We start from the raw sequence: 108,083 nt of genomic DNA, 5'->3' as shown, positions 1-108,083 counted from the left end.
TTCCCCGTCCCTCGGCGCTTGGGTCCCCTGCCCCGGAGCCTGGGGGGAAGGGGGAGGGGGTTCCTGGGGGCTAGGCTTTAGGGCCTTCCCTTCCTGGGGGGTTGGGCTGGGGTGGCTCTGGCCAGGTTCCGCCTCTTGCGCGCCCCCTGGGGAAGCTGGGGTTTGGGCGGTTTCCCCAGGCGAAGACCCTGGGGCTTCCCCTGGCTTCCCCCCATTGGGGGAGCCTTGGGGGGTTGCGGGGCGCTCGGCCCCAGGGAAGGACCAGAAGGGACGGGTTTCCCTAGGGGGAGGCCCCGTCCACGAGCCCAGGGCCAAGGCCATGAGGAGCAGGTAGAGGGCCAAAAGGCCCAAGGGGAAGGGAGGGAGAGGGATCTCCAGCTTGCGGGCCTCTTGCCAAAGCCGCTCCTCCCCATAGGCCAAGGCGGTGGGGTAGGCCAGGCTGGTCCGGGCGATCTCCCGTAGCGCCCGCCCTTCCCAAAGCCGGGCGGGAAGCAAAAGGGGCAGGAGGGAGGCCAGGGCGAAGAAGGGATGGAGGAAGCCCAAAAGCGCCAAGGGAATGGCCAAGAGGAGCCGGTGGCGCCAGGCCAGGCGCCTTGCGTAGAGAAGGTGGAACCCGGGCTCCACGGCAAGACCATTATCCCCCGCCAGGGCCCAGGGAAAAGGTACCCGGGGCCTTTGGGCCCCGGGGGGAGGGAGTACGCCGGTCTACTTGACCGGGGGACGGGACTTGAGGACCTCCTGGGGGGAGAGGGCCCTGGCCCTCTGCGCCTTCACCTCCTGGGCGCTTATGGGCTTGGCCTTGGACTTGGCGAGGGTGGTGAGGATGTGGTTCAGGAGATCAGCCACCTCCTGGTCCTTGAGCTGGCGGAAGGGGGGCATGACCCCGTTGTAGGTCTTGCCCTCCACGGTAAGGCTTCCCTGAAGGCCATAGAGGACCACCCGGATCAGGTACTCCCGACCCCCCTTGGCCTGGACCACCTTGTCCAGGTGGGTGAGGGGCGGGAAGGCTCCAGGAACTCCCTGGCCCGTGGCCTGGTGGCAGCTTTGGCAGTTGGCGGAGTAGAGCTTGGCCCCCGGGCTTTGACCAAGGGCCAGGAGCCCCAGGAAGAGCAAGGCGGGCAAGAGGCGCTTCATGGCTCCATTATGGGGAACCCCCTCTCCTTAGGCCAGGGGCATTTGTCCTAGGCCTTTAGGGACGTGGGCGCAACGGGGGTCGGCGGCCAGGTGGTCCCCGGTTTCCGCCCAGGCCCGGGCCCGGCTTCCCCCGCAAAGGTCCCGGTACTCGCAGACCCCACACTTCCCCTTTAGAAGGGCCTTGTTGCGGAGCTCGAGGAAAAGCGGGCTATTCCGGTAGATCTCCAGAAGGGGTTTCTCCCGAATGTTCCCAGCGGAGAGGGGAAGAAATCCTGAAGGATACACCTCCCCCGTGGAGGAAACGAAGGCGAAGCCAAAGCCATCGGAGAGGTGTACCCCCCGGCCTTCTCCCACCAGGGCCCCGTCCTCCCCCCCTTCCCGCCTCCGGCGCTCCAGGGCTACCCGGCGGAACATGGGGCCTTCCGTGGTGCGCACCTTGAAGGGGTAGAGCCGGGAAAGATTGTAAAGAAGGTGCATCACCTCCTCGTATTCCTCAGGGGAAAGTTGCTCCAAAAGCGCTCCCCGGCCCACAGGTACTAGGAAGAAGACCTCCCAGGTGGCCACCCCTTTTGCTGCCAGGATCTCGGCGATGCCGGCAAGCTCTCCCTTGGTCTTTCGGGTCACGGTGGTGTTCACCTGGGTCATGAGGCCCACCTCCCGGGCCCATTCCAGGGCCTGGAGGGCCAGGGCGAAGGTGCCCGGGACTCCGCGGAAGCCGTCGTGGCTTTCGGGGCTCGCCCCGTCCAGGGAGATGGCCATCTGGTGCACGGAGAGCTCCTTGAAGCGCTCCACCACCTCCCGGGTGAGCCGAGGGGTGACGGCGGGGGTGATCCCCACCTTGAGGCCCAGGCGTTTGGCCTCCTCCAGGAGGAGGAAGAGGTCGGGCCGGGCCAGGGGGTCTCCCCCCGTGGGCAGGAGGATGGGCTTGGGGGTGTAGGTGGCGAGCTCCTCCAAGAGCCTTAAGCCTTCCTCGGTGGTGAGTTCCCCGGGTAAGGGGTCGGGCACCGCCGAGGCCCGGCAGTGCTGGCAGGCGAGCAGGCAGGCCCGGGTCATCTCCCAGGCCACCAGGAGGGGAAAGCGGTGAAGGTCGGGCTTCATGCCTCTAGGATGCTCCCTGGAGGTGGGGGCGGATGTCCCTAGCGGGGAAGGGTGAGCCGGTAGACCAGGGTAAGGGACTCCTCGGGTTTGAGGGAGACTTCCATGCGGTAGCCCTGGGGCAGGTGGGTGGCCTCGGGGAAGTCCAGGCGGAAGGGTTGGGGGAAGGTCTCCGAAAGGAGGAGGACGATGGGGTAGGGGTAAGGGTTCTTGAAGCGGGTTTCCACACGGTAGGTGGCCTCCTTTTCGCTTTGGTGGAAGAGGCTCACCGACCGCTCCAGCCGGCCCTCCAGGTCCCGCCCCAGCCACACCTCCGCCACCTCCCCCTCGGGGGTAGCGGGAAGCAGGGCTTGGCCCAGGAAGAGACCTTCCTCCACCGCCTCGAGGCTCCCCGGGGCCAGGGGGAAGGGGGCCTTAAAGCGGTAGCCCCGCTCCAGGGCCAAAAACCTGTCCGTGCGGAAGGGGCCTTGGTGGCGAAGAAGCCGGTTTGGGTATACCTGGGCCTTGAGGACGGGAAGCTCCGTGGTGCCGGGCTCCAGCCGGCCCGGGGGCAGCGGGTAGCGGAAGAGGCCGAAGGGGCTTTCCCCCGAAGGGGCCTCGGCCAGGGCCCGCATGGGAAGGCCTTTGGCCTCGGCCATCCCGAGAAGGGGGGCTTCCCCGGCGATCAGGGTGAGCTTCTGGGCTTCCAGGGTCCCTCCCTCCAGCCGGAGCCGGGCCCATAGGGTAAGCCTCCCCTCCTCCAGGGTGTAAAAGACCTCTCCGGAAAGCCCGGTGTACAGGTAGCGCAGGGTGGCGAGGCCTTCCCCCCGGTAGCGGAAGAGGACCGTGGTGCCCTGGAAGACCCTTTCCCGTTCCTCCACCCCAAGGAGCCGCAAGGACCCAGGGGCTATCCGGGAAAGCCTTTCCCCCGCCAGATAGACCCAGGCGGAAGGGGGCAGGACCACGGGCTCCTTGACCTCGGCGAAGCCAGGGTAGACCACCACCTCCTGGGCCCAGGCAAGGATGCCCAGGCCCCAGAGGAGGGCCAGGAGGCCTGCTTGGAGTTTTCTCATACCCCCAGTTTAAGGGCTAGGGCCTCCACTTCCTGGCGGGAGAGGGGCCCTCCGTGGCCCAGGTAAATGGTTTCCGCTCCCAGGCTCAGGATCTTGCGCACCGTCTTCTGGGCAAGCCCTGGGTCCTCGTTGATGAACCTGGGGGGAAGGCCCCTGCCCCTTAGGGCATCCCCGGCGATCAGGAGGCCTTCCCGGAAAAGCCCCACCTGCCCCAGGGTGTGGCCGGGAAGCTCCACCACCCGCCATCCCAGGACCTCTTCCCCTTCCTCCGCCGGCCTTAAGGCCTCCCGGGGAAGGGGTGGGGCCAGGTTGGCGAGCCAGGGGCCCAGGAGGGGGATGGGCAGGGGAGGGCGGGGCTTTTCCTTGGTCAGGTAGGGCCACTCCCTGGGATGGGCCAGGATGGGAAGACCAAACCTTTCCCAAAGGGCCCGGGCCCCGCCGCTATGGTCCGTGTGGTGGTGGGTGAGGAAGAGGAGCCTGGGGGGCTCCCTGAGGAGCCTTAAAAGCCTTCCCGCTTCCCAGGGAAGCCCGGCATCCACCAGGAAGTACCCTTCCGCCACGGGAACCTTGTAAAGGTTGGCGGCGAAGGGGAGGGCCTCAGGCCCTCTCATAGGTGGGAGGGACGCCCATCTCCGCCAGGGCCTTGCGGATGCCCTCGGCGTCGATCCCGGCCTGGCGGTGGAGGCTGGGGATGGGCCCGTGCTCCAGGAAACGGTCGGGCAGGCCCAGGACCCTCACCTGGGGCTTCAGGCCCATATCGTTCAAGGCCTCGAGGACCGCGCTCCCAAACCCCCCCATCCGCTGGTGGTCCTCCACGGTGAGGAGCCGGTAGCGGGCGAGCGCCCTGAGCATCTCCCGGTCCAGGGGCTTGAGGAAGCGGGCGTTCACCACCCCGATCCTGGGGTCGTCCGAGGCGGCCTCGAGGGCATACCTCAAGGTCTTGCCGAAGGCCAGGATGTAGGCCTCGGTGCCCTCCTTGAGCACCTCCCACCGGCCCCAGGGGATCTCGGGCCAGGCGCCCTCCGGGGCCCTTTCCACGTTGTCCCGGGGGTAGCGGATGGCGATGGGCCCCCCGATCTCCAGGGCCTTTTTCAGCATGGCCCTTAGCTCCAGGGCATCCTTGGGGGCGGCGATCTGGAGGTTAGGGATGGCGCGCAGGTAGGCGAGGTCAAAAACCCCGTGGTGGGTGGCCCCGTCGGCCCCCACCACCCCCGCCCGGTCTATGGCGAAGATCACGGGCAAGGCCTCTATGGCCACGTCGTGGACCACCTGGTCGTAGGCCCGTTGCAAAAAGGTGGAGTAGATGGCCACGATGGGCTTAAGGCCCCTTAGGGCCATCCCCGCCGCCACCGTCACCGCCACGTCCTCACAGATGCCCACGTCCAGGTAGCGGTCGGGGTGCTCCAGGGAGTAGCGCACCAGGCCCGAGCCCTCCCGCATGGCCGGGGTGAGGACATAGAGGCGGGGTTCCAGATGGGCCAGCTCCGTGACGGCGTCCCCAAAGGCCTGGCTCCAGGTGTAGCCCTTGGAAACCTTCTCCGGCCTGAGGGGGTCAAAGCCCGAGGGCCCGTGCCAGTAGATGGGGTCGGCCTCGGCCACCTTGTAGCCCTTGCCCTTTTGGGTGACCACGTGGAGCAGGGTGGGGCCGTCCAGCTCCTTGAGGTGCTCCAGGATGTGGATGAGCCCCTTGAGGTCGTGGCCGTCCACGGGGCCCACGTAGCGGATCCCCCAGGCGTAGAAGGGGTTTTCCTGATGGAGGATGAGCTTGGCCGCCTCCTTGGCCCGGTCCACCAGGCCGAAGAGCTTGGGGGAGATGTGTTCCAGGATGCTCCGGCCCAGCTTCTCGGCGTCCTGGACCCACTTTCTTATCTGAAGCTCTTTGAAGTACTTGTTGAGGGCCCCCACGTTTTCCGAGATGCTCATCTCGTTGTCGTTCAGGATGATGAGCATCCTCTTGCCCAACTCCCCGATCTTGTTGAGGGCGGCCAGGGCCATCCCCCCGGTGAGGGCCCCGTCCCCGATGACCGCCACCACGTGGTAGTCCTCCTTCGCCAGGTCCCGGGCGATGGCCATGCCCAGGGCATGGGCCAAGGAGGTGCTGGCGTGGCCGGCGGTGATGGCGTCGTGTTCCGACTCGGAGACCTTGGTGAAGCCGGAAAGCCCCCCTTCCTGCCTTAGGGTGTGGAAGCGGTCCTTGCGCCCGGTGACGAGCTTGTGGGCGTAGGCCTGGTGGCCCACGTCAAAGAGGATGCGGTCTTTGGGGGACTGGAAGACCCTGTGCAGGGCCAGGATGAGTTCCACCGCTCCTAGGGAGCTTGCCAGATGGCCCCCGTTTTGCGCCGTGACCCGGATGATCTCGCTTCGGATCTCCTCGGCCAGTTCCAGGAGCTCCTCGAGGGTCAGGCCCTTCAGGTCGTCCGGGCTATTCACCTTGTCCAGCACCATCTTTCCCCCCTAGAAGTTCTTCTCCACCAGAACGCGCCCTTCCCGGGTGCGCACCTCTCCCACCTTCGGGACAAACCAAACCTCCCGCACATCCTGGCCGCGCTCGTCCTGGTAGGTTTGGCGGATCCGGTACACCTGGAAGACCCCGGCGGGCAGGCGCACCTCCCGCTCCTCCAAGACCTCCATGGCATAGTTCAGGTTCCCCTGGGCCAAGGGCTCCCGTCCCCCAGGGGTGAGGAGCTCCACCCGCACCGTCACCTTCCCCCCCCAGCGGTGTCCCGGGGCCAAGAGGGCCTCCGGAGGGTACTCCAGGATGGGAGGGGTGAAGACCACCCGGGCGGAGGGGTCCTGGAAGCCCAAAAGCCGCACGCCAAAGGCCCCCACCTGCCGGTAGTAGACCCTGTCCTCCCCCCGGCCGAAGCTACGGAAGCGCACCGCCTCCTGTCCCTCGTAAAGGGCCGGCCCCTCCACCCGCACCCGGTAGGGAGGGGAGGAAAGGGCTTCCCCCTCGGGCACGTAGACCCACTCCAACCCGGTGGTGGCGGGGTAGAAGGCGGTTTCCTGGAGAAAGGGCCGGGCCTCGGGGGCCTGGGTGGCCTGGGGGGCACAGGCGGCGAGGGAGAGGGTGAGGGCCATAAGGTACCGCCTCATGGTACGGAGTTTACCCCTTAGCTCCCGTGGGCCAGCCCACACTGGCCGCAAGGCCCTGGTCCCTTCGTGCCGGCGAAGGGCCTGGATCAGGTCTGGCCAAGCTCCCTCTTGAGGCGGGCGAGTTCCTCCTCCAGCTCCTTTTCCGTGGACAAAAGGGCGAGCTCCTTTTCCAGGTCCTGGCCGTCCAGCTCCTTCAGGGCCTCGTGCCGATCCTCCATGGAGAGGATGCGGGCTTCCATCTCCTCAAAGGCCTCGAGGGCCGGGTGGGCGTCCAGCTTGGATTCCATTCGCCGCACCGCCTCGGAGGCCTCCACCCCCTTCTTGCGGGCGAGAAGGAGCTTCTTCCGGGCCTCGGCCTCGTCGATCTTGGCCTCGAGGGCCTTGAGCTGGGTCAGGAGGCGGTCTATGAGGGCCTTTTGCTCCTCCGCCTGCTCCTTGAAGCCCTCGGCCAGGTCCAGGGCCCGCTTCCTCCGCCTCAAGGCCTCCTTGGCCAGGTCCTCCCGTCCTGCCTTCAGGGCCTCCTTGGCCTTCTCCTCCCAGAGGGCGGCCTCCTTCAGGTGGCTTTCCACCTCCCTTTCCAGGCGCTTGCCCTCGGCCATGGCGGCCGCCACCCCTTCCCGGGCTTCCCTTAGGGCCTCTTTCATGTCCTCCAGGGCCTGGTCCATGATCTTCTCCGGGTCCTCGGCCCGGCGCAATAGGTCGCTCAGGTTGGCCCGGATGAGACGGCTTAGGCGGTCCAGTAGGGTCATGGCCCTTCCTCCTAGGTTGAGTATGCCACACCCACCTTTGACCGGGATGGGAAAAGGGGGTAGGGTTTCCTCGTTGGGGTGATGGACTTGCGAAGGTATCTAGGGGCAGGTATGGCGTGGGCAGGGGAGGCCACGGGGGGCCCCGCTAGTCCCAGGGTCTGGGACCAGGTGTGCCTGGGGGTCCGTGGGATGCCGTTTTGCCCCCCTTCTCTTCCTGGCCGAAAAAGGCGGGGGGTGGCATGAGGCGGTGGTGGGCAGGGCTGCTGGTGCTGGGCTTGGCCTTAGCCCAGGGGCGCCTCGAGGCCGGGGTCTACGGTGCGGGAAGCCTGGCCTCCACCCTGGAGGTGGGGTTCACCTTGGAGCTGGGGGAGGTCTACGGGAGGCTCCAGTTGGGGCAGGAAAGCCGGGGGGCCTTGGGGCTTTCCTCCAGCCTGGCCCTGGGGCCCTTGGGGTACCTGGCCTATGGCCTGCAGGCCGAGGCGGGGGTGGGGGGGTTTGGGGGGATGGCCTTTGCCGAAGGGGGTGCTGGCCCCTTGGCCCTGGCGGCCCGGCTCGGCTACCGCCCCAAGGGGGTTTTCCCCCTGTTCCCTGAGGAGGGGTTGTTCGGTGGGCTTTCCCTGCGCTACCGCCTGGTGCCCAAGGAGGTGGTGGGCCTCCTCTGGGAAAGGGGGGAGGGGGTGCGGGCCGAGGTGAGCTACGCCCGGAGGGAGGAAGCCACCTACACCCTGGGGGCGGGTTTTTCCGGCCTGCCCTATCTGGTTCTGGGCTGGAAGGGAGAGGTGGGGGAGGGGATGGAGGTTTTGGACCTCTCCTTGCGCCTAGGGGGGCTAAACCGCCTGGAGGCGGGGCTTTACTTAGGGGAGGCTAGCCTTTTCCTCACCCTTTCCTATCCCTTTGCGGGTAGCCTCGGGGTGTGGCTTGGGGACCTGGGCCTCGAGGGGGGATACAGGAAGGTTCCCTACGCCTGGGTCCGGTACGCCTGGAGGTGGCCATGAGAAAGGGATCTCTGGAAAAAGCTTGGGGTGTTCTGCTCCTAGCCCTGGGTGTGGCTCTGGCGCAAAGCGTCTCCGAGATCCTGGACCGGGTGGAGAGGAACCTGCAAGACCCCTGGCAGGCGGTGGTGGAGGGCCAGATCCAAGGACCCGGGGGGCCGGAGGAGCTTAAAGCCCGGGTGCTGGCCATTCCCAAGGAAAACCTCTTCCGCATAGAGTTTCAGAAGCCAGGTTCCCTGGAGGGGAACTTCACCGTGATCACGGAAAGGGAGGTCTGGAACTACCTCTACCTCACGAACCAGCTGGTGGTGAGCCCCAAGGAAAAGGCCCAGGTGCAGGCCCTGGGGTTTAGCCCCCAGGGCCTTGGAGACCTTAAGGGGCTTTCCCAGCGGGTGAGCCTTCGCCTTCTGGGAGAGGAGCGCCTGCCAGAGGGGGTGGCCTGGAAGCTTTGGGGCCGGGCGCAGGAGGGCCAGGGCTTCGCCGCCTTGGAGCTCTACATCCTGAAGGCCGATCCCAGGCCCGTGCGCTTCGTGTTCCGGGACGAGGGGGGGAAGGTTTTGGCCGACCTTAGGGTGGTGGAGTTCAAGAAGGCCTCCTTGCGCCCCCAGGACCTGAAGCGCTACCCCAAGGACGCCCAGGTGGTGCGGCGCTAGGGTTCGGCGTAGAGGGGGGTGGTGAGGTACTTCCAGCCGCCGTCGGGGCTGATGCAGGCCACCCTCTTGCCGGGGCCCAGCTCCCGGGCCACCTGCAAGGCTGCCCAGAGAATCCCCCCTGAGCTCATCCCCAGGAAAAGCCCTTCCTCCTTGGCCAGGCGCCGGGCCAAGGGGAAGGCGTCCTCCTCCCACACCTGGATGACCCCATCCAGGAGGGAAAGGTCCAGGTTCTCGGGGATGAAGCCGGGTCCCATGCCCTGGAACTGGTGCTGCCCCATCTTTCCCCCGGAGAGGACGTTGGAGCGGGCGGGCTCCACGGCGATCACCTTCACCCCGGGGATCCGTTCCTTCAGGTACCGCCCCACCCCGGTGATGGTCCCCCCGGTGCCCGAGCCGTAGACGAAGGCGTCGATCCTTCCCTCTAGGGCCTCAAAGAGCTCTGGCCCCGTGGTCTCGTAGTGGGCGCGCACGTTGGCGGGGTTGGCGAACTGGTCGGGCATGAAGGCCCCAAGCTCCTCCTTGAGGCGCAGGGCCTCCTCCCTGGCGGCCAGCATCCGCCTTGCCGGGTCGGTGAGGACCAGCTCGGCGCCGAAGGCCTTCAGCACCCGCTTCCTCTCCTCGGACATCTGGGCGGGCATGGTGAGGATGAGGCGGTAGCCGCGGCTTGCGGCGATCATGGCCAGGCCGATCCCGGTGTTGCCGCTGGTGGGCTCCACGATAACCTGGCCGGAGCCGGGTCGGAGGAGGCCCTTTTCCTCGGCGTCCTGGATCATGTACCAGGCGGGCCGGTCCTTGATGGACCCGCCGGGATTGAGGCCCTCCAGCTTTACCCACACCTCGGCCATGTCGGGCTCCACCACCTTGAAAAGGCGCACCGCCGGGGTCTTGCCGACGATCCTTTCCACCCGCATACCCCTACTATAGGGCCTGTAAGGGGAGGGGAAGGGGCTTGGATACGGGGAAAGCCTCCACCACCTTCCCACCAAGGGGCGGGTCTGCTAGGCTAAGGGGAGCAAGCCTGGCTTGCGGAAGGGTGACCATGAAGGTGGAACAAGACAAGGTAGTGACCATCCGTTACACCCTCCAGGTGGAGGGGGAGGTCTTGGACCAGGGGGAGCTTTCCTACTTGCACGGGCACGGCAACCTGATCCGGGGCCTCGAGGAGGAACTGGAGGGCCGCATGGAAGGGGAGAGCTTCCAGGCCCGTGTGCCCGCGGACAAGGCCTATGGACCCCGGGATCCCGAGGGGGTCCAGGTGGTGCCCCTCTCCGCCTTCCCCGAGGATGCGGAGGTGGTGCCCGGGGCCCAGTTCTACGCCCAGGACATGGAGGGGAACCCCATGCCCCTCACCGTGGTGGAGGTCCAGGGGGAAGAGGTGACCATTGACTTCAACCACCCCCTGGCGGGCAAGGACCTGGACTTTGAGGTGGAGGTGGTGAAGGTGCGGGAGGCCACCCCCGAGGAGATCCTCCACGGCCACGTGCACGAGGGCGGGCACCACCACTAAGCCCAAAGCCCTCCCTCAGGCCCCAAGGCCCCTGGCGCTTTGGGGCTTGACTTTTTGGCCAAACCGTGGGATAGTGAGGAGTCCCTGGAAAACCAGGTGGGTTTTCGGGATGAAGGAGAAGCATGAAGAAGGGTACCGTCAAGTGGTTCAACGCGGAAAAAGGCTACGGGTTCATCCAGCAGGAAGAGGGTCCGGATGTGTTTGTGCACTTCACGGCCATCGAGGCCGAGGGGTTTCGCACCCTGAACGAGGGTGACCGGGTGGAGTTTGAGGTGGAGGCTGGCCGGGGTGGCAAGGGCCCCCAGGCCAAGAAGGTCCGCCGCCTCTAAAGGATCTTCCCCCCAAAGGCCCCTTCGGGGGCCTTTTTGCTTTAGGCTTGGGGTATGCGCATCCTGGTTTCCAACGACGACGGCATCTTCTCCCCCGGGATCAAGGCCCTGGGCCTGGCCATGCGGGATCTGGGGGAGGTTTATGTGGTGGCCCCGGATGTGGAACAGTCCGCGGTGGGACACGGGATCACCGTGAGGCGACCCCTACGGTTCAAACACACCGCCAGCGCGGGATTCGGGGAGATCCCCGCCTACCGGGTGGACGGCACCCCCGCGGACTGCGTGGTTCTGGGCGTTCACCTTTTGGGCCGGCCCGACCTGGTGGTCTCGGGCATCAACATCGGGGTCAACCTGGGCTTGGACCTCACCCACTCGGGCACGGTGGCCGCGGCTTTGGAGGGCACCTCCTTGGGCATACCCTCCATCGCCTTCAGCCTGGATACCTCGGGGGAGGAGCTTGACTTCACCCTGGCGGCAAAGTGGGCGGTGAGGATCGCCCGCCTGGTGGGGGAAAAGGGGCTTCCCAAGGGGGTTCTCCTCAACGTGAACTTCCCGCCGGGGGTGCCCAAAGGGATCATGGTTACCCGGCTTTCCACCCACCACTGGGAGGACACGGTGGTGGAGCGCCTAGACCCTGAGGGGAGGCCCTACTACTGGATCGCCGGCACCCCTGTAGGGGAGGAGGAAGAGGGTACCGACCTCTACGCGGTGCGCCACGGGTACATCTCCATCACCCCCGTGAGCCTGGACTTCACCGCAGCGGATCTGCTAGGTGAGGTAGCCCGGTGGGTGGAGGAATTATGACCACCGGCATCCCCTCCCTTAGCCCCAGGGTCTCCCGGGCGTTTCCCCGGTGGAGGGCGATCTCCAAGAGGCCTGCGCTTCCCAGGTAGGCCACGGCCTCCCCCACCTCCACCTCGCCGAAGGTGTTGCGGATGGGGATGCGCTTTCCCGTCACCTCCACCAGGCCGCCTTGGGGAGCCTCGAGGAGGGTGGTGATGGCGTTGCCGAAGCGGTCAAAGGTGAGGATCTCCCCCTCTGGCCCCGGGGTGAGGGCCAGGGGAAGGCGTACCAGGTCCCCAAGGGACACCTCCGGCCCCAGCTCCTCCGGGGCCCGCCCCAGGGCCAGATGGGCCGCGGCGGGGGCGAAGAGGTCGCGGCCGTGGAAGGTGTGGCCCCCCGGGGCCCAGCCTGGCAGGGGGAGGATGCCCGTGGGGCTTGGAGGAGAGATGCGGGTGATCTCGTGGGCTCGGGTGGGTGGGTCCAGGAGCCAGGCCAGGGTGAAAAGGCCGTTGTCGGGACCCACATAGAGGCGCCTTCCCCGGGCCACGATGGCCCGCCTCCTTGTGCCCACCCCCGGGTCCACCACCGCCAGGACCACCGCCTCCTCCGGCAGGTAGGGAAGGGCCTCAAAAAGGGCGTAGGCTGCCCGGCGCAGGTCCTGGGGGGGTAGGGCGTGGGCCAGGTCCAGGAGGGGTACTCCGGGGGCCCTTTCCCAGAGCACGGCCTTGACCACGCCCGCGTAGGGGTCCTCGAGGCCAAAATCGGAGAGGAAGAAGATGGGGCGCATCCTCCCCTCAGCCTACGGCGGACCCCTACCCTGGCCAAGCCGGGATGGGGCGGTATCAGAAGCTCCGGAGCCAGGTGGTGGGGAGAAGGGCCAGGATCACCCCCGCCACCACCCAGCCCAAGGCCAGGCCCAGGGTGCCCTCTGCCCGCTCCTTGGCCCAAAGGAGCCCAGCCCCCAGGAGAAGGAGGAGGAAGGTGGGCCCGGGCACGGCCAGGGCGAAGAGAAGGGCTGCCAGATAGGGGTGGAGGTCCTTATACCGCTCCTTGAGGACCAGGGGAACGAGGCCTCGGAAAAAGGGCTCCATGAGGGCCAGGCCCAGGAAGGCCAAGAGGTTTAGGGGCAGGGTGCCAAGCCCCAGGGCTTCCCTGATCCAGCCGTAGAGGAAGAGGAGAAGGACCAAAGCCGGCCCCACCCAGAACCCTTCAATCCAGGTGGACCAGGAACCGAGCAGGTTAGGGAGGCGCTTGCGGAACCCCCTTGCCAGCAAAACGCTGGCGAAGAGGAGAAGGCCATAGATGAGGTAAAGGTTGGGGAGGAGGAGGTCCTTCTGGTAGGGGGTGAAAAGGGCTAGGGCGTTGGCGAACAGGGCCTTTCCCAGCAAGGCGGCCAACAAAAGGGAGAGGAGGAGGCTACCCAGGAGGGTGAGGTAAAGGCTTCCCGGCCCCGGCAAGGGGTCCTCCACCACCTCCAGGGCGCGCAACAGCTCAATCCGGCTTTCCCCCAGGAGGACTAGGAGCAGAAAGGCCAAGAGGACGATAAGCCAAGGCCAGGCCTGGGCCAGGAGGCGGGCCGGGAGGTTCTCCAGGGCAGAAAGCTGCCTCAAGGCCGCCTGCCCCTGGGCAAGCTGCCCCTGTCCAAAGTAAGCCAGGGCTAGGAGCGAAAGGGCTTGGCTTTGCAGTCCGGGCTGGGCCGAAAGCTCCGGCAAAAGCCCCTCCAGAAGGGGGATGGCCTCCTGGGGCCTGCCCGAAAGGAAGAGGAGGCGGCCTCGTTCCAGCCTTTCCCTAAGGGTGGAGCCCAGAAAGGCCAGGCCCTCCTGGGGTCTTCCCAGGGCCAGATGGAGCCGGGACAGCAAAAGGCGGGCTTCCGGGGTGGAGGGAAGGCCTTGGGCCAGCCTAAGGGCTTCCTCGTACTGGTGGAGAGCCTCCAGGGCCATGGCCCGCAGGAGGTTGGCCTCGGGCCCTGGGGGGAGGGAGAGCCTTAGCACCTCAGCGGCTTGGCCTTTTTGCAGTAGCAAGCGGGCGCGAAGGAGCTGGGCCTCCGGCTCGTCTCCCAGCTGTGCCAGGTAGCTTTCCGCCTGGGCCAGATCCCCCCTTTCCAGGTGGATGCGGGCCAGGAGGAGAAGGCTTGGCCGGTGCTCCGGGTCGCTGGTGAGGGCCAGTTCGCAGGTGGCCTGGGCGCTTTCCAGGGCTCCTTGTTGGAAAAGCCGCTGGCAACGGGTGAAATAATCCTCGGCTCCCTGGGCCCATGCGGGGAGGCCCAGGAGCAACAATCCCAGGATAAGCCTCATGCCTTCCAGTTTACGCCGGGCAGGCTTTAGACCCGGTATAATCCCAGCGGGTGAGACCCGTGAGACACTGGATACCCTTTCTTTTGGTGGCGGCCCTGGCCTTGGGCCTGGCCCAGGCGCCGCAGGTGGCGGCCTTGCTGGATGCGGGGCGGTTTCAAGAGGCCTATGAGCTTGGCCTGAAGCAGGGCACCCCCGAGGCCCTGGCCTTAGCCGCCAAGGGAGCCAGCTTCTACGCCCTTTACCAGGCCAAGCCCGAGGAGAAGCGCACCTGGTTTGAAAAGGCGGAGAAGGCGGCCTCCCAGGCCATCGCCAAGGCTCCCGAGTTTCCCGAGGGTTACTTTGAGCGGGCCCGGGCCTTAGGGCGGCTTTCCCAGTTCAAGGGGATCCTCGAGGCCCTGGCGGAGGGCTTGGCCCCCAGGATCCGAAACGATCTGGAGAAGGCCTTGAAGCTCAAGCCCGACCACGCCGGGGCCATGGTGGCCCTGGCCCTTTGGCACTTTGAGCTGGTGCAGAAGGGCTGGCTGGTGGCGGCCACCCAGGGGGCGGAGGGCTCCAGGGTGGAGCCCCTCATGCAGAAGGCCATAGAGCTGGAGCCCGAGGTCATTATTCATCGGGTGGAGTACGCCAAGGTCCTTGCCGCCTGGGGCAAGAAGGGGGAGGCCATAAAACAGCTGGAAACCGCCCTCTCCCTTCCCGCCAAAACCGCCGCCGACCGCTACGATCAGGAGAGGGCCCGGCAGGAGCTTGCCAAACTGAGGTAGGTCCAGGGAGTCCATGGGGCCGGCGTGCCCGGCCTCCTTTTCCCTGGGGGTGGGAAGCCCAAGGCCAAGCCGCCCACCGAAGATGCGCAAAAACACGGCAGGCCCAGGGTATCCGGGTGGTAGGTGAGCCGCTCCAGGACATCTACCCTGGGTGGAGGCGGAAGGCGAGAAGCCCCGGGAGGACCACGTTCCCCATGGCTCGTGGTGCAGGGCCGTTGGGGGAGGGTGCCGGGCCAGACCAGGGCCTCAACCGTCCAAAAGCGCCAGGGCTCGAGCCTGCACGTGCCCTGGCGCCAGGCCCTCCGAGGTCTTGAAGGTGAGGCCGATCCGGTCCAGGGGCAGGCCCAGGAGCCGGGAGAGGTTTTCCTGAAGGTCCTGCCGGTGGGGGAAGAGCTTGGGCTGGTCCAGGATGATGGCCAGGCTTACCTGGATCAGCTTTCCCCCCCTTTCCTCCACAAGGCGAAGAGCCTCCTTTAGAAAGACCTCGCTGCGGGCTCCCCGCCACTTGGGGTCGGTGTCGGGGAAGAGGAGGCCGATGTCCCCAAGGCCAAAGGCAGAGAGTAAGGCGTCGGTGAGGGCGTGCAGGGCAGCGTCCCCATCCGAGTGGGCCAGGGCCCCGTGGGGGCTTGGAATCAAGAGGCCGCAAAGATAGAGGGGTTTCCCCTCTATAAGGCGATGGCTGTCCTCCCCGTAGCCTAGGCGCATGGCTATACTTTAGGGCATGCCGAGCTTTGCGGAAGCCTTAGCCCTCATGGAAGCTTGGACGGAAAGCGAGTCCTTAAGGCGGCACATGCGGGCGGTGGAGGTGGCCATGCGGGCCTATGCCCGCCGCTTTGGGGAGGACGAGGAGCTTTGGGCCATGGCCGGGGTCCTGCACGATATGGACTACGAGAAGTACCCCGATGAGCACCCGTATCGGGGGGTGGAGGAGCTGAGGCGCTTGGGCTACCCGGAGGAGGTTTTGGAGGCCATCCTGGGCCACGCCTCCTACACGGGGGTACCCCGAAGGACCCCGATGGCCAAGGCCCTCTTCGCGGTGGACGAGCTTACGGGTTTGATCACCGCCGCGGTCTATGTGCGCCCGGGCCGTTCCATCCTGGGCCTGGAGCTTCAGAGCCTGAAGAAAAAGTTTAAGGACAAGGCCTTCGCCAAAGGGGTGAACCGGGAGGAGATCCGGATGGGAGCTTCGGACCTGGGCCTTTCCCTGGATGAGCACATGGCCTTCGTCCTCGAGGCCATGAAGGGGGAAGCGGAGCTTTTGGGCCTTAAGTAGTTGCTTCCGTCCCCCATGTTCCGCTAGGGTGAAGGGCGTGGAGCTACCCGACCTAAGCCCTTACCTGGGACAGGTGACCTTCGGCGGCCTGGCAGGGTATGCGGTGGGCTACGCCCTGAAGAAGGTGGGAAGGTTTCTGGCCATCGCCCTAGGCCTTCTTTTCATCGCCGTGCAACTTTTGGCCCAGGCGGGCTACATCCAGGTGGACTGGACCCGCATCCAAAGGGATGTGGAGCCTCTCCTGAAGCAGCCGGGTTTGCAGAGCCTGTGGGAGAGGCTCCTCGCCACCCTCACCTACAACCTGCCCTTTGGGGCCAGCTTCGTGGGGGGCTTGATCCTGGGCCTGCGGGCTGGCTGAGGCGAGAGGAGGGTCTAGACCCAGGCGAGTTCCAGGTGGGCCTGCAGATGGCCCACCGGTAGCCCCCGGTAGTTCCTGCGTTCGGGCTGGTCCCAGGGGGTGGGCCCCGGATCCCAGCCCAGAAGCCGGAGGAGGGCCACCACCGCCACCTCCCGGGCCTGGGCCGAGCCGTCCTCCACCTTCAAGGCGATGCCCAGGGGCCCGCGGGGGCTTTCCAGAAGGGCCAGGCCGTAGTAGCCATCGGCTCCCCGTTTGGCCACCACCGGCAGGCGCTCCATCAGGAGGGTGTCTATGCTCCCGGGTCCGGCCACCAGCTCGGGGTGGCGGCGCATGGTTTGCTGCACCCGGTGAAGGGGTTCCCGGTAGGCCTCGAGGGCCCGTTCCGGGGCCGCCAGAAGGAAAAAGGCCCGGGCAGCCCGGGAGAGGGGCAGGGAAAAGGTGGGGACGCTACACCCGTCCGTGGCCAGGCGGGGTTCCACCCCGGAAAGCTCCCGCAGGGTCTTCCGGTTCAGGACCTGGACCGGGTGGTCGGGGTTCTCGTAGCCCTCGAGGCTAGCCCCCAGGGCCAGGCTCGCGGCCAGCATGCCCGCATGCTTTCCCGAGCAGTTGTGGTGGAGGGGGGTAGGGCTTTGCCCGGCTTCCTCCAGCGCCTTCCGGGCCTCCTTGGAAAAGGGAGGGTGGACCCCGCAGACCAGGGCCTCGGGGCCAAGGCCCAACTTGGCCAAGAAGCCAGAAGCCACCGCCACATGGCGGGGGGTGCCGTCGTGGCTGGCGGTGGCCAGGGCCACCTCTTCCTGGGTGAGGCCAAACCGCTCCACCGCCCCCGTGAGGAAGAGGGCCAGGACCTGGAAGGGCTTGGCGGAGGAGCGCATGTAGGCCCATAACCCGGGGTTTCCCGCATAGGCCACGAGGCCTTCCTGCCCATGGATGGCCAGGGAAACCCGGTGCCGATTTTCCACCTCTTGGCCGCGGTAGACGTAGACCCAAGCGTTCACGTCCCAAGTCTACGCCGGGCTTCCTCCAGAAGGGGTTGCCAGTCTAGGCCGAGGTAAGGGGAGGGGAAGCCCAGGAGTTTCCCTTCCGCCTTTTTTAGGTTCCTCCGGCCTCCCCGCCCGGCCTGGGCCTGGTGCAAGGCCGCCGCCAGGAGGATGAGCCCCTGCAAAAAGCGCCGCTTCTCCCCTTGCGCCTCCCGCCAGGCCTCCTCCAGGACCTCGTGGGCTTCAAAGAAGCGGCCCTCTTGGAAAAGATGCCAGGCCTCCCCCAAGGCTTCCACGCCTTAAGGCTAAACTGGGGCCATGCGCTTCGCCCTGGGTCCTTTGCTACTTGCCCTGGCTTCCCTTCCGGCCCTGGGGCTTAGGCTGGCCACCACCACCAGCGTGTACGACTCGGGGCTTTTGGACCGGCTTTTGCCGGCCTTTGAGGGGGCCATGGGGGTTCGAGTGGAGGTCCTGGCTGTGGGCACTGGGCAGGCCTTGCGGCTGGCCGAGCGCAAGGATGTGGATGCCGTCTTGGTCCATGCCCCGGACCTCGAGGGGGAAGCCTTGAAGCGCGGCCTCATCGCCCAGCCCCTCTGCCTGGCCCAGAATAGCTTCCTCCTGGTGGGGCCCAAAAGGGATCCTGCCCGGGTCCGGGAGGCAGGGGATGTGCGGGAGGCCTTGCGGCGGATCGCTCGGGCCCGGGCGCCCTTCGTGTCCCGGGGGGATCGCTCGGGCACCCACTTGAAGGAGCTGGAGCTCTGGCGGAAGGCAGGCCTCACCCCCCAAGGGGGCTTTTACCTGGAGTCGGGGGCGGGCATGGGCCAGACCCTGGTTCTGGCGGCGGAGAAGGGGGCCTATACCCTCTCCGACCTGGCCACCTACCTCACCGTGGGCCGCAAACGGGGCCTGGAGGCCCTTTATCGGCGGGAAGACCCCCTTCTGCTAAACCAGTACACCTACTACCTGGTGCCCCGGGGGGCGAAGGCCGAGGAGGCGGAAGCCCTCCGCCGCTTCCTGGCCAGGGAGGAGGCAGCCCGGTTGGTGGAGGGTTTGCGGGTGGAGGGGATCCCGCTCTTTATGCCCTTGAGGGGGCGGTGTATCATCCCCAGGGGTGGAGGCCGCTGAGCTTGTAGAAATCTCCTTGCGCAGCCTCTGGGTAGCGGGGTTTGCCACCTTGGTGGCGGCTCTTCCCGCGGTGCCCTTAGGGCTTTGGCTGGCCTCGATTGGGAGCGGGGGGATTTTCGGGCGGATTCTCCTCTACGCCGGCCTAGCCCTCCCCTCCGTGGTGGTGGGTCTTTTCTTTTATCTCCTCCTTTCCCGCTCGGGGCCTTTGGGATCCTTGGGCCTCCTCTACACCCCCTATGCCATGGTGTTGGCGGAGGCCGTCTTGGCCTTTCCCCTCATCGCCGCCTTCGTGCTTTCGGGGGCCAGGGGAAGGGTGGAGGAGGTGCGGCTTTTGGTGAGGAGCCTGGGGGGCCAGGAGGGCCAGGTGCTTCCCACCCTGTTTTGGGAAAGCCGCCGCACCCTGGTCGCCGCCTTGGCCGCGGGTTTTGGCGGAGCCATCAGCGAGGTGGGGGCGGCCACCTTGGTAGGTGGGGATATCCGCCACCACACACGGGTTCTCACCACGGCCATCGTGGTGGAAACCCGAAAGGGGGAGCTGGAAAGCGCTTTGGCCTTGGGCATGGTCCTTCTTGGGGTGGCCCTTTTGGTCACCGCCCTTCTAGTTATCCTGGAGCGGGAATGAGCCCGGTTTTGCAGGCCGAAGGCTTGGTCTACTGCTACGGGGATTTTCGCCTCGAGGTTCCCCACCTCGAGGTACACCCGGGGGAGGTCCTGGCGGTCTTGGGGCCCTCAGGAAGTGGTAAGACCACCCTCCTTCGCCTTCTCGCCGGCCTCCTGTCCCCCGAGGAGGGCTGGGTAGAAGGGGGGTTCCGCGCTTATCTGCCCCAGACCCCGCCCCTTCTGCGGCGTAGCGTTCTGGAAAACGCTGCCTTTGGCCTGTTGCTCCGGGGGGTTCCCCGGCGCCAGGCCCTGGCCCGGGCCGCCAGGCTCCTGGAGCGGGTGGGTTTGGAGGGCAAGGCCCGGCAACCCGCCCACCTCCTCTCCGGGGGGGAGGCGGTACGCCTAGCCCTGGCCAGGACGCTTCTGGTGGAGCCCGCAACCCTGCTGTTGGACGAGCCTACCGCTAGCCTGGACCCCGCCAACACCCTTAAGGTGGAGGCCTTGCTCCAGGAGGTGACCAGGGGAGGCCGGGGGGTGGTTCTGGCCACCCACGACCTCTTCCAGGTGCGCAGGCTGGCCCATAGGGTGGTCTTCCTCTTCCAGGGCCAGATGGTGGAGGAGGCCCCCGTGGGTCAGTTTTTCCAAAGCCCAAAGGACTCGAGGAGCCGGGCCTTCTTGGAGGGGCGGTTGCTTCCTTAACCGCCTCCCCGGGATGCCGCCAGCTGGATCCTTTGGAACCAAGCCTCGGCTTCCTCGCCCTCCACCTCCACCCAAAGCTGGCTGATGGAAAGGCTTCCCACCCGAAGGGGGGTCTCCTCTTGGAAGCGCACAGTGGCCCCAGGGAGGGCATAGGCCCCTTCTTTCAGCTTTGTTCCACCCCACTCCAGGAGATACCTCTCCAAAAGCCAGGGGGGCAAGGCCCCAAAGCGCTGGGCAAAGGTTCCGCCCGCCACCGGAGGGAAAAGGTCCAAGGTGGCCTCCTCCGTCAGGGGGGTGGCAAGCCCGTTCAGGTAACGCACGTCCCGGCCCTCCAGGAAAACCGAGACCCGTTCGGCCAGGTCCTGGCCCTCAAAGAGCTCCTCCCTTAGGGCGGGATGGGCCTGGATCAGGGCTTCCAAAACCTCCCCCACCGTCCTTCCCTCCACCTGGACCTGGCCCTTGCCCACCAGGTCCCGGAAGGTGGCGTACAGGTTCACCTTAGGCATATAGGAGAAGTGTAAGGGAGACCCGGGGGGGGCCCGGGTCCCCTGGGGGTGCTCCCTAGTCGTCCGCGGCGGCGGACAGGATGCCCAGGGCCTGGAGCTTGTTCGGGGGCACCACCCCGTTATCCCAACCCCGCTCCTGGTAGTATTCCTTAAGCATCAGGTCCAGCTCCGTGACCTGGCCCTTGGACCCCGCGCAGTCGGAGGGTTCCTTGAGGAAGCGCTCGGGCAGGTAGTCGGAGCCCTCCCCAAAGCCCACCAGGTTATTGTAGTAGCGTTCCAGGTTGTAGATGCGCTCCCCGATGAGGAGGATCTCCTCGGGGGTCACGGGCCGGCCCCAGTAGGCGGAAAGCTGCTTGGCGTACTCCTCGAGGCCCTCGGCGAACTGGCTGAACTTGCAAAGGTCCAAGGAGTCGGTGAAGGCGGACAGGTCCTGGAGGAGCTTGGTGAGCTTGCCCTTCCCCTCCCAGGCCAGGGGGTCGGTCTTGTAGGGCACGCCCAGGATCTCCGAGGCGGGGGTGTAGGCCCGAAGGTGGCAAGCCCCCCGGTTGGAGGTGGCGTAGGCGATGCCCATGCCCTTGAGGCCCCGGGGGTCATAGGCGGGGATGGACTGCCCCTTGACCTCGAGGGAAAGCTCGGGGTGGCCGATGGCCTTGGCAAAGCGGGCTGGCCCCTCCGCCAGGTCGTTCCCCACGCCCTGGCGGTAGGCGATGGCCTCAATGAGGCGAACCTCCCCCTCCTTGTCACCAAAGCGAAGGCCGTCAGGCCCCTGGTAGTAGCCCTTCTCCGTGGCCTCCATAAGGACGGCAATGGCGTTGCCCGTCTCGATGGTGTCCATGCCGTAGGCGTTGCAGAGGTAGATGGCGTACCCCGTCCAGTCGGTGTCGGTGTGGCCGGGGTGCGCCCCCAAGGCCCAGGCGGACTCGTACTCGTAGGATTCAAAGCGGATGGCCTTGCCGTCGATGTGGACCTCCACCATCTTCTTGCAGGCCACGGGGCAGGCGTGGCAGGTGTTGTCCTTGATGAGGCGGTGCTCGCGGATGTACTCCCCGGAGATGGTCTCCACCCCTTCAATGCAGGTGTGTAGACCATTGAAGGTGGGGAGGGCCCCCATCACGTTGGTGATGTTCATGAGCACGTTAGTGCCATAGAGGGAAAGCCCTCCCTTCTTGGGGGCGGTCACGTTCTTGGGATCGTTGATGGTGGCCGAGGCCTGCTGGTCCGCCTCCCGCCAGAGCTCGGGGTCCTTGGGCTGGGGCATCTTCTCCTGCTTGCCCACCACCACGATGGCCTTGAGCTTCTTGCTCCCCGCCACCGCCCCGGTGCCCCCCCGGCCCGCGGCCCGCTCGTCGTTGTTGATCCAGTTGGCGAAGCGCACCAGGTTCTCCCCGGCGGGGCCGATGGCCATCACGTCGGCATCCTCCCCGTGGCGCTCCTTCAGGATGCGGTGGGTCTCGTGGGTGGTCTTGCCCCAGAGGTCCGAGGCGTCGTGGATGGAGACCTCCCCGTCCTTCACCAACAGGTAAACGGGTTTCTCCGCGGCCCCCTTGATGAGGAGCCCGTCAAACCCCGCCCATTTCAGCTTAGCCGCGGTCCAGCCCCCCATGTGGCTGTCCGTGACCGTGCCCGTGAGGGGGCTTTTGGTGACCACCGCCAGGCGGCCCGACATCTTGGCCCGGGTGCCGGAAAGGGGGCCATTCATGATGCAAAGGAGGTTTTCGGGGCCCAGGGGGTCCACCTTGGGTCCATTTTCAAACACGTACTTGACCCCCAGGCCCCGGCCCCCCACGTACATCTCCAGGTCCTTGGGGTCGGGGGCGAAATACTCCACCTGGCCTGTTGAGAGGTTGATACGGGCGAGCCTATGGGCATATCCACCGAGCATCCTTCACCTCCTCTTGGGCCAAAGGGAGAGCGCCCATTGCCGGGAAGACCACAGACCGCTGCCCAGGTTCGGGGGGATTATACCACGCAAACCCTGGGGGAATGTAAAGGGGGTGACAGGCATAATGGGGCCATGCTGGCCCTTTTGGGAGAGGTCCTGGTGGACCTCATTGAGGAAAGCCCACACCCCTTGCGCCTCAGGGGGGTCCTGGGGGGCTCGGCCCTGAACACCGCCACCACCCTGGCCCGGCTGGGGTTTCCCGTGCGCTTCCTTTCCGAGGTGGGGGAGGACTGGGTTTCCGCCTGGAGCGAGGAGGAGATGAAGAGGCGGGGCCTCGAGCTCAGGCTGTCTCGCCATCCGGCCCCCATGCCCTTGGCCCTGGTGCGGCTGGATGCGGAGGGAAACGGGGAGTATAGCTTCCACCGCCCCTTCCACTGGCCCTACCGCCCAGGACCCGATAGCCTCCGGGGGGCTAAGGTGTTCCACTATGGCTCCCTCCTTGCCCTCGAGGATCGCGTGGAGGAAGGCTTAAACCTCCTTTTGCGGGAGGCGGAGGAGGAGGGGGCCTTGGTATCCTACGATCCCAACCTCCGGCAGGCTCCAAACCCGGAGGAGAGGCGGCGAATAGAGGCCTGGCTGGCCCGGGCAGACCTCCTAAAGCTTTCCCTGGAAGATGCCAAGCTTCTTTTCCCTGAGGACCCCGTGGGGGCGGTGAAGGCCCTGGAGGTGCCCCTAAAGGTCCTCACCCTGGGCCGGGAAGGGGCGGTGGCCTTCCTTGGGGAGGAGGCGGTGCGCCTCCCCGGGAAGGCGGTGAGGGTGAAGGACACCGTGGGGGCGGGGGATAGCTTCACCGCGGGGCTTCTTGCCCTGCTGCTCAAGGGGGGTTATGGGAAAGAAAACCTCTCCCGCCTATCCCGGGGGGACCTCGAGGCCCTCCTGGAAGGGGCCATTGCCCTTTCCGCCTTGGCCTGCACCGTGCGGGGAGCCTACCTTCCGGAAAGGGGGCTTAGGTCCTGGCAGGCCCGATACCTAGGGGATGAGGAGCACCTTGCCCGAGGTCTTCCGCCCCTCTAGGGCCTCATGGGCCTCCTTGGCCTTTTCCAAGGGGAACTCCGCCCCGATGCGCACCTTGAGCCACCCCTCGCGGACGGCCTCGAAGACCTCCCCCGCCCGAAGGAGGAGCTCTTTGCGGGTGGCGGTGTAATGGTGGAGGGTGGGGCGGGTGAGGAAGAGGCTTCCCTTCCGGTTCAGGACCTGGGGGTCAAAGGGGGGCACGGGCCCTGAGGACTGGCCGAAGAGGACCATGAAGCCCCGGGGCCTTAGGGCCTCGAGGCTCCCCTCAAAGGTGCTCTGCCCCACCCCGTCATAGACCACGTCCACCCCACCTCCCGAGAGGGCCTTCACCGCCTGGGCAAAGCCCTCGTAGGGCAGGGCGTAGTCCGCCCCGGCCTGAAGGCAAAGGGCCCGCTTCTCCTCGGTGCTGGCGGTGGCGTAAACCGTGGCCCCCAGCCGCTTGGCCCACTGGATGAGAAGGAGCCCCACCCCCCCGGCTCCCGCATGCACCAGCACCTGGTCCCCGGGGCGGACGGGGTAGGTGCTCTTCAGGAGGTAGTGGGCGGTCATGCCCTGGAGGAGGCTTGCCGCCGCCAGCTTGGGATCAAGCCCCTGGGGCACGGGTACGAGCCTCTCCGCGGGCACCGCCTGGTACTGGGCGTAGGCCCCCTGGACGTTGGCGAAGGCCACCCGGTCCCCAGGGCGCACCCCTACCACGCCTTCCCCCACCTTCTCCACCACCCCGGCTCCTTCCTCCCCTAAGGTAAAGGGAAGGGGCATGGGGTAAAGGCCCTTGCGCTTGTAGGTGTCGATGTAGTTGACCCCGATGGCCAAAAGCTTCACCAAAACCTCTCCCGGCCCCGGCTCGGGGGTGGGCAGGTCCTCGAGGGTCAAAACCTCTGGCCCGCCTGTCTGGTGTACCCGTACGGCCTTCATGGGGAAGAGTCTACCGGTAAACTGAAGGGGTGAACCGGGCCAAGGACGGGTTTTCCCAGGCGGAAAAGGACCTGGAGATGGCCTGGGTAGCCCGGAATGCTGGGCGGCACGAATGGGCTTGCCTCGCCGCACAACAGGCCGCACAGAAGGCGGTGAAAGCCCTTCACCTCCACTTGGGCCAGGAGGCGTGGGGGCACGTGGTGGCCCGGCTTCTCAAGGAGCTCCCTTTGGAGGTGCCCCAAGATCTGGTGGAAAAGGCCCGCTATCTGGATGGGCTCTATATTCCTACCCGCTATCCCGACGCCCTCCCTTGCAGGAGCTTCCTGTGCCCGCAGAGGCTTTGGTCTACACCCTGGCGGAGGGGCAGGCCCTACCCCAGCAGGGCCCCCGCTTGGCCGAGACCCTGAGGCGGGAGATGCGCTGGCTCTTTGCGCATCCCGCCCCTTCTCCCCTGGGCCTTTCCTAAAACCCCCTTTGGTACTGGGGCGGCACCTCCGGGGCCACCCCCAGGGCCTTGGCGGCCCTTAGGGGGAAGTAGGGGTCCCTGAGGAGGATCCGGCCCAAGAGCACCAGATCGGCGCTTCCCGCTTGCAGAAGGGTTTCCGCCTGCTCGGGGGTGGTGATGAGGCCCACAGCCCCCGTCCTCAGGCCCACCCCCTTGCGCACGGCGTCGGCGAAGGGAACCTGGAAGCCCGGGGCCAAGGGGATCCGTACCCTGGGTACCACCCCGCCCGAGGAGCAGTCCAGGAGGTCTATCCCTAGCTCCTTAAGCCCCCGGGCGAAGGCTAAGGTGTCCTCGAGGCCCCATCCTCCCTCCCCCCAGTCCGTGGCGGATACCCGCACGAAAAGGGGAAGTTCCCTTGGCACCACCTCCCGCACTGCTTGGGCCACCCTAAGGGGAAAGCGCATGCGGTTTTCCAGGGTACCTCCATAGGCGTCCGTGCGCTGGTTGGAAAGGGGGGAGAGGAAGGAGGAAAGGAGGTAGCCGTGGGCCATGTGGAGCTCGATCACCTGAAAGCCCGCCCGAAGGGCCCGCCTGGCTCCTTCCACGAAGGCCTGGAGGATGCGTTCCATTCCCGCCTCGTCCAGGGGTTCGGGTACTGGGTAGCCCTGGTCAAAAGGGATGGGGCTTGGCCCCACCACCCGCCAGCCCAGGGGCTTACCCCCTTCCCAGGGCCTGGCGGTCCCCGCCTTGCGCCCGGCGTGGGCCAGCTGGATCCCCGGCACCGCTCCCGCTTTCCGGATCCTCCGGGCCAGCTCCTTCAGGCCTGGAAGGTGGTCCTCCGACCAGATGCCGAGGTCATGGGGGCTGATGCGGCCCAAAGGCTCCACGGCGGTGGCCTCCACCAGGATGAGCCCCACGCCCCCAAGGGCTCTGGTGGGGTAGTGGAGGAGATGCCAGTCCGTCACGTGTCCTTCCTGGGTGGCGGAGTACTGGCACATGGGGGACATGGCCAGGCGGTTTTTCAGCCGGAGGCCGCCGAGTTCCAAGGGGGTGAAGAGCAAGGCCATGCCTCCATTATGAAGCGCCCTTGGCGGTGGCTCCTGGCAATGGGGGGGCCACCCCTGTGGCGGCCGGGTTTGCCCCTGCCCTCCTTTTGTATAAACTGGTCCTATGGACCCCGGCCTGGGTAAGGGGCAAGGCTCTGATCTGGAGGAAGCCTTCCGGTATGTGGAAGGCCTCCTCTTCGGGGATATGGAACGCCCCGGCCTCACCCTCTACGACCTGGAACGCCTGGTGGGATACCCCGCCAAGGGGGAGGGTCCCTTGGCCTACACCCTGCCTCGCAGCAAGAGCCTTTCCGGGGTGCAAGCGGTGCGCCTGTACTACTATCCCAAGGATCCCGTCCTTCAGCTCATCGTGGAGATTGAGGATCGGGAAGGGAGAAAGCACCTCCGCCACTTCCGCTGGAACGGGTTTACCTGGGAGACCCCCGAGGGGGGACAGGGGGAGCTGAAGCCCACCCGGGAGGATCCCGGCTCGGTTCAGGTGGGGGAGGATTTCTTCTTAGGCTTCCCCCGGGAGGAGGCCTTGGAGCTGGAAGAGGCGGTGCGCAAAGGGGAGGCCTCGGGGGTGAAGTACCTCTTATGCCCCCGGTGCCGCACCCGCATCTTCTACGCTCCCTCGGTCCGCCCCGCCGGCCTCGTTTGCCCCCGGTGCGGTAACCCCACCCTCCTCTTCAAGACCCTTTCCGCACAGGAGGCCAAGGACCCCCTCGAGGCCCTAGTGGAGGAGCAGCGGGCCCTGAGAAGGGCCATAGAGGAGCTCGCCGCCTACCTAAAGCGGAAACTGGGCCCTTGATCCTGGGTTATACCCGCGTTCCCGGCTGGCTCCAGCCGGTGTAGGCGTAAAACCGGCCCCGCTCCCCCCCAAGGTAGTCCAGCAGGGGTTCCAGAAGGGGGCGGTGGCCGGCAAGTTTGACCGCCACCTCCTCCGGGGCGAAGAAGCGGGCTTCCACGATGTGGCCGTCGGGATCCCTGGGGTTCAAAAGCCCCTCGTAGCTGGCTCGGAAGGCCATGGCCAGGGTGCGCTCGTTCTTGCGGCGGTCCTCCACCTGGATGGCGTAGGCCAGGTGTTCAATGGCCTTCACCTTTAGGCCGGTCTCCTCCCGCACCTCCCGCACCAGGGCTTCCAGGACGGTTTCCCCGGGTTCCACGGTGCCGCCGGGGAGGGTGTAGCGCACCTGGCCCCGCCTGCCCCAATCGTTCCCCACCAGAAGGACCCGGCCCTGGCGGTCCAACAGGATGGCCGCCACCACCAGGATCTCGCGGCGCATCACGCTTCCGTCAAGGCCTCCAGCTGCCGTTCCTGGTCGGCCCGTTTGAGGGCCTCCAGGAGGGGCTGGAGGTGCCCCGAGAGAACGCCCTCGAGGTCATGGGTGGTGAAGCCGATACGGTGGTCCGTGACCCGGGACTGGGGAAAGTTGTAGGTGCGGATCTTCTCCGAACGCTCCCCGGTGCCGATCTGGGCCAGGCGGGTCTTTCGGAGCCTCTCCGCCTCCTCGGCCCGCTTCATCTCCAGGAGGCGGCTTCGCAGGATCATGAGGGCCTTTTCCCGGTTCTTGATCTGGCTGCGGGAGTCCTGGCAGGTGACCATGATCCCCGTGGGCAGGTGGACCACCCGCACGGCGCTGTCCGTGGTGTTCACCCCCTGGCCCCCGGGCCCCGAGGCCCGCATCACGTCGATGCGGATCTCCTCCATGTTGAGCTGGAAATCGGACTCCTCCGCCTTGGGCAAGACGGCCACCGTGGCCGTGGAGGTGTGGATCCGCCCCTGGGTTTCCGTGGCCGGTACCCGCTGCACCCGGTGGACCCCGCTTTCGTACTTGAAGGTACCGTAGGCCCCGGGCCCCCGCACCTCGAAGACCACCTTGGAGAAGCCTCCCAGATCCGTGGGATGGGAGTCCAGGACCTCCGTTTCAAACCCCATCTCCTCGGCGAAGCGCAGGTACATCTGCAAAAGGTCCCGGGCAAAAAGGGCGGCCTCCTCGCCCCCGGTGCCGGCGCGGATCTCCACGATGGCGTCCCGCTCGTCCATGGGGTCTTTGGGCAAAAGGTGGCGCTCCAGCTCCCGTTCCAGTTCCGCCTTGCGGACGAGAAGGGCTTCCTTTTCCGCCTTGGCCTCCTCCTTTAGCTCGGGATCCTCGAGGAGGCCCTCCACCCCCTCCAGGTGCTCCAGCACCTTCTGGTACTCCCGGATGAGGGCGATCACCTCCCCCATCTCCGCATACCGCCGGGAGAGGGCCTGGTAGCGCTTCTGGTTCTTAAGGACCTCCGGGTCGGCAAGGAGCGCTTCCAGCTCCCGGTATTCCTCTTCTAGGCGCGCAAGCTTATCCAGCATACCTTACTTCAGGATACCCCAACCAAGGCTTGACCCGGGTTTTAGGTATACCTAAAATGCAGGTCATGGAAGCTCCGATTTACCTCTACGCCCTCTTGGGAGGGCTCTTCACCTGGGGGCTCACCGCGGTGGGGGCCGCCAGCGTGTTCCTGGCGCAGGAGCCCAGCCGCAAGCTTCTGGATGGGATGCTGGGCTTCGCCGCTGGGGTGATGCTGGCGGCCAGCGTCTTTTCCCTTCTCCTTCCAGGCATGGAGATGGCTGAGGCTCAGGGGATGGTTCCCTGGGTGCCTGCGGTGGTGGGCTTCCTTCTGGGTGGGGCTTTGTTGCGCCTCCTGGACCGCTTCCTTCCCCATGTGCACCTGGGGCCAGGGGCGCAGGAGGAGGGGATTCGCACCCTGTGGCGGCGCACCACCTTGCTGATCCTGGCCATCACCCTCCACAACTTTCCCGAGGGCCTAGCGGTGGGGGTGGCCTTTGGGGCCGCGGGGCTGGACCCCACGGGGGCGGCCACCCTGGGCGGGGCCATGGCCTTGGCGGTGGGCATCGGCCTGCAAAACCTACCCGAGGGCCTGGCGGTGGCCTGGCCCTTGAGGCGGGCGGGAATCGGGGCGGGAAAGGCCTGGTTTTACGGGCAGCTTTCCGCCATCGTGGAACCCGTTGGCGCCCTCTTGGGGGCGCTTTTGGTGGCCCACATGTTTGCCCTATTGCCCTACCTCATGGCCCTGGCGGCGGGGGCCATGGTTTTCGTGATCGTGGAGGAGGTTATCCCGGAAAGCCAGGCGGAGGGCCACGGGGATATCTCCACCTTCGGGGTGATGACGGGCTTTGCCCTCATGATGGCCCTGGACGTGGCCCTGGGTTGATCCCTTTCTAGGCTTGGGAATCCCCCTTGCCCAGGCGTTCCTTAAGGAGCCGGGCGGCTTCCTCCGCCTTGGCCTTGGCGGTTTCGGCGGCCTGGGCGGCTTTTTCGGCAAGCCCTTTCAGCTTGTCGGGAATCCCGTCCCCATCCTGGTCCAGTTCTGCCAGGCGGGCCTTGGCCTCCTCGAGGGCCTCCCTAGCCTCCTGAAAGGCCTTTTCCACCAGGTCAGGCGTGCCGTCCCCGTCCTGGTCCAACCTCTCCTTTATTTCCTGCAAACGCTTCTCCACCTCGCTGGTGGCCAAACGGGCCTTCTCGGAAATCCTTTGAAGCAAATCCCTGAGGAATTCCATAGAGGTAGTTTACAACAAGGCTTTGAGGTCTGCCACCACCCTCTCCGTTTCCTCCACCTTGTCCGGGCTGAAGAGAAGGACCAGGTTGCCCTCCTTCACCACGAAGGTGGTGGCGGTGTGGTCCACCAGGTACTCCCCGGGGTCCCGGTATTGGGTCTTCTGGTAGTAGACCCCGAAGGTCCGGGCCACCTCCTGGATGGTCTGAGGGCTACCCGTGAGGCCCAGGAAGCTGGGGTGGAAACTCTTGGCGTACTGGTCGGAGACCTGTGGGGTATCCCGCTCGGGGTCCACGCTGATGAAGATCACCTGCACCCCCTCCTGCTCCCTGGGGGAGAGCCTCTCGTAGGCCCGCTTCAGGGCCAGCATGGTGGTGGGGCAGACGTCGGGGCAGTGGACGTAGCCGAAGAAGATGAGGACCAGCTTGTCCCGGAACTGGGAGAGCCGCACCGAGCCCTGGGGCCCCTCGAGGGCAAAGTCCACGGGCTTGGGATTCAGAAGCCGGGTGCCGTAGAAGCTGTGGGAGCCCTTGGGCAGGAGGAGGTACGCCACCCCCACCAGGCCGAGGACCAGGAGGACGGGCAAGAGGAGTTTTCCTTTCATCGCATCTCCACCGGCAGGATTACCTTGAGCCTACCACCGTCTTGGAACTTAAGCACCAGGGTCACCTTCTCCCCCGCCTTTAGGGGGCGTTTGAGCCCTTCCAGCATGAGGTGGTACTTGCCGGGGCGAAACTCCACCCGGCCTCCCGGGGGGATGTCCAGGTAGGCCAGGGGGCGCATGCCCAGGACCACCTGGCCTCCCCGGGTTTCCCGGTAGTCCACGTGGATGGAAACCCGCTCGGCCACCTCCGTTTCCCCCCCCACCAGGCGCAAGGGGGTCTTCCCCCGGTTTTCCAGGGTCAGGTAGGCGGCGGTGTCCTTCACCACCGGGGGCACCAGGCGGACCCAGCCGGGTGTGGCCACCGCCTGGGCCAGGGCCAGGCCTCCCAGGAGGATCACAAGCCACCTCACGGGTTCACCTTACCAACCGGGAAGAGGACAAATGTACTCCGTGATTTAGGGCACATTTCACGGGAGTACGAATGTCCCACCCCCCAGGCCTACCCTTAGGGTGATGCGCCCTTTGGGGTGGTGGCCCCTTTTCCTGGGCGTGGCCCTCGCCGCGCCGGTCCTCCAGCTAAGGGGGGAGGTGAGGGGGCCCTTGGTCCTGGCTACCCCCGGCCTTTTGGTGGAGGGGGAGGGAGCGGTCCTGCGGGGGGACAGGGGGCACACCCTAAGCCTCCTGGCCCCGGGCATACGGGTGAGGGGCCTCACGGTGGTGGGGGCGGGGCCGGAGGACGACTTCTTTGAGCCGGATGCGGCCATCTACCTTGGGGGTTGCCGGGGGTGTCTCCTCGAGGGGATACGGGTGGAGGGTGCTCCCACCGCGGTGCGGATGGAGGACTCCCCCATGGCCGCCGTGCGGGGGCTTAAGGCCCAGGGCCTAGGGGCTTCCCCGGGGGTCTTGGTCTACTCCAGCCCCAACGCCCGGGTGGAGGGAAGCCACCTTCGGGGGTTTATGGAAGGGATTTACGTGGAATACAGCCCCGGGATGCGGATACGGGACAACCTCTTGGAGGGAAATGGGCGTTATGGCTTTCACGTGATGTTTTCCTGGGAGGTGGACATAGAAGGGAACGTGTCCATAAAAAACGGCATCGGCAATGCGGTGATGCACGGGGCGCAAAACCGGATCCGGATTAACCGCCTGGAGGGCCACAAAAGCCCCGTAGCCTACGGCCTTCTCCTGCAAGACGAAAGGGGTACGGTGGCCGAGGGCAACCTTTTCCTGGAAAACACCCTGGGGTTGGTCCTGATGGACGCCGCGGAGGCCCGGGTGCAGGGTAACCGCTTCCAGGAAAACGGCACCGCCTTGCGCATCACCCGCGAACGGGGTGGGAACTCCGCCCAGGTGAAGGGGAACCGCTTCCTCGGCAACCTCTATGACCTCCTGGTGGACGATCCCGAGGCCAGGGTCCAGGTGGTGGCGAACGGGTACGACCGGGCCTCGGGCCTTCCGGTACCCCACCTCCCCACCAGCAGTTTTGCCCTCCTTCTCGCCCGGCAACCGGAGCTTTCCCTTTTTGCCCTTTCCCCGGGGATTGTCCTCTGGGAGGCGGCGGAGGCCCAGGTGCCCGGGCTGAGGCTCGTGGCCTTGGCCGATGCCCAAGCGGCTCCCTTGCCCAAGGCCGTGGCCTTTCAGGGGCCCTGGATCTTCCTGGGGGTTTTTGGAGGTGTTTTGTGGTGGTGGCGGCGGAGAACTTGAGCAAGAGGGGAAGGCTTCAGGGGGTCACCCTGCAGGTGGCCGGGGGGGTGGTGGGGCTCCTGGGCCCCAACGGGGCGGGGAAGAGCACCCTTTTGGCCCTATTGGCAGGGCGGCTCAAGCCGGATGGGGGTATGGCGGCCCTTCTCTCCCACGCCCCCCGGGACCCCCGGGTCCTTCCCCTAAGGGCCTACCTTCCCCAGGCCCCCAGGCTCTTTCCCCACCTGCGGGCCTGGGAGGTCCTCGAGGGCGCCCGCAAGGTCAAGGGTTTGGATAAGGGGGCCTTGGAGGAGGCCTTGGAACGCATGGGGTTGGAAAGGCTTCTAAGGAGGCGGGTAGGGGAGCTTTCCGGGGGCCAGCGCCAACGCCTAGCCCTGGCGGCAGGCCTCATGGGCGACCCTCCCATCTGGCTTTTGGACGAGCCCACCGCCGCCTTGGACCCCCAGGGCCGGGAGCGGTTCTGGGCTTGGGTGGGGGCTAAGGGACGGGGTGCGGTTCTCGTGGCCCTCCACCACGTGGAGGAGGCCCAGCGGGCAGACCGGTTGGTGCTCTTGAAAGGGGGGAGGGTCCTGGAGGAGGGCTCCCCGGCGGAAGTCTTGGGCCTAAGGGGGGAACGCCTCCCTTGGTTAATGGAGGTGCTCTATGAGGAACCGGCGTGAGGTACTTAGGGTTTTGGGTGGTTTGCTGGTGGCGGGGCCGGCCTTGGCCCAGCACATGGGGCATGGGACGGAAAGCCCCGCTCCCGTGGGTGGGATGCGGGTTGCCCCTAAGCCCATCCCCTGGGAGGAGGGCACGTGCGCCTTTTGCGAGATGCCCATCAAGACCCCAGAGGGCGCTTGGCGGGGCCGCACCTTCCCCAAGGGGTTTTTTGAGCAGACCTATAGCCAGATCGCCTTTGAGAGGCCAAGGCCTGCCCCCCACGATCCCAAGCAGGTGGTGGAGGCGTTGCACTTTGAAAGCATCGCCTGCATGGTGAACTACGCCTGGGTACACGGGCTTAAGGACGGGGAGGGGGCCACCTTCTACGTAACCGACCGGGGGGCTTACGACCCCAACCGGCCCCAGGAGTCGGTGCGCCTCATCCCCGCCCGCCAGGCCACCTACTACTGGGGGGAAAAGATGATGGTGGTGATGAACGCCAAGCTTTTGGCCTTCGCCAGCGCCAAGGCGGCCCAGGAGTTCGCCGAGAGGAACAAGGCCCAGCATGGTCGCCAGCGCTTCTACAGCTTCCAGACCCTTCTCGACCTGGCCCCCCTGCCGGAGATGAACCTGGTGGCCCTTTTGGCCCGGCATGCCGGGCTTTTGGGGGAGAAGGGGGCAGGCCACTAGTCCTTGGGCCCCAGGGAAACCTGGGGCCCTGGCCTAGACTGGGGTTAGGAGGTCATCAAGGCCGTGAACCGACGCGTTTTTCTCTACACCCTTCCCTTTTTCCTGAAGGCCCTGGCTGAGCCCCGGTCCTTGCGGGTAGGGGTGGAGGCCTGCCCTTACTGCTTCATGACCATCCTGGATGCCCGGTATGCGGCCCAGGCGGTAAACCCCCAGGGCAAGGCCTTCTTCTACGACGACCCCGCCTGCCTTCTGGACCAGTTGAACGGCTGGGGTGGGCCTAGCCTTACCCCTAAGGAGGTGTACCTGGCGGACTTTGCCGAAAGCACCCGAACTGCCCCCAGGTGGCTGGCGGCGGAAAAGGCTGTGCTCTACCACAACCCCAGGATCCGCACCCCCATGGGTTCGGGGCTTTTGGTCTTCGGTAGCCGGGAGGCCCTCGAGAAGCACCTTAAGGAGCGGCCCGAGCGGGCGGGGGGGCGGGTGCTCACCTGGTCCCAGGCCCTTAAGGAAGGGGAGAAGCGCACCTGGGTGCCCGCTGACCTCTTTCCTCCCCCTCCCAAGGCCCCATGAGCCCTCTCTTTTTCAAGGAGGTTACCCGAAACCCCTGGACCTTCGGCCTCTTCCTTCTCCCTTCCCTGCTGTCCTTGGGCTTCCTGGGCCGGGGGGAGGGGGTGGGGCTGGTGGGGCTTTACTCGGGGCTTCTCCTCCTCCTACCCCCCTTGGTGGTGGCCTTGGCGGTGCCCCTTATGGCCTCGAGGGAGGAGTGGGCCTTCCTCCTGGGCCTGCCCCAAGAGGCCTTTCGCGGCTTCGTGGCAGGGGTCGCGGGCATCTTCCTGGCCCTCCTATTCCCCCTTCTTCCGGGTCTTTTCCTGGGGGCAGGGCTTTTGGGGCTCTCCCTGGAGGCCGCCTTTTGGCTTTGGCTTTCCGGTGTGGGCCTTTTGGCTTTCTGGATGGGGGTTTCCGCCCTGCTCGCCGCCTTGACCCTGGAGGAAAAACGGGCCTTGGGCCTAAGCCTCGGCCTATATGGGCTTCTAAATGTCCTCTATGGGCCCCTGGTGGTGGCCTTGGCGGTGCGCCTTAGGGAGTATCCCCTAGAGGGCTTCCTGGCCCTGGCCCTCCTCCTGAACCCCCAGGAGATCCACCGGGTGGGGCTTCTTTCCGGCCTGAAGGCTCCGGTGCTCACCGGCCCCATAGGCTACCTGGTGGCGGAGCGGCTTGGAGAGGTGGGGCCTTGGCTGGGGTTTGGCTACCTGGCCCTCTCCGGGCTTCTTCTAACCCTCCTGGGGGCCCTGGTCTTCGCCCGGCGGGACCGGTAGGATGGGGGGCATGGAGATTTTGCTCGCCACCCTGGACGAGGTGCCCGGCCACCGGGTCGTTCAGGTGCTGGGGGTGGTCAAGGGAAGCGCGGTGCGGGCCAAGCACCTGGGCAAGGATCTCTTGGCGGGTTTGCGTAGCCTTTTGGGTGGGGAGATCCTCGAGTACACGGAGATGCTGAAGGAGGCCCGCCAGGAGGCGGAACGCAGGATGCTGGAAGAGGCTAAACGCTTAGGGGCCCATGCCGTCTTGGGGGTGCGGTACGCCACGGTCAGCGTGTTCCAAGGGGCGGCGGAGATTCTGGCCTATGGCACGGTGGTGCGGTTGGAGCCCTTGAGGGAGCGCCCTTAGCCATGCGCCTGGCTGGGGTCCTTTTCATCCTCCCCTTCTTCCTACAGCTTTTGGGCTTCGGAAGGACTCCCTTGGGCGGGGGGCTTTGTGGGGAGCTTTTCCTGGCGCAAAACCCCAGCCTAGCCTTCCAGACCCCGGGGTTCTGGTACGCCCTGCTCTTCATGGGCCTATTGGCCCTCCAGCTGGGCTACGGCCTCTCCTTGCTCCTCCTGCCCCTTTTGGAGGTGCCCATAGGCCCCGCCTGGCGGCGCCTGGGGCGGTACCTGGTGGGGGTGATGGTGGGGCTTTTCCTCCTCACCCGCACCACGGGCCTGCCCGCCCCAGGGCCTGGGGGGTGGGTGCTGGAGCGGGCCCCGGTGGACCCCCTATCCCTGCTCTTGGTGGGTCTTTCCCTGGCAGGGAGCCTCCTCCTGAGGGAGAATGGGGGGCATGGAGCGGCTTCTTGAGGTGATGCGCCGCCTTAGGGGACCTGGGGGTTGCCCCTGGGACCGGGCCCAGACCCATGAGAGCCTCATCCCCTACCTTTTGGAGGAGGCCAGCGAGGCGGCGGATGCCCTTTTGGGTGGGGATTCCAAGGAGATGGCGGAAGAGCTTGGGGATGTGCTTTTGCAGGTGGCCTTTCACAGCATCATCGCCGAAGAGGAGGGGCGGTTTTCCTATGAGGATGTGGAAAGAAGCATTGTGGAAAAGCTCATCCGCCGCCACCCCCATGTGTTCGGGGAGGGCGTGGCCCAAACCCCGGAGGAGGTGAAGGCCCGGTGGGAGGAGCTGAAGGCGGAGGAGGGGAAGGGGGAGGAGCCCTGCCAACTTCCCAAGCACCTTCCCACCCTGCTTCGGGCCTATGAGCTCCAACGGAAGGGGATGGAGCCGGGTAGCGAGGAGGGCCTGAGGGCAGCCCTGGAGAAGGGGGACCTCGAGGAGGCGCTTTGGAACCTGGTGGGGCTTTTCGCCAAAAGGGGCCTGGACCCCGAGACCGCCTTAAGAAGGCGCTCCCAGAGAGCCTGCCGGGAGGGCTAACCCTTCCCGAGGGCTTCCGCCTGGCGGCGGTGGCCGTGCCCCTTCTTGGGGAAAGCCTCCTTTTCACCCTAAGAAGCCCCCACCTTCCCACCCATGCCGGGCAGGTCAGCTTTCCGGGAGGGGTGGTGGAACCGGGGGAAACCCCCTTGGAGGCCGCCCTGCGGGAGGCCGCGGAGGAGGTGGGCCTTTTGGGGGTGGAGCCCCTGGGGTACCTTGCCCCGGCGCTTTCCCCCCAGGGTTTCCTGGTGCAGCCGGTGGTGGTCTTCCGGGAGGACCTTCCCCCTTTAAACCCCAATCCCCTCGAGGTGGCCGAGGTCTTCGTGGTCCCCTTAAAGGAGCTTCTCCAGGTGACCCCCTGGAGCGAGCTGCGCCATGGCCGCACTGTCTGGCACTTCCCTTGGCGGGGGGTGGACATCTGGGGGGTGACGGGGAATATCCTTAAGGAGTTCCTGGAGGTGTGGCGTGAGGCCAGTGGGGATTCTCCTTTCGGACCTCTTTGATGAGCGGGAGTTCCTCTACCCGTACTACCGGGTGCAGGAGGCAGGGTATACCCCTATTGTCATCGGTCCTGAGGCCCGGGAATACAAGGCCAAATCCGGCTTTTCCTGGAAGGCGGAGATGGGGGCCAAGGAGGCCATGGGGATGGAGGTGGCGGGCCTCCTCATCCCCGGGGGCTTTGCCCCCGATTACCTGAGAAGGAGCCCGGAGGTGCTGGCCCTGGTGCGGCGGGTGGGGGAAGAGGGAAAGCCCATCGGGGCCATCTGCCACGCGGGCTGGGTTCTCATCAGCGCTGGGCTGGTGCGGGGCAGGCGGGTCACGGGGTTTTCCTCCATCCGGGACGACCTGGAAAACGCCGGGGGGCTTTACCAGGAGTCAGGGGTGGTGGTGGACGGCAACCTGGTGACCGCCCAGGGCCCCAGGGACCTGCCCGGCTTCCTCCTGGCCTTTTTGGAGCTTCTGGCTAAAGGGTAAACCGGGTTCCCCTTTCCCCCTGCAAGACCCCGGCCACCACCCCCCTTTCCCCTTGGGCGATGGCGGCCCAGGGGGCGCCCGCCCTCAGGGCGCCCAAGGCCGCCTCCACCTTGGGGATCATGCCCCCTTGGAGGATCCCTTGGGCCTTCAGGTCTTCCACCTCCTCGGCCGTGAGGTGGGGGAAGCGGGTGGTGGGATCCTTGGGGTCCCTTAGGACCCCAGGCACATCCGTGAGGAAAAGGGCGGGCCATCCCAAGGCCCCGGCCACCGCCCCGGCGGCGGTGTCGGCGTTCACGTTCAAGGGGCCTTCCTCGTCCAGGGCGATGGGGGCGAGGAGGGGCGTGTAGCCCTTTTCCAGGAGGTCCAGGAGGAGGCCCACTTCCACCCCCACCACCTCCCCCACCCGGCCCAGGTGGGGGAGGACCCTCCCCCTTAGGCAAAGGGCGTCCCGCCCGGAAAGGGAAAGGGCCCTTCTTCCCCTTTGGGAAAGCCCCTCTGCCAGTCGCTTGCCCGTGAGGCACAGGCTCATCTCCACCACCTCCATGTGCTCGGGAGGCGTCACCCGCAGGCCCCCCTCAAACCGGCTTTCCCAACCCAGGCGGGCGAGCCAGGCCCCGATCTCCGGCCCACCCCCGTGCACCAGGACCAGGGGGCCCGGGTAGCCGCTGAGCTCCTCCAGCAGGGCTTCGGCACCCCTTAGGCTTCCCCCCACCTTCACCAGCAAGGGTTCACTCAAGGTAGATCACCTCCTCGGGCAGGTCTCCTTCCTCCTCGGCCTCCAGGAGGTCCAAAAAGCCCAAGGCGGCGTGGTCGGGGTGTAGGCCGAAGTGGGCCGCCAGGGCCTGGACCGCGCTTACGGGGGGCATGCGGCTGGCCTTCTCCAGCAGGGGTTTGGGCTCCGAAGGGGCCATAAGCCTTTCCCCTAGCTCCGTTCCCTGGGCCAGCTCCGCCAGGACCTTTCCCCCTTCCGCCAGGAGGAAGAGAAGCTCCTCCTCCGCCAGGACCAGGAAGGCCAGGGCCCTTCCCAGTTGGGAAAGCTCCTCCAGAAAGGCCCGGATGGCCTGAGGGTCCTCCTGGGCCTCGAGGGCCTCGGGGTACAGGCTCACCCAGGGGGGGTCCGGGACCAGGTAGACCCCGGCCCCCAGGGTCCTTTCCCGGGCCCAGGCCCGTACCCTTTCCAGGGGGGCCTCCACGTGGAGGGAGAGAAAACTCCGCACCAAGCCCTATACTAGCCCTTGTGAGCGCCCTTTACCGCCGGGTCCGCCCCCTTACCTTTGAGGAGCTGGTGGGCCAGGAGCACGTGAAGGAGCCCCTCGTGCGGGCCATCCGGGACGGGCGCCTGGCCCAGGCTTACCTCTTTTCCGGCCCCCGGGGGGTGGGGAAGACCACCACCGCCCGGCTTCTGGCCATGGCCGTGGGGTGCCAGGGGGCGGAGCGCCCTTGCGGGGTATGCGCCCACTGCCAGGCGGTGCAAAAGGGAGCCCACCCCGATGTGGTGGAGATCGACGCCGCCAGCAACAACTCGGTGGAGGACGTGCGGGAGCTTCGGGAAAGGATCCTCCTCGCCCCCCTTTCCGCCCCCAGGAAGGTCTTCATCCTGGACGAGGCCCACATGCTCTCCAAAAGCGCCTTTAACGCCCTCCTCAAGACCCTGGAGGAGCCCCCGCCCCACGTGCTTTTCATCTTCGCCACCACCGAGCCCGAGAGGATGCCCCCCACCATCCTTTCCCGCACCCAGCACTACCGCTTCCGCCGCCTTACCGAGGAGGAGATCGCCCTTAAGCTCGGGCGCATCCTCAAGGGGATGGGGAGGGAGGCGGAGGAGGATGCCCTCCTCCTGGTGGCAAGGCTTTCGGACGGGGCGCTTAGGGACGCGGAAAGCCTCCTGGACCGCCTCCTCCTCCTGGAGGGCCCCCTGACCCGGAAGCGGGTGGAGGAGGCCCTGGGCCTTCCGCCAAGGGAAGCCCTTGCCCGCCTGGCCCGGGGCCTGGCCCGGGGGGAGCTCAAGGAGGTGCTCACGGAGGCCAGGGGGCTTTACGCCCAGGGCTTCGCCCCAAGGAGCCTGGTGGGGGGGCTCATGGAGGTGCTCCGGGAGGCCCTGTACGCCGCCTATGGCCTGCCGGGGGCGGGGATGGAGGCCCCCCCCGAGGCCCTGCTGGGGGCCTTAACCGCCTTGGACGAGGCCATGGAGCGCCTTGCCAAGCGCTCGGACCCCCTGGCCCTCGAGGCGGCCCTATTGCAGGCGGCAAGGGTTTTCCCGGCGGCCTCCTCCCTCCAGGCGGGCAAGGGGGAGGCTCAGCCCACGGCCACCCCTCCCCCCGGGGAAAGGGCGCGGGCCGAGAAGGCTTTGCCTGAAGAGCCCACCCCTTGGCGTGGGCAAGGGGCTTCCCGGGAAGACCTGCCCGACTTCCACCCCACCAAGCCCCTGGCGCCGCCAGACGCCAGGGAAGCAGGCCTTTCCGGGGAGATGCCGGGGGACCTGGCCGGGAGGTGGCGGGCCTTCCTCGAGGCCCTGAAGCCCACCCTGAGGGCCTTCCTCAGGGAGGCCCGCCCCTTCCTGGAGGAGGGGCGTCTCGTGCTTCGCTTCCCCGAGAGCAAGGCCTTCCACCACAAGCGGGCCGAGGAGCAAAGGGCCACCCTGCTTCCCCTGGTGCGGGCCCACTTCGGGGTGGAGGAGGTGGCCCTTCTCCTGGAAAAAAAAAGCCTAGGCCCTAGGCCCAGTTTCCCCAGGGAAGAACGCGGGCGTCTGGAGCCCAAGGCCTCCGAGCCCCCTTCCCCCGCCCCATCCGAAGGGGAGGTCCAGGGAGGCGCGGGTTTGCCTGAAGGGGTGGAGGAGCCGTGGGAGGCCTTGCCCGGGCGGGCCGAAGGGCCGCCTGCCGCAGGGGCCTTCTTAGGGGGGGCGGAGGCTTTGGGCCAGGAGGCCCCGGCGGAGGAGGCCCTTGGTCACGGGCGAAGCCCGTATCTTGAGCCTCCTGAGGATCCCAACCGGCGCCTGGCGGAGATCACCCGGCTCCTGGGGGCGCGGCTCCTATGGGTGCGCAGGCCCAGGCTTCCTGAGGCCGAGGAACCGGTGAGCGAAGACGACATAGGGGGTACTGGTATATAATGCCCCCATGACCAAGACCACCGAGCTGGGGCAAGAGACCGTGGAGAACATCCTTAAGCGGCTACGGCGTATAGAAGGCCAAGTGAGGGGTTTGCAGAAGATGGTGGCGGAGGGGCGCCCCTGCGACGAGGTGCTCACCCAGATGACCGCCACCAAAAAGGCCATGGAGGCGGCGGCCACCTTGATCCTGGAGGAGTTCCTCAACATCTGCGCCGCCGAGGTTTCCGAGGGCAAGGTGGACCCCAAGAAGCCTGAGGAGATCGCCACCATGCTGAAGAAGTTCATCTAGCCCCTTGCCGGGTCACAGGAGCCAGGGCTTAGGACAGGGGTTCGGGAGGTTCTCAAAGAGGCTTAGGCGCCTCTTTAGGGCCTTTTTCCCTGGAGGGGAGGAGCCGGACGATGCCTTTGCCTTGGCCTTTTTGCAGGGGGAGGAACGCGCCCTTTACCTGTCCATGGACCCCAGGGACCGAGCCCATGGGGTGCGGGTGGCCCGAAGGCTCCTGAAAAGCTACCCGGAGGCCCCTGCCTTCGCCATCCGGGCTGCCCTTCTTCACGATGCGGGCAAGGCCTTAAGGCCCTACCGCCCCTTGGAGCGCATCCTCACCGGGCTTTACGCCCTTCCCGTGCCCCCTTATCCCTTGCGAAAGGGCTTCTTTGGGGCCTTCCAGGTGCGCCGCCACCATCCCCTGTATGCCGCGGAGCGGATCCAGGACCCCCAGGTGCGGGCTTTGGTCCTGGAGCACCACCGCCCTCAAAGCCTCTGGGGGAAAAGGCTTCACCAGGCGGACCAGGAGGAGTGAGCCCCCTTTTGGGCAAATGCCCCTAGCCAACCCGGACCCTTAAGGAGTAGGGTATCAAGGAGCGAGGGAGGGCTTATGGAAGAGTTCACCTGGCGCGTGGGCGGCCCCCAAGGGGGCGGGATAGAGACGGCGGCTACCCTTTTCGCCCGGGCGGTGGCCAAGGGGGGTTGGTGGGTGGCCACCAAGCGGGAGTACCACTCCAACATCATGGGGCGGCACTCCTACCTGGATGTGCGCCTCTCGCGAAAACCCGTGGCGGCCTTCCGAGGAAAGGTGGACATGTTGGTGGCCCTGGACGGGGAGACCCTGGCCCGGCACCTGGACGAGATTGGGCCTGGAGGGGTGGTCCTTTACGATCCCCGGGTTTTGGAGCTCACGGTGCACAAGCTCCCCATGCTGGACCACCGGGTGGCGGAGGCCCTTTCCGAGCGCTTCGGCAAGCTGGATCCCAGCTTGGGGGACCTCCTTGCGGCCTACGTGGAGGCCGGGGTCCAGCCCCTGCCCTACCCCTTTGAGGAGGTGGCGGACCGGATCGGGGTGGAGCTGGGCGTACCTTCCCTGCAGGCCCGGCGTACCCTGAACACCATCGCCGTGGCGGCGAGCCTCCACTTCCTGGGCTTTCCCCTGGACCCCTTGCTGGAGGCCTTGGCCCTGCAGTTTAGGGGCAAGGTGTTGGAGCTAAACCAGAAGGTGGCCGAGGCGGTATACCGGGAGGAGGTGCCTAAGCTCTCCTTCCAGCTGCGCCTAAACGGGTATGAGCCGGGCCGGGTTTACCTCACTGGGGCCCAGGCGGCGGCCTTGGGCAAACTGGCTGGGGGGCTTCGCTTCCAGACCTACTACCCCATAAGCCCGGCCACGGACGAATCCACCTACCTCGAGGCCCACACGGCCTTCACCGGGGCCGATGTGGCCGTGGTCCAGACGGAAGACGAGATCGCCGCGGTGACCATGGCGGTGGGAGCGGCCCTCACCGGGGCCAAGGCGGCCACCGCCACCAGCGGGCCCGGTTTCAGCCTCATGGCCGAGGGCATGGGCTTTGCCGGCATGCTGGAGGTGCCCTTGGTGGTGACCCTCTACCAGCGGGGTGGGCCCAGCACCGGCCTTCCCACCCGCACCGAGCAGGGCGACCTCATGTTCGCCATCCGGGGTGGGCACGGGGAGTACCCCCGGATCGTCCTGGCCTCGGGGGATATAGAGGATGCCTTTTTGGATGCCCAGAAGGCCCTGGCTTGGGCCTGGCGCTACCAGACGGTGGTGGTGCACCTCCTGGACAAGTTCCTGGCCTCCATGGCCCAAAGCCTTCCCAAGGAGGCCTTCAGGGTGCTCTCCCTGGATGGGGAAAAGCGCCTTGTCCCCAGGAAGGAGGGGTTTGGCCCCTATGAGCGCTACGCTCCCTCGGAGGACGGCATCTCCCCCTTTATCCCCCTCGGCACCCCAGGGGGCTTTTACTGGATGACCTCGGACGAGCACGACCTGGTGGGCCACATCACCGAGGACGTCGTCCTCCGGGAGTACCAGATGGAAAAGCGCATGCGCAAGCTGGAAGCCGCCCGCGAGGAGATCCCCCTCGAGGACCAGTACACCCTCTATAGGGACGGGGAGGTGCTGGTCCTGGGCTGGGGCACGGTGAAGGGCACCCTTCTGGAGGCCCTGGACCGCCTGCCTGGGGTCGGCTACCTGCACCTCAGGCTCCTCTGGCCCTTCCCCAGGATCGGTTCTCTCCTGGAGGGCAAGCGGCTGGTCACGGTGGAACACAACTACTCAGGGCAGCTGGCGGACCTGGTGCAGCAGGAAACCCTAAGGCGGGTCCATCACCGCATCGTCAAGTACAACGGCCGCCCCATCACCCTGGATGAGGCGGTGGAGGCCTTGGAACAGGTGCTGGCGGGCGGGGCCCCCGAGCGCCTGGTGCTCAGGAAAGGAGTCTAGCCATGTTGGAGCTTAAGCTCGCGGATTACAAGGCGGAGAAGCAACCGGACTGGTGCCCGGGTTGCGGGGACTACGGCATCCTCTCCGCATTGCAGATGGCCCTTTTTGAGCTGAAGCGGGATCCCTCCCAGACGGCCATCTTCTCGGGGATCGGCTGCTCGGCCAAGACCCCCCACTACCTGAATGTCTACGGGGTCCACACCCTTCACGGCCGCGTCCTCCCCGTGGCCCAGGGGGCCAAGCTGGCCAACCCCCACCTCACCGTGGTGGCGGTGGGGGGGGACGGGGATGGCCTGGGGATCGGGGCCGGGCACTTCGTGGCCGCAGGCCGCCGCAACGTGGACATGCTCTACATCCTCTACGACAACGAGGTCTACGGCCTCACCAAGGGGCAGGCGGGGCCCACCCTGGGCCTTGGGGAGAAGACCAAAAGCCTCCCCAAGCCCAACCCCCAGGGGCGCATCAACCCCCTGCTCCTGGCCTTCGCCTCGGGCTACACCTGGATCGCTCGGGGCTATGCCTACGACGTGAAGGGCCTGAAGGAGCTCATCAAGGAGGGCCTTAACCACAAGGGCCTGGCCTTTCTCCACGTCCTCCAGCCCTGCCCCACCTACAACGACCTGCACACCAAGGAGTGGTTCGCCCCCAGGCTCTATAGGCTCCAGGATGAGGGGTATGACCCCCATGTTCCCGAAGGCCTGCCCCCCGAGGAGCTGGATCGGAAGATGGCCCAGTTCCAGGAAAAAGCCGGGGAATGGGGGGAAAGGATCCCCATGGGGGTTTTCTGGAAGGCGGAGGTCCCCACCTTTGAGGAGCGCCTTAGGGCCTACCTTCCCCGCTACCCTGAGGTCTACCCCGCCTTGGGCCAGCGGGAGGCTTTGGACCTCGAGGGCCTCCTCAAGGAGTTCGCCCTCTAGGGCCGGATGAGCCGCGCCGGGGTGGCGATCAGGTCCACCCGGCGCTCGGGTTCCACAGGCAACTTGGCGTAGACCATGAGGGCGTGGGCTAAGGTGGCGAAGGGGGCCTCCACGGCAAGCCAGGCCTGGGGAAAACCGTAGCCCTTCCCCACCCAGCCCCCTTCCTCGTCCACGGCCACGGCCCCGATGAGGACCAGGTCTATGGGCTGGCCCTTTAGGTCCACCCTCACCCCGTAGCGGTAGGCCTCCCGCACCCTTTTGAGCTTCCTCGGGTCCAGGTCCTTGAGGAGCACGAACTCCCCCGGCCGGTCGGGATGGGGGAGGACCAGGGCCTTACCCGTCCTAAGGGCCTCCTCCCTCAAGGGTTTCAGCACCGCATCCATACCCGCCAGGATGAGCCTGGCCCTTTGGAACTCCGGGGTGCGAAGGAGGAGGCCCGCCGCCTTCTTGGCCCCCAGGAAGTTGGGGTGGTGGCCGTGGGGAGGTGTGGGGTGGAGGGCCAGGTCGTAGCGGGCCAGAGTGTTCCAGATTTCTTCCCTAAGTTGGCCTAGGGTCATGGGGTTCTAAAGGGCGCACCATAATGCCCTCCAAGGGGAACCCGGGCCTCGGTGGCGCCGATGGGGGCGCCCATGTCCTCCATCATGGCATAAGCAATGTACCTGGCGGAGGGATGCCAGGCGCTTGCTAGACTGGACCCTATGGGCCGCCTTAAGTTCGCCCACCTGCACCAGCACACCCAGTTCTCCCTCCTGGACGGCGCGGCCAAACTTTCTGACCTCCTCAAGTGGGTCAAGGAGGTATCCCCCGAGGACCCTGCCTTGGCCATGACCGACCACGGCAACCTCTTCGGGGCGGTGGAGTTCTACAGGAAGGCCACCGCCATGGGGATCAAGCCCATCATCGGCTACGAGGCCTATGTGGCTGCGGAAAGCCGCTTTGACCGCAAAAGGGGTAAGGGCCTGGATGGGGGCTACTTCCACCTCACCCTTCTTGCCAAGGATTTCAAGGGCTACCAGAACCTGGTGCGCCTGGCCAGCCGGGCCTATCTGGAGGGCTTTTACGAGAAACCCCGCATCGACCGCGAGATCCTAAGGGAGCATGCGGAGGGGCTGATCGCCCTCTCGGGGTGCCTGGGGGCGGAGATCCCCCAGTTCATCCTCCAAGACCGCCTGGACCTGGCCGAGGCCCGGCTCAACGAGTACCTCTCCATCTTCGGCGACCGCTTCTTCATAGAGATCCAGAACCATGGCCTTCCGGAGCAGAGGAAGGTCAACCAGGTCCTGAAGGAGTTTGCCCGGAAATACGGCCTGGGCATGGTGGCCACCAACGACGGCCACTACGTGCGCAAGGAGGATGCCCGGGCCCACGAGGTGCTTCTCGCCATCCAGTCCAAGAGCACCCTGGATGACCCTGAACGCTGGCGCTTTCCTTGCGACGAGTTCTACGTGAAAACCCCGGAGGAGATGCGGGCCATGCTCCCCGAGGAGGAATGGGGGGACGAGCCCTTTGACAACACAGTGGAGATCGCCCGCATGTGCAACGTGGACCTCCCCATCGGGGACAGGATGGTCTACCGCATCCCCCGCTTCCCCCTCCCCGAGGGCAGGACCGGTGCTTTGCCCGCAGGGCAAACGGATTTGCGCAAGCAAGAGGCCCAGTACCTGCGGGAGCTCACCTTCAAAGGGCTTCTTGCCCGGTATCCGGACCGGATCACCGAGGGGTTTTACCGGGAGGTTTTCCGCCTTCTGGGCCGTATCCCCCCTCACGGGGACGGGGAGGCTTTGGCGGAGGCCCTGGCCCAGGTGGAGGAGGGGGCGTGGGAAGCCCTTCGGCCCCAGTTGCCCCCTTTGGAAGGGGTGAGGGAGTGGACGGCGGAGGCCATTTTGCACCGGGCCCTTTACGAGCTTTCTGTGATCGAGCGCATGGGCTTTCCCGGCTACTTCCTTATCGTGCAGGACTACATCAACTGGGCCCGGGACCATGGGGTTTCCGTGGGGCCAGGCCGGGGAAGCGCCGCCGGGAGCCTGGTGGCCTATGCCGTGGGCATCACCAACATTGACCCCTTGCGCTTCGGCCTCCTCTTTGAGCGCTTTCTGAACCCCGAGCGGGTTTCCATGCCGGACATTGACACTGACTTCTCCGACCGGGAGCGGGACCGGGTGATCGAGTACGTGCGCCGGCGGTATGGGGAGGACAAGGTGGCCCAGATCGGTACCTTCGGCAGCCTGGCCTCCAAGGCGGCCCTCAAGGACGTGGCCCGGGTCTACGGCATCCCCCACAAGAAGGCGGAGGAGCTGGCCAAGCTGATTCCCGTGCAGTTCGGCAAGCCCAAGCCCTTGGCCGAGGCCATAGAGCTGGTGCCGGAGCTAAAGGCGGAGATGGAAAAGGACCCCCGGGTGCGGGAGGTGATCGAGGTGGCCATGCGCCTCGAGGGCCTAAACCGCCATGCCTCCGTGCACGCCGCGGGGGTGGTGATCGCCCAAGAGCCCCTTACGGATCTGGTCCCCCTCATGCGGGACCAAGAGGGGCGGCCCGTGACCCAGTACGACATGGGGGCGGTGGAGGCCCTGGGGCTTTTGAAGATGGACTTTTTGGGCCTGCGCACCCTCACCTTCCTGGACGAGGCCAAGAAGATCGTCAAGGAGTCCAAGGGGGTAGAGCTGGACTACGACCGCCTGCCCCTGGACGATCCCAAGACCTTCGCCCTCTTGGCGCGGGGGGAGACCAAGGGGGTGTTCCAGCTGGAGTCGGGGGGTATGACGGCCACGGTGCGGGGGCTTAAGCCCCGGCGCCTCGAGGACATCATCGCCTTGGTCTCCCTCTACCGCCCGGGGCCCATGGAGCACATCCCCACCTACATCCGCCGCCACCATGGCCAGGAGCCCGTGAGCTATGCGGAGTTCCCCCATGCGGAGAAGTACCTAAGGCCCATCCTGGAGGAGACCTACGGCATCCCCGTTTACCAGGAGCAGATCATGCAGATCGCCTCCCAGGTGGCGGGCTACTCCTTAGGGGAGGCGGACCTCCTCCGCCGGGCCATGGGCAAGAAGAAGGTGGAGGAGATGCAAAGGCACCGGGAGCGCTTCGTGCGGGGGGCCAAGGAACGGGGCGTCCCCGAGGAGGAGGCCAACCGGCTTTTTGACATGCTGGAGGCCTTTGCCAACTATGGCTTCAACAAGTGCCTGCCGGGAAGGACCCGGGTGGTGGACTACCGCACGGGGAAGCCCGTACCCATCGAGGCCCTGGTGCGGGGTGAGGCCAGGGGGGTCTTGGTGGTCTCCCTGGATGAGGCCACCTTGCGCCTGGTGCCAAGACGGGTGCTGGCCGCCTTCCCCAGCGGCCGGGCCATGGTCTTTCGCTTGCGCACCGCCACGGGAAGGGTCCTCGAGGCCACGGCCAACCACCCCCTCTACACCCCGGAAGGCTGGCGGGAGCTGGGGAGGCTTCGCCCAGGGGATTTCGTTGCCCTACCCCGGTACCTGCCCTACCAACCCTCGGAGGAGTTGAGGCCCCATGAGCTGGACCTCCTGGGCTTTGCCTTAAGCGAGGGGAACCTTCGCCATCCTTCGGGCTTTTACCTCTACACCTCCTCGGAAGAGGAGCTTTTGGCCATGCAGGAGGCCTTGGCAGGCTTTGCCAACGCCCGTACCCGCTTGGTCTGGCGCCGGGGGGTGGCCCACCTCTATGTGGGCCGGCAAAACCGCAAGGTGCCCTCGGAAGCAGAGGCTTTTCTGCGGGAGATGGGCCTGATGGGCCTCTCCGCCAGGGAAAAGCAGTTGCCCGAAAGGGTCTTTGGCCTTCCCTTGGAGGGGGTGGCAAGGCTTTTGGGGCGGCTTTGGGTGGGGGATGGGGGAGTGGATCCCAAGGGAAAGCTCATCTTTTACGCCACCGCTTCCCAGGCCCTGGCCCAAGGGGTGCAACACCTTCTCCTTCGCCTGGGCCTGCAAAGCCGACTGGTGGAAAAGGATTTCCCCTATGGAGGGGGGCGAAAGGGCTATGTGGTCTACCTTCTTGGGGGCCTGGAGGCGGCCTGGCGTTTTGCTAGGCTGGTGGGGCCTTACCTCTTGGGCAAGAGGAAGCGGGACTTAGAGGGGCTTCTTTCCTCCTGGAAGGGGGAGGGAAGGAGCACCAAGGATATTCTGCCCCTGGCCTTCCTCCCTCTGGTCAAGGAGGCTTTGGCCCAGGTTTCCGGGGGTAAGGAGGGGGCTTTTTTGGCGGCCCATGGTTTGGCCCAGGGGCTTTTGCGGCCCGGCAAGGGCCGTCTAGGGCTTTCCCGTTCCACGGTGGTGCGCCTTGCGGCCCTAACGGGAAGCCTGGCCCTTTGGCGCCTGGCGGGGGCGGAGGTCTATTGGGACCGGGTGGAGGCCATAGAGCCCTTAGGGGAGGAGGAGGTCTACGACCTTACCGTGGAGGGCACCCACACCTTCTTGGCCGAGGATGTCATCGTCCATAACTCCCACGCCGCCGCCTACAGCCTCCTTTCCTACCAGACCGCCTACGTGAAGGCCCACTACCCCGTGGAGTTCATGGCCGCCCTCCTCACCGTGGAGCGGCACGACTCCGACAAGGTGGCGGAGTACATCCGCGACGCCCGGGCCATGGGCATTGAGGTCCTGCCCCCCGACATCAACCGCTCGGGCTTTGACTTCAAGGTGGTGGGGGAGGAGATCCTCTTCGGCCTTTCCGCGGTGAAGAACGTGGGGGAGGGGGCGGCCCAGGCCATCCTGGCGGAAAGGGAGCGCCGCGGGCCCTTTAGAAGCCTGGGGGACTTCCTCAAGCGCCTGGACGAAAAGGTGGTGAACAAGCGCACCCTGGAGTCCCTCATCAAGGCGGGGGCCTTTGACGCCTTTGGGGACAGGGCCCGGCTTTTGGCCTCCCTGGACCCCCTTCTTCGGTGGGCGGCGGAAAGCCGCGAGCGGGAGAGGTCGGGAATGATGGGCCTGTTTGCCGAGGCGGAGGAGCCTCCCTTGGTGGAGGCCCTGCCCCTGGATGAGATCACCCGGCTCCGCTACGAGAAGGAGGCTTTGGGCATTTACGTTTCCGGCCACCCCGTTTTGCGCTACCCAGGGCTTAGGGAGGTGGCTAGCTGTCCCTTGGAGGAGCTTTCCGACTTCATCCGGGGCCTTCCCCCAAGGCCCAGGGTGCTCCTTACGGGCATGGTGGAGGAGGTGGTGCGCAAGCCCACCCGCAGCGGGGGGATGATGGCCCGCTTCACCCTTTCCGATGAGACCGGGGCCCTCGAGGCGGTGGTCTTCGGCCGGGCCTACGAGGGGGTCTCCCCCAAGCTTAAGGAGGACACCCCCCTCCTGGTCCTGGCGGAGGTGGAGCGGGAGGAAGGGGGGCTTAGGGTCATGGCCCAGGCTGCCTGGACCCACGAGGAGGTGGCCGAGGCCCCCAAGGCCCTGGAGGTGGAGGTGGACCATGCCCTATTGGACGAGGGGGGTGTGGCCCTCCTCAAGAGCCTTTTGGACGAATACCCCGGAGCCCTTCCCCTTTACCTTAGGGTCCAGGGGCCCTTTGGGGAGGCCGTCCTCTCCTTGCGGGAGACCCGGGTGGGGGAAGGGGTCCTGAAGGCCCTTGAGGCCGAGGGCTTCCGCGCCTACCTGATCCCGGACCGGGAGGCTTTCCTCCAGGGAAATGGCGGCGGGCCCAAGGAGGAGGTGGTGCCCTTCTAAAAAAGAGGCTGGGCCCTAGGGCCCAGCCTCTTTTGCCCTAACCCGGGGTGGCCTTAGAAGTCCATGTCCCCGCCGCCCGCGGGAGCGGGGGTGGACTCCTTCTTCTCGGGCTTCTCCGCCACCACGGCCTCGGTGGTGAGGATGAGGGAGCCGATGGAGGCAGCGTTCTGCAGGGCGGAGCGGGTCACCTTGGCGGGGTCCACGATGCCCGCCTCCACCATGTCCACGTACTCCCCGGTGGCCGCGTTGAAGCCCAGGCGGGGGTTCTTGGTCTCGGAGAGGATCCTCTGGACCACCACGGAGCCCTCGTAGCCGGCGTTCTCGGCGATCTGACGGGCGGGCTCCTCCAGGGCCCGGCGCACGATCTTAGCCCCGGTGGCCTCGTCCCCCTCCAGCTTCTGGATAAGCTCGTCCACGGCGCTGATGGCCCGAAGAAGCGCCACGCCACCGCCCGGGACGATGCCCTCCTCCACCGCGGCCCGGGTGGCGTTCAGGGCGTCCTCAAAGCGGTGCTTCTTCTCCTTCAGCTCGGTTTCGGTGGCGGCCCCTACCCGGATCACCGCCACGCCCCCCGCCAGCTTGGCCAGGCGCTCCTGGAGCTTCTCCTTGGCGTACTCGCTGTCCGTGGTCTCCAGCTCCTTCTTGATGCCGTTGATGCGGGCCTCGATGTCCTCCTTCTTGCCCTTGCCGCCCACGATGGTGGTCTCGTCCTTGGTGATCTTCACCCGCTCGGCCCGACCCAGCATGGAGAGGGTGGCGTTCTCCAGCTTGAAGCCGAGCTCCTCGGAGATGACGGTACCACCGGTGACGGCGGCGATGTCCTTGAGCATCTCCTTACGGCGGTCACCGAAGCCGGGAGCCTTCACCGCCGCCACGTTCAAGGTGCCCCGGAGCTTGTTGACCACCAGGGTGGCCAGGGCCTCGCCCTCCACGTCCTCGGCGATCAGGAGGAGGGGCTTGCCGGTCTGGGCCACCTGCTCCAGGATGGGGAGGAGTTCGCGCACGTTGGAGACCTTCTTCTCCACGATGAGGATGAAGGCGTCCTCCAGGACCGCCTCCATGGCCTCGGGGTTGGTGACGAAGTAGGGGGAGATGTACCCCTTGTCAAACTGGTACCCCTCCACGAACTTCAGCTCGGTCTCCAGGCTCTTGGACTCCTCGACGGTGATGATCCCCTCCTTCCCCACCTTCTCCATGGCGTCGGCGATCAGCTTGCCGACATCGGGATCGTTGGCGGAGATGGTGGCCACCTCCTCGATGGCCTTGCGGTCCTCCACGGGGATGGCCAGGGAGCGGATCTTCTCCACCGCCGCCTCCACCGCCCTCTCGATGCCCCGCTTGAGGGCCAGGGGGTTGGCGCCGGCGGCCACGTTCTTCAGACCTTCCCGCACGATGGCCTGGGCCAAGACGGTGGCGGTGGTGGTACCGTCACCGGCCACGTCGTTGGTCTTGGAGGCCACCTCCTTGAGGAGCTGGGCCCCGATGTTCTCCAGGTGGTTCTCCAGCTCGATCTCCTTGGCCACCGTCACCCCGTCCTTGGTGATGGTGGGGGAGCCGAACTTCTTCTCCAGGACCACGTTCCGGCCCCGGGGGCCCAAGGTTACCTTCACCGCATCGGCTACCGCGTTCACGCCGCGCTCCAAGGCCCGGCGGGCTGCCTCGTCAAACACCAGGATCTTCGCCATGGCTCACCTCCCTTACTGCAGAACCGCCAAAAGGTCGCGCTCGGAGAGGATCACGTACTCCTCGCCGTCGATCTCGATCTCGGTGCCGCCGTACTTGGCGAAGACCACGATGTCCCCCTCCTTGACCTCGAGGGGCACCTTCTGCCCGTTGTCCAAGATGCGGCCCGAGCCCACCGCGATCACCTTGCCCTTCTGGGGCTTCTCCTTGGCGGTGTCGGGGAGCACGATGCCGCCCTTGGTCTTGGGCTCCTCCTCAATCCGTTTCACCACAACCCTGTCGCCTAGGGGCTTGATCACCGTCTTCACCTCCGCAGCCATATTCACTCCCTCCTTTGACGCTCAAAGGGCGAGAGTGTCAAACCAAGGGTTATTATCTTGGCCCCGCGTGTTCTTGTCAAGGGGGTTGAGGGGGGTTTTATAAGGTGAGGGTCTGGTGGCCCCGCACCACCCAGGGCCAGCAAGGGGGTAAGGGGGAACCTCATCCTCCTCCCCTTTGGCGCAGGGCCTCGTAGAGGAGGAGGGCGGCGCTCACGGAGACGTTGAGGCTATCCGCCTGCCCCCGCATGGGGATGCGCACCCGAACCCCCGCCCGGTCCAGCCAGGCCTTGGGAAGGCCCTCGTCCTCGGTCCCCAGGAGGAAGGCCACCCCTCTTCGGTAGTCCTCTTCCCAGTAGACCTTTTCCCCTATGGGGGTGGCGGCTACCAGGAAAAGCCCCTTTTCCTCCAGGAAGCGGGAGGCTTCCTCCTCAGCCACGGGGAAGACGGGCAAGGAGAAGACCACCCCCGTGGAGTTTCGGATCACCTGGGGGCCATAGAGATCCACGCCTTCCGCCACCAGGACCAGGTCCACCCCCGCCCCATCCGCCGAGCGCAGGATGGCCCCAAGGTTTCCGGGTTTTTCCAGGCCCAAAAGGACCAGGACCAGGGGGTTTTGCGGGAGCCGGGCCTCCTTTAGGGTTTTTTGGGGCAGGCGGAAGACCCCGATGACGGGAGACGGGTTTTCCCTTACGGAAACCCGCTCCATCGCCTCTTGGGAAAGTTCCAGGATGGGCCCCTGGCCCGCCAGGGCCCGGTCCTCCGGGGTGGCCTTGGGGCCGAGGAGGAGGGTTTCCAGGTGGAGGCCAGTCCTTAAGGCCCTTTCCACCTCCCGCCGGCCTTCCACCAGGAAAAGGCCAGTCCTTTCCCGCTCCTTTCGTTCCTTCAGGGCGGATAGGGCCTTCACCTTGGGGTTAGTGGGGCTTTGGATGCGCATGGCGGTTCCTCGGTGGGGGGTTTCCCTGGAGGCGCACCTCGAAGCGGGCGATCCGGGGTCCGGAAAGCTCCAGGGAGATCTCTTCCACCTGGGGCAGCTCCTCCAGAAGCCGGGAAAGCCTGAGGAGGATCTCTTGGTAAGGGGCCGGGTCTAGGTGCCCCTCAAGGGGCCTAACCAGCTCTTGGGCATCCTTCTGGGTGAGGGGAGAAAGCCTTTCCCCCAGCACCTGGTCCCCCAAGGGAGTGGGCAGGAGCAGGGTGAGGACAGGGCCGAAAAGGGGGTGGGGTTTGGCGGTGAGCCGTAGGGAAAGCCCTTCCCCCTTCCCCAAAGGCAGGCCGAAGCACCCCAAGAGGGCGGCCCCCTCCTCCTGGCTCAGGGTCTTTTTCCCTTCTAGAAGCTTCCTTGCCTCCTCCAGGCGCAGGTCGGGGAGGTCGGGGAAGTGGAGGGGTTCATCCCGCCAGGCCTTGTAGGCCCAGGCCCGGCTCAAGGCGATGGCCGCCGATTCGGGAAAGCGGTAGAGGGCCACCTGGCCCATAACCCTTGCCCGCACCCCAGGGGAGCCCATCACGCAGGCCAGGAGCAACTTGTTTCCTTCTGCCCTCTCCAAAAGGGCCAGGAACTCCTCCTCGCTGGCAAACCCCATGGGAACGAAGAGGAGAAACACGCTTCCCACCTCGCTTTGCAAGGCTTCCTCCAGGGCGCGGGCGAACTCCACCGCCTTGGCGGTGGAGCCCAGGTCCAGGTGCTCCACGAAAAGGCCTCCTTCCCTTAGGGCCTCGAGGGCCAGGTTAGAGGGACCGGAGGCGTTGGAGATAAGGCGCACCCGGTTGTTTTCCGGAAGACGCCCCAGGGCCAGAAGGGCGGCCACGTCAAAGGCTTCCTCCAGGCTGTTGGCCCGGATCACCCCAGCCTGGGCGAAGAGGGCCCGCACCAAAGGGTCCCGGGAGGGGTGCACCGCCAGGATGGGTTTTTTCTTGCCGATCCTCCGGGCTAAGCGGGAGAAGCGCCTGGGGTTGCCGAAGCTTTCCAGGTAGAGGAGGATCACCCGGGTTCTTTCGTCCTCATCCCAGAACTGCAGGAGGTCGTTGGAGGAGATGTCCGCCTTGGCCCCTAAGGAGACGAAGGAGGAGATGCCCAGTCCCATGCCCTCCGCGTAGGCCATCACCGCCCGGCCCAGGGTGCCGGACTGGCTGGAGATGGCCAAGGGCCCCGGCTTGGGAAGGGGGGTCAAGCCCGCTGCCAGACGGGCATCGGGATGGGTGTGGACCAGGCCCAGGGAACCCGGGCCCAGAAGGCGCATCCCCAGGCGCCTGGCCTTGTCGGCCAGCTCCCTGGCCTCTTGGTCCTGGAAGCCGGTGGTGAGGACCACGCTGGCTCGCACCCCCCGTCTTCCTGAGGCCTCGAGGGCCTCGAGGACCCGTTCCTTGGGCACGGCGATCACCGCCAGGTCCACGGGCCCTGGGATACTCTCCACCCTGGGGTAGGCGAGAAGGGGGCCCACCGTGCTCCCTTCCTTGCCGATGGCCTCGTTCACCGGGTAGACGGGGCCTTGGAAGCGGCCGAAGATGAGGTTTTCCAACACCCGGTAGCCGATGCCCTCCGGGTCGCGGCTCGCCCCCACCACCGCCACGCCTCGGGGAAAGAAGAAGGGGTGGAGGCTCGCAAGGGTGGAGACCTTTTCCCGCCACTCAAACCGCTCCGCCGCCCTCTCCTCCAGGAGGATCTCAAACTCCACCTCCACTTCGCCGCTATCCCGGTGGGCCCGCACCTGGAAGCCGCTTTCCATGAAGACGTTGAGCATCTTCTGGTTCTCCGCCAGGACGAAGGCCTGAAACCGCCTTACCCCCCGCTTGGCGGCGATTAAGGCCAGGCGCTCCAGAAGGAGGGTGCCCAGGCCCTTGCCCTGGAAGGCGTCGTCCACCAGAAAGGCCACCTCGGCGGTGTCCTCCCCTTTGAGGCGCACGTACTCCCCGGTGGCCACCATCCTGGGGGGATCCCCCGCCAGGACCATGAGGACCACCTTTTCCTCCTCGGGTTTGGCGGAAAGGAGAAGCTCCGACGCCTTCTCCGGGGAGATGGGGGAGAAGAAGCGCATGCGCAAGGACTCGGGGGATAGCCGCCTCAGGAACTCCACGAAAAGGGGAAGGTCCTTGGGTCCCGCCCGCCTCAGGAAGGCGGTACGCCCATCCTTGAGGAGGACAGGGCCCTCCTCGAGGCCGTGCTGGGGCGTGGGTGGGGGCACATAGCCCATGCCTTTAGCCTACATCCGGGTAGCATGGGGGTATGCTGCGCCTGGATACCCGCTTCCTTCCCCACTTCCCGGATGCCCTTTCGGAACACGCCCCCATCCTGCTGGGGGCCCGGGAGGCCCTTTTGGCCAAGCGGAAGGACCCCCAGAGCATGCTGGGCTGGATGGACCTTCCCGAGGACACGGAAACCCTAAGGCTGATTCGCCGCTACCGCGAGGCCAACCCTTGGGTGGAGGACTTTGTCCTCCTGGGCATCGGGGGAAGCGCCTTGGGGCCTAAGGCCTTGGAAAACGCCTTCAACGAAAGCGGCGTGCGCTTCCACTACGTGGACCATGTGGAGCCCGAGCCCGTGCTTCGGCTCCTTCGGGGCCTAGACCCCCGGAAGACTCTGGTGAACGCGGTTTCCAAGTCGGGGGCCACCGCGGAAACCCTGGCCGCTCTGCTGGTTTTCCTGAACTGGCTTCGGGAGAACCTGGGGGAGGACTGGCGGCGGCACCTGGTTCTCACCACCGATCCCACGCGGGGGGCGCTAAGGGCTTTAGCGGAAAAGGAAGGCCTTGAGGCCTTTCCCATTCCCGAAAACGTGGGGGGGCGCTACTCCGTGCTCTCCCCGGTGGGGCTCCTTCCCTTGGCCTTCGCCGGGGTGGACCTGGAAGCCCTCCTCATGGGGGCCAGGAAGGCCAACGAGCTGGCCCTAGCCCCCTTGGAGGAAAACCTACCCCTGAAAACCGCTCTCCTCCAGCACCTCCACCGCCACCTGCCCGTCACGGTCTTTATGGTGTACTCAAAGAGGCTGGAATACCTTCCCGCCTGGTTTGTCCAGCTCCACGACGAGTCCTTGGGCAAGCGGGACGGGGAGGGAAACCGGGTGGGCACCACCGCCGTGCCCGCCCTGGGTCCCCAGGACCAGCACGCCCAGGTGCAGCTCTTCCGGGAAGGCCCCTTGGATAAGCTCATCGTTCTGGTGGTGCCGGAAAGGGCCACGGAGGACCTCATCCTGCCCCAGGTGGAAGGCCTCGAGGAGGCGGGTTACCTCTTCGGCAAGGGCCTATTCCAGCTTCTCAAGGCCGAGGCCGAGGCCACCTACCAGGCCCTGGCCGAGGGGGGGCAGAGGGTCTATACCCTCTACCTCTCGGAGGTTTCCCCCTACGCCGTGGGCTGGCTCTTGCAGCACCTCATGTGGCAGACCGCCTTCCTGGGGGAGCTTTGGGGGGTGAACGCCTTCGATCAGCCTGGGGTGGAGCTGGGCAAGCGCCTGACCTTCGCCCTTCTGGGGCGCCCCGGGTATGGCCCCTAACCTTGGAAGCGTGGAAATAAGTGTATGATGCCCTAGGCATAAGGAGGTCTCTATGGACCGACTGGAGCCTTTGGGCATCAGACCGAGGAAACAGGTTTTCTGGAACACGGTTTCTCCCATCCTGGTGGAGCATACCCTGGCCCGGGGGGAGGGGATTCTGGCCCACAAGGGATCCTTGGTGGTGGACACCACCCCCTACACCGGGAGAAGCCCCCGGGACAAGTTCGTGGTGCGGGAGCCGGGGGTGGAGGAGGAGGTCTGGTGGGGCGAGGTGAACCAGCCCTTCGCCCCGGAGGCCTTCCAGGCCCTTCTGGAAAGGGTGGCCGCCTACCTCTCTGAGCGGGACCTGTACGTCCAGGACCTTTACGCCGGAGCCGACAGGCGCTACCGCCTGGCGGTACGGGTGGTGACGGAAAGCTCCTGGCACGCCCTATTTGCCCGCAACATGTTCATCCTCCCGCGCCGTTTCCCCGAGGACGACGAGGTGGAGCCCTTCGTCCCCGGCTTCACGGTGATCCATGCCCCTTACTTCCTGGCCGACCCCGAGCGGGATGGAACCCGTAGCGAGGTGTTCGTGGGCATCAGCTTCCAGAGGAAAATCGTCCTGATCGTGGGTACCAAGTACGCGGGGGAGATCAAGAAGAGCATCTTCACCGTGATGAACTACCTCATGCCCAAACGGGGAGTTTTCCCCATGCACGCCTCGGCCAACGTGGGGAAGGAAGGGGATGTGGCCATCTTCTTCGGTCTTTCCGGGACGGGCAAGACCACCCTTTCCACCGACCCAGCGAGGCCTTTGATCGGCGACGACGAGCACGGCTGGAGCGAGGAAGGCGTCTTCAACTTTGAAGGGGGATGCTACGCCAAGGTCATCCGCCTCTCCCCGGAGCACGAACCCCTCATCTATAAAGCCTCCAATCAGTTTGAGGCCATCCTGGAGAACGTGGTGGTGAACCCGGAAAGCCGCCGGGTGGAGTGGGATGACGACACCAAGACCGAGAACACCCGGGCCTCTTACCCCCTGGCCCATCTGGAGAACGTGGTGGAGTCCGGCCTGGCTGGGCACCCCAGGGCCATCTTCTTCCTCTCCGCCGACGCCTACGGGGTCCTGCCCCCCATCGCTCGCCTCTCCCCTGAGGAGGCCATGTACTACTTCCTCTCCGGCTACACCGCCCGGGTGGCGGGAACGGAGAGGGGAGTCACCGAGCCCAAGGCCACCTTCTCCGCCTGTTTTGGGGCGCCCTTTTTGCCCCTCCATCCCGGGGTTTACGCCAGGATGCTGGGGGAGAAGATCAAGAAGCATGGTCCCAGGGTATACCTGGTGAATACCGGATGGACTGGGGGGCCTTACGGGGTGGGCCGGCGTTTCCCCCTCCCCCTTACCCGCGCCCTCTTGCAGGCGGCCCTAAGCGGGGCCCTCGAGGGGGTTCCCTACCGCCAGGATCCCGTCTTCGGTTTCCAGGTGCCCCTGGAGGTGCCCGGGGTACCCAAGGAGCTTTTGGACCCGCGGGAGACCTGGGAGGACAAGGAGGCCTACGATCGGCAGGCCAGGAGGCTAGCGGCCTTGTTCCAGGAAAACTTCCAAAAGTATGCGGACGGGGTAGAGGAGGCCATACGCCGGGCAGGGCCAAAGGTGGGGTAGACTTTACCCCTTGGGGGCTGGGCCTTCCGCTCGGCCCCCTTGTCAAGTAGGGCCGGGGGGTATTAGGCTCCTAGGTGGCGGGTAATGGAAGGGACAAATGTACTTCACCCCTGGGCAAGGTCTTCTGGCAGAATGGTAAATGTTACCGTCTGGGGGACGGGTGCCCTATGAGCCAAGCTTGGTTTAGCCGTTACGCCTGGGGAGTCTTGGGGTGGAACATCCTGGTGGCCCTCTGGGGGGCTTACGTGCGAGCCACGGGGTCGGGGGCGGGGTGCGGCTCCCACTGGCCCACCTGCAACGGGGAGATCATCCCCAGAACCCCCCAGGTGGAGACCCTCATCGAGTTCACCCACCGGGCCACCTCGGGGCTGGCCTTTCTTTCCGTGGCCCTTCTGGCCCTTTTGGCCTTCCGCCTTTTCCCCAAGGGCCATCCCGTGCGGCTGGGGGCCGGGTTTTCCCTTTTCTTCATGCTCACCGAGAGCCTGGTGGGCGCCTCTTTGGTCCTTTTTGGTTGGACAGCCGATAACGTGAGCGCCGCCAGGGCCGTGGTGCAGATGGTGCACCTGGCCAACACCTACTTCCTCCTGGCTTCCTTGGTCCTCACCGCCTGGTGGGCCTCTGGGGGTGCCCCTTTGCGCCTTAGGGGGCAGGGGGCGGTGGGGGTGGCCTTGCTCCTGGGGCTTCTCGCCTTGCTCTTCCTGGGGATGAGCGGGGCGGTGACCGCCTTGGGCGACCTTCTTTTCCCCGTGCGGAATACCCTCGAGGCCCTGGAGCGCTCCTTAACCCCTGGGGAGCACTTCCTGGTGCGCCTCAGGGTGCTCCACCCCCTCATCGCCGTAAGCGTGGGGCTTTACGTGGTCTTTGCTGGTTACCTTGTGGCGCATCTCAGGCCGTCTGCCCACACCCGCCGCTTTGCCCACGCCCTTGCCTACCTCTATGGGGTGCAACTTTTGGCCGGTTTGGTGAATGTCTGGCTCAAGGCCCCGGTCTGGATGCAGATCCTGCACCTTCTTTTGGCCTATGCCGTGTGGCTACTTTTCCTCCTGCTTTTGGCGGCAGCCTTGGCCAGGGGGGCTAAGCGGGTGGAACTGGGGGAGGGCCTAGAGGCGGGGCAGGTGCACCAGGGTACTGGGGGAGCCACCTGGAGGGACTACCTGGCCCTTACCAAACCCCGGGTGATCAGCCTCCTCCTCTTCACTACCCTTGTGGCCATGCTCATCGCTGCCAAGGGCTGGCCCGGCACAGGCCTCTTCCTGGTGGTGGCCCTGGGTGGCTACATGATGGCAGGGGCGGCCAACGCCATCAACATGGTGGTGGACCGGGACATCGACGCCCGCATGCGCCGCACCGCCAAGCGCCCCACCGTGACCCAGCGCATTTCCAGCCGAGATGCCCTTCTCTTCGCCCTTGGCCTCGCCCTTCTGGCCTTCCTCCTGCTCTTTTGGGGGGCAAACCTCCTTTCCGCCACCTTAGCCCTCATGGGCCTTATCTGGTACGTGCTGGTCTACACCCTTTACCTGAAGCGCCGCACCTGGCACAACATCGTCATCGGCGGGGCGGCGGGGGCCTTCCCCCCCTTGGTGGGCTGGGCGGCGGTTACCGGGGACCTAAGTCTTTTCGCCTGGTACCTCTTCGCCCTCATCTTCTTCTGGACCCCGGTGCACTTCTGGGCCCTAGCCCTCATGATCCAGGACGACTACCGGGCCGTGGGCGTACCCATGCTGCCCGTGGTGCTGGGGGAACGGGTTACGGTGATGCAGATCGCCCTATATGCGGTGCTTACCGCCTTGATCTCCCTCATGCCCCTCCTTCTAGGGGAACTCGGCCTTGTGTACCTCTTCTTTAGCCTTACCCTTAATGCTTTGCTTATCCTTAAGAGCCTTGCCCTCTACCGCCAGCCCGAGCGGAGGACGGCGGTTTCGCTGTATAAATACTCCATGCTCTACCTGGCCCTATTGTTCGTGGCCATGGCGGTGGATCGGGTGCTTTAGGGAGGGAAGCGGATGAGAAGAGTTGTAGCGGCGCTCAGTCTTTTAGGTCTGGCCCTGGCCCAGGAGGCCCACCGGGTGGCCATTACCCACCCCGTCTCCCCCTTCAACCGGGAGACCAACTTCCTCCTCCTCTGGGTCTTGGTCTTCTCCGTCCTTATCTTTGGGGTGGTGGCTGGTGCCTTGGCCTATGTCACCTGGAAGTTCCGGGCCAAGCCGGGGCAGGGGGGGGAGCCGCCCCAGGTTCATGGCAATGATCGGCTGGAAGTGGTCTGGACGGTGATCCCCATCCTTATCATTTTCGTTCTCTTTGGCCTGACCGCCCGGAGCCTGATTCAGGTGAACCAGCTTCCCGCGGGAGCCCTAAAGGTGGAGGTGACCGGCTACCAGTTCTGGTGGGACTTCAACTACCCCGAGCTGGGCTTCCGCAACTCCAACGAGCTCATCCTGCCTGCGGGCGTGCCGGTGGTGCTGGAGATCACCTCCAAGGATGTGATCCACTCCTTCTGGGTGCCGGGGCTGGCGGGCAAGCGGGACGCCATTCCGGGACAAAAGACCCTTCTTTCCTTTACACCGGAAAAGCCGGGGAACTACTACGGTTTCTGCGCCGAGCTTTGCGGTCCCAGCCATTCCCGCATGCTCTTCCGGGCCATCGTCCTGCCCAAGGAGGAGTTTGACCGCTTCGTGGCTGCAGCCAAGAGCCACACGCCTCCCGTGGCTGACGCCCGGGGACAGGAGGTATTCCAGCAAAACTGCATGGCCTGCCACGGGGTTCAAGGCCAGATGCCCCCTGCGGTCATCGGGCCGGAGCTGGGCTTCACCGGAAACCGGGTGAGCCTGGCGGCGGGGATCGTGGACTACACCCCGGAGCATCTGAAGGCCTGGATCAAGGACCCCGCCGCCCTGAAGCCAGGGGTGAAGATGCCGGGCTTCCCACAGCTTTCCGAGGAGGACCTGGACGCTTTGGTCCGCTACCTGGATGGGCTTAAGGTGGAGGGTTTTGACTTCAAGGCGTTGCCTAAGTTCTAAGGAGGTATGGGCAGATGGCCATTGCCACCAAGCCAAAAGCAGGTTTCTGGGCGATCCTGTGGGATCTCCTGACCACGGTAGACCACAAGAAGATCGGGATTTTGTACACGGCCACCGCCTTTTTCGCCTTCGCTTTGGCAGGGGTATTCTCCCTGCTCATCCGGGCGCAGCTGGCGGTGCCCAACAACCACCTGCTCACCGGGGAGCAGTACAACCAGATCCTCACCCTGCATGGGGCCACCATGCTCTTCTTCTTCATCATCCAGGCCGGGCTCACTGGCTTCGGCAACTTCGTGGTGCCCCTGATGCTGGGGGCCAGGGATGTGGCCTTGCCCCGGGTGAACGCCTTCAGCTACTGGGCTTTTCTGGGGGCCATCATCCTGGCCCTTATGAGCTATTTCTTCCCTGGCGGAGCTCCCAGCGTGGGCTGGACCTTCTACTACCCCTTTTCCGTCCAGTCGGGTAGTGGGGTGAACTTCTACATGGCCGCTATCCTCCTCCTGGGCTTTTCCAGCCTCTTGGGCAACGCCAACTTCATCGCCACCATCTACAACCTCCGGGCTCAGGGGATGAGCATGTGGAAGATGCCCATGTACGTGTGGAGCGTCTTCGCCGCCAGCGTCCTGAACCTTTTCAGCTTGGCGGGCCTGACCTCGGCCACCCTCTTGGTGCTTTTGGAGCGGAAGATCGGGCTTTCCTGGTTTAATCCCGATGTGGGTGGGGACCCGGTCCTGTTCCAGCAGTTCTTCTGGTTTTACTCCCACCCCACGGTGTACGTGATGCTCCTGCCCTACCTGGGCATCCTGGCCGAGGTGGCTTCCACCTTTTCCCGCAAGCCCCTTTTCGGTTACAAGCAGATGGTCTGGGCCCAGATGGGCATCGTGGTCTTGGGGACCATGGTCTGGGCCCACCACATGTTCACCGTGGGGGAGTCCACCATCTTCCAGATCGCCTTTGCCTTCTTCACCGCCCTCATCGCTGTGCCCACGGGGGTAAAGCTCTTTAACCTCATCGGCACCCTTTGGGGTGGGCACCTGCAGATGAAGACTCCCCTCCTTTGGGTGCTGGGCTTCATCTTCAACTTCCTCCTGGGCGGCATCACCGGGGTCATGCTCTCCATGACCCCCCTGGACTACCACTTCCAAGACTCCTACTTCGTGGTGGCCCACTTCCACAACGTGCTCATGGCCGGGTCTGGGTTTGGGGCCTTTGCCGGGCTTTACTACTGGTGGCCCAAGATGACGGGCCGCATGTACGACGAGCGGTTGGGGCGGCTCCACTTCTGGCTCTTCCTGGTGGGCTACTTGATGGTCTTCCTGCCCCAGTACGCCCTAGGCTTCCTGGGGATGCCCCGGCGGTACTACACCTACAATGCCGACATCGCGGGCTGGCTGGAGCTTAACTTCATCTCCACCATCGGGGCCTTCATCCTGGGCCTTGGGGGTCTGGTGTGGATCTACGCCATGTGGAAGAGCCTGCGCTCCGGAGAGAAGGCCCCGGATAACCCTTGGGGCGGCTACACCCTGGAGTGGCTCACCAGCTCTCCGCCCAAGGCCCATAACTTTGACGTGGCCCTGCCCAAGGACTTCCCCTCCGAAAGGCCCCTGTACGACTGGGCTAAGAAGGGGGTGGAGCTGAAGCCCGAGGATCCCAGCCACATCCACCTGCCCAATAGCTCCTTCTGGCCCTTCTACTCCGCCGCCACCCTCTTCGCCTTCTTTGTGGCCGTGGCTGCCCTGCCGGTACCCAACATCTGGATGTGGGTCTTCCTGGCCCTCTTTGTTTACGGCCTCATCCGCTGGGCCCTCGAGGACGAGTACAGCCACCCGGTGGAGCACCACACCCTTTCCGGCAAGTCCAACGCCTGGATGGGGATGGCCTGGTTCATCGTTTCGGAAGTGGGTCTTTTCGCCATCCTCATCGCGGGCTACCTGTACCTGCGCCTCACCGGCGCCGCCGTACCCCCCGAGGAGCGGCCTGCCTTGGGGCTTGCCCTCCTCAACACCTTCTTCCTGGTAAGCTCCTCCTTCACCGTGCACTTTGCGCACCACGACCTTAGGCGCGGCCGCTTTAGCCCCTTCCGCTTTGGCCTTCTCGTCACCATCATCCTGGGAGTCCTCTTCTTCCTGGTCCAGTCTTACGAGTTCTACGAGTTCCACCACGCCTCCAGCTGGCAGGAGAACCTTTGGACCGCCGCCTTCTTCACCATCGTGGGCCTCCACGGCCTGCACGTGGTGATCGGTGGCTTTGGCCTCATTCTGGCCTACCTCCAGGCCCTCAGGGGCAAGGTTACCCAGCACCACCATGGCACCCTCGAGGCGGCCAGCATGTACTGGCACCTGGTGGACGCGGTCTGGCTTTTCATCGTTACCCTTTTCTACATTTGGTAGGCTGCTTTCGGATTCCGGCTCCCGCCTCCAAGGCGGGGGCTTTGCTATCTATGAAGGGGGATGCGGCTACTGGTGGTGGACTTTGACTACTTTTTCCCCGTGCCCCAAGACCAAAAGGACCCGTTGGCTCCCCTTTATGCCTGGGCCCACTTTGAAACCCCCTACTACCTGGGGGAGGCCTGGGAGGAGCGGGCCTTGGCCTTTCTCCTAAGGAGACTGCCCTTACCCCAAGCCCAGGGCTGGGAGGGGTTTTGGGAACGGTTTACCTTCGCTCCCGATGCCCAGCTTTACTATGCCGACTCCAACGCCTTGGCCTTCCATCCAGAGGTAGGGGAGGGGGTCTGGGAGGTGGTCCTCTTCGACGCCCACCACGACGCTGGGTATCGCCCTTTGGCCGAGGAGCCTTCCTGCGACGATTGGATGGTCTTTTACGCCCGGCAAGGGGCCAGGCTTAGGGTCTTCTACCCTTCTTGGCGCGACCCTTCCCTGGAACCCGAGCCCGCGGTCCCTGTGGAGAGGGCCATGGACCCGGGAGGACCTGTGGAAGGGGTTTTCCAGCGGGTGTTCCTCTGCCGTAGCGGGGCCTGGGTGCCCCCTTGGGCCGACGGGGCCTTTTTTGGCCTCCTGGAGGCGGCTCCCCTCCCCAAGGTGGCCCTGGAGGCGGTGGCGAGGAGGCCGTGGGACCTCGAGGGCCTGCAGCGACGGGTAAGGGAGGAGACCTTGGGCCTCATGATCATGGAGCGCCTGAGGGGGCTTTTTTAGCCTTTGCCCTGGACAAGCCCTTCTCCTTCCCCTATAATCACTAAGGCTGTTGGGCCGTTAGCTCAGCTGGCAGAGCAACCGACTTTTAATCGGTAGGTCGCAGGTTCGAATCCTGCACGGCCCACCAGGCCGGGGCCCCATCGTCTAGCGGTCAGGACGCGGCCCTCTCAAGGCCGAAACGGGGGTTCGATTCCCCCTGGGGTCACCACGGGCGGCTAGCTCAGCTGGTCAGAGCGCTCGCCTTACAAGCGAGAGGTCAGAGGTTCAAATCCTCTGCCGCCCACCACCATGGGAACACAAAACTTCCCCCCTCGCTACCGAGGGGGGAAGTGCTTTGGGAGGCTTATTTGGGGGCTTAGGCCTCCTTGGCAAGGAGGCTTCGCACGGCCTCGGGTAGGGGTTCGTCAGGGAAAAGGGCCTGGAAGCGCTGGGCCAGGTCCCTAAGAAGGGGGCGTAGCGATTCGTCCCGTAAGGCCTGGGGGTAAAGGCCCTCCATCTCGCCCCAAAGGGATTGCCTGGCCAGGTGCCGGGCCACCAGGAGGGCCTCCCCCTCGAGGCCCGTGGGGCGGCCCCGTTTGAGGCGCTCCGCTTCCTTGCGCACCCAGGGGCTTTGGAGAAGGCGCCGGCAGGTGGGGCAGGGATGCTTGGGACTAGGGCTTCCGCAGATGGGGCAGGGTTCGCCCCGATCCCTTTGCAAAAGGGCTAGGGCGGCCCGGGCTACCCTTTCCCGTAGCTCTGGGGGAGCTTTCTCCGCCAGCTCCAAGGCCCGGCGGCTGGCCCATAGGAGCCTTTCTGGGTTTTCCGGAGTTTTGGGGACCTCCGGTTCCCTCTCCAGAGGGCCCACCACGAAGCGGATCTCCTTCACCGCCCCGGGAAACCGCTCCTCGTAGCGCCGCAAAAGGGCCAGGCGGCTATAGGTGAGCTGGTGGGCGGTGACGGGGTCCGCCACGCGCACGGTGAGGACACCCCCCTCGAGGGCCAGGGGCTCGCTGAGTTGGGCAAGCTCCTTACCCACCACCTCCCGCCAAGAGGCCAGCACCAGGCCCCGCTTCAGCTTTTCCTTCCCCCCGGCCTTCATAAGGGCCTCGGGGATCACCTCCTTAAGCCGCCAGGGCATGCCCACCCTCCTGGTGGTCAGCAGAGGACCACCCCTCCTTCCACCCAGCATACCGGGATCCCCTCGGGGGCCCAAATCCCGGCCAGAATGGCCTGGGGAAGGCCACGGGTGTAGGCCAGAACCGCCTGCCGCTTGCCCTCGTCCAGCTCCTCGCTCCACTCGTCCACCAGGAGAAGGGGGGCTTCCCCGTGGTGCTCAAGGAGCAGGCGGTGCTCGGCCAGGCGCAGGGCCAGGGCCACCCCTTTGGCTTCCCCCCGGCTTCCGAAGCGGTGGACCGGCCGGCCGGAAAGCAGGAAGACCAGGTCATCGCGGTGAGGGCCCACCAGGGTCTGCCCTCGAGCCAGCTCCTCTTCCCTGCGGGCCCTTAGGGCCTGGAGGAGATCCCCCGGGGCGGTTTCCTCCAGAAGGAGCCCCACCTCCCCCGGGGCCAGGCCCCGGTGGAGGGATTGGAATATGGGCAAAAACCGCCTCAGGAAGCGCCTCCTTAGGGCCATGATCTCCGTGCCGTAACGGGCCAGCTCCTGATCCCATACGGAAAGCCCGTTTCCCCCGGCCTTCAAAAGGGCGTTTCGCTGGCGCAAGGCCTTTTCGTAGGCGGAAAGGAGGGCGGCGTAGCGGCGGGAGAAACGCCCGATCAGGCGGTCCAAAAAGGCCCGCCTCTCCTCCCGGCTCCCCAGCACCACCTCCACATCCTCGGGCAGGACCAGGACCGAGCCCGGAAGCTCGTGTAGAGCCCTTAGGCTCACCGCCTTTTCGTTGAGCGCCACCTCCCTTCCCTCCGGCCTCAGCCGTTGCTCGATCCGGTATAGGCCCAGCTCGGTTTCCACCTCCGCCTGCAGCCAGGCTTCCTCCTCCCCGAAGCGGATCAGGTCGGCCAAGGAGGCTCGGACCTCGCCCCCGAGGGCCAGGTGGATGCCGAGGAGCAGGCTGGTCTTCCCCTGGGCGTTCCCTCCCACCAGGGCGAAGAGGCCCGGAGGGGGTTGGAAGGCCGAGAAGGCCAGGTTGCGGAAGTTCCTCTGGCGGAAGGCGAGGAGCCGCATCTAGATCCTTGCCCGGCGCAAGAGGAAGGGAAGGGCGAGGAGGGCCACCAGGAGGAGGGTGGCCCCCAGGAGGTAGGGGGCCTCAGGGAAGATGCGGTACAGGCCGGTACCCAGAATGGGTCCAAGCATCCTGCCCAGGGCCTGGGCGGAGGCATTGAGGCCCGCCACCAGGCCTTGCTCCCCTTCCCCCACGGCCAGGGAGAGGGCGGCGGTGACCCCCGGCCCTGCCAGGGCCGTCCCTGCCCCTTGCAGGGCGAGGCCCAAGGCCAAAAGGGGAAAGCCCTGGGCCACCACCAAAAGGAGAAAGCCCAGGATGCCCACGGGTAGTCCAAGGAGGAGGAGGGTTCGGGGCGGCCAGGAGAAGCGCCGCACCAGAAAGCCCTGGATGAAGACCGCCACAAGGCCGTAAAGGACCAGGGCAAGCCCCACGCTCCTGGCGGTTTCCACCCCCGAAAGCCCGAGGCGGTCTTGGAAGTAGAAGGCGACCGTCTGCTCGAGGGCCACCCCGGAGAGGTTCAGGGAAAACCCCAGGAGGAGGAGGGGAAACACCCGTCCATCCCAAGGGGAGAGCCGCCCTGTTTCCTGGGCTCCTTGGGGCCTGGATTCCGGCAGGACCAGGGCCACGAAGAGGGCGTTGAGGAAGGCGATACCGGCGGAGAAGAACACCGGGGCCAGGAGGCCAAACCCCGCGGCAAGCCCTGCCCCCAAGGCAGGACCCAGGATGACCGCCAGGCCGAAGGCGGCCCCCAAGAGGGCCATGCCCGCGGTGCGCTGTTCCCGCCCGGTGATATCGGCCACGTAGGCCTGGGCGGTGGGTAGGGTGGCGGAGCTGAAGGCCCCCCCCAGAAGCCGGGCCAGGAGGAGGAGGGGGAAGAGGAAGCCCGCGGGAACCAGGCCCCTTTGGCCCAAGAGGGCGAAGAGGCCAAAGAGGAGGAAGCTCACGGCAAAACCCAGGATGCCCAGGAGGAGGACGGGCTTCCTACCCTTCTCGCTCAGCCTTCCCCAGAGGGGTGAGAGGAGGAACTGCATGAGGGCGTAGCCGGTGGAAAAAAGGCCCACCTGGACCTCGGTGAGCCCCAGCTCCCGGCCCAAGGGCCCCAGGATGGGGAAGAGGATGGAAAGCCCCAGGATGCTGTTGAAAAGGGTCAGGAAGAGGAGGCCTACAGGGGACATGCCCTAGAGTTTATCCGAAGCGGCCGGTGATGTAGGCCTCGGTGCGGGGGTCCTTGGGTTTGGTGAAGAGGGTCTCCGTGGGGCCGAACTCCACCATCTCCCCGTTGAGGAAGAAGGCGGTGTAATCGGAAACCCGGCCTGCCTGTTGCATGTTGTGGGTCACGATGACGATGGTCACCTGCTCCTTTAGGGAGAGGAGAAGATCCTCTATGGCCTGGGTGGAGATGGGGTCAAGGCTGGCGGTGGGCTCGTCCATGAGGAGTACCTCCGGTTCCACTGCCAGGGCCCGGGCGATGGTGAGCCGCTGTTGCTGCCCCCCGGAAAGACCGCTAGCAGGGGTGCGCAGGCGATCCTTCACCTCGTCCCATAAGGCGGCGCCGCGCAAGGCCCTTTCCACCGCCTCGTCCAGGCGACGCTTGTCCTTTATGCCCACCAGCTTAAGTCCCGCTGCCACGTTATCGTAGATGGACATGGTGGGAAAGGCGGTGGGCTTTTGAAAGACCATGCCCACCCGCCTCCGCACCAAAACCGGGTCCACGCCGGGAGCGTAGATGTTTTCCCCGTCCAGGAGAACCTCGCCTTCAACCCGGGCGATGGGGGTGAGGTCGTGCATGCGGTTAAGGGCCCTCAGGAAGGTGGTCTTCCCGCATCCGGAGGGGCCGATGAGGGCGGTGATCCGGTGGCGGTAGATGGGGAGGTTTACCCCGCCCCCGATCCCCACGCCCACCCGGTTCCCGTAGCGGACCACCAAGCCCTTGGATTCCATGTGCACGCTCACGGCTTCCTTGGCTTCCGATAGCATCTAGAACCTCCTCCTCGAGGCCCACCGGGCCAGCAGGCTCGTCAGGGTGATGAGCGCAAAAAGCACCAGCCCCGCAGCCCAGGCCTGGCGGTGCCAGTCCTCGTAGGGGCTGATGGCGAAGGCGAAGAGGCGCAGAGGAAGGGTGTCCATGGGTTTGAGGGGGTTGAGCTCCAAGAGGGGGCTCCCGAAGGCGGTAAAGAGGAGGGGCGCCGCCTCCCCTGCCGCCCGGGCAAAGGCCAAGAGGACCCCGGTGATGATCCCGGCCCGGGCGGTGGGCAGGACCAAGGAGAGGATGACCCGCCAGCGGGGAAGCCCCAAGGCCAATCCCGCCTCCCGGATCTCCTTGGGTACCAGGCTGAGCACCCCCTCGGTGCTCCGGGCCAGGATGGGGATCATGAGGAAACCCAGGGCGAAAGCCCCCGAGAGGCCCGAGAAGCCTCCCATTGGCTTAACGATGAGGATAAACGCCAGGAGTCCGAAGAGGATGGCGGGCATGCCGTTTAAGGTGTCGGAGAGGAGGCGGAGGTAAGGGTTCACCGGATGATCAGGGTACTCCGCCAGGAGGATCCCGGCGGCTAGGCCGAAGGGCAAGGCGATGAGAAGCCCAAGCCCGTCCACAATTAGGGTTCCCACGATGGCTTGCCGGAGGCCTCCCCCGGTTTCCCCTGGGGGACGCATGTCCTTGAGGAAGAAATCCAGGTTCAAGGCGCTGGCCCCCTGGGCTAGGGCATAGGCCAGCACTAAAAAGAGGATAAGGAATGCCAGCCCGGTCCCCAGGGCCACCAGCCCCATCATGAAACGCTCCTTGCGGTAACGGCGCCTTAGGGCTAGGTCCCTTTCCAGGGTTCTTTCAACAAAAGCCATCACAGCACCCCCTTGACCAGGCGTTCCTGGCGCCTGAGGATGTAGGCGGCAGCGAAGTTCACCGCCATGGAAACCCAAAAGAGCAGGAAGCCCACCGCGATCAGGGCGGAGAGGTGCAGGTCCTCCACGGCTTCGGTGAACTCGTTGGCGATCACGCTGGGCATGGTGGCGGCGCCGCCAAAGAGGGTGTAGGGGAGCTTGTGAGAGTTACCGATGACCATGGTCACCGCCATGGTTTCCCCCACCGCCCGGGCCAGGGCCAAGAAGGCCCCGGCGATGACTCCGCCTCGGGCCAGGGGAAGGATGGCCATGCGCATCACCTCCCAGCGGGTAGCCCCCAAGGCATAAGCCGCCTCCCGGTGCTCCTTGGGCACCAAGGCGATGGCATCCCGGGCCAAGGCGGCGGTGAAGGGGATGATCATGGAGGCCAGGATCAAGACCGCGGTCATCAACCCGTATCCCGTGGGCACTCCCAAAAGGGGGAGAAGCCACGGGGCATGTTCGGCCGCCCACATGTAAAAGGGAAGCTGCACCTGGTCCCGAATCCATGGGGCGAGGACAAAGATGCCCCACAGCCCATAGACCACGCTGGGCACTGCCGCCATCAGGTCCAGGAGGAAGTTGATGATCTGGGCCAGCCACCTGGGGGCGTACTCCGCGGCGAAGATGGCTGCAGCCAGGGCGGGGAAAAAGGAAAGGAAAAGTGCAGAGAGGCTAACGAGAATGGTTCCGAGGATGTAGGGCCAGGCCCCAAAGGACTTCTGGATCACCGGGTCCCACTCCTTACCCAGGGCAAACTGCAAAAGCCCAAAGCGCTTCAGGGCCAGGCTTCCCCCCTGGTAGAGCTCGTAGGCCATGAGCACGGCCAAGACCACCACGCCCAGGGCCAGGAGAAGGAGAGCCCAGGCGAAGATCCGGTCGCCGAAATGGGTGTATAGCTGCTTCATGGGCAACCCCTTTTCAAGATAAGGGGTGGCCTGGAAAAAGGCCACCCCTAGGGGAAGGGCTTGCTAACGCCCCACGATCTCTTTGCCGATGGGCTTACCCTCGTAGGTGACCCGGGAGAGAAGGCTCAGGGCCCGCTGTTGGGGTACAGAGTCCAAGGCTCCGTAGGTGAGGGGCTCGTTGTACCTCTGTCCCTCGGTGAGGATCCACTTCACGAACTCCACCAGGGCCCGGGCCTCCGCCTCGCTCTTCACCGCCTTGTTGGCGGAGAGGTTTTCGTAGAGGAGGAGGTAGGTGAAGCTGGCGATGGGGTAGCCATCGGGAGCTGTGGTGTCGGTGAGGGAGACCCGCATGTCCCCGGGAAGAGGCACGTTGGCGGCGGATTTGATGCTGGCCAGGTCCGCCAGGATGAACCGCCCCGCCTTGTTCCTCACAGCCCCGTAGCTCAGGTTGTTCTGCTTGGCGTAGGTGACCTCCACGTAGCCTATCGCCCCAGGGGTCTGTTTGACCACACCGGCCACGCCCTCGTTGCCCTTACCTCCCACGCCCACGGGCCACTGGACGCTGGTACCCCGCCCCACCTTGCTGGCCCACTCGGGGGAGACCTTGGAAAGGTAGTCCACCCAAACGTAGGTGGTGCCGGAGCCGTCGGAACGGTGCACCACGGTGATGGGTAGGGGAGGAAGCTTCACGTTGGGGTTGAGCTCCTGCAGGGCAGGGTCATTCCAGGTTTTGATCTTGCCCAGGTAGATGTCCGCCAGGACGGGGCCCGTGAACCGAAGGGTTTCCCGAATCCCAGGTAGGTTGTACGTGGGGACCACGGCCCCGAGGGCATAGCCGATGTTAAGGGCGTTGCTCTTAAAACGGGTGCGCACGTCCTTCAAGACCTCGTCGCTCAAAGGGGCGTCGCTGGCCCCGAAGTGCACCGTTTGCTCCAGGAACTGCCGAATACCCCCACCGGAGCCGATGGACTGGTAGTTGATGCGCACCTTGCCCCTGGTGAGCCGGGTGTACTCGTCCCCGTACTTGGCCATGAGGGGGTAGGGAAAGGTGGCCCCTGCCCCCACCAGGGTGATCGCTTCTTGCGCCCATGCCGAAGCCGTAAGTGCCAAAGCTCCAAAAACCGCTATCCCAATCCGTCGCATCCTAAACCTCCCAACCGTAGCTTGGCAGCCCTTTGTCAGGAGAAGGTCATGGCGTTTGCTTGGGGTCTCGCCTCGAGGCCCGCCAGGTTGTAAAGCCCCTGGCGAATCACCGCGCCACCCAAAAGCCTCTCCCCCTGGTAGAAGGCGGCGCTTTGCCCCGGGGTCACGGCGAAGACCGGGGTGGCGAAGCGGAGACGCAAGGGGTTTAGGGACTCCACCTTGGCCCTCACGGGGGGGGTGCGGTAGCGCACCTGCACCTCCACCTCTTCGGGAAGCTCGGCCAGGAGGTTGGCTTCCTCCGCCTCGAGCCCAAGCCAAAGAGCAGCCTCCCTTGGCCCCACGTAGACCACGTTGGCCCCTGGGTCTATGCCCACCACGTACCGCTCCAGGTGGGGCTTGAAAAGGCCCAGGCCCTTTCGCTGGCCGAGGGTGTAGAGGCTTGCCCCCTGGTGCTCCCCCACCACCTCCCCCGTGAGGGCGTCCACCACGGGGCCAGGGCGGACCCTTAGCCTTTCCCTCAGGAACTCCTTCAGGTCCCCGGCCACGAAGCAGAGGTTCTGGCTCTCGGGCTTTTGGGCGGTGGGAAGCCCCACCCTTTCCGCCACGGCCCGCACCTCTGCCTTGGTCATCCCCCCCACGGGGAAGAGGAGGTGGGGAAGGGCCTCCTTGGGGGTGCCCCAAAGGAAGTAGCTCTGGTCCTTCAAGGGGTCTATTCCCCGAAGAAGGCTTTCCCCTTCCCGGCGCACGTAGTGCCCGGTGGCCACATGGTCCAGGCCCAGGCGCCTTGCCTGCTTGAGGAGGGCGCCGAACTTCACGAAGGTGTTGCAACGGGCGCAGGGGTTGGGGGTGCGGCCCCTGGCGTAGTCCTCGAGGAAGGGCCGGATGATCTCCTCCTCAAAGGTCTCCCGGTAGTCCAAAAGGTAGAAGGGGATATCCAGGATCTCCGCCACCCTGCGGGCCTCGTAGGCGGCCTCGGGGGTGCAGCAGCTTTCCCAGGCCCGCCCCTTGTGGGGGATGTCCAGGGTGGGCCTGGGGGGCTCCTCGGGCCAGAAACGCATCATGGCCCCCACCACCTCGTACCCCGCCTCCTTCAGGAGGTAGGCGGAGACGGAGGAGTCCACGCCCCCGGACATGGCCACCAAGACCCTCTTCCTCATGCCACCACCCGCTCGCCAAGAGCGGCTTCCGTGCTCCTTATGGCCACCTCCACCATCTCGGGGGTGGGCTCGGCCACGGTGAGGGCCTGGAAGCGAAAGCCCAGCTCCCTTAAGAACAGGGAAATGGGGTCCTGATGCCGGGCGGAGAAGTAGAGGAGCTCAAAGGCCAAGGCCGCCACCACCGGCAGGAAGAGGACCCGGGCCAATAGCCGCCACCAGAGCACCTCCGGAGCGGGAATGAGGCTGTAGACCAGGATGGAGACCACGATGACGAAGGCGATGAAGGTGGTGCCGCACCGGGGGTGGAAGCGGGGCTGGGCCATGACGTTTTCCACCGTGAGGGGAAGCCCCTTTTCAAAGGCGTGGATGGCCTTGTGCTCCGCCCCGTGGTACATGAAAAACCGCCGGATTTCCGGCATGCGCCCGATGAAGAGGAGGTAGCCCACCAGGATGCCCACCTTGATGAGCCCGGCCAGGAGGTTGTACAGGAGGGGAAGGCGGGCGGCATCCAGGAGAAGGCCGGCCAAAAATCCGGGCAGCACGATGAAGAGGGCGATGCCCAAGAGGAGGCTCACGGCCACCGTGCCCCACAGGGCCCCCTTGGGCATCTCCTCTTCCCCCCCCACCAGCTCGGCGCTGCGGGCCAGGGCCCGGTAGCTCACGGAAAGGGCATCCCAGAGGGCCACCACCCCCCGGATCAGGGGTAGCTTGGCCCAGGGGTAGCGCTGGCTGAGGGCGGGCTCCTCGTGGCGCTCCACGTGGATCTGGCCGTTGGGAAGGCGCACCGCCAGGGCCCAGGCCCAGGGGGCCTTCATCATCACCCCCTCGAGGGCCGCCGCCCCCCCCAGGGCCACCTGCTTGGCAAGCAAAAGAAGCCGCATCCCTCCCATTCTGCCATGGGGGCGTGGTATCTTCCAGGCGTGATCACCTTGCATGCCACCGAGGCCACGTTGGCGGAGGGGAAGGCTCCCTTGAGGGTGGTGTGGGTTAGGAAGGGGGAGTTAACCCCCCAAGGGGAGGCCTTGGACGCCCGCCTGGGAGGGGCTATTCGGCGGACCATGGCCCAGGCGGGGTTCAAGGGGGAGGCGGGGGAGAGCCTGCTCCTTTCCACCCTCGAGGTGCATTTCCTCCTCTTTGGCCTGGACGAGGACCTGAGGGCTACGGGGGGAAGGCTTGCCCAGGCTCTTTCCCAGCTGTCCTTCCCCGAGGTTCTGGTGGAGGCCCTCGAGGCCTATCCCCTGGCGGAAGGGATTCTCCTGGGGGCTTACCGCTTTGACCGCTACAAGGGTTCCCGGGAGGAAAAGCCCCTGGCCATCTGGCTTTCCCGGGCCAGGCCCGAGGAGCTGGAAAGGGCCAGGAAGGTGGCGGAAGGCGTGTACTGGGCCCGGGACCTGGTGAACGAGCCCCCCAATGTCCTCACCCCCGAGGCCCTGGCGGAGGCGGCCCTTTCCCTTAGGGCCTTGGGGATAGAGGTGGAGGTTCTGGACGAAAAGGCCATCCAAGCCCTGGGCATGGGGGCTTTCCTGGCGGTGGCCCAAGGTTCCGAGAACCCGCCCCGCTTCATCGCCCTGCGTTATGCCCCAGAAGGCGCCCGGGAGAGGCTGGATCTGGTGGGCAAGGGGCTCACCTTTGACTCCGGGGGTTACTCCCTCAAGCCCACGGAGGGCATGGCCAGCATGAAGGGGGACATGGCAGGGGGAGCAGCGGTCCTCGGGGCCATGAGGAGCGCCGCCCTCCTGGGCCTTCCCGTGGAGATCAGGGGCTACATCGCCGCCTGCGAGAACATGGTTTCGGGCCGGGCCTACCGGCTTGGGGACGTGCTCAAGACCCTTTCCGGGAAGACGGTGGAGGTGATGAACACCGATGCCGAGGGGAGGCTCACCCTGGCGGATGCCCTGGCCTATGCGGAGCGCCAGGGGGCCAGGCGGATCCTGGAGCTTTCCACCCTCACGGGCTCGGCGGTGGTGGCCTTGGGGGAGGAGGTGGCCGCCCTCTTCGCCACGGAGGAAACCTGGGGGAAGCAGGTGGAGGAGGCCGCCAGGAGGGCCGGGGAAAAGGTCTGGCCCCTGCCCCTGGAGAAGGCCTACCGGGAGAAGCTGAAAAGCCCCGTGGCTGACCTTAAAAACGTGGGAGACAAAAGCGGCGGGGCCATCACCGCGGCCCTTTTCCTGGCGGAGTTTGTGACCGTGCCCCTGGTGCACCTGGACATCGCCGGGCCCGCCTTCGCCAAAAAGGCCCATGCCCTGGGTCCCGAAGGGGGGACGGGGTTTGGGGTGAGGACGGTTCTTAAGGTAGCCCAGGGGCTGACCGAGGTACCTGAAGCCCTCTAAAAGAATCCCACCCTGCGTCCGGGCAGGGTGGGATTCCCGGAAAGCCTACTCCTGGCAGCCTGGGCAAAGCCCCCGGAACTCCAGCCGGAAGTTCTCCAAAGCCCAGCCCGACTTTTCGCTGGCGGCCTTTAGAGCCTGGGAGAGGTCCAGCTCCGGCAGGTTCTTCAAGAGGAGGTCCTCCACCTTCCCGCAGGAGGTGCAGACCAGGTGCACGTGGGGTTCGTTGTAGCCGTCGTAGCGGGTGAGGCCCTTGGGGTCGCGGAACTCGTAGATGAGGCCGTGCTCCCGCAGGACGTGAAGGTTGAGGTATACGGTGGAAAGGCCGATGTCGTAGCCCCGCTTTTTAAGGCCGTTATAAAGCTCCTCGGGGGTGGGGTGGACGTTCTTGCGGTCCAGGTAGCTCAGGATCCGCTCCCGGGGCAGGGTGTGCCTGAGCCCCACCGCCTTTAGCCGCGCCCGGTAGTTCTCCTTTTCCCTCATCCTTGGCATAGCTCCTCCTTCCTTTCAGTTCCAGTATACACAGCCTATGTGCAAATGCAACACCCAAATTGTGCGCTGAATGGTATAGACCTTTTCTCTCCTTTTTTGAAGGGTTTTCCTCACGGTGTGTTCCCCAAGTTTGGGTAAGGTTCCAGGTTCTTCCATTATGCCACCCCCATCCGGGGCAACGGGTCACCCGGGGTATAATGGACCCATCGTGGACCGGCCCATCTACCGCATCCTGCACCTGGTTTTTGCCCTGGGGTTGGCCCATGCCCTTTTCCTGTTGGGGCAGGAGGGGGTTAGGGCGTATGAGCTTGCCCGGGAGCGGGCCAGGCTGGAGGAAGCCCTGCGCCAGGCGGAGGCCCGGGTGGCCCGCCTCGAGGCCGAGGTGAGGGCGGCCAAGGATCCCGCCCACCTCGAGGCCCTGGTGCGCAGGTTGGGTTTTGTGCGGCAAGAGGAGATACTAAAGAGGCGATGAGGGAAGACCCGGCGGCGCTCTTTCTGGAGGACGAGGCCCTCACCGACGGCCTCACCGATGAGGAGGCGGAAACCCTTCTTTCTTGGCTTTTGGACCTGGCGCGGGAGGCCAGCCCTTCCCAGCTGGCCCATCTGAGAAGGTTGGGGCACGAGATCACGCGCCTTTCCCGTGACTACGGCCTTCCGGTGGAGGAGCTCATCGGTCTGGTGGAGCTGGCCTGGGGGGAGAAAGAGGCCCCAGGCCTGCAGGCCTAGAAGGCCAGGGCTTTGAGGAGCTCCCGTACCTCCAGAAGCCTGGGGGGCGGGGGAGTGAGGCGGTAGATGAGGGAGACCTGCAGGGTGGCCTCCTCCTTGAGGGGCTTGAGCACCACCCCGGGATGGGGGAAGACCCGGTATGGGGCCAGGGTGAGGTAGATCCCCACCCCGGCGGCCACCAGGCTCACTGCCTGGGAAAACCGGGCCACCTCCCGGGCCACCCGGGGCGTGAAACCCGCCCGGCGGAACACCTCCATGAAGGCCTCGTAAAGGGGGGGTAGGGTCTCCTTGGGGAGTAGGAGGAAGGGTTCTTCCTTGAGGGCCTTTAGGGGCACCCGTTCCCTCGAGGCCAAGGGATGCCCCTCGGGCAGGGCCACCACGATGGGCACCTGGAGGAGGGGTTCTTGGCCGATGGCGGGATCCTCCACCCTTAGCCCCGCCAGGCCGTAGTCCAGCCGGCCCTCCTTGAGGGCCTTTACCTGCTCGGGGGTGTGCATCTCCAGGATCTCCACCGGCTGGCCCAAGCCCCGGCGCAGGTGGTCCAGAAGGGGCATGAGGTCGGGAAGGAGGTTTTCCGGCACCCCGAAGCGAAGTTCCTCTCGATTTGCACGCCGCACCCGGGCCTTTAGGGCCTCCACCTCCTCTAGGAGCCGCGCCCCCTCCCGCACCAGCACCTCCCCCGCCGGGGTGAGGCGGAAGGGCCTGCGCTCCAGAAGCTTCACCCCTAGCTCCCCCTCCAGGGCCCTTATCTGCTGGGAAAGGGCGGGCTGGGAGAGATAGGCCTTCTCCGCCGCCCGGTGGAAGTTCTTCTCCTCGGCCAGAAGAAGGAAAAGCCGCAGGCGGCGCAGCTCCATGATAAGGCTAGCTTATCACCACGGCCCAGGCTTTTCTATTGGACAAAGGGCCCCGTCTGCCCCAGACTGGGAAGGGGAGTTGGTGTAGTGTAGTTTGGCGTAGCAAGGGGGAGGATGACGGCAGTGAATGCGGATGCGCTCAGGCAGGCTCTAGAGGCCCTTTCCCCGGAGGAGATGGCCCGGTTCAAGGAGGAGGAAAACCGGGAGTGGCGGGAGTCCTTGGAATACGTGCTCCGGGTGGAGGGATTCGCCAGGGTGGAGGAGCTTTTGCGCCTTCTGGACGAGTACCTTTACCTGCAGGGTTTCTCCCCTTCCAACCGCCTTTCCACCCCCTACCTGAACACCCTCCCCAAGGAGCAGGAGCCTCCCTATCCCGGGGACCTCGAGGTGGAAAGGCGCATCGCCAACATCCTGCGCTGGAATGTGGCCATGATGGTCACCCGGGCCAACAAGAAGGCGGAGGGGATCGGGGGGCATATTTCCACCTACGCCTCCATCGCCGAGCTCTACGAGGTGGGGTTCAACCACTTCTTCCGCGGGCCCGAGGCGGGGCTGGACCGGGACCTGGTCTTCTTCCAGGGCCACTCCTCCCCCGGCATCTACGCCCGGGCCTTTCTGGAGGGGAGGCTAGGCGAGGCGGACCTGGAGAACTTCCGCCGGGAGGTGCACTCTCCGGTTGCAGGCGGCCGGGGGCTTTCCAGCTACCCCCATCCCTGGCTGATGCCGGATTTCTGGGAATTCCCCACGGTTTCCATGGGCCTTGGCCCCATCCAGGCCATCTACCAGGCCCGCTTCATGCGCTACCTGGAGGACCGTGGCCTGAAGCCCAGGAGCACCGCCAAGGTCTGGGCCTTTTTGGGGGATGGGGAACACGACGAGCCGGAAACCGTGGGGGCCTTGCACCTGGCGGCCCGGGAGGGGCTGGACAACCTCATCTTCGTGGTGAATGCCAACCTGCAGCGTCTGGATGGGCCGGTAAGGGGCAACTCCAAGGTCATCCAGGAGCTGGAAAGGCTCTATAGGGGTGCGGGCTGGCGGGTGATCAAGATCGTCTGGGGCTCCACCTGGGACCGGCTCCTGGCCAAGGACAAGGAGGGCCACCTCCTAAGGCGGTTTGAGGCCTTGGTGGACGGGGAGTCCCAGCGGTATGCCGCCTTCGGGGCCAAGGAGCTCAGGGAGCGCTTCTTCAACACCCCCGAGCTGAAGCGGCTCATCGAGGGGATGACGGACGAGGAGCTGGACGAGCTCACCCGGAGCCGGGGCGGGCACGACCTGGTGAAGATCCATGCCGCCTACAAGGCGGCGGTGGAGCACAGGGGAAGCCCCGTGGTCATCCTGGCCCGCACCATCAAGGGCTACGGCATGGGGCCCACGGCCATGGCCAAGAACGTGGCCCACCAGGTGAAGAAGCTCACCGAGGAGGACCTGAAGGAGGCCCGGGCCTTCCTGGGCATCCCCATCCCGGAGGAGAAGCTATCGGAGCTTCCCTACTACCACCCGGGGCCGGACTCCCCCGAGGTGAGGTATCTTCTGGAGCGCAGGAAAGCCCTAGGAGGGTTCGTCCCTGAACGGCGGGTGCGGTTCACGGGGGGCCTCGAGGTGCCGGGGGAGGAGTTCTTCCAGGAGTTCTACGAGGGTACGGGGGGGCGGGAGATCTCCACAACCATGGCCTTCGTGCGTATCCTGGCCAAGCTCCTGCGCCACCCCAAGATCGGGAAACTCATCGTGCCCATCGTGCCCGACGAGGCCCGCACCTTCGGCATGGAGGCCCTGATCGCCCAGGTGGGCATCTACTCCCCCCAGGGGCAGCTTTACATCCCGGTGGACGCCGGCACCCTCACCGCCTACAAGGAGAGCAAGGAGGGGCAGATCCTGGAGGAGGGGATCACCGAGGCGGGGGCCATGGCGGACTTCATCGCCGCCGGTACCGCCTACGCCCACTGGGGCATCCCCACCATCCCCTTCCTCATCACCTACTCCATGTTCGGCCTCCAGCGCATCGGGGACCTGGTCTGGGCGGCGGCCGACCAGCGCACCAAAGGCTTCCTCCTGGGGGCCACCGCCGGGCGGACCACCCTCGAGGGGGAGGGGTTGCAGCACCAGGACGGGCAAAGCCACATCTACGCCCTGGCCGCCCCCAACCTCTTGGCCTACGACCCCGCCTTTGCCTACGAGTTCGCCGTGATCCTGGAGGACGGCCTCAGGCGCATGTACCAGAAGGGGGAGGATGTCTTCTACTACATCACCATAGAGAACGAGAACTATCCCCATCCCCCCATGCCCGAGCCCAGGGAGAGGGTGAAGGAGGGGATTCTCAAGGGCCTTTACCTCTTCCGCCCGGGGGAGGGGGAGGGTCCCAGGGTCCAGCTTCTGGGCTCAGGGCCCATCCTGCCCCAGGCGGTGAAGGCCCAGGAGTTATTGAAGGGCTACGGGGTGGTGGCGGACGTGTGGAGCGCCACCAGCTACAAGGCCCTCTACATGGATGCCATAGAGGCGGAAAGGGAGCGGAGGCTTTTGGGGAAGGCCCGCAAGCCCTACGTGGCCGAGGCTTTGGAGGGCCACGAGGGCCCCGTGGTGGCCGCCAGCGACTACCTCAAAGCCCTGCCCAACCTCATAAGGGGATATCTGGATCGGCCCTTCTGCGCCCTGGGCACGGATGGCTTTGGCCGCTCGGACACCCGGGAAGCCCTAAGGGACTTCTTTGAGGTGGATGCCCGCCACATCGCCCACGCGGCCCTGGCCCTTCTGGCCGAGGAGGGCAAGGTGTCGGCTAAGACCTTGGCCAAGGCCAGGAAGGAGCTTGGGCTCGAGCTTTTGCAAACCCCGCCCCACAGGAGGTGAGGGGGTATTCTGGAGGGCAGGATGGAGCTGAAGCTTCCCGAACTGGGCGATAACGTGAGCGCCGCCACGGTGGTGGGGGTGCTGGTGAAGGAGGGGGACCGGGTGGCCCCGGGGGACCCCCTCTTGGAGCTGGAAACCGACAAGGCGGTGATGGAGGTCCCCGCCGAGGCGGGCGGGGTGGTGAAGCGCGTTTTGGTGAAGGTGGGGGAGGAGGTGCGTCCCGGAGAACCCTTCCTGGAACTGGAGGTTGGGGAGGAGGCTCCTTCGCCCCAGGAGGAGCCTGCCCCGTCCAGGGAGGAGAAGGTCCAGGCGGCGCCATCCCCAAAAGCCCCTGCTCCTGCGCCCGCCCCCAAAGGGGAGGAAGGCCGGCTCATCCCCGCGGCTCCCTCGGTGCGGCGGTTAGCCCGGGAGCTGGGGGTGGACATCCGCCAGGTGCGGGGCACGGGCTTGGCGGGGCGTATCACCGCCGAGGATGTGAGGCGGGCTGCGGGCCAGGTTCCCCCTCAGCCGGCGGAGGCCCCAAGCCCCCTTCCGGGTCCCAGGCTCCCCGATTTCCGCCGCTGGGGCCCGGTGCGCACCGAGCCCATGAGCGGGGTCCGCAAGGCCACCTTGAGGGCCATGGCCCAGGCGTGGGCCCAGGTGCCCATGGTCACCCACTTTGACGAGGCGGACATCACCGAGCTGGAGGCCCTAAGGAAGCGCTACGCCCAAAGGGCGGAGGAAAGGGGCTTTAAGCTCACCCTCACCGCCTTCCTCCTCAAGGCCTTGGCCCTGACCCTTAAGGCCTTCCCCAAGTTCAACGCCTCCATCGATGGGGAAAGGGGGGAGATCGTCTACAAGGATTACGTGCACATCGGGGTGGCGGTGGATACCCCCCATGGCCTCCTGGTCCCGGTGATCCGGGATGTGGACCAAAAGGGGGTTCTGCGCCTGGCTAAGGAGCTCCAGGAGGTCTCCCAGCGGGCCCGGGAGCGGAAACTCACCCCGGAGGAGATGCAGGGAGGCACCTTCAGCCTCTCCAACCTGGGGGGGATTGGCGGCACCGGCTTCACCCCCATCGTGAACTGGCCGGAGGTGGCCATTTTGGGGGTTTCCCGTTCCCAGATGAAGCCGGTGTGGGACCCGGAGAAGGAGGCCTTCCAGCCCCGCCTCATCATGCCCTATGGCCTTACCTACGACCACCGCCTCATAGACGGGGCGGAGGCAGCCCGCTTCTGCCGCCATCTGGCCCAGCTTCTGGAGGACCCTTTGGGTCTGGCCTTGGAGTAGGGGGTGCTCGGCCCCGGGTTCTCGTGTAGTATGGGAAAGTATGCGCGTCATCGTGGTGGGAACCCGGGGCAGCGCCTTGGCCCTGGCCCAGACCCGCTTTGTGGTGGAGCGCCTCAAGGAAAGCTGGCCCGAGGCGGAGTTCAAGGTGAAGACCATCAAGACCCGGGGGGACCAGGGGGCGAGCCCCTTGGAGCAGGCCATCTTCGTCAAGGAGCTTCAGGAGGCGCTTCTTTCCCGGGAGATCGACATCGCCGTGCACTCCTTAAAGGACCTCCCCACGGAGGAGCCCCCGGGGCTCAAGATCGCCGCCATACCCCGTAGGCAGGACCCCAGGGATGCCTTCCTGGGCAAGGTGTATAAGCGCCTCGAGGACCTCCCCCCAGGCGCCGTGGTGGGCACCAGCTCCATCAGGCGCAAGGCCCAGCTCCTGGCCCACCGCCCGGACCTGGTGGTGAGGGACCTGAGGGGCAACGTGGACACCCGCCTGGCCGCCTTGGGGAACGGGGAGTACGACGGGATCATCCTGGCGGCGGCGGGGCTCATCCGGCTGGACCTGCGCAACCGCATCGACCAGTTCCTGGAGCCCGAGGTGATGCTTCCCGCTCCCGGCCAGGGGGCCTTGGCCCTGGAGGTGCGCTGGGGTGACGATCTGGCGGAGGAGCTGGCCTATGCCCTCCACCACCACCCTTCCCACGACCGGGTGCGGGCAGAGAGGGCCTTTTTGAAAGGCCTTGGGGCCGGATGCCTGGCCCCGGTGGGGGCCTTAGCCCAGGTGGAGGAGGACGGCACCCTCCTCCTCGAGGGGATGGTCCTCACCCCCGATGGCAAGAGCTTCATCCGGGCGGAGATCGAAGGCGAGGCCTCCGAGGCGGAGGAGCTGGGGTTGGAGCTGGCCCAGGACGTGCTGGAGCAGGGTGGGCGGGAGATTCTTGCCCAAACCCGATAGGGTTGCTGGAGTTTTCCCCCAGCCTGGGGTATAGTGGTAAGGATGGCGCTCAAGCGCTTGACCCGCCAGCGCAAGGCTGTTTTGGAGGTGGTGAAGAGGGCCCACAACCACCCCGATGCCGCCTGGATCTACCAGGAGGTGCGGAAGGTGGTGCCCAAGGTGAGCCTGGGGACCATCTACCGCACCCTCGAGGCCCTGGTGGAGGAGGGTTACCTCATCCCCATCACCAAGGCGGGGGAGGCCACCCGTTACGACGCCAACCTTCACCCCCACCTGCACCTCATCTGCCAGGGGTGTGGGGCCATCGTGGACCTGGAGGTGCCCCTCCCCGACCTCCTCACCCCCGTCCAGGAGGCCTACCCCCAGCTGGAGGTAAGGGGGGTGGAGGTCACCTACAAGGGCCTCTGCCCCACCTGCAAGGCAGCCCTTAAGGGATAGATGGAACCTTTGGCCTGGCTTTACGCCCGGCAGGGCCAGGTGAAGCCGGGGCTGGAGCGCATCCAGGCCCTCCTTGTCCGCCTGGGAAATCCCCAGGAGGCCTATCCCGTGGCCCTGATCGGGGGAACCAACGGCAAGGGGACCGTGGCCCGGGCCCTGGCGGCCATCCTGGAGGAGGTGGGCCTAAGGGTGGGGCTTTACACCAGCCCCCACCTGGTGGATTTCCGGGAAAGGGTCGTCGTCCAGGGTAAGCCCATAGGCCAAGGGGCGCTTCTTTCCCTTTTGGAGGAGATCCGTCCCCAGGCGGAAGCCCTGGAGGCCAGCTTCTTTGAGGTGGCCACCGCCCTTGCCCTCCTCCACTTTGCCCGGGAGGGGGTGGAGTTCGCGGTCCTCGAGGTGGGCCTAGGAGGGCGCTTTGACGCCACCAACGCCGCCGAGCCCCACCTTTCCGTGGTGACCAACATCGGCCACGACCACCTGGAGATCCTGGGCCCCACCCTAAGGGATGTGGCCCGGGAGAAGGCGGGCATCCTCCGCCAAGGGGTGCCGGCCCTCACCGCCGCCAGGGGGGAGGGGCTTGCGGAGCTAAGGGAAAAGGCCCGGGCCCTGGGCGCCCCTCTTTGGGTTTTGGGGGAGGAGTTCTCCCTTCGGGGGGTGGAGGCCTGGGGGGAGGGCCTGGCCTTCCGCCTGGGGCTTAAGGGGGAGGAAAGGGGCTTCCACACCCGGCTTCTCGGTCCCCACCAGGCGGAAAACCTGGCCCTGGCGGCGGTGGCGGGGAGGCTTTTGGGGGCGGGTTGGGAGGCGGTGGAAAGAGGCCTCCTACGGGTGGAGAACCCGGGGCGGCTGGAGCGCCTGCCTTGGCCCGGGGGGAAGGAGCTTTTCCTGGATGGGGCCCACAACCCGGAAGGGGCTTGGGCCTTGCGGGAAGCCCTTCGCTTCCACGGGCTTTTGCCCGCCACCTTGGTCCTGGGCTTCAGCCGGGAGAAGGACCACCGGGCCATGGCCGAGGCCCTTAAGGGGCTGGGGCCGGTGGTCCTCACCCGCTACGCTTCCCCTAGGGGCCAGGACCCCAAGGCCCTTCTCCCCCTTTTCCCCGGGGCTTGGGTGGAGGAAGAACCCCTAAAGGCCCTGGAAAGGGCCTTTGCCCTGGAGGACCGGGTGGTGGTGGCGGGAAGCCTCTACCTGGTGGGGGAGGTGAAGCGGGCCCTTTTGGGGCTTCCCCCGGAGGAAAGGTGGCAGTAGCACCATCCCGCCAGGCGAAGCCGGGGGATCAGTCCAGGGCCTCCCGCAGGATGCGGGCGGCTTCCTCCAACTTTTCCAGGGGCTGCACCAGGGCGATCCGCACATGCCCCTTCCCCCCTGGCCCGAACCCCCTCCCCGGGGCCACGGCCACGCCCCGCTCCACCAGGCTTAGGGTGAACTCCAGGTCATCCACCCCCTGGGGGAGCTTCCCCCAAAGGTACATGGTGGCCTTAGGGGGGAGGAGGTCCAGGGCTCCCTTAAGGGCCTCCGCCATCCCCAAGGCCCTCTTTTGGTAGACCTGGGCGAAGCCCCGGGTCACCTCCCTGGGGGTCTTGAGGGCGGCGATCCCCATGCGCAGGATACCGGCGTACTGGTTGAAGTCGATCACCCCCTTCACCCTTTCCAGCCGGGCCATGGCCTCCTCGTTTCCCAGGGCGAAGCCCAGGCGGAAGCCCGCCAGGTTGTAGCTTTTGGAGAGGCTATAGAGTTCCACCACCCGTTCCTTGGCCCCGGGTAGGGCCAGGGGGGAGGGGGCCTCCCCCTGGTAGACCTGGTCCACATAGGGGTTGTCGTGGACCAGCCAAAGCCCATGCCTTTCCGCCAGGGCCAAGGCCTCCTCAAAGTAGCCCCAGTCCGCCAGGGCCCCCGTGGGGTTGTTGGGGTAGTTGAGGAGGAGGACCTTGGCTTCCCTCCAGATGGCTTCCGGCACCCGGGAGAGGTCCGCCAGGCCGTCTTGCCGCAAGGGGATGAGGTGCGTCCTCAAGGAAGCCACCCGGGCAGCGCCAAAGTAGCTGGGGTAGGCCACCTCGGGCAGGAGGAGGAGGTCTTGGGGCTCGGTGAGGGCCAGGAGGAGGTGGGCCAGGCCCTCCTGGCTGCCGATCAAGGCCAGGGCTTCCCGCCTAGGGTCTAGGCGTACCCCATAGCGGCCTTGGTACCAGCGGGAGGCTTCCTCCAAAAAGGGAAGGATGCAGCTTTTCAGGCAGTAGCCGTAGGTGCTGGGGTCGGAAAGGGCCTCCCTTAAGGCCTGAAGGGGCTCGGAAGGGGGCGGGAGGTCGGTGGAGCCGATGGAGAGGTCTATGAGGCGCACTCCCTTTTCCCGGGCCTTCCTCTTGGCCTCATCCACCACCAGGAAAACCGAGGCCTCAGGAAGCCTACTCATGGTGCCCCTCCCGCCAGGCCTTGCCGGTGATAAGGCTTAGGGCATGGGGCAGGACGGGAAGCACCGCCTCCAGGGATTCCCGGGCTCCCTTGGGGCTTCCCGGAAGGTTCAGGATGAGGCTTTTCCCCCTTACCCCCGCAAGGCCCCGGGAAAGGGCGGCCATGGGGGTTTTCTCCAGACCCTTAAGGCGCATGAGCTCGGCAAGGCCCGGCACCTCCTTGTCCAGTAGCTCCCGGGTGGCCTCGGGGGTCTTGTCCCGGGGGGCCAGGCCCGTGCCCCCGTTGGTGAGGATGAGGTCCAGGCCCTCCCGGTCGGCCCAGAGCCGGATGACCTTTTTGATGAGGGGAGGTTCGTCGGGGACGATCTCGTAGAGCGTCACCTCGAAGGGCCCCCCCTTTAAGGCCTCGCGGATGGCCAGGTGGGTGGTGTCCTCCCGCTCCCCCCTCGAGCCCTTGTCGGATACGGTCAGGATGCCCACGCGGAACATTTGCTAAGAGCTTACCCCGTGGAAGACCCTTTGCAAAAGGGTGCGGGCGTAGCGCAGGGTGTCCTCGAGGGCCTCTTCGTCCAAACGGGCAAAGGTATCCGTAGGCCAGTGCCAATCGGGGGGCACCCCCTGTTCCAGCCGTATCAGGGAAAGGCAGGGAAACCCCCTTTGCGCCAGGGGCAAGGTGTCGAAGTAGGCCAGGCGGTAGCGAAGGGGCCTAGCCCCTGGGGTGTTTCGGGCAGCCTCCAGAAGCCTCCCCCGGTAGGGAACGTAAAGGAGCATGCCTTCTCCTTCGGCATAGAAGAGCTCTCCTCGGCCCACGTTGTCCAGATTGAGGACCAGGGTGCCTTGGGGAAGGTGGGGGATGAGGGCCTTGGCTCCCAGGGCCCCCACCTCCTCGCAACCGGTGAGGGCAAGGCCAAGCCGCCAAGCCGCAGGGGGCTCAGTTTCCAGGAAAAGGGCCGTGGCCACCGCCACCCCGCTTGCGTTGTCGTTTCCCCCTTTCACGTAGGGGGCCTTGAGCTCCCGCAGGAGGAGAAGGGTGGTCTGGATCAGGAAGTAGAGGCCCACGGGCCAGGCCAAGAAGGTTAAGGCCAGAAGCGGGGCGGACAAGGCCAGGGTGGCATTTAGAAGAAAGTTCGTCCGGAAGTGGCGGACCCGCTTGGGGTGATAGAGGAAAAAGGTTTTGGCGGTGTCCACATGGGCCATAAGGAGGAGGGCCTTATCCCCTTGGCCCTTCCAGGTCAAGAGGTTTTGCGAGGGGTAGCGGTCCAAGAGGAAGCCCCAAGGGCGTATCCCGCTGAAGTAGAGGAGGAAGGCCAGGGCCCCGATTAGGGGCGGCCAAGGGGAAAGGGGAGCCAGGCCGAGGAGGAGGCTGATGACAAGGAGCTCCCACCCGTAGCTTCTAACCCCCCGGAAAGGCAGGGCTTGGACCCTGTACCCTTCTTCCTGCAAAAAGTGGCGCAGGCGGCGGAAGGCCTCGGCCTCGAGGGGCGTGGCGCTTCCCCTGTGGGGGAGGCGGAGGAGGTGCAGGACCTGCTTAAGCCCTTCCCTCATCCCTTCACCCCGGTGAGCACCACTCCTTCGATGATCTGCCGTTGGAAGAAGAAAAAGACCAGAAGGACCGGCAGCACCGCCAGGCTCGAGGCCGCCATGATCAGGTTCCAGGCCGTGCCCGCCTCCCCAGAGAAGAGGGCGATGCCTACGGGAATGGTGCGCATCTCCGGGGTTTGGACCACGATGAGGGGCCAAAGGAAGGCGTTCCAGTTGCCCAGGAAGGTGAAGATTCCCAAGGCCGCCAGTGCGGGTCGCACCAAGGGCAGGCCAATCCGCCAAAACACGCCAAACTCGGAAAGCCCGTCCATTCTTCCGGCGTCGAATAGGTCCTGGGGCAGGGTTTCGAAGAACTGCCGCATGAGGAAGACCCCGAAGGCGGTGATGAGGCCGGGAAAGAGGAGCCCCCAGTAGGTGTTGATCCACCCCTTTTCCGCGCTCATCACGTACCAGGGGATGACCAGCATCTCCGTGGGAACCATGAGGGTGGAAAGGATGAGGATGAAGATCAGGTTCTTTCCGGGAAACCGCAGCCGGGCCAGGGTGTAGCCGGCGAGGCTGTCGAAGAACAGCACGGAAAGGGTGGTAAGGGAGGCCACCAGGAGGCTATTCCCAAACCAACGCAAAAACCCCGTTTCCCAGAGCACTGTCTGGTAGTTTGCCCAGGTGGGCTCCCGGGGCAGGAATCGGAGCTCAAAGAGTTCGGGGAAGGGCTTAAAGGAGGTGAGCACCATCCAGAGGAAGGGGAGGACCATGACGCCGCTGCCCAGGAGGAGGAAAAGGAGAACCAGAAAACCCGTGAGGCGGTTTTTGGCCTTCATAGCTCCACCCTCCGGGTGAGGAGTTTAAGCTGCACCAAGGTGACCAGAAGGATGAGGGCAAAGAGGAGGACGGTGACCGTGGCGGCATAGCCTAGCTGGAAGCGCAAGAAGGCCAGCTGGTAGATGTAGAGGGCTAGGGTTAAGGTGCTGTTCAAAGGTCCTCCTTGATCGGTGAAGTTCAGGTTCACCACCTGGGTGAAAAGCTGTAGATAGCCGATGGTGCCGATGACCACGGAGAAGACCAAAACCGGGTTCAAAAGAGGCCAGGTGATGTGGCGGAAAAGCCGCCAGCCCTCCGCCCCGTCTATGCGGGCAGCCTCGTAGTACTGCCGGGGAATGCTTTCCAAGCCCGCCAGGAAGAGGACCACCTGGAAGCCCAGGTTCTGCCACACCACCACCCAGGTCACGGTGGGAAGGGCCTGGTTGGGGCTTTGCAAGAAGGGCTGCGGGGGGATTCCCAAAAGGGCCAGGAGCTCGTTGACCAGCCCGAAGTGCGGGGAAAGCATCCAGCTCCACACCCAAGCCACGGCTACCGCCGGGGTTACGTAGGGGGCGAAGTAGATGGCCCGGAAGAAGTCGCGGCCGAAAGGTGTCCACTGAAGAAGCAGGGCGATGACGAGGCCCAAGGCAATCTGGCTTGGAATCCCCAGAAGGGTGTAAAGGAGGGTGTTCCAAAGGGCCCTGCGGAGAAGGGGGTCCTCGAGGAGCCGGGCGTAGTGCTCGAGGCCCACAAAGTGCCTTTGAGAAGGGTCAGCGTGCCACTCGTAAAGGGAAAGCCAAAGGGCCTGGAAGGCGGGAAGGATGCGGAAGTAGAGGAAAAAGGCCAGGGGGATCGCCAAAAACGCAAAGGCCCATAGAGCTTCCCGCCAGGCTAGGGTTAGCCGCACCCTACCTCCAGAACTGGTCCAGAATCTTTTGCTCCTCCTCAGCGGCCATCTTTAGGGACTGGGCGGGGTCCATGCCCTGGAGCAGGACCCGGTTGATGGCGTCCACCATCACCTTGCGCTGGGCGGCTTCGTCCACAAAGGGGGTGGCCTTGGCGTAGGCCAGGCTTAGCACGAAGGGACCATAGACGGGATGTAAGGAGAGCTTGGGGTCCCGGATCAAGTTTTTGCTGGCGGGGAGCTCCCCCACCTTTTCCAACCAGTAACGCTGGGTTTCCTCGGAGGTGATGAAGGCAAGAAACCGAAGCGCGGCTTCCCGCTTGGGCCCCGTGGCCAAGGGAGTGAGGCCGTGCATCCAGAAGGAGCCAAAGTTGGCCTTCCGTCCCCCCGGTCGCTCTAGGGGTAGCTCCGCCACCCCCCAGTTGAAACGGGCTCCTTGCTGGATGGTTCCGAGGGCGAAGGACCCGTCGATGATCATGGCGATCTTGCCGGCGATGAACCCATCCCGATAGCCGTTGTTTCCAGGGAAGAAGCCCGGGACCCCGATCTCATGCTTGCGCACCCAGTCGGTGTAGAAGCGAAGGGCTTTTAGCCCGGCCTCTCCCTGGTAGAGGACCCGTTTTCCATCGTCGGAGTAGGGCCTGCCCCCGAACTGGCGTACCAGGACTTCCCGGACCAGATGGTGATCCTGCCCGTCCGGAGCGATACCGTAGCCGATCTGGGTGAAGCGCCCTCCCTGTTTGACGGTTAGCTTTTGACCCATGGCGATGAACTCCTCCCAGGTCTTGGGGGGGCCGGCGAACCCTGCTTGGCGGAAGAGGTCCTTGTTATAGAAAAGGGCCAGGCTCCGCACCGCGGTGGGCACCCCGTAGAGCCTTCCCCCCACCTTGGCGGCCTGGGCCATGGCCACGAGGTCCCGATCCAGGCGCTGGGCCCAGTCATCGGGTAAGGGTACCAGGTACCCCGCCTTAACCCAGGTGGGGGCCCAGCCGTAGTAGAGGTTCACCACGTCCGGCCCCTGCCCCGCGGGGATGGCGGCGGCCACCTTTTGCTGGAAGGCGTCGTAAGGGAAGGTTTGATGCACCACCTTGATGCCCGGGTTTTGGGCCTCAAAGCGGCGGATGAGCTCGTTGATGGCTTCCACCTTGCTGCGGAACTCGTACTGCCAGTAGGTGATGGTGACATTTTGGGCTAAGGCTAGGGGGAAGACTAGGGCGAGAAGGATCAAAACCTTTTTCATGGTTGGCCTCCTTTCGCGGCCATTTTACAACAGGTCTCGACCAGGGATCTGGATCCGTTCTCCCACAAGCCTTGATGCCGTCTACGGGAAGGCGCAAGCGGTTCAGGCCGGCTTCCCGGATAGGGGGCCTTGCAGGTTTCATAATGGAGGGCATGTGGGTCTTCCCCGAAGCCTTAGAGTCCTTGGGGGCGGTGCGGGAAAGGGTCTTATGGCGGGACCGCCTCCTTTCTGACGGCACCTTCCGCGACGATGCCGTCTATAGCTTCCTGCGGGAGGAGTGGCCTTTGGTAAGGGCCCGGCTGGAGGAGAGACTTTATGGCGCTTTCCCAGGAGATACGGGAGGGGCTTAGCCTCCTGGTACTCCTCCTCACCTATCTGGGCTTGGCCCTGGGGGGGCTTCCCGGCTACCGCATGAACCGGGCCGGGGTGGCCCTGGTGGGGGCGAGCTTCTTGGTGCTCCTTGGAGCCTTGGACCTGCAGGAGGCCTGGCAGGCCTTGGACGCCAAGACCCTCACCTTCCTCTTCGGCGTCATGGTGCTCAACGCCCATCTGGGCTATGCGGGCTTCTTTGGCCTGGCAGCGGAGGGAATGGTGCGCCTGGCCAAGACCCCTTTTTCCCTTCTCCTGCTCCTTACCCTGGGAAGCGGCCTCCTTTCCGCCCTTTTCCTCAACGACACCATGGCCGTCCTCCTCACCCCCTTGGTCCTCTCCCTGACCCGGGGCCTGGGCCTGAACCCCGTGCCCTACCTCCTTGCCCTCATGGCGGCGGTGAACACGGGAAGCCTCATGACTCCCACGGGAAACCCCCAGAACATCGTGGTGGCGAGCCTTTCGGGCATCCCCTACCTGGGGTTTGTTGCTGCCCTTTGGCCCGTGGCCCTGCTGGGCCTTCTCCTTCAGGTGGTGCTCCTGGCCCTCCTTTACCCCGAGGTGCGCTCCCTTAAGCCCCTTCCCCCCATGCCCCCCTTGCGCTACCGCCTCCACCGCCCTCTTCTGGCCAAGGGGCTTTGGGTGGCCTTGGGGCTTTTCCTGGCCTTCCTCCTGGGCTACCCCATGGCCCAAGGAGCCCTGGTGGCGGCGGGGCTTCTCCTTTTTACCCGCAGGCTCCGCTCCGAGCGCTATTTCTTGAGGGTGGACTGGGAGCTTTTGGTGATGTTCGCCGCCCTCTTCATGGTCACCGAGGGGGTGCGAAGGCTGGGCCTGGTGGAGTACCTTCTGCCCTTGGCCACCACCCCCTTGGGGCTTCTGCTGGCGGCCAGCCTGCTTTCCCTCCTGGTCTCCAACGTGCCCGCGGTGTTGCTCCTGGCCCCCTTGGTGCACGAGCCCAGGGACTGGCTTCTTTTGGCTGGGGGAAGCACCCTGGCGGGGAACCTGACCCTTCTTGCCAGCGTGGCCAACCTCATCGTGGCGGAAGGGGCGGGGAGAGAGGGGGTGAGGATTGGCCTTGGGGAGCATGCACGGCTAGGCCTGCCCCTAACCCTTTTGACCTTGGGGCTCCTGTACGGGCTACTTTAGCCTGGCCTCGAGCCAGCCCCCAACGGCCAGCACCCGGCCGTCCTCGGCATAGGGGCCCACCACCTGTAGCCCCACGGGCATCCCTTCCACCCGGGCGAAGGGAAGGGTTAGGGTGGGCACCCCCAGCAGGCTGAAGGGCAGGGTGAGGGTGATGAAGGCCTCCCGATGGCTTTTTCTCCCCGATTCCAGCTCCACCTCCTCCGTGCCCAGGGGCGGGGCGGGAAGGGGCTGGGCGGGGAGGAGGAGGGCGTCCACCCCCCTTAGGGCCTTTACCAACTGGAGGCGCAGGGCCTCCCTTTCCGCCACCGCGTCCCGGTAGTCCTTCTCCGTGAGGGAAAGCCCTGCCATAAGGGCCTCCCGCACCTGAGGAGAAAAACCTTCCGGATGTTCTTTCAAGGCTTTTTCGTGGATGCGGGCGGCCTCGTAGCGCACCAGACGGGTATAGACCTCGTAGACCCTGGGAAGGGGTAGGGAGACCTCCCTTACCTCGGCCCTCAAGGAGGGGAGTTCCTCCAGAAGCCCTTGGAAAGCCCTGCGCACCCCCACCCCCAGCCGGCCCTCCAGGAAGTCCAGGGGCACGCCGAAGATGGGGTTTTGCGGGCCCTCGAGGGGGATGCTTTCCCCGGCCAGGATCTCCGTGAGGAAGTGGGCGTCCCGCACCGTCTTGGCGATGGGCCCCGCATGGTCGGTGGAGCGGGAGAGGGGCAAGGCCCCCTCGAGGCTTACCCGGCCGTAGGAGGGCTTGAAGCCCACCACCCCGTTGAAGGCGGCGGGGATGCGGATGGACCCTCCGGTGTCCGAGCCTAAGGAGGCGAGGCCGATCCCCAGGGCCACGGCCACGGCGCTTCCGCTGCTGCTTCCCCCGGCTTGGCGGCTGGGGTCTAAGGCGTTACGCACGGGACCCGTCCAGGGGTTTTCCCCGGTGATCCCCAAGGCCACCTCGTGCATGTTGGTCTTGGCGAAGAGAAGGGCCCCAGCCTCCCTCAGGCGCCTTACCGCCTGGGCCTCCTCGGGAAGGGGGGGAAGGGGGGCCCGGGTCCCTGCCTGGGTGGGCATGCCCTTAACGGGAAAGAGGTCCTTTACCGTGAGGGGGATGCCGTGCAAGGGCCCCCAGACTCTTCCTTGCCTCAGCTCCTCCGTGAGCCGCTTGGCTTCCCCCCTGGCCCCTTCCTCGTCCAGGTGGGCCAAGGCGTTGCGGTCCTGGAAGGCCCGGGCCCTTTCCAGGGCCTCTTCCAAAAGGGCCAGAGGGGTGGTTTCGCCCCTTTCCAGAAGGGCTTTAGCCGTCAAGAGGTCCATGCCCCATTATAGGGGCCTCCTCTTGGGCCTTCGGTAGGGGTTTTTGCCCTGGCCAGGTGTAGCGCACCACCTCCCGGTCCTTGAGGGCCAGGGCGATGAGCCTTGCCGTATCCAAATGGCTTTCCGTTTCCAGGACCACGGAGAGCCGGGCCCGGGTCACGGGGTGCTTAGGGGCAAAAAGGGTGCAGCACTCCTCGTCGGGGAGGATGGAGATGGCGTAGGTGCCGATCCGCTCCGCCTCGGCCTTGATCTCCCCCTTGTCAAAGCCGATTAGGGGCCGGAAGACGGGAAGGGTGGCCGCCTGGTTGACCGCGTGGAGGTTCTCCAGGGTTTGCGAGGCCACCTGGCCCAGGCTGTCCCCAGTGGCTAAGGCCAGGGCCCCCTCCTCCTTGGCGATGGCCTCGGCGATGCGGAGCATGTAGCGGCGGTAGAGGACCACCCGGTAGGCCCTGGGGGCCTTAAGGATGATCTCCCGTTGCACCTCGCTGAAGGGAACCAGGTGGAGGGTGATCCGGTGCTGGAAGCGGGCCAGGCGCTCGGCGATGGCCTTGGCCTTTTCCCGGCTCCCGCCCGAGAGCAGGAGGAAGGGGTGGAAGTGGACCAGGACCACCTCCGCCCCCCGGCGCATGAGGCGGTAGGCGGCCACGGGGGAGTCGATTCCCCCGGAAAGGAGGGCCACCACCCTTCCGGAAACCCCAGGGGGAAGCCCCCCGGGCCCTGGGTGGCGCTCCACCTCCAAAAGGGCCGCTTGGGGCAGGATGCGCACCACCAGTTCCCTTTCCGCTCCCTTGAGCTGCACCTTGGCCCCCGTCTTCTCCTTCACGAAGGCCCCAAGGAGGCGCTCGATCTCCGGGGAGGTCAGGGGGAAGGTCTTGTCGGAGCGCTTGGCGGTGATGCGGAAGCTTTGGAAGCTCTGCTCCGCAAGGGATTCCTCCAGGGCGGCCTCGAGGGCCTTGAGGTCCGGGGGGGTACGCAGGACCCGGGCAAAGCCCTCCACCCCCAGGGTGTCCTTCAGGCGTTCCTTGGCCTCGGGCCAGGCTTCCTGGGGCAGGCGGAAGAGGAGGGCCATGGGCCACTTCGCCTCCAGCCTGGCCCCCGTGCCCTTAAGGGCCTCCTGCACATGGGCCTTGGCCTTCTTCAGGAAAAAGGGGCGGTTTTCCCCTTTCAGGGCCAGCTCGTGGAACAGGTTGACCAGAACCAGGCTTTCCATGGCTAAGGGCAGAGACCCTTCACCGCCAGGTAGAGGCGGCTACATAAAGAGCCTTGCCGGGCGGCCTCCTTAAGCTCCTCGGGCCGGCCGAAGCGGTAGGCCCGGTAGTAGGTCTTGCCGGGCTTGGGCTCGGGAAGCTCGGGCCTAGCGAGCAGCCTGGCCTCCGCCACCCAAAGCTCCAGGGTGTATGCCGCCCGCTCCTCCACCCCGAAGGCCACGGGCCGTAGGATCTCCACCAAGGTACCCAGCTTTTCCCGGCCTACCCTTAGGGCCCCTTCCTCCAGGCCTTCCCCTTCCCCAAGGCTCACCGCCGGCAGGCCCCAGGCTCCACCGAACTCGAGGTCCTCCTCGGGCCGCTTCACCAAGAGAAGCCCTTCCTCGCTCCAGGCGGCCAGGGCCACGGCGCGCTTAAGGGGCTTAGGCACCTGCACCCAATCAAGGTAGCAAAAGTGTAGCCTAGGCGCAAATCAGGCCAGGCGGAGGGGTTCCACCTCCACGGGGGTGGAGTGGAAGGTGCTTCCGCCCCCTAGGTCGGTGAGGGTTTCCGCGGTGAGGTGGTTGATGCTCTTGCCGTCTGGGGCCCACCTCTCCCACCAGGTGCCCTCGAGGACCACCGTCCCCGGCATGGGGGCCTCCGTCACCTTGGCCTTGCGCACCACCCTCCCCTGGGGGGAGTGGATGTAGACCAGCATGCCCTCGGTGATCCCTCGCTCCTCGGCGTCTTTGGGGTGGATGAGGAGCCTGGGCTCGCCCCCTTCCGCCTCCACCAGGGCCTGGACGTTGCCGTAGGTGGTGTTCAGGAAGCGGTGGGCCGGGGGGGTGAGGAGGATCAAGGGGTAGCCGGGAAGGGGTTCCGTGGGGATCACCTCAGGGGGTGGGCTGAAGCGCACGGGGCCCCTTGAGAAGGGAAGGAAGGGCTTGGGAAGGTTGAGCTTGACGAACCCCTCCTCCTTAAGCCTCTCCAGGGTGATGCCCTCCAGGTAGGGATGGTCCGCATCCAGGAGGCTTCTTGCCACCTCCTCCGCCGTCCAGTAGAGGGTGGGCTCCTCTAGGCCAAGCCTCCTCCCCAGTTCCCGGAAGACCCAGGTGTTGGGCCTGGCCTCCCCTTGGGGCGCGGTTAGGGGCTCGTTCCAGGAAAGGTAGTAGTGGCCGTAGCTGGTGTAGAGGTCGGGGTGCTCGTGGAAGAAGGTGGCGGGAAGGAGATAGTCGGCAAAAAGGGCGGTTTCCGTCAGGACCTGCTCCAGGACCACGGTGAAGAGGTCCTCCCGCAAAAGCCCCTCCTTGACCCTTCCCGTGTCCGGGGCCACCACCAGGGGGTTGGAGTTGAAGACGAAGAGGGCCCGGATGGGGGGGTCGAGGCGGGTGAGGGCGCCCGCCAGCTGGTTCATGTTGACCCGGCGCACCTTTGGATTGGGCCGGAAATAGCCCGTGTGGGGGTGGGTTCCTTCCAGAAGGTGCCTGCCGCCCAGGAAGCGCCTGTTGAGGGGAAAAGCCCCGCTGGTGGAAAGGAGCGCTCCGCACCCCGGGTAGCGCCAGGCCCCTAAAAGGGCGGGGAGGAGGATGGCTGCCCTAAGGGCATTCCCCCCGCCCGGGTGCCGGGTCATGCCGTAGCCCACCCTCAGGAAAACCCGCTTCGCCTCCCCCATCTCCCGGGCCAGCCTTTCCATGGCCTCCTCAGGCACCCCGGTGAGGGCCTCGGCCCTTTTGGGGGTCCACTTCTGGGCCTCTTCCCGGAAGGCTTCCAACCCCGTGGCCGCCTCCTCGAGGTATTCCCAGTCCACCAGGTTTTCACGGAAAAGCAGGTGGGCCAGGGCGTAGGCCAAGGCGGCGTCGGTGCCAGGGCGGAGCTTGATGTGCCAGTCGGCGAAGCGGCTGGTGTGGTTCTCGTAGGGGTCGATGTGCACCACCTTGGCCCCCCGCCTTCTCGCCTCCTTGAGGAAGGGGGTGAGGTGGCTGTTGGTGGAGAGGCTGTTGATGCCCCAAAGGAGGATATACCGGGCCTCGGGCACCTCCTCGGGGTCGGGGCCCAGCTTGGGGCCGTAGGTCATCTCCCAGGCGGCGCTCCCCGCGGCGGAGCAGATGGTTTCCTCTAGCTCGCTGGCCCCGATGGCCCGGAAGAAGGCCAAGGGGTGCTGGTTTTCCACAAGGCCCATGGTGCCCGCGTAGTGGTAAGGGAGGATGGCCTCCCCGCCGTGGGTGTCCAGGATGGCCTTGAGCCTTTCGGCAATCTCCTCCAAGGCCTCTTCCCAGGAGACCCTCTCAAAGCGACCTTCCCCCTTTCTCCCCACCCGGCGCATGGGGTGGAGGAGGCGCTCCCTTACCCTTTCGGGATAGCGGTAGGTTTTGGCGCAGGCGAAGCCCTGGGTAACGGGGTGGCGGGGGTCGCCCTCCACCCGGGCGAGCCTTCCCCCTTCCAAGGTGAGCAGGAGGCTACAGGCGTCGGGGCAGTCCAGGGGGCAGGTGGCGCGGGGTTTCATGCCCCTATAGTAGCCCCAGGGCCTCGAGGGTGCCGCACCTTTCCCCATAGGGATCGGAGAGGAGGCCTGGGGGCTCATCCAAACGGAGGAGGTAACCCTCTCCGTACTCGGGCCAGCGGGGCCAGCCCCGGGGTTCCCCCTCCCGGGCAAAGCTCACCCAGTAGCGGCGCATGCGCTTGCCCAGGGCCTCGGCCTTTTCCCGGGCCTCGGCGCTGAGAAAGAGGGGAAGAAAGGGCATGGCCTCGAGGTTTCCGAAAAGGGGGGCAAGCTCCAGGCCGTGGAAGGCGCCCAAGCCCTCGAGGCCGGGGACCCGGAAGGTGAAGAGGTAGGCATAGGTGGGGGCGAAAGGGACCTGGAGCCTTGCGGCCTTTAAGGAGGGGCAGAGGAGGAGAAGATCGGTTTGGGCCTGGCCCCAGGCGGTTCGGGGCTCGGAAAAACGCCCTTGATACAACCTTTCCAAGGCCTCTCGCTCCCTTGAGCTCTGGCCTTGGGCGGCAAGCCTTTGGCCAAACTCCGCCCAGCTCCTGGGTCCCAGGAGCCAGGCTAGGCCAGGGAAGGCGAGTTCCTCCAGGTTGGCCCCGGCCAGGAGGGGGATACCCCGGGCCTGCCCCTTCCTCAGGGCCTCCGTGGGGCTTTCCGGAAGCAAGGCCCCCAGGTGGGGCTTGAAGGGGGAGTTGGGAAAGGCCAGGGCGGAGGCGGTGATGTCGGGAGGGGCTTTGGGTTCCGGGGATGGGAAGAGGCGGGATAGGGGAAGGTTCCTGAGGCAGGCCAGGTCCTCCGGGGGGCAGCCCAGGGCCTTGGCCCACCGTTCCCCGAAGGGAAAGTCCTTTTCCAAGGGGCGCACCTGGTGGCACCCCCCCGACTGGAGGATGGCCTTGTGGAAAAGCCCCTGGGCCTCCGGGGTGGCCAGGAGGGTGCAGACCAGCATGCCTCCAGCGGATTCCCCGAAGAGGGTAACGTTTTGAGGGTTCCCGCCGAAATAGCGGATATAGCGCTGCACGAAGCGTAGGGCCTCCAGCAGGTCTAAAAGCCCATAGTTCCCCACTGCCCTGGGGTTCTCCCTGGCCAGGGCTGGCAGGGCCAGAAACCCCAGGGGCCCTAAGCGGTAGTTCACCGAGACCACCACCACGCCCTCCTGCGCCAGCCGGTGCCCCCCGTAGATGGGCTCGGCGGCGCTTCCCGAGGTGAAGCCCCCGCCATGCAGGTAGACCATCACGGGGAAGCCTTCCGGGGGTGGGAGTTCCAGGGGAAGGAAAAGGTTGACCACCAGGCAGTCCTCCCTCTGCGGGGGGATGTATCCCCCCAGCCGGGCGGTGGTCCCAGGGGTTTGGGGACAGGCCACCCTTTCCCTTCCCACCCCTTTGGGCCAGGAGGTCACGGGCCTGGGGGCTTGGAAGCGGCCCGCTTCCCCATAGGGTAGGCCGTAGAAGGCGATGGCGCCCTTTTCCATCTGGCCTTGGGCAGGGCCGAGGGGGGTCTGGACCGTGATCCCCTGGCCCAGGGCAAGGCCTGGGGCTAGGGTGAGGATAAGGGCTCGCAGAAGGCTGGTAGGACTCCTCATATCTAAATTTTTCCAGAGTGTACCTGAAGGTGTCAATGGGAGAGGGAGGCGAGGCATAATGCCAGGGGATGAAAGGGGAACCGGGACCCCTCGAGGCCCCCTTCTGGTCCTTGGGCTTAAGGGTGGCCGGGGTGGATGAGGCCGGCCGGGGAGCCTGGGCGGGGCCCATCGTGGTGGGGGCGGTGATCCTGCCTCCTGGGCGCTATCCTTTCCGGGACTCCAAGCTCTTAAGGCCAAAGGAGCGGGAGCGCCTGGCAGAGGAGGTGAAACGGGTGGCCTTAGCCTTTGCCTTGGGGGTGGCGGAGGCGGCGGAGGTGGACCGGCTTGGGGTCTTAAAGGCCACCCTTCTTGCGGCAGGGCGGGCTTTACACCTCCTGGACCCGCCTCCCGAGGCCCTGGTCACCGATTACCTAGAGGTGGCCACCCCCTTGCCCCTCCTGGCTCCCCCCAGAGCGGACCAAAAGAGCCCCAGCGTGGCCGCAGCCAGCATCCTGGCCAAGGTGCACCGGGACGGGCTCATGGAGGAGTTGGACCGCCTCTACCCCGGGTATGGCTTTGCCCGGCACAAGGGCTATGGCACCCCTGAGCACCAAAGGGCCCTCCTGGACCTGGGGCCTTCCCCCGTGCACCGCAGGCGTTTTGCCCCCGTGGCCCAGGTACCCTTAAGGTTTTCTGAAGAGGGGTAGTCCTACTTGGGGACTAAACTGGGGGTGGAGGTGGCCATGCGGCTTTTGTGGCTTCTATTGGCGGGTTTTCTTTCCGCCTGCACCCTGACCCTGGAAGGCGTCACGGTCCATTACCGCCTGGACTTCACCCCGGCCATCCTGCGCTTTGAGCCGGACCGGGGTGCGGGGGCCACGTACTACGTGGGAGAGGAGGTGCGCTTTTTCCTCACCCTGGCTGAACCCGGCTGGATAAGCCTGGTGGCCATAGACCCCGACGGGCGCACCTACGAGTTCGACCGCTTCTATCTGGGCCGGGGTACCCACGTGCTCCCTCCCGGGGCCTACCGCTACACCCTCACGCCCCCGAGGGGGCTTCAGCGGGTGCGGGCGGTATACACGGATAGCCAGCCCGGGAGCCTGCGCCTGGAAGGGGTATATACGGACTGGGACGCCCGGCTCAGGGTGTACCTGGATGCCTCCGGAGCCCGCCGTTACCAGGTGGTGGAAACCTACTTCTACGTCCGCTGACCGCATCAACTTGCAACGGGACTTGCGCTTTCCACCCCTAGGTGGGGTATAATCCCCCCGGACCGCTAAGGAGGTCGAAAATGAAGCGGCGGGACTTCTTAAAGAAGGCAGGTATCGGCGTAGCGGCCAGCGCGGCTTTTGGCCCGGTATTCGCCCAGGCAACCCCTAGCGTGCGGTGGCGGCTAGCCTCCAGCTTCCCCAAGAGCCTGGACACCATCTTTGGGGCAGCGGAGGTGCTGGCGGAGCGGGTTTCCGCCCTCACCGGGGGGCGCTTCCAGATCCGCCCCTACCAGGCTGGGGAGATCGTGCCCGGGCTACAGGTCATGGATGCCGTGCAACAGGGCACGGTGGAGATGGGTCATACCGCCAGTTACTACTACGTGGGCAAAGCGGCGGTTTTCGCCTTTGACACCGCGGTGCCCTTTGGCCTCACCGCCCGGCAGCAGAACGCCTGGATGTACTACGGGGGCGGGATTGAGCTCTTCCGGCCCATCTTCGCGGATTTCAACATCATTCAGTTCCCTGGCGGCAACACCGGGGTTCAGATGGGGGGCTGGTTCCGCAAGGAGGTCAAGGGTGTGGCGGACCTCAAGGGGCTAAAGATGCGCATTCCCGGTCCCGGCGGCCAGGTGATGAGCCGGCTCGGGGTGGTGCCCCAGGTGTTGGCGGGCGGGGATATCTACCCGGCCCTGGAGCGGGGCGTGGTGGATGCCGCCGAGTGGGTGGGGCCCTATGACGACGAAAAGCTGGGCTTTTACAAGGTGGCCAAGTACTACTACTATCCCGGCTGGCATGAGCCCGGGCCCCAGCTTTCCTTCTACGTCAACCTGAAGGAGTGGCAGAAGCTGCCCAAGGAGTACCAGCAGGCCCTCGAGGTGGCAGCCGCCGAGGCTAACCTGGCCATGATGGCCAAGTACGACCAGGTGAACTCCCCTGCCCTCCAGCGGCTCATCAAGGCGGGGGTGCGCTTGCGCAAGTGGCCCGCCGACGTGATGAAGGCGGCCCAGAAGGCAGCCTTTAGTTGGTACGAGGAGGAGGCGGCCAAGGACGCCACCTACCGGAAGGTCTACACTGCCTGGAAGAAGTTCCGGGAGGAGCAGTACCGCTGGTTTGCGGTGGCGGAGCTGGGCTACGAAAGCTTCGCCTTCCCTGCCGTTTAAGGTTCGTGGAGGTAGCCGCCCCGGGGGGATTCCCCCCGGGGCTTCGGTTTGGAACCTCCCAGGGTGGGGGCCTCGGTAAGGCCTTTATGCAAACCTTCTAAGGAGGTAATGCGGGGAGAACTGGTCTGAGGGGCCAGCTTCTCCTGGGCTTGACAGGGGGGGTGAACCAGGGTTAAAATCCCCGTTGGAAAAGCTTCCATGGAGGTTCCTATGAGGCGTAGGGAGTTACTCAAAAGGGCAGGAGTGGGGTTGGCGGCCAGCGTCCTTTGGGGACCGGCTTTGGTGCGGGCCCAGGCGGGCCCGGTCATCCGCGTGGCCGGGGATTCCACCGCGGTGGGCGAGGGCGGCCGTTGGATGAAGGAGATGGTGGAGGCCTGGGGCAAGAAGACGGGCACCCGGGTGGAGTACATCGACTCCCCTGCGGACACCAACGACCGCCTGGCCCTCTACCAGCAGTACTGGGCGGCCAGGAGCCCCGATGTGGACGTGTACATGATCGACGTCATCTGGCCCGGTATCGTGGCCCCCCATGCCGCTGACCTTAAGCAGTACTTCTCTGATAGCGAGCTCAAGGAGTTCTTCCCCCGCATTGTCCAGAACAACACCATCCGCGGAAAGCTCACCTCCATTCCCTTCTTTACCGATGCGGGCATCCTCTACTATCGCAAAGACCTTCTGGAAAAATACGGCTTTAAGAACCCACCCCGCACCTGGGCCGAGCTGGAGCAGATGGCCCAGAAGGTTATGGAGGGTGAGCGCAAGGCGGGCAACCGCGACTTCTGGGGTTTCGTTTTCCAGGGCAAGGCCTATGAGGGCCTTACCTGCGATGCTCTGGAATGGATTTACTCCCATAAGGGTGGGCGCATCATCGAGCCTGATGGCACCATCAGCATCAACAACGGCCGCGCCGCCTTGGCCCTGAACACCGTGCGCCGCTTTGTGGGCACCATCGCTCCCTCAGGGGTCACCAGCTATGCGGAGGAGGAGGCGAGGAACGTCTGGCAGCAGGGCAATAGCCTCTTCATGCGCAACTGGCCCTACGCCTACGCCCTGGGCCAGGCGGAGGGAAGCCCCATCCGCGGCAAGTTCGGGGTGACGGTGCTCCCCAAGGGTGGAGCCGATGCGCCCAACGCCGCCACCTTGGGGGGTTGGCAGCTCATGGTTTCCGCCTACAGCCGCTATCCCAAGGAGTCCGCCGACCTGGTGCGGTACCTGGCCTCCTACGAGGTGCAGAAGGACAACGCCGTGAGGCTTTCCCGCCTGCCCACCCGCCCGGCCCTTTACACCGACCGGGACGTCCTGGCCAAGAACCCCTGGTTCCGGGACCTGCTTCCCGTTTTCCAGAATGCGGTTTCCAGGCCCTCCGATGTGGCGGGAGCCAAGTACAACCAGGTGTCCGAGGCCATCTGGACCGAGGTGCACAGCGTCCTCACCGGAAAGAAGGCCGGGGAGGCGGCGGTGCGGGACCTCGAGGGCCGCTTGCGCCGCATTCTGCGCTAGCCTTCCTCCCATCCCCGGGGGACTACCCCCCGGGGCTTATCCTCAAATCATGCTGACGCAACGGCAGGTACGCCTGGCCTGGTTATTGGTTCTCCCCACCCTTTTGGTGGTGGTGTTGGTGGCGGGGTACCCTTTGGCCCAGGTCTTTTACTGGTCCTTCTTCCGGGCGGATATCGCCTTTGTGGAGCCCCCGGAGTTTGTGGGATTCAAGAACTACCTTTACCTTCTCCAGGACCCTGATTTCCGCCAAGCCCTATGGAACACGGTGAAGTTCACTGTGTTCTCTGTCAGCCTGGAAACTCTCTTGGGATTGGCCATTGCTTTGGTCATCCATTCCAACTTCAAGGGTCGGGGCTTGGTGCGCACCGCCATCCTCATTCCCTGGGCTATTCCCACAGTGGTTTCCGCCAAGATGTGGCAGTGGATGCTACACGATGTCTACGGGGTGATCAACATCCTGGGGGTGAAGCTGGGCATCCTGTCGCAAAAGGTGGCCTTCTTGGCCCGGCCCGAGCTGGTTATGCCCGCCATCATCGCCGTGGATGTGTGGAAGACCACGCCCTTCATGGCCCTTCTCCTCCTGGCCGGCCTTCAGCTGATCCCTGAGGAGCTTTACGAGGCGGCCAGCATCGACGGGGCCACCCGGTGGCAACAGTTTTGGGCCATTACCCTCCCCCTCCTTACCCCCGCCCTGGTGGTGGCCCTCATCTTCCGCACCCTGGATGCCTTACGGGTGTTTGACGTGATCTTTGTCATGAGCGGGGTGAATCCCGCCACCCGTACCCTGGCCGTCTACAACCGCCAGACCTTGATAGATTTCCAAGACTTGGGGTATGGCTCGGCCATAAGCGTGGCGATTTTGGTCCTAATTTTCCTTTTTGTGGTGGCTTATATGCGGACCCTGGGTAGGGAGGCTCTGCGATGAGGACCTGGCTTCGCCTTGGAAATCGCCTGCTCTTTTACCTGTTGGTGGCCTTTGTGGTGGTGTATAGCGCCTTCCCCTTCTACTGGGCGGTGATCTCCAGCTTCAAGCCCTCCGACGCCCTTTTTGCCAGCGATCCCAGCTTTTTGCCGCTGCCCTTCACCCTGGACCATTACAAGAACGTGTTTCTCCAGGCCAACTTTGGCCGCAATCTGCTGAACTCCGTGGTGGTGGCGGGCGGGGCTACCCTCCTTTCCCTGTTCCTTGGGGTGCTGGCCGCTTACGCTTTGGGTAGGTTGCCTTTCCCTCCCAGGAATGCTGTGCTCTACCTGGTTCTGGCTATGACCATGTTCCCCCAGATCTCGGTCTTGGGAGGGCTTTTCATGCTCCTGCGCCAGGCGGGGCTCTTCAACACCCATATGGGCCTTATCCTCAGCTACCTCCTTTTCACCCTCCCTTTTACCGTCTGGGTCCTGGTAGGCTACTTCAAAGGTTTACCCCGGGAGCTGGAGGAGGCGGCCTACGTGGACGGGGCCACCCCTTTGCAGACTCTGGTGCGCATCATGCTCCCCCTTACGGGCCCCGGTTTGGTGACCACGGGGCTTCTCGCCTTCATCGCCGCCTGGAACGAGTACCTCTTCGCCCTCACCTTCACCGTAGGGGATAAGGTGAAAACGGTTCCCCCAGCCATAGCCAGCTTTGGGGGGGCCACGCCCTTTGAGATCCCCTGGGGCTCCATCATGGCGGCCAGCGTGGTGGTGACCGTGCCCCTAGTGGTGCTGGTGCTCGTCTTCCAGCAGCGGATTGTGGCGGGGCTTACCGCCGGGGCGGTCAAGGGCTAGGTACTTAGCCCAGGGTCTTCTCCACCAGGGCCATGGCGGCCTCGAGGACCTCCTTTAGGTGCTCCTCCCCCTTGAAGCTTTCCGCGTACACCTTGGTCACGTCCTCGGTGCCGCTTGGGCGGGCGGCGAACCAGGCGTTTTCCGTCACCACCTTGAGGCCGCCTAGGGGCTCCCCGTTTCCTGGGGCCCGGGTGAGGATGGCCAGGATGGGTTCCCCCGCCAGCTCCTTCGCCTTCACGTCCTCGGGGGAGAGGCGGGCCAGCTTGGCCTTGGCCTCAGGGGGTATGGGGAGGTCCTTGCGGGCGTAATGGGGCCGTCCCAGGCGCTCGGCCAGCTCCTCGTAGAGTTCGTCGGGAGCCTTCCCCCGCTTGGCCAGGATCTCCGCCGCCAAGAGCCCCAGGAGAATCCCGTCCTTATCGGTGGAAAAGGGCCTACCGTCAAAGCGCAGGAAGCTGGCCCCGGCGCTTTCCTCCCCGCCGAACCCGAGCCAGCCTTCCAGGAGCCCATCCACGAAATACTTAAAGCCCACGGGGGTTTCGTAGACCTCCCGCCCCAAAGCCTTGGCCACCCGGTCCAAAAGGGCGCTGGTCACCGCCGTCTTGCCCACCTTGGCCTTAGGCCAGGTGCGGGTGGTGTAGAGGTGGAAGACGGCGGCCGCCAGGTAGTGGTTGGGGTTCATGAGGCCCCTTGGGGTGACGATGCCGTGGCGGTCGGCGTCGGGGTCGTTGCCGATGGCCAGGTCAAAGCGCTCCTTGAGCGAAAGGAGGCCCACCATGGCGTAGGGGCTTGAGCAGTCCATGCGGATCTTGCCGTCGTGGTCCTTGGGCATGAAGCGGAAGGTGGGGTCTAGGGTGGGGTTTACCACCTCGAGGTTAAGCCGATAGGCCTCGGCAAGCCGCTCCCACACCCTTAGGCTCGCCCCTCCCAAGGGGTCCACCCCGAGACGCAGGCCGGAGACTCGGATGGCCTCCAGGTCCACGGCCTCCTTGACCTTGTCCACGTAAAGCCCCGCGTAGTCGAAGGGCTTGGCCCTTTGCAGGGCCTCCCGGAAGGGAAGGCGTCTTACTCCCTTTAGCCCTTCCGCCAGGAGGGCGTTGGCCCTTTCCTCAATGGCCTTGGTGATGCGGGTGTCCGCGGGCCCTCCCGTGGGGGGGTTGTACTTGAGCCCCCCGTCCTCAGGGGGGTTGTGGCTGGGGGTGAGGAGGATGCCGTCCGCCTTGGCGGAATGCTGGGCGTTGTGCTCCAGGATGGCCAAGGAGACCAGGGGGGTGGGGGTGTGGCCCTCCTCGAGGCGCACCTCTATGCCGTTGGCGGTGAGCACGGTGAGGGTTGTGGCCCAGGCGGGTTCGGAAAGGGCATGGGTGTCCTTGGCCAGGAAGAGGGGCCCGGTGGCCCCAAAGGAGGCCCGGAGATCGGCGATGGCCTGGGCGATGGCCAGCACGTGGGCCTCGGTAAAGGTGCCCTTGAGGCTGGTGCCCCGGTGGCCGCTGGTGCCGAAGGCCACCCGCTGAAAGGGGTTTTGGGGATCGGGGCGCTCTTCGTGGTAAAGGGTGAGGAGCCTGAGGAGGTCCATGCTTCCATCTTAAAAAAACCCAGGAGGCTCCAGGCGCCTGGGGCCTCCTGGGGTTTCTTTCGGCCTAGGGTTTGGAAGGCGCTTCCTTGGGGGCCTCCTCTGTGGGAGATTTCGCCGGCTCCTGGGTCTTGGGGGTGAGTTCCGCCAGCACCTGGCTCAGGCGGTTCTCGATTTGGGCTGCCTTGCGCAGTTCCTGAATAAGGGCCTGGGCCTGCTGTTGCCGCTTCCGGTTGATGACCCCTTCCCTAGCCTGCTCCACCACTTCCGCGAAGGGCTTGAGCACCTCAGGCTTGCGGTCTTTGATGATCAGCACGGCAAAGGTGCCATCCTCCAGCTTCACCACCTCGCTCACCTCCCCCAGGGGACCCTTGGGGAAGGTCTCCTTCACCTTGAAGACCAGGCGGTCAAAGACTGCGGGGAGCTGGTTGGGGTTCACGGTGCCGTACTCGGTGACGTTGCCCTCCTGGGCCTTGGCCAGGGCCTGGAGATCGCCACCCTTTAGAGCCGCTTCCCGGAAGGCCTTGGCCTTGGCCTCCGCCTTAAAGACCACCCCCGTCACCTCGGCGCTGGCCGGGATGGTGAAGAGGGCGGGGTTTTCCGCGTAGAACTTGCGGGCTTCCTCCTCGGTGGCGGTGAGGCCCCGGGTTTCGTAGAGGAGGTAGGCCTGGGCGATCTGGTCCTTGGTGCCGATATAGGGCTTGCCGCTCCCCTTGGCGGCCTCCACCAGGAGTTCGCGTTCGATCAGGCTTTCCAGGGTCTGGGGTAGGAAGAACTGCACCGCCAGCTCCCCCAGGCCCTGCTGGATGAGGGCCGCGGTCTGCTGGTTGGAGAAAACCGGCTGGAGAACCTCGCTCAGCAGGATCTCCCTTTCGCCCACCTTGGCCACGGGGGGGTTCTTGTAGCTATAGGGGCTGTCCTCGGCGAAGCGCACCTGGGCCTTCCGGCGAAGGTCTTCCAGGTAGGCCTCGAGGGCCCCATTCCCCTTGGCCTCCTGGGCATCCTTCTCCACCTGCTCCTTCACCTCCTCAAAGGTGGGCACCCTGGGGGGCAGGTACTCCTCCACCTTCACCAGGTAGTACCGCCCCCCTGCCTCTATGGGCCCCACCAGGCCGGGCTCCTTCATTGCGAAGACCGCCTCCGCCACCTTTTCGGGGAAGACCACCTTGGTCACGGGTTTGGGCTCGCTTTCCCCCGGGGCGGCCCCCAAGGCCCCACCCTGCTCGGCGCCCACCTTGGAGTGTCCCTTGGCCAAGGCGGCGAAGTCTTCCCCGGCCTTAGCCTTAGCCAAAAGCTCCGCTGCCAGCTTGGCATCGTCTACCACGATCTGGCGGGCCTTGACCCGGGCCTCGCCCTTGTACTCCTCCTGGTGGACCTCGAAGTAGAACCGCACCTCCTCCGGGGTGGGCTTGGCCGCAGAGCGAACCTGCTCCAGCCGCTTTTGGATCTGGAGCTGGGTTTTGATCTCGCCCCTGAGCTGGGCATCCGTGTACCCCACCTGGTTCAGGAACTGCTCGTAGGCCTTCTTGTCCTTTAGGCCAAACTGTTCCCGGATGCGGTCCACTTCCTTGCGCACCTCGGCGCTACCCACCCGTATCCGGGCGGCGTCCTGCTTGAGGGCCTCGGTGAGGATGACCTGCTCCAGGAAATGGGTGTCCACCAGAGTCTTAAGAAGCCCCTGGGGGTTTGCGGCGTAGAGGGGGTCATTCCCCTGGAGCCTTAGCAGGTCCAGCTCGTAAACCGCCTTCCCGTTCACCCACAGCACGGGTTTGCCCCGCGCCTGCTGCCCCGCTTGGGGGGTGAAAAGGAGGATGGCCCCCACGGCGAAGGCCAAGGCCAGAAGCCCAAAAAGGATGGTGATGGCTTTCTTGCTGATACCGAACACTTGACCGCCTCCTCCTTAGCGTGCTAGGATACTTCCCGCTGAGTGCGCCCGTAGCTCAGCTGGATAGAGCGTCGGCCTCCGGAGCCGAAGGTCAGAGGTTCGAGTCCTCTCGGGCGCGCCATTTTTCTTTTCCCCTCGCCTACCGGAAAGCCCACAAGCACGAAGGGATTGTAACACACTCCCCGTGAGAAAGGGGTTTAGCATGGGAGGGTGCTGCCGCTTCTTTTGGCCTGGCTTCACACGGTCAACGACCTCTTCTCCAACTTCCTCACGCCCCTTTTGCCCAAACTGATGGATCATTTTGGGGTAGGGCTGGGGACGGTGGGGCTTCTGGTGTCCGTGTACTCCCTTACGGGTAGCCTTTTTCAGCCCTTGGCCGGCCTCATCGCCGACCGGTTGGACCGAAGGCTTTTGGCCGCCTTGGGGCCGGTGCTGGTGGCCCTGGGCATGGGCTCCTTGGGCCTATGGCCTCGGCTCGAGGCCTTGATGGTGGTCCTGGGGCTTGCCGGCTTCGGCTCGGCCCTTTTCCATGCCTCAGGGGCCAGCCTGGTGGGGGAGTTCGCTCCCAGGGAGCGAAGGGGTTTTTGGCTTTCCTTTTTTGGGTCCGCGGGGTACCTGGGCCTTTCCCTGGGGCCGGTGGTGGCCCTGTTCGCCGTGGGGGCTTGGGGGCTTAGGGGCCTGGTGTGGTTAACCCCGCTGGCCTTGTTGCCGGCCCTGCTCCTCCTGCGCCTGCCCCCTGTGCAGCGCCGGGGAAATCCCGCGGGCTTTAGGGATTTCCTGAGGGTTTTTCGCGGGGATGTGGCCCGGCTTTGGGGGATGGCCACCTTAAGGAGTCTGGTGTTCATGAGCTTTTCCACCACCTTGCCCTACTGGTTTACCCAAAGGGGCCTTTCCGATGCCTACATCGCCTTAAGCCTTTCCACCTATAGCTTCTCCGCCACCTTGGGCACCTTCCTTGGGGGTACCCTTTCCGACCGCCTGGGGCGGAAGGCGGTTTTGGCGGGAACCCTGGCCTTCGGGCTTCCCCTGTACCTGAGCCTTCTTTTCCTCCCTCCCGGGGGTGCGCCCTACCTGGCCCTTTTGGCCCTCACCGGGGCCTTGATGAACGCGGGGATCCCGGTGGCCGTGGCCTTGGCCCAGGAGCTGGAACCGGGGCAAACGGCCACGGTTTCCGGGCTTCTCATGGGCTTCACCTGGGGTTTCGCCGGCCTCTTCTACGCCCCCATAGGCCACCTCATCGAGGCGTGGGGCGTGATGCCGGTTCTCCTGGCCCTGGGGGCCTTGATCCTGCCGGCTTGGGCCTTGGCCCAGGGGGTGAAGGAGCCGGGCTTGGCCCATGGACGGGGGCGTTAAGATGTTCCCATGAGGATCCTTCTGGCCACGGATGGCTCTCCCCAGGCCCGGGGAGCGGAGGTGCTGGCGGAGTGGCTCTGCTACAAGCTTTCCGCCAAGCTGGTGGCCCTTTACGTGCGGGATTCCCGCCTCATCCGGGCGTTGGAGCTCCTGGACTTCGGGGCCCTTACCGTTCCCGTGCCAGCCTACCGGGAAGAGCTGGAAAAGGCCCTTTCCGCCCATGGCGAGGCCCTATTGGAGCGGATTCGCAAAAGTGCGGAGGAAGCGGGGCTTCAGGTGGAGGTCTTCATGGAAACCGGGTTGCCCCACGAGGTGATCCTGCGCTACGCCCGCACCGCAGACCTCCTGGTCATGGGTCGGAGCGGGGAAACCCATGGGGGGAGCTTCGTGGGGCTGGGAAGCACCGTGGATAGGGTTTTGCGAACCTCGCCCACCCCGGTACTGGTGGCCCCCACCGACTACGTGGAGATAGAGGGGGCCATCCTGGGCTACAACGCCTCGGAAAGCGCGGTGCGGGCTTTGCATACCCTGGCCCTTCTGGCCAAGCCCCTGGGGCTACGGGTGCGGGTGGTGAGCGTGCACGACGACCCGGTGCAGGCGGGGGCGTGGACCCTCGAGGCGCAGACCTATTTGCAGGACCAGGGAATATGGGTGGAGTCCCTGGCCTTCTCGGGTGATCCTGCTGAGCATCTTCTTTCCTTGCAAACCCCCTCGGATCTTCTGGTCCTGGGAGCGCCGGTGCGCCGCCTGGTCCTGGGGAGCACCGCGGAGCACCTGGTGCGCCATGCGGTGGGGCCGGTGCTCACCGTGAGATAAGCGCCTTCCGGTCTGGTATAATGAACCCCTAAAGGAAAGGGGGTTATATGACCGTTCGGCAGGTCCTGTTGCGCAAGGGGGGAGTAGTCTATAACGTTCACCCCCAGGCCACGGTGCTGGAGGCTTTGCGGAAGCTGGCGGAACACGACATCGGGGCCCTCTTGGTCATGGAGGGGGACAGGCTTCTCGGCGTCTTCTCCGAGCGGGACTATGCCCGGAAGCTGGTCCTCTTGGGCCGGTTCTCTAAGGACACCCTGGTGGAGGAGGTCATGACCCGTGAGGTGACCACGGTGACTCCCGAAACCACTTTGGAGGAGGCCATGCGCCTGATGACCGAGCACCGGGTGCGGCATCTTCCGGTCTTGGAGGAGGGCAAGGTGATCGGGGTGGTTTCCATCGGGGACGCGGTCAAGGCCATCATCACCGAACAGGAGGTCCTGATCGAGGAGCTTTCCCGCTACGTGACGGAAAACCGCTAGTCGCGGAAAAGCCAGCTGAGAAGAAGGCTTACCAGGGAAAGGATCAAGGCCCCGATGAGGGCTCCAGCAAAGCCCTGCACCTGCAGGGCCGTGGCCTCGGCCACCAGGTAAAGCACCATCCCGTTGACCACCAGGGTGAAGAGCCCCAGGGTCATGAGGTTTAAGGGCAGGGTCAGGAAGAGGAGGATGGGCCGCAGCAGGGCATTGGCCAGCCCCCATACCGCACCCGCCACCAAGTAGTCCAAAAACCCTGCCTCCCGGGCGAAGGAAACCCCCGGGTACACCAGGCTCACCACCCAAAGGGCCAGGGTGTTGAGGAGAAGCCGTGCTAAGAGGCCGCGCACAGTCTTAGCTTAGCCCAAAAGCCTCACCA

110 protein-coding genes, 4 tRNA genes and 1 pseudogene (1 of these 115 cut by a window edge) are annotated in these 108,083 nt (G+C 65.6%); 60 read left to right on the top strand and 55 right to left on the bottom strand.

Annotated features, from left to right (window positions below):
• The 8 genes from L0C59_RS00600 to L0C59_RS00565 form a co-directional block, all read right to left on the bottom strand.
• Window positions 1–624, bottom strand: partial view of a hypothetical protein gene (locus tag L0C59_RS00600; protein WP_243089220.1) — the 5' portion only. The gene continues 318 nt to the left of window position 1, outside the view; the window shows 624 of its 942 coding nt (coding positions 1–624); it begins with the start codon at window positions 622–624; the stop codon falls past the left edge of the window.
• Window positions 625–705: 81 nt separating this feature from the next.
• A complete protein-coding gene (locus L0C59_RS00595; RefSeq protein WP_243089219.1) occupies window positions 706–1,134 on the bottom strand; it encodes a c-type cytochrome in 429 nt (142 codons plus the stop codon).
• Between the two features lie 27 nt (window positions 1,135–1,161).
• On the bottom strand, window positions 1,162–2,232 hold the full coding sequence (locus tag L0C59_RS00590; protein WP_243089218.1) for a TIGR04053 family radical SAM/SPASM domain-containing protein: 1,071 nt from the start codon (window positions 2,230–2,232) through the stop codon (window positions 1,162–1,164).
• Window positions 2,233–2,270: 38 nt separating this feature from the next.
• Window positions 2,271–3,281, bottom strand: a complete 1,011-nt coding sequence (locus tag L0C59_RS00585) for a DUF4139 domain-containing protein (protein ID WP_243089217.1) — start codon at window positions 3,279–3,281, stop codon at window positions 2,271–2,273.
• The gene (locus L0C59_RS00580; protein ID WP_243089216.1) at window positions 3,278–3,892 is read right to left on the bottom strand and encodes an MBL fold metallo-hydrolase; all 615 of its coding nucleotides are present in this window, start codon (window positions 3,890–3,892) and stop codon (window positions 3,278–3,280) included. The genes L0C59_RS00585 and L0C59_RS00580 overlap by 4 nt, the downstream gene beginning before the upstream one ends.
• On the bottom strand, window positions 3,879–5,726 hold the full coding sequence (dxs, locus tag L0C59_RS00575; protein WP_243089215.1) for a 1-deoxy-D-xylulose-5-phosphate synthase: 1,848 nt from the start codon (window positions 5,724–5,726) through the stop codon (window positions 3,879–3,881). Before dxs ends, L0C59_RS00580 begins: the two co-directional genes overlap by 14 nt.
• 9 nt (window positions 5,727–5,735) lie before the next feature.
• On the bottom strand, window positions 5,736–6,377 hold the full coding sequence (locus L0C59_RS00570) for a hypothetical protein (protein WP_243089214.1): 642 nt from the start codon (window positions 6,375–6,377) through the stop codon (window positions 5,736–5,738).
• Window positions 6,378–6,463: 86 nt separating this feature from the next.
• Window positions 6,464–7,126 (bottom strand): PspA/IM30 family protein, encoded by a 663-nt coding sequence (locus L0C59_RS00565; protein WP_243089213.1) that lies wholly within the window; start codon window positions 7,124–7,126, stop codon window positions 6,464–6,466.
• A 239-nt stretch (window positions 7,127–7,365) separates the two neighbouring features.
• Here L0C59_RS00565 and L0C59_RS00560 point away from each other — a divergent pair, with 239 nt between their 5' ends.
• Window positions 7,366–8,121 carry a hypothetical protein gene (locus L0C59_RS00560; protein WP_243089212.1) on the top strand — a complete coding sequence of 252 codons (756 nt, stop codon included), beginning with the start codon at window positions 7,366–7,368 and terminating at the stop codon, window positions 8,119–8,121.
• Window positions 8,118–8,771 carry an outer membrane lipoprotein carrier protein LolA gene (locus L0C59_RS00555; protein ID WP_243089211.1) on the top strand — a complete coding sequence of 218 codons (654 nt, stop codon included), beginning with the start codon at window positions 8,118–8,120 and terminating at the stop codon, window positions 8,769–8,771. Before L0C59_RS00560 ends, L0C59_RS00555 begins: the two co-directional genes overlap by 4 nt.
• Here the strand turns inward: L0C59_RS00555 and cysK are convergent.
• Complete coding sequence (gene cysK / locus L0C59_RS00550) at window positions 8,768–9,682, bottom strand: cysteine synthase A (protein WP_243089210.1); 915 nt, start codon at window positions 9,680–9,682, stop codon at window positions 8,768–8,770. The genes L0C59_RS00555 and cysK overlap by 4 nt on opposite strands.
• Before the next feature lie 128 nt (window positions 9,683–9,810).
• On the opposite strand from cysK, the gene L0C59_RS00545 reads away from it, so the two are divergent.
• From L0C59_RS00545 to surE, 3 genes are all read left to right on the top strand, one after another.
• The gene (locus tag L0C59_RS00545; protein WP_243089209.1) at window positions 9,811–10,278 is read left to right on the top strand and encodes an FKBP-type peptidyl-prolyl cis-trans isomerase; all 468 of its coding nucleotides are present in this window, start codon (window positions 9,811–9,813) and stop codon (window positions 10,276–10,278) included.
• A 122-nt stretch (window positions 10,279–10,400) separates the two neighbouring features.
• Window positions 10,401–10,607, top strand: a complete 207-nt coding sequence (locus L0C59_RS00540) for a cold-shock protein (RefSeq protein ID WP_015715977.1) — start codon at window positions 10,401–10,403, stop codon at window positions 10,605–10,607.
• 54 nt (window positions 10,608–10,661) lie between these two features.
• The gene (gene surE / locus L0C59_RS00535) at window positions 10,662–11,411 is read left to right on the top strand and encodes a 5'/3'-nucleotidase SurE (RefSeq protein WP_243089208.1); all 750 of its coding nucleotides are present in this window, start codon (window positions 10,662–10,664) and stop codon (window positions 11,409–11,411) included.
• Here the strand turns inward: surE and L0C59_RS00530 are convergent.
• Together L0C59_RS00530 and L0C59_RS00525 are read right to left on the bottom strand one after the other, a co-directional pair.
• A complete protein-coding gene (locus L0C59_RS00530) occupies window positions 11,359–12,177 on the bottom strand; it encodes an SAM hydrolase/SAM-dependent halogenase family protein (RefSeq protein ID WP_243089207.1) in 819 nt (272 codons plus the stop codon). The genes surE and L0C59_RS00530 overlap by 53 nt on opposite strands.
• 55 nt (window positions 12,178–12,232) lie before the next feature.
• Window positions 12,233–13,684 carry a tetratricopeptide repeat protein gene (locus L0C59_RS00525; protein ID WP_243089206.1) on the bottom strand — a complete coding sequence of 484 codons (1,452 nt, stop codon included), beginning with the start codon at window positions 13,682–13,684 and terminating at the stop codon, window positions 12,233–12,235.
• Between the two features lie 95 nt (window positions 13,685–13,779).
• Between L0C59_RS00525 and L0C59_RS00520 the strand changes: the two genes are divergently transcribed.
• Window positions 13,780–14,445: a hypothetical protein gene (locus tag L0C59_RS00520; protein ID WP_243089513.1), complete on the top strand. Its 666-nt coding sequence runs from the start codon at window positions 13,780–13,782 to the stop codon at window positions 14,443–14,445.
• Between the two features lie 246 nt (window positions 14,446–14,691).
• Here the strand turns inward: L0C59_RS00520 and ispF are convergent, their stop codons facing one another.
• Window positions 14,692–15,150 carry a 2-C-methyl-D-erythritol 2,4-cyclodiphosphate synthase gene (gene ispF / locus L0C59_RS00515; protein WP_243089205.1) on the bottom strand — a complete coding sequence of 153 codons (459 nt, stop codon included), beginning with the start codon at window positions 15,148–15,150 and terminating at the stop codon, window positions 14,692–14,694.
• 16 nt (window positions 15,151–15,166) lie between these two features.
• On the opposite strand from ispF, the gene L0C59_RS00510 reads away from it, so the two are divergent.
• Window positions 15,167–15,718 (top strand): HD domain-containing protein, encoded by a 552-nt coding sequence (locus tag L0C59_RS00510; RefSeq protein ID WP_243089204.1) that lies wholly within the window; start codon window positions 15,167–15,169, stop codon window positions 15,716–15,718.
• Between the two features lie 37 nt (window positions 15,719–15,755).
• Window positions 15,756–16,076 (top strand): FUN14 domain-containing protein, encoded by a 321-nt coding sequence (locus L0C59_RS00505; RefSeq protein ID WP_243089203.1) that lies wholly within the window; start codon window positions 15,756–15,758, stop codon window positions 16,074–16,076.
• 14 nt (window positions 16,077–16,090) lie between these two features.
• Here the strand turns inward: L0C59_RS00505 and L0C59_RS00500 are convergent, their stop codons facing one another.
• Entirely contained in the window at window positions 16,091–17,071 is a 981-nt protein-coding gene (locus L0C59_RS00500; protein ID WP_243089202.1) for an asparaginase, read from the bottom strand.
• Window positions 17,068–17,349 carry a DUF309 domain-containing protein gene (locus L0C59_RS00495; RefSeq protein ID WP_243089201.1) on the bottom strand — a complete coding sequence of 94 codons (282 nt, stop codon included), beginning with the start codon at window positions 17,347–17,349 and terminating at the stop codon, window positions 17,068–17,070. Before L0C59_RS00495 ends, L0C59_RS00500 begins: the two co-directional genes overlap by 4 nt.
• 22 nt (window positions 17,350–17,371) lie before the next feature.
• Here L0C59_RS00495 and L0C59_RS00490 point away from each other — a divergent pair, with 22 nt between their 5' ends.
• From L0C59_RS00490 to L0C59_RS00480, 3 genes are read left to right on the top strand one after another with little or no spacing between them, the layout of a single operon-like run.
• Complete coding sequence (locus L0C59_RS00490; RefSeq protein ID WP_243089200.1) at window positions 17,372–18,178, top strand: ABC transporter substrate-binding protein; 807 nt, start codon at window positions 17,372–17,374, stop codon at window positions 18,176–18,178.
• Window positions 18,165–18,800, top strand: coding sequence for an ABC transporter permease (locus L0C59_RS00485; protein ID WP_243089199.1), 636 nt, complete (start codon window positions 18,165–18,167; stop codon window positions 18,798–18,800). Before L0C59_RS00490 ends, L0C59_RS00485 begins: the two co-directional genes overlap by 14 nt.
• Window positions 18,797–19,477: an ATP-binding cassette domain-containing protein gene (locus L0C59_RS00480; protein ID WP_243089198.1), complete on the top strand. Its 681-nt coding sequence runs from the start codon at window positions 18,797–18,799 to the stop codon at window positions 19,475–19,477. The genes L0C59_RS00485 and L0C59_RS00480 overlap by 4 nt, the downstream gene beginning before the upstream one ends.
• Here L0C59_RS00480 and L0C59_RS00475 read toward each other — a convergent pair.
• Both L0C59_RS00475 and L0C59_RS00470 read right to left on the bottom strand, forming a co-directional pair.
• Window positions 19,474–19,983 carry a ubiquitin-like small modifier protein 1 gene (locus tag L0C59_RS00475; RefSeq protein WP_243089197.1) on the bottom strand — a complete coding sequence of 170 codons (510 nt, stop codon included), beginning with the start codon at window positions 19,981–19,983 and terminating at the stop codon, window positions 19,474–19,476. The genes L0C59_RS00480 and L0C59_RS00475 overlap by 4 nt on opposite strands.
• Before the next feature lie 55 nt (window positions 19,984–20,038).
• Window positions 20,039–21,865: an aldehyde ferredoxin oxidoreductase family protein gene (locus L0C59_RS00470; protein ID WP_243089196.1), complete on the bottom strand. Its 1,827-nt coding sequence runs from the start codon at window positions 21,863–21,865 to the stop codon at window positions 20,039–20,041.
• A gap of 132 nt (window positions 21,866–21,997) precedes the next feature.
• On the opposite strand from L0C59_RS00470, the gene L0C59_RS00465 reads away from it, so the two are divergent.
• The gene (locus tag L0C59_RS00465; protein WP_243089195.1) at window positions 21,998–22,939 is read left to right on the top strand and encodes a carbohydrate kinase family protein; all 942 of its coding nucleotides are present in this window, start codon (window positions 21,998–22,000) and stop codon (window positions 22,937–22,939) included.
• Here L0C59_RS00465 and L0C59_RS00460 read toward each other — a convergent pair.
• Window positions 22,895–23,854: a quinone oxidoreductase family protein gene (locus L0C59_RS00460; RefSeq protein WP_243089194.1), complete on the bottom strand. Its 960-nt coding sequence runs from the start codon at window positions 23,852–23,854 to the stop codon at window positions 22,895–22,897. The genes L0C59_RS00465 and L0C59_RS00460 overlap by 45 nt on opposite strands.
• 29 nt (window positions 23,855–23,883) lie before the next feature.
• Here L0C59_RS00460 and L0C59_RS00455 point away from each other — a divergent pair, with 29 nt between their 5' ends.
• Window positions 23,884–24,261 carry a HEPN domain-containing protein gene (locus tag L0C59_RS00455; RefSeq protein WP_243089193.1) on the top strand — a complete coding sequence of 126 codons (378 nt, stop codon included), beginning with the start codon at window positions 23,884–23,886 and terminating at the stop codon, window positions 24,259–24,261.
• Window positions 24,262–24,316: 55 nt separating this feature from the next.
• On the opposite strand, the gene L0C59_RS00450 is transcribed toward L0C59_RS00455, so the two are convergent.
• Window positions 24,317–25,366 (bottom strand): NADH:flavin oxidoreductase/NADH oxidase, encoded by a 1,050-nt coding sequence (locus tag L0C59_RS00450; RefSeq protein WP_243089192.1) that lies wholly within the window; start codon window positions 25,364–25,366, stop codon window positions 24,317–24,319.
• 103 nt (window positions 25,367–25,469) lie between these two features.
• Here L0C59_RS00450 and L0C59_RS00445 point away from each other — a divergent pair, with 103 nt between their 5' ends.
• Entirely contained in the window at window positions 25,470–26,156 is a 687-nt protein-coding gene (locus tag L0C59_RS00445; protein WP_243089191.1) for a hypothetical protein, read from the top strand.
• A gap of 7 nt (window positions 26,157–26,163) precedes the next feature.
• On the opposite strand, the gene L0C59_RS00440 is transcribed toward L0C59_RS00445, so the two are convergent.
• Window positions 26,164–26,631, bottom strand: coding sequence for an NUDIX hydrolase (locus tag L0C59_RS00440; RefSeq protein WP_243089190.1), 468 nt, complete (start codon window positions 26,629–26,631; stop codon window positions 26,164–26,166).
• Entirely contained in the window at window positions 26,631–27,695 is a 1,065-nt protein-coding gene (gene prfA, locus L0C59_RS00435) for a peptide chain release factor 1 (protein ID WP_243089189.1), read from the bottom strand. Before prfA ends, L0C59_RS00440 begins: the two co-directional genes overlap by 1 nt.
• A gap of 65 nt (window positions 27,696–27,760) precedes the next feature.
• Here prfA and L0C59_RS00430 point away from each other — a divergent pair, with 65 nt between their 5' ends.
• Window positions 27,761–28,558, top strand: a complete 798-nt coding sequence (locus tag L0C59_RS00430) for a ZIP family metal transporter (protein ID WP_279232391.1) — start codon at window positions 27,761–27,763, stop codon at window positions 28,556–28,558.
• A gap of 7 nt (window positions 28,559–28,565) precedes the next feature.
• Here the strand turns inward: L0C59_RS00430 and L0C59_RS00425 are convergent, their stop codons facing one another.
• The 3 genes from L0C59_RS00425 to L0C59_RS00415 are packed head-to-tail and all read right to left on the bottom strand — an operon-like array spanning window position 28,566 to window position 29,914.
• Entirely contained in the window at window positions 28,566–28,904 is a 339-nt protein-coding gene (locus L0C59_RS00425) for a CREC-EF hand family protein (RefSeq protein ID WP_243089187.1), read from the bottom strand.
• Window positions 28,905–28,913: 9 nt separating this feature from the next.
• A complete protein-coding gene (locus tag L0C59_RS00420; protein ID WP_243089186.1) occupies window positions 28,914–29,504 on the bottom strand; it encodes an SCO family protein in 591 nt (196 codons plus the stop codon).
• Window positions 29,501–29,914: a copper chaperone PCu(A)C gene (locus L0C59_RS00415; protein ID WP_243089185.1), complete on the bottom strand. Its 414-nt coding sequence runs from the start codon at window positions 29,912–29,914 to the stop codon at window positions 29,501–29,503. Before L0C59_RS00415 ends, L0C59_RS00420 begins: the two co-directional genes overlap by 4 nt.
• A gap of 103 nt (window positions 29,915–30,017) precedes the next feature.
• On the opposite strand from L0C59_RS00415, the gene L0C59_RS00410 reads away from it, so the two are divergent.
• The 10 genes from L0C59_RS00410 (at window position 30,018) to L0C59_RS00365 (ending at window position 36,188) form a co-directional block, all read left to right on the top strand.
• Entirely contained in the window at window positions 30,018–31,208 is a 1,191-nt protein-coding gene (locus L0C59_RS00410) for a NosD domain-containing protein (protein WP_243089184.1), read from the top strand.
• Window positions 31,184–31,864, top strand: coding sequence for an ABC transporter ATP-binding protein (locus tag L0C59_RS00405; RefSeq protein WP_341474719.1), 681 nt, complete (start codon window positions 31,184–31,186; stop codon window positions 31,862–31,864). Before L0C59_RS00410 ends, L0C59_RS00405 begins: the two co-directional genes overlap by 25 nt.
• Window positions 31,848–32,534, top strand: coding sequence for a nitrous oxide reductase accessory protein NosL (locus tag L0C59_RS00400; protein ID WP_243089183.1), 687 nt, complete (start codon window positions 31,848–31,850; stop codon window positions 32,532–32,534). The genes L0C59_RS00405 and L0C59_RS00400 overlap by 17 nt, the downstream gene beginning before the upstream one ends.
• 63 nt (window positions 32,535–32,597) lie before the next feature.
• Complete coding sequence (locus L0C59_RS00395; RefSeq protein ID WP_243089182.1) at window positions 32,598–33,104, top strand: nitrous oxide reductase accessory protein NosL; 507 nt, start codon at window positions 32,598–32,600, stop codon at window positions 33,102–33,104.
• Window positions 33,101–33,850 carry a hypothetical protein gene (locus L0C59_RS11065; protein WP_279232390.1) on the top strand — a complete coding sequence of 250 codons (750 nt, stop codon included), beginning with the start codon at window positions 33,101–33,103 and terminating at the stop codon, window positions 33,848–33,850. Before L0C59_RS00395 ends, L0C59_RS11065 begins: the two co-directional genes overlap by 4 nt.
• Window positions 33,851–33,860: 10 nt before the next feature.
• Window positions 33,861–34,199, top strand: coding sequence for a YbjQ family protein (locus L0C59_RS00385; RefSeq protein ID WP_243089181.1), 339 nt, complete (start codon window positions 33,861–33,863; stop codon window positions 34,197–34,199).
• Window positions 34,200–34,201: 2 nt separating this feature from the next.
• Window positions 34,202–34,645 (top strand): hypothetical protein, encoded by a 444-nt coding sequence (locus tag L0C59_RS00380; protein ID WP_243089180.1) that lies wholly within the window; start codon window positions 34,202–34,204, stop codon window positions 34,643–34,645.
• Window positions 34,620–35,216: a MazG family protein gene (locus L0C59_RS00375; RefSeq protein WP_243089179.1), complete on the top strand. Its 597-nt coding sequence runs from the start codon at window positions 34,620–34,622 to the stop codon at window positions 35,214–35,216. The genes L0C59_RS00380 and L0C59_RS00375 overlap by 26 nt, the downstream gene beginning before the upstream one ends.
• A 29-nt stretch (window positions 35,217–35,245) precedes the next feature.
• Window positions 35,246–35,716, top strand: coding sequence for an NUDIX hydrolase (locus L0C59_RS00370; RefSeq protein ID WP_243089178.1), 471 nt, complete (start codon window positions 35,246–35,248; stop codon window positions 35,714–35,716).
• Window positions 35,679–36,188 carry a type 1 glutamine amidotransferase domain-containing protein gene (locus L0C59_RS00365; RefSeq protein WP_243089177.1) on the top strand — a complete coding sequence of 170 codons (510 nt, stop codon included), beginning with the start codon at window positions 35,679–35,681 and terminating at the stop codon, window positions 36,186–36,188. The genes L0C59_RS00370 and L0C59_RS00365 overlap by 38 nt, the downstream gene beginning before the upstream one ends.
• On the opposite strand, the gene argB is transcribed toward L0C59_RS00365, so the two are convergent.
• Both argB and L0C59_RS00355 read right to left on the bottom strand, forming a co-directional pair.
• Window positions 36,178–36,924 carry an acetylglutamate kinase gene (gene argB / locus L0C59_RS00360; protein ID WP_243089176.1) on the bottom strand — a complete coding sequence of 249 codons (747 nt, stop codon included), beginning with the start codon at window positions 36,922–36,924 and terminating at the stop codon, window positions 36,178–36,180. The genes L0C59_RS00365 and argB overlap by 11 nt on opposite strands.
• Window positions 36,917–37,408 (bottom strand): hypothetical protein, encoded by a 492-nt coding sequence (locus L0C59_RS00355; RefSeq protein WP_243089175.1) that lies wholly within the window; start codon window positions 37,406–37,408, stop codon window positions 36,917–36,919. Before L0C59_RS00355 ends, argB begins: the two co-directional genes overlap by 8 nt.
• A gap of 17 nt (window positions 37,409–37,425) precedes the next feature.
• On the opposite strand from L0C59_RS00355, the gene dnaX reads away from it, so the two are divergent.
• The 5 genes from dnaX (at window position 37,426) to L0C59_RS00330 (ending at window position 42,940) form a co-directional block, all read left to right on the top strand.
• Window positions 37,426–39,294, top strand: a complete 1,869-nt coding sequence (gene dnaX, locus L0C59_RS00350; protein ID WP_243089174.1) for a DNA polymerase III subunit gamma/tau — start codon at window positions 37,426–37,428, stop codon at window positions 39,292–39,294.
• A gap of 7 nt (window positions 39,295–39,301) precedes the next feature.
• Entirely contained in the window at window positions 39,302–39,583 is a 282-nt protein-coding gene (locus L0C59_RS00345; protein ID WP_015716013.1) for a metal-sensitive transcriptional regulator, read from the top strand.
• Window positions 39,584–39,587: 4 nt separating this feature from the next.
• Window positions 39,588–40,094: a phosphohydrolase gene (locus L0C59_RS00340; protein ID WP_243089173.1), complete on the top strand. Its 507-nt coding sequence runs from the start codon at window positions 39,588–39,590 to the stop codon at window positions 40,092–40,094.
• 75 nt (window positions 40,095–40,169) lie between these two features.
• Window positions 40,170–42,023, top strand: a complete 1,854-nt coding sequence (locus tag L0C59_RS00335; RefSeq protein ID WP_243089172.1) for a 2-oxoacid:acceptor oxidoreductase subunit alpha — start codon at window positions 40,170–40,172, stop codon at window positions 42,021–42,023.
• A 2-nt stretch (window positions 42,024–42,025) separates the two neighbouring features.
• Window positions 42,026–42,940, top strand: a complete 915-nt coding sequence (locus L0C59_RS00330) for a 2-oxoacid:ferredoxin oxidoreductase subunit beta (RefSeq protein WP_243089171.1) — start codon at window positions 42,026–42,028, stop codon at window positions 42,938–42,940.
• On the opposite strand, the gene L0C59_RS00325 is transcribed toward L0C59_RS00330, so the two are convergent.
• On the bottom strand, window positions 42,937–43,497 hold the full coding sequence (locus tag L0C59_RS00325) for a 5-formyltetrahydrofolate cyclo-ligase (RefSeq protein ID WP_243089170.1): 561 nt from the start codon (window positions 43,495–43,497) through the stop codon (window positions 42,937–42,939). The genes L0C59_RS00330 and L0C59_RS00325 overlap by 4 nt on opposite strands.
• Window positions 43,498–43,638: 141 nt before the next feature.
• Between L0C59_RS00325 and dnaE the strand changes: the two genes are divergently transcribed.
• Entirely contained in the window at window positions 43,639–48,615 is a 4,977-nt protein-coding gene (dnaE, locus tag L0C59_RS00320) for a DNA polymerase III subunit alpha (RefSeq protein WP_243089169.1), read from the top strand.
• Between the two features lie 53 nt (window positions 48,616–48,668).
• Here the strand turns inward: dnaE and groL are convergent, their stop codons facing one another.
• From groL to L0C59_RS00300, 4 genes are all read right to left on the bottom strand, one after another.
• On the bottom strand, window positions 48,669–50,300 hold the full coding sequence (gene groL, locus L0C59_RS00315; RefSeq protein WP_243089168.1) for a chaperonin GroEL: 1,632 nt from the start codon (window positions 50,298–50,300) through the stop codon (window positions 48,669–48,671).
• A 12-nt stretch (window positions 50,301–50,312) separates the two neighbouring features.
• Window positions 50,313–50,618 carry a co-chaperone GroES gene (gene groES, locus L0C59_RS00310; RefSeq protein ID WP_015716023.1) on the bottom strand — a complete coding sequence of 102 codons (306 nt, stop codon included), beginning with the start codon at window positions 50,616–50,618 and terminating at the stop codon, window positions 50,313–50,315.
• Between the two features lie 160 nt (window positions 50,619–50,778).
• Window positions 50,779–51,552 (bottom strand): TrmH family RNA methyltransferase, encoded by a 774-nt coding sequence (locus tag L0C59_RS00305; RefSeq protein ID WP_243089167.1) that lies wholly within the window; start codon window positions 51,550–51,552, stop codon window positions 50,779–50,781.
• Window positions 51,530–53,803, bottom strand: a complete 2,274-nt coding sequence (locus L0C59_RS00300) for a GNAT family N-acetyltransferase (protein ID WP_243089166.1) — start codon at window positions 53,801–53,803, stop codon at window positions 51,530–51,532. The genes L0C59_RS00305 and L0C59_RS00300 overlap by 23 nt, the downstream gene beginning before the upstream one ends.
• A 32-nt stretch (window positions 53,804–53,835) precedes the next feature.
• Here L0C59_RS00300 and pgi point away from each other — a divergent pair, with 32 nt between their 5' ends.
• The 9 genes from pgi to L0C59_RS00255 all read left to right on the top strand — a co-directional run bounded on the left by pgi (window position 53,836) and on the right by L0C59_RS00255 (window position 63,195).
• On the top strand, window positions 53,836–55,098 hold the full coding sequence (pgi, locus tag L0C59_RS00295; RefSeq protein ID WP_243089165.1) for a glucose-6-phosphate isomerase: 1,263 nt from the start codon (window positions 53,836–53,838) through the stop codon (window positions 55,096–55,098).
• A 52-nt stretch (window positions 55,099–55,150) separates the two neighbouring features.
• Window positions 55,151–56,740 carry a phosphoenolpyruvate carboxykinase (ATP) gene (pckA, locus tag L0C59_RS00290; protein ID WP_243089164.1) on the top strand — a complete coding sequence of 530 codons (1,590 nt, stop codon included), beginning with the start codon at window positions 55,151–55,153 and terminating at the stop codon, window positions 56,738–56,740.
• A 167-nt stretch (window positions 56,741–56,907) separates the two neighbouring features.
• Complete coding sequence (locus L0C59_RS00285; protein WP_243089163.1) at window positions 56,908–58,731, top strand: heme o synthase; 1,824 nt, start codon at window positions 56,908–56,910, stop codon at window positions 58,729–58,731.
• Window positions 58,732–58,743: 12 nt separating this feature from the next.
• Window positions 58,744–59,757 carry a cytochrome c oxidase subunit II gene (coxB, locus tag L0C59_RS00280; protein ID WP_243089162.1) on the top strand — a complete coding sequence of 338 codons (1,014 nt, stop codon included), beginning with the start codon at window positions 58,744–58,746 and terminating at the stop codon, window positions 59,755–59,757.
• A gap of 14 nt (window positions 59,758–59,771) precedes the next feature.
• Entirely contained in the window at window positions 59,772–62,147 is a 2,376-nt protein-coding gene (ctaD, locus tag L0C59_RS00275; RefSeq protein WP_243089161.1) for a cytochrome c oxidase subunit I, read from the top strand.
• 60 nt (window positions 62,148–62,207) lie between these two features.
• Entirely contained in the window at window positions 62,208–62,909 is a 702-nt protein-coding gene (locus L0C59_RS00270; protein WP_243089160.1) for a hypothetical protein, read from the top strand.
• Window positions 62,910–62,960: 51 nt separating this feature from the next.
• Window positions 62,961–63,036: transfer RNA gene (locus L0C59_RS00265), tRNA-Lys, on the top strand.
• A 6-nt stretch (window positions 63,037–63,042) separates the two neighbouring features.
• A tRNA-Glu gene (locus L0C59_RS00260) sits at window positions 63,043–63,117 on the top strand.
• Window position 63,118: 1 nt separating this feature from the next.
• A tRNA-Val gene (locus L0C59_RS00255) sits at window positions 63,119–63,195 on the top strand.
• A gap of 69 nt (window positions 63,196–63,264) precedes the next feature.
• On the opposite strand, the gene L0C59_RS00250 is transcribed toward L0C59_RS00255, so the two are convergent.
• The 9 genes from L0C59_RS00250 to L0C59_RS00210 all read right to left on the bottom strand — a co-directional run bounded on the left by L0C59_RS00250 (window position 63,265) and on the right by L0C59_RS00210 (window position 72,033).
• Entirely contained in the window at window positions 63,265–64,026 is a 762-nt protein-coding gene (locus tag L0C59_RS00250) for a DciA family protein (RefSeq protein ID WP_243089159.1), read from the bottom strand.
• A gap of 17 nt (window positions 64,027–64,043) precedes the next feature.
• Entirely contained in the window at window positions 64,044–65,066 is a 1,023-nt protein-coding gene (gene recF, locus L0C59_RS00245) for a DNA replication/repair protein RecF (RefSeq protein ID WP_243089158.1), read from the bottom strand.
• Window positions 65,067–66,239 (bottom strand): MFS transporter, encoded by a 1,173-nt coding sequence (locus tag L0C59_RS00240; RefSeq protein ID WP_243089157.1) that lies wholly within the window; start codon window positions 66,237–66,239, stop codon window positions 65,067–65,069. It abuts the gene before it with no gap.
• A 10-nt stretch (window positions 66,240–66,249) separates the two neighbouring features.
• A complete protein-coding gene (pstB, locus tag L0C59_RS00235; protein ID WP_279232389.1) occupies window positions 66,250–67,041 on the bottom strand; it encodes a phosphate ABC transporter ATP-binding protein PstB in 792 nt (263 codons plus the stop codon).
• Window positions 67,042–67,905 (bottom strand): phosphate ABC transporter permease PstA, encoded by an 864-nt coding sequence (pstA, locus tag L0C59_RS00230; protein ID WP_243089508.1) that lies wholly within the window; start codon window positions 67,903–67,905, stop codon window positions 67,042–67,044.
• Entirely contained in the window at window positions 67,905–68,852 is a 948-nt protein-coding gene (gene pstC, locus L0C59_RS00225) for a phosphate ABC transporter permease subunit PstC (RefSeq protein ID WP_243089156.1), read from the bottom strand. Before pstC ends, pstA begins: the two co-directional genes overlap by 1 nt.
• Window positions 68,853–68,915: 63 nt before the next feature.
• Window positions 68,916–69,995, bottom strand: a complete 1,080-nt coding sequence (gene pstS / locus L0C59_RS00220; protein WP_243089155.1) for a phosphate ABC transporter substrate-binding protein PstS — start codon at window positions 69,993–69,995, stop codon at window positions 68,916–68,918.
• 35 nt (window positions 69,996–70,030) lie between these two features.
• Entirely contained in the window at window positions 70,031–71,152 is a 1,122-nt protein-coding gene (mnmA, locus tag L0C59_RS00215; RefSeq protein ID WP_243089154.1) for a tRNA 2-thiouridine(34) synthase MnmA, read from the bottom strand.
• On the bottom strand, window positions 71,149–72,033 hold the full coding sequence (locus L0C59_RS00210; RefSeq protein ID WP_243089153.1) for a DUF1385 domain-containing protein: 885 nt from the start codon (window positions 72,031–72,033) through the stop codon (window positions 71,149–71,151). The genes mnmA and L0C59_RS00210 overlap by 4 nt, the downstream gene beginning before the upstream one ends.
• Before the next feature lie 39 nt (window positions 72,034–72,072).
• On the opposite strand from L0C59_RS00210, the gene L0C59_RS00205 reads away from it, so the two are divergent.
• Window positions 72,073–73,482: a leucyl aminopeptidase gene (locus L0C59_RS00205; protein WP_243089152.1), complete on the top strand. Its 1,410-nt coding sequence runs from the start codon at window positions 72,073–72,075 to the stop codon at window positions 73,480–73,482.
• A 45-nt stretch (window positions 73,483–73,527) separates the two neighbouring features.
• On the opposite strand, the gene L0C59_RS00200 is transcribed toward L0C59_RS00205, so the two are convergent.
• The gene (locus L0C59_RS00200; RefSeq protein ID WP_243089151.1) at window positions 73,528–73,971 is read right to left on the bottom strand and encodes a Fur family transcriptional regulator; all 444 of its coding nucleotides are present in this window, start codon (window positions 73,969–73,971) and stop codon (window positions 73,528–73,530) included.
• A gap of 208 nt (window positions 73,972–74,179) precedes the next feature.
• Between L0C59_RS00200 and L0C59_RS00195 the strand changes: the two genes are divergently transcribed.
• Window positions 74,180–74,443: a septum formation initiator family protein gene (locus tag L0C59_RS00195; RefSeq protein ID WP_243089150.1), complete on the top strand. Its 264-nt coding sequence runs from the start codon at window positions 74,180–74,182 to the stop codon at window positions 74,441–74,443.
• Window positions 74,440–74,697 (top strand): hypothetical protein, encoded by a 258-nt coding sequence (locus L0C59_RS00190; protein ID WP_243089149.1) that lies wholly within the window; start codon window positions 74,440–74,442, stop codon window positions 74,695–74,697. Before L0C59_RS00195 ends, L0C59_RS00190 begins: the two co-directional genes overlap by 4 nt.
• Here L0C59_RS00190 and L0C59_RS00185 read toward each other — a convergent pair.
• Window positions 74,694–75,551, bottom strand: coding sequence for a LysR family transcriptional regulator (locus L0C59_RS00185; protein ID WP_243089148.1), 858 nt, complete (start codon window positions 75,549–75,551; stop codon window positions 74,694–74,696). The genes L0C59_RS00190 and L0C59_RS00185 overlap by 4 nt on opposite strands.
• Window positions 75,552–75,665: 114 nt before the next feature.
• On the opposite strand from L0C59_RS00185, the gene aceE reads away from it, so the two are divergent.
• Genes aceE through L0C59_RS00160 form a run of 5 tightly spaced genes read left to right on the top strand, consistent with a single transcriptional unit; the run spans window position 75,666 to window position 82,287 of the window.
• Complete coding sequence (aceE, locus tag L0C59_RS00180) at window positions 75,666–78,392, top strand: pyruvate dehydrogenase (acetyl-transferring), homodimeric type (protein WP_423247913.1); 2,727 nt, start codon at window positions 75,666–75,668, stop codon at window positions 78,390–78,392.
• A gap of 21 nt (window positions 78,393–78,413) precedes the next feature.
• Window positions 78,414–79,661: a 2-oxo acid dehydrogenase subunit E2 gene (locus L0C59_RS00175; protein ID WP_243089147.1), complete on the top strand. Its 1,248-nt coding sequence runs from the start codon at window positions 78,414–78,416 to the stop codon at window positions 79,659–79,661.
• Window positions 79,662–79,701: 40 nt separating this feature from the next.
• Window positions 79,702–80,607: a hydroxymethylbilane synthase gene (gene hemC / locus L0C59_RS00170; protein ID WP_243089146.1), complete on the top strand. Its 906-nt coding sequence runs from the start codon at window positions 79,702–79,704 to the stop codon at window positions 80,605–80,607.
• A gap of 42 nt (window positions 80,608–80,649) precedes the next feature.
• Window positions 80,650–81,045, top strand: a complete 396-nt coding sequence (gene perR, locus L0C59_RS00165; RefSeq protein WP_243089145.1) for a manganese-dependent transcriptional regulator PerR — start codon at window positions 80,650–80,652, stop codon at window positions 81,043–81,045.
• Window positions 81,046–82,287: a bifunctional folylpolyglutamate synthase/dihydrofolate synthase gene (locus tag L0C59_RS00160; protein WP_243089144.1), complete on the top strand. Its 1,242-nt coding sequence runs from the start codon at window positions 81,046–81,048 to the stop codon at window positions 82,285–82,287.
• Window positions 82,288–82,315: 28 nt separating this feature from the next.
• On the opposite strand, the gene L0C59_RS00155 is transcribed toward L0C59_RS00160, so the two are convergent.
• Genes L0C59_RS00155 through L0C59_RS00130 form a run of 6 tightly spaced genes read right to left on the bottom strand, consistent with a single transcriptional unit; the run spans window position 82,316 to window position 87,931 of the window.
• On the bottom strand, window positions 82,316–83,446 hold the full coding sequence (locus L0C59_RS00155; RefSeq protein ID WP_243089143.1) for an aminotransferase class I/II-fold pyridoxal phosphate-dependent enzyme: 1,131 nt from the start codon (window positions 83,444–83,446) through the stop codon (window positions 82,316–82,318).
• A complete protein-coding gene (locus L0C59_RS00150) occupies window positions 83,439–83,933 on the bottom strand; it encodes a MogA/MoaB family molybdenum cofactor biosynthesis protein (protein WP_243089142.1) in 495 nt (164 codons plus the stop codon). Before L0C59_RS00150 ends, L0C59_RS00155 begins: the two co-directional genes overlap by 8 nt.
• Before the next feature lie 3 nt (window positions 83,934–83,936).
• Complete coding sequence (locus L0C59_RS00145; protein ID WP_243089141.1) at window positions 83,937–84,989, bottom strand: M28 family metallopeptidase; 1,053 nt, start codon at window positions 84,987–84,989, stop codon at window positions 83,937–83,939.
• Window positions 84,986–85,807: a carbohydrate ABC transporter permease gene (locus tag L0C59_RS00140; RefSeq protein WP_243089140.1), complete on the bottom strand. Its 822-nt coding sequence runs from the start codon at window positions 85,805–85,807 to the stop codon at window positions 84,986–84,988. The genes L0C59_RS00145 and L0C59_RS00140 overlap by 4 nt, the downstream gene beginning before the upstream one ends.
• A complete protein-coding gene (locus tag L0C59_RS00135) occupies window positions 85,804–86,694 on the bottom strand; it encodes a carbohydrate ABC transporter permease (RefSeq protein WP_243089139.1) in 891 nt (296 codons plus the stop codon). Before L0C59_RS00135 ends, L0C59_RS00140 begins: the two co-directional genes overlap by 4 nt.
• A gap of 1 nt (window position 86,695) precedes the next feature.
• Entirely contained in the window at window positions 86,696–87,931 is a 1,236-nt protein-coding gene (locus L0C59_RS00130) for an extracellular solute-binding protein (RefSeq protein ID WP_243089138.1), read from the bottom strand.
• 170 nt (window positions 87,932–88,101) lie between these two features.
• Between L0C59_RS00130 and L0C59_RS00125 the strand changes: the two are divergent.
• A pseudogene (locus L0C59_RS00125) lies at window positions 88,102–88,281 on the top strand (GNAT family N-acetyltransferase); the annotation flags it as partial.
• Window positions 88,247–89,446 carry an SLC13 family permease gene (locus tag L0C59_RS00120; protein ID WP_243089137.1) on the top strand — a complete coding sequence of 400 codons (1,200 nt, stop codon included), beginning with the start codon at window positions 88,247–88,249 and terminating at the stop codon, window positions 89,444–89,446. The pseudogene L0C59_RS00125 and the gene L0C59_RS00120, both read left to right, overlap by 35 nt.
• On the opposite strand, the gene L0C59_RS00115 is transcribed toward L0C59_RS00120, so the two are convergent.
• The 5 genes from L0C59_RS00115 to L0C59_RS00095 are packed head-to-tail and all read right to left on the bottom strand — an operon-like array spanning window position 89,438 to window position 95,990.
• A complete protein-coding gene (locus L0C59_RS00115; protein WP_243089136.1) occupies window positions 89,438–90,742 on the bottom strand; it encodes an amidase in 1,305 nt (434 codons plus the stop codon). The two genes, L0C59_RS00120 and L0C59_RS00115, sit on opposite strands and share 9 nt — an antisense overlap.
• Entirely contained in the window at window positions 90,723–91,952 is a 1,230-nt protein-coding gene (gene thiI / locus L0C59_RS00110) for a tRNA uracil 4-sulfurtransferase ThiI (RefSeq protein WP_243089135.1), read from the bottom strand. The genes L0C59_RS00115 and thiI overlap by 20 nt, the downstream gene beginning before the upstream one ends.
• 2 nt (window positions 91,953–91,954) lie before the next feature.
• Window positions 91,955–92,383, bottom strand: a complete 429-nt coding sequence (locus tag L0C59_RS00105; protein WP_243089134.1) for an NUDIX domain-containing protein — start codon at window positions 92,381–92,383, stop codon at window positions 91,955–91,957.
• A 36-nt stretch (window positions 92,384–92,419) separates the two neighbouring features.
• The gene (locus L0C59_RS00100) at window positions 92,420–94,429 is read right to left on the bottom strand and encodes a molybdopterin oxidoreductase family protein (RefSeq protein ID WP_243089133.1); all 2,010 of its coding nucleotides are present in this window, start codon (window positions 94,427–94,429) and stop codon (window positions 92,420–92,422) included.
• A 4-nt stretch (window positions 94,430–94,433) separates the two neighbouring features.
• Window positions 94,434–95,990 carry a carboxylesterase/lipase family protein gene (locus tag L0C59_RS00095; protein WP_243089132.1) on the bottom strand — a complete coding sequence of 519 codons (1,557 nt, stop codon included), beginning with the start codon at window positions 95,988–95,990 and terminating at the stop codon, window positions 94,434–94,436.
• 68 nt (window positions 95,991–96,058) lie between these two features.
• Here L0C59_RS00095 and L0C59_RS00090 point away from each other — a divergent pair, with 68 nt between their 5' ends.
• The 6 genes from L0C59_RS00090 to L0C59_RS00065 all read left to right on the top strand — a co-directional run bounded on the left by L0C59_RS00090 (window position 96,059) and on the right by L0C59_RS00065 (window position 101,607).
• On the top strand, window positions 96,059–96,676 hold the full coding sequence (locus L0C59_RS00090; protein ID WP_243089131.1) for a ribonuclease HII: 618 nt from the start codon (window positions 96,059–96,061) through the stop codon (window positions 96,674–96,676).
• Between the two features lie 36 nt (window positions 96,677–96,712).
• On the top strand, window positions 96,713–97,183 hold the full coding sequence (locus tag L0C59_RS00085) for a DUF4384 domain-containing protein (RefSeq protein ID WP_243089130.1): 471 nt from the start codon (window positions 96,713–96,715) through the stop codon (window positions 97,181–97,183).
• A gap of 80 nt (window positions 97,184–97,263) precedes the next feature.
• The gene (locus L0C59_RS00080) at window positions 97,264–98,343 is read left to right on the top strand and encodes a TRAP transporter substrate-binding protein (RefSeq protein WP_243089129.1); all 1,080 of its coding nucleotides are present in this window, start codon (window positions 97,264–97,266) and stop codon (window positions 98,341–98,343) included.
• 210 nt (window positions 98,344–98,553) lie between these two features.
• Window positions 98,554–99,843 carry an ABC transporter substrate-binding protein gene (locus L0C59_RS00075; protein ID WP_243089128.1) on the top strand — a complete coding sequence of 430 codons (1,290 nt, stop codon included), beginning with the start codon at window positions 98,554–98,556 and terminating at the stop codon, window positions 99,841–99,843.
• Window positions 99,844–99,892: 49 nt separating this feature from the next.
• Window positions 99,893–100,768 (top strand): carbohydrate ABC transporter permease, encoded by an 876-nt coding sequence (locus L0C59_RS00070; RefSeq protein WP_243089127.1) that lies wholly within the window; start codon window positions 99,893–99,895, stop codon window positions 100,766–100,768.
• The gene (locus L0C59_RS00065; protein WP_243089126.1) at window positions 100,765–101,607 is read left to right on the top strand and encodes a carbohydrate ABC transporter permease; all 843 of its coding nucleotides are present in this window, start codon (window positions 100,765–100,767) and stop codon (window positions 101,605–101,607) included. The genes L0C59_RS00070 and L0C59_RS00065 overlap by 4 nt, the downstream gene beginning before the upstream one ends.
• A 4-nt stretch (window positions 101,608–101,611) precedes the next feature.
• Here L0C59_RS00065 and L0C59_RS00060 read toward each other — a convergent pair whose 3' ends face one another.
• Together L0C59_RS00060 and L0C59_RS00055 are read right to left on the bottom strand one after the other, a co-directional pair.
• On the bottom strand, window positions 101,612–103,180 hold the full coding sequence (locus tag L0C59_RS00060; RefSeq protein ID WP_243089125.1) for a phosphoglucomutase: 1,569 nt from the start codon (window positions 103,178–103,180) through the stop codon (window positions 101,612–101,614).
• A 64-nt stretch (window positions 103,181–103,244) separates the two neighbouring features.
• Window positions 103,245–105,062, bottom strand: a complete 1,818-nt coding sequence (locus tag L0C59_RS00055; RefSeq protein ID WP_243089124.1) for a peptidylprolyl isomerase — start codon at window positions 105,060–105,062, stop codon at window positions 103,245–103,247.
• A 44-nt stretch (window positions 105,063–105,106) separates the two neighbouring features.
• Between L0C59_RS00055 and L0C59_RS00050 the strand changes: the two genes are divergently transcribed.
• From L0C59_RS00050 to L0C59_RS00035, 4 genes are all read left to right on the top strand, one after another.
• A tRNA-Arg gene (locus L0C59_RS00050) sits at window positions 105,107–105,183 on the top strand.
• Between the two features lie 89 nt (window positions 105,184–105,272).
• Window positions 105,273–106,415 (top strand): MFS transporter, encoded by a 1,143-nt coding sequence (locus L0C59_RS00045; RefSeq protein ID WP_243089123.1) that lies wholly within the window; start codon window positions 105,273–105,275, stop codon window positions 106,413–106,415.
• 9 nt (window positions 106,416–106,424) lie between these two features.
• Window positions 106,425–107,231 (top strand): universal stress protein, encoded by an 807-nt coding sequence (locus L0C59_RS00040; RefSeq protein ID WP_243089122.1) that lies wholly within the window; start codon window positions 106,425–106,427, stop codon window positions 107,229–107,231.
• Window positions 107,232–107,278: 47 nt separating this feature from the next.
• Window positions 107,279–107,710 (top strand): CBS domain-containing protein, encoded by a 432-nt coding sequence (locus L0C59_RS00035; RefSeq protein ID WP_243089121.1) that lies wholly within the window; start codon window positions 107,279–107,281, stop codon window positions 107,708–107,710.
• Here L0C59_RS00035 and L0C59_RS00030 read toward each other — a convergent pair.
• Window positions 107,707–108,054: a phage holin family protein gene (locus L0C59_RS00030; RefSeq protein ID WP_243089120.1), complete on the bottom strand. Its 348-nt coding sequence runs from the start codon at window positions 108,052–108,054 to the stop codon at window positions 107,707–107,709. The genes L0C59_RS00035 and L0C59_RS00030 overlap by 4 nt on opposite strands.
• Window positions 108,055–108,083: the final 29 nt, after the last annotated feature.

Source organism: Thermus neutrinimicus (assembly GCF_022760955.1).
Lineage (GTDB): Bacteria > Deinococcota > Deinococci > Deinococcales > Thermaceae > Thermus > Thermus neutrinimicus.
This window is presented reverse-complemented; position numbering and strand designations above follow the sequence as displayed.

What these genes read in the sequence shown, in the direction of transcription:
- L0C59_RS00595 (WP_243089219.1), bottom strand. Translation starts at nt 1,134, where the DNA reads ATGAAGCGCCTCTTGCCCGCCTTGCTCTTCCTGGGGCTCCTGGCCCTT.
- L0C59_RS00590 (WP_243089218.1), bottom strand. Translation starts at nt 2,232, where the DNA reads ATGAAGCCCGACCTTCACCGCTTTCCCCTCCTGGTGGCCTGGGAGATG.
- L0C59_RS00585 (WP_243089217.1), bottom strand. Translation starts at nt 3,281, where the DNA reads ATGAGAAAACTCCAAGCAGGCCTCCTGGCCCTCCTCTGGGGCCTGGGC.
- L0C59_RS00580 (WP_243089216.1), bottom strand. Translation starts at nt 3,892, where the DNA reads ATGAGAGGGCCTGAGGCCCTCCCCTTCGCCGCCAACCTTTACAAGGTT.
- dxs (WP_243089215.1), bottom strand. Translation starts at nt 5,726, where the DNA reads ATGGTGCTGGACAAGGTGAATAGCCCGGACGACCTGAAGGGCCTGACC.
- L0C59_RS00570 (WP_243089214.1), bottom strand. Translation starts at nt 6,377, where the DNA reads ATGAGGCGGTACCTTATGGCCCTCACCCTCTCCCTCGCCGCCTGTGCC.
- L0C59_RS00565 (WP_243089213.1), bottom strand. Translation starts at nt 7,126, where the DNA reads ATGACCCTACTGGACCGCCTAAGCCGTCTCATCCGGGCCAACCTGAGC.
- L0C59_RS00560 (WP_243089212.1), top strand. Translation starts at nt 7,366, where the DNA reads ATGAGGCGGTGGTGGGCAGGGCTGCTGGTGCTGGGCTTGGCCTTAGCC.
- L0C59_RS00555 (WP_243089211.1), top strand. Translation starts at nt 8,118, where the DNA reads ATGAGAAAGGGATCTCTGGAAAAAGCTTGGGGTGTTCTGCTCCTAGCC.
- cysK (WP_243089210.1), bottom strand. Translation starts at nt 9,682, where the DNA reads ATGCGGGTGGAAAGGATCGTCGGCAAGACCCCGGCGGTGCGCCTTTTC.
- L0C59_RS00545 (WP_243089209.1), top strand. Translation starts at nt 9,811, where the DNA reads ATGAAGGTGGAACAAGACAAGGTAGTGACCATCCGTTACACCCTCCAG.
- L0C59_RS00540 (WP_015715977.1), top strand. Translation starts at nt 10,401, where the DNA reads ATGAAGAAGGGTACCGTCAAGTGGTTCAACGCGGAAAAAGGCTACGGG.
- surE (WP_243089208.1), top strand. Translation starts at nt 10,662, where the DNA reads ATGCGCATCCTGGTTTCCAACGACGACGGCATCTTCTCCCCCGGGATC.
- L0C59_RS00530 (WP_243089207.1), bottom strand. Translation starts at nt 12,177, where the DNA reads ATGCGCCCCATCTTCTTCCTCTCCGATTTTGGCCTCGAGGACCCCTAC.
- L0C59_RS00525 (WP_243089206.1), bottom strand. Translation starts at nt 13,684, where the DNA reads ATGAGGCTTATCCTGGGATTGTTGCTCCTGGGCCTCCCCGCATGGGCC.
- ispF (WP_243089205.1), bottom strand. Translation starts at nt 15,150, where the DNA reads ATGCGCCTAGGCTACGGGGAGGACAGCCATCGCCTTATAGAGGGGAAA.
- L0C59_RS00510 (WP_243089204.1), top strand. Translation starts at nt 15,167, where the DNA reads ATGCCGAGCTTTGCGGAAGCCTTAGCCCTCATGGAAGCTTGGACGGAA.
- L0C59_RS00490 (WP_243089200.1), top strand. Translation starts at nt 17,372, where the DNA reads ATGCGCTTCGCCCTGGGTCCTTTGCTACTTGCCCTGGCTTCCCTTCCG.
- L0C59_RS00480 (WP_243089198.1), top strand. Translation starts at nt 18,797, where the DNA reads ATGAGCCCGGTTTTGCAGGCCGAAGGCTTGGTCTACTGCTACGGGGAT.
- L0C59_RS00475 (WP_243089197.1), bottom strand. Translation starts at nt 19,983, where the DNA reads ATGCCTAAGGTGAACCTGTACGCCACCTTCCGGGACCTGGTGGGCAAG.
- L0C59_RS00470 (WP_243089196.1), bottom strand. Translation starts at nt 21,865, where the DNA reads ATGCTCGGTGGATATGCCCATAGGCTCGCCCGTATCAACCTCTCAACA.
- L0C59_RS00465 (WP_243089195.1), top strand. Translation starts at nt 21,998, where the DNA reads ATGCTGGCCCTTTTGGGAGAGGTCCTGGTGGACCTCATTGAGGAAAGC.
- L0C59_RS00460 (WP_243089194.1), bottom strand. Translation starts at nt 23,854, where the DNA reads ATGAAGGCCGTACGGGTACACCAGACAGGCGGGCCAGAGGTTTTGACC.
- L0C59_RS00450 (WP_243089192.1), bottom strand. Translation starts at nt 25,366, where the DNA reads ATGGCCTTGCTCTTCACCCCCTTGGAACTCGGCGGCCTCCGGCTGAAA.
- L0C59_RS00445 (WP_243089191.1), top strand. Translation starts at nt 25,470, where the DNA reads ATGGACCCCGGCCTGGGTAAGGGGCAAGGCTCTGATCTGGAGGAAGCC.
- L0C59_RS00440 (WP_243089190.1), bottom strand. Translation starts at nt 26,631, where the DNA reads ATGCGCCGCGAGATCCTGGTGGTGGCGGCCATCCTGTTGGACCGCCAG.
- prfA (WP_243089189.1), bottom strand. Translation starts at nt 27,695, where the DNA reads ATGCTGGATAAGCTTGCGCGCCTAGAAGAGGAATACCGGGAGCTGGAA.
- L0C59_RS00430 (WP_279232391.1), top strand. Translation starts at nt 27,761, where the DNA reads ATGGAAGCTCCGATTTACCTCTACGCCCTCTTGGGAGGGCTCTTCACC.
- L0C59_RS00425 (WP_243089187.1), bottom strand. Translation starts at nt 28,904, where the DNA reads ATGGAATTCCTCAGGGATTTGCTTCAAAGGATTTCCGAGAAGGCCCGT.
- L0C59_RS00420 (WP_243089186.1), bottom strand. Translation starts at nt 29,504, where the DNA reads ATGAAAGGAAAACTCCTCTTGCCCGTCCTCCTGGTCCTCGGCCTGGTG.
- L0C59_RS00410 (WP_243089184.1), top strand. Translation starts at nt 30,018, where the DNA reads ATGCGCCCTTTGGGGTGGTGGCCCCTTTTCCTGGGCGTGGCCCTCGCC.
- L0C59_RS00400 (WP_243089183.1), top strand. Translation starts at nt 31,848, where the DNA reads ATGAGGAACCGGCGTGAGGTACTTAGGGTTTTGGGTGGTTTGCTGGTG.
- L0C59_RS11065 (WP_279232390.1), top strand. Translation starts at nt 33,101, where the DNA reads ATGAGCCCTCTCTTTTTCAAGGAGGTTACCCGAAACCCCTGGACCTTC.
- L0C59_RS00385 (WP_243089181.1), top strand. Translation starts at nt 33,861, where the DNA reads ATGGAGATTTTGCTCGCCACCCTGGACGAGGTGCCCGGCCACCGGGTC.
- L0C59_RS00380 (WP_243089180.1), top strand. Translation starts at nt 34,202, where the DNA reads ATGCGCCTGGCTGGGGTCCTTTTCATCCTCCCCTTCTTCCTACAGCTT.
- L0C59_RS00375 (WP_243089179.1), top strand. Translation starts at nt 34,620, where the DNA reads ATGGGGGGCATGGAGCGGCTTCTTGAGGTGATGCGCCGCCTTAGGGGA.
- L0C59_RS00345 (WP_015716013.1), top strand. Translation starts at nt 39,302, where the DNA reads ATGACCAAGACCACCGAGCTGGGGCAAGAGACCGTGGAGAACATCCTT.
- L0C59_RS00335 (WP_243089172.1), top strand. Translation starts at nt 40,170, where the DNA reads ATGGAAGAGTTCACCTGGCGCGTGGGCGGCCCCCAAGGGGGCGGGATA.
- L0C59_RS00330 (WP_243089171.1), top strand. Translation starts at nt 42,026, where the DNA reads ATGTTGGAGCTTAAGCTCGCGGATTACAAGGCGGAGAAGCAACCGGAC.
- L0C59_RS00325 (WP_243089170.1), bottom strand. Translation starts at nt 43,497, where the DNA reads ATGACCCTAGGCCAACTTAGGGAAGAAATCTGGAACACTCTGGCCCGC.
- dnaE (WP_243089169.1), top strand. Translation starts at nt 43,639, where the DNA reads ATGGGCCGCCTTAAGTTCGCCCACCTGCACCAGCACACCCAGTTCTCC.
- groL (WP_243089168.1), bottom strand. Translation starts at nt 50,300, where the DNA reads ATGGCGAAGATCCTGGTGTTTGACGAGGCAGCCCGCCGGGCCTTGGAG.
- groES (WP_015716023.1), bottom strand. Translation starts at nt 50,618, where the DNA reads ATGGCTGCGGAGGTGAAGACGGTGATCAAGCCCCTAGGCGACAGGGTT.
- L0C59_RS00305 (WP_243089167.1), bottom strand. Translation starts at nt 51,552, where the DNA reads ATGCGCATCCAAAGCCCCACTAACCCCAAGGTGAAGGCCCTATCCGCC.
- L0C59_RS00300 (WP_243089166.1), bottom strand. Translation starts at nt 53,803, where the DNA reads ATGGGCTATGTGCCCCCACCCACGCCCCAGCACGGCCTCGAGGAGGGC.
- pgi (WP_243089165.1), top strand. Translation starts at nt 53,836, where the DNA reads ATGCTGCGCCTGGATACCCGCTTCCTTCCCCACTTCCCGGATGCCCTT.
- pckA (WP_243089164.1), top strand. Translation starts at nt 55,151, where the DNA reads ATGGACCGACTGGAGCCTTTGGGCATCAGACCGAGGAAACAGGTTTTC.
- L0C59_RS00285 (WP_243089163.1), top strand. Translation starts at nt 56,908, where the DNA reads ATGAGCCAAGCTTGGTTTAGCCGTTACGCCTGGGGAGTCTTGGGGTGG.
- coxB (WP_243089162.1), top strand. Translation starts at nt 58,744, where the DNA reads ATGAGAAGAGTTGTAGCGGCGCTCAGTCTTTTAGGTCTGGCCCTGGCC.
- ctaD (WP_243089161.1), top strand. Translation starts at nt 59,772, where the DNA reads ATGGCCATTGCCACCAAGCCAAAAGCAGGTTTCTGGGCGATCCTGTGG.
- L0C59_RS00270 (WP_243089160.1), top strand. Translation starts at nt 62,208, where the DNA reads ATGCGGCTACTGGTGGTGGACTTTGACTACTTTTTCCCCGTGCCCCAA.
- L0C59_RS00250 (WP_243089159.1), bottom strand. Translation starts at nt 64,026, where the DNA reads ATGCCCTGGCGGCTTAAGGAGGTGATCCCCGAGGCCCTTATGAAGGCC.
- recF (WP_243089158.1), bottom strand. Translation starts at nt 65,066, where the DNA reads ATGCGGCTCCTCGCCTTCCGCCAGAGGAACTTCCGCAACCTGGCCTTC.
- L0C59_RS00240 (WP_243089157.1), bottom strand. Translation starts at nt 66,239, where the DNA reads ATGTCCCCTGTAGGCCTCCTCTTCCTGACCCTTTTCAACAGCATCCTG.
- pstB (WP_279232389.1), bottom strand. Translation starts at nt 67,041, where the DNA reads ATGCTATCGGAAGCCAAGGAAGCCGTGAGCGTGCACATGGAATCCAAG.
- pstA (WP_243089508.1), bottom strand. Translation starts at nt 67,905, where the DNA reads ATGGCTTTTGTTGAAAGAACCCTGGAAAGGGACCTAGCCCTAAGGCGC.
- pstC (WP_243089156.1), bottom strand. Translation starts at nt 68,852, where the DNA reads ATGAAGCAGCTATACACCCATTTCGGCGACCGGATCTTCGCCTGGGCT.
- pstS (WP_243089155.1), bottom strand. Translation starts at nt 69,995, where the DNA reads ATGCGACGGATTGGGATAGCGGTTTTTGGAGCTTTGGCACTTACGGCT.
- mnmA (WP_243089154.1), bottom strand. Translation starts at nt 71,152, where the DNA reads ATGAGGAAGAGGGTCTTGGTGGCCATGTCCGGGGGCGTGGACTCCTCC.
- L0C59_RS00210 (WP_243089153.1), bottom strand. Translation starts at nt 72,033, where the DNA reads ATGCGGCTTCTTTTGCTTGCCAAGCAGGTGGCCCTGGGGGGGGCGGCG.
- L0C59_RS00200 (WP_243089151.1), bottom strand. Translation starts at nt 73,971, where the DNA reads ATGCCAAGGATGAGGGAAAAGGAGAACTACCGGGCGCGGCTAAAGGCG.
- L0C59_RS00190 (WP_243089149.1), top strand. Translation starts at nt 74,440, where the DNA reads ATGAGGGAAGACCCGGCGGCGCTCTTTCTGGAGGACGAGGCCCTCACC.
- L0C59_RS00185 (WP_243089148.1), bottom strand. Translation starts at nt 75,551, where the DNA reads ATGGAGCTGCGCCGCCTGCGGCTTTTCCTTCTTCTGGCCGAGGAGAAG.
- aceE (WP_423247913.1), top strand. Translation starts at nt 75,666, where the DNA reads ATGACGGCAGTGAATGCGGATGCGCTCAGGCAGGCTCTAGAGGCCCTT.
- L0C59_RS00175 (WP_243089147.1), top strand. Translation starts at nt 78,414, where the DNA reads ATGGAGCTGAAGCTTCCCGAACTGGGCGATAACGTGAGCGCCGCCACG.
- hemC (WP_243089146.1), top strand. Translation starts at nt 79,702, where the DNA reads ATGCGCGTCATCGTGGTGGGAACCCGGGGCAGCGCCTTGGCCCTGGCC.
- perR (WP_243089145.1), top strand. Translation starts at nt 80,650, where the DNA reads ATGGCGCTCAAGCGCTTGACCCGCCAGCGCAAGGCTGTTTTGGAGGTG.
- L0C59_RS00160 (WP_243089144.1), top strand. Translation starts at nt 81,046, where the DNA reads ATGGAACCTTTGGCCTGGCTTTACGCCCGGCAGGGCCAGGTGAAGCCG.
- L0C59_RS00155 (WP_243089143.1), bottom strand. Translation starts at nt 83,446, where the DNA reads ATGAGTAGGCTTCCTGAGGCCTCGGTTTTCCTGGTGGTGGATGAGGCC.
- L0C59_RS00150 (WP_243089142.1), bottom strand. Translation starts at nt 83,933, where the DNA reads ATGTTCCGCGTGGGCATCCTGACCGTATCCGACAAGGGCTCGAGGGGG.
- L0C59_RS00145 (WP_243089141.1), bottom strand. Translation starts at nt 84,989, where the DNA reads ATGAGGGAAGGGCTTAAGCAGGTCCTGCACCTCCTCCGCCTCCCCCAC.
- L0C59_RS00140 (WP_243089140.1), bottom strand. Translation starts at nt 85,807, where the DNA reads ATGAAGGCCAAAAACCGCCTCACGGGTTTTCTGGTTCTCCTTTTCCTC.
- L0C59_RS00130 (WP_243089138.1), bottom strand. Translation starts at nt 87,931, where the DNA reads ATGAAAAAGGTTTTGATCCTTCTCGCCCTAGTCTTCCCCCTAGCCTTA.
- L0C59_RS00120 (WP_243089137.1), top strand. Translation starts at nt 88,247, where the DNA reads ATGGCGCTTTCCCAGGAGATACGGGAGGGGCTTAGCCTCCTGGTACTC.
- L0C59_RS00115 (WP_243089136.1), bottom strand. Translation starts at nt 90,742, where the DNA reads ATGGACCTCTTGACGGCTAAAGCCCTTCTGGAAAGGGGCGAAACCACC.
- thiI (WP_243089135.1), bottom strand. Translation starts at nt 91,952, where the DNA reads ATGGAAAGCCTGGTTCTGGTCAACCTGTTCCACGAGCTGGCCCTGAAA.
- L0C59_RS00100 (WP_243089133.1), bottom strand. Translation starts at nt 94,429, where the DNA reads ATGAAACCCCGCGCCACCTGCCCCCTGGACTGCCCCGACGCCTGTAGC.
- L0C59_RS00095 (WP_243089132.1), bottom strand. Translation starts at nt 95,990, where the DNA reads ATGAGGAGTCCTACCAGCCTTCTGCGAGCCCTTATCCTCACCCTAGCC.
- L0C59_RS00090 (WP_243089131.1), top strand. Translation starts at nt 96,059, where the DNA reads ATGAAAGGGGAACCGGGACCCCTCGAGGCCCCCTTCTGGTCCTTGGGC.
- L0C59_RS00085 (WP_243089130.1), top strand. Translation starts at nt 96,713, where the DNA reads ATGCGGCTTTTGTGGCTTCTATTGGCGGGTTTTCTTTCCGCCTGCACC.
- L0C59_RS00080 (WP_243089129.1), top strand. Translation starts at nt 97,264, where the DNA reads ATGAAGCGGCGGGACTTCTTAAAGAAGGCAGGTATCGGCGTAGCGGCC.
- L0C59_RS00075 (WP_243089128.1), top strand. Translation starts at nt 98,554, where the DNA reads ATGAGGCGTAGGGAGTTACTCAAAAGGGCAGGAGTGGGGTTGGCGGCC.
- L0C59_RS00070 (WP_243089127.1), top strand. Translation starts at nt 99,893, where the DNA reads ATGCTGACGCAACGGCAGGTACGCCTGGCCTGGTTATTGGTTCTCCCC.
- L0C59_RS00065 (WP_243089126.1), top strand. Translation starts at nt 100,765, where the DNA reads ATGAGGACCTGGCTTCGCCTTGGAAATCGCCTGCTCTTTTACCTGTTG.
- L0C59_RS00060 (WP_243089125.1), bottom strand. Translation starts at nt 103,180, where the DNA reads ATGGACCTCCTCAGGCTCCTCACCCTTTACCACGAAGAGCGCCCCGAT.
- L0C59_RS00040 (WP_243089122.1), top strand. Translation starts at nt 106,425, where the DNA reads ATGAGGATCCTTCTGGCCACGGATGGCTCTCCCCAGGCCCGGGGAGCG.
- L0C59_RS00035 (WP_243089121.1), top strand. Translation starts at nt 107,279, where the DNA reads ATGACCGTTCGGCAGGTCCTGTTGCGCAAGGGGGGAGTAGTCTATAAC.